General features: G+C 70.1%; 86 protein-coding genes and 4 tRNA genes. 48 read left to right on the forward strand and 42 right to left on the reverse strand.

Annotated features, from left to right (window positions below; all coding sequences use genetic code 11):
* Window positions 1-138: 138 nt before the first annotated feature.
* Together ACZ4WS_RS14220 and ACZ4WS_RS14225 are read right to left on the reverse strand one after the other, a co-directional pair.
* The gene (locus ACZ4WS_RS14220; protein WP_467980243.1) at window positions 139-591 is read right to left on the reverse strand and encodes a GNAT family N-acetyltransferase; all 453 of its coding nucleotides are present in this window, start codon (window positions 589-591) and stop codon (window positions 139-141) included.
* Between the two features lie 39 nt (window positions 592-630).
* Window positions 631-1,089 (reverse strand): MarR family winged helix-turn-helix transcriptional regulator, encoded by a 459-nt coding sequence (locus tag ACZ4WS_RS14225; RefSeq protein WP_467980245.1) that lies wholly within the window; start codon window positions 1,087-1,089, stop codon window positions 631-633.
* A 143-nt stretch (window positions 1,090-1,232) separates the two neighbouring features.
* Between ACZ4WS_RS14225 and ACZ4WS_RS14230 the strand changes: the two genes are divergently transcribed.
* A complete protein-coding gene (locus tag ACZ4WS_RS14230; protein ID WP_467980247.1) occupies window positions 1,233-2,441 on the forward strand; it encodes an MFS transporter in 1,209 nt (402 codons plus the stop codon).
* Window positions 2,442-2,520: 79 nt separating this feature from the next.
* Entirely contained in the window at window positions 2,521-2,943 is a 423-nt protein-coding gene (locus ACZ4WS_RS14235; RefSeq protein WP_467980249.1) for a GlcG/HbpS family heme-binding protein, read from the forward strand.
* A 109-nt stretch (window positions 2,944-3,052) separates the two neighbouring features.
* Here ACZ4WS_RS14235 and ACZ4WS_RS14240 read toward each other — a convergent pair whose 3' ends face one another.
* Window positions 3,053-3,919, reverse strand: coding sequence for a GNAT family N-acetyltransferase (locus ACZ4WS_RS14240; RefSeq protein WP_467980251.1), 867 nt, complete (start codon window positions 3,917-3,919; stop codon window positions 3,053-3,055).
* A gap of 179 nt (window positions 3,920-4,098) precedes the next feature.
* Between ACZ4WS_RS14240 and ACZ4WS_RS14245 the strand changes: the two genes are divergently transcribed.
* Both ACZ4WS_RS14245 and ACZ4WS_RS14250 read left to right on the forward strand, forming a co-directional pair.
* The gene (locus ACZ4WS_RS14245) at window positions 4,099-4,731 is read left to right on the forward strand and encodes an HAD family hydrolase (RefSeq protein WP_467980253.1); all 633 of its coding nucleotides are present in this window, start codon (window positions 4,099-4,101) and stop codon (window positions 4,729-4,731) included.
* Between the two features lie 397 nt (window positions 4,732-5,128).
* A complete protein-coding gene (locus tag ACZ4WS_RS14250) occupies window positions 5,129-6,745 on the forward strand; it encodes a globin domain-containing protein (protein WP_467980255.1) in 1,617 nt (538 codons plus the stop codon).
* Between the two features lie 51 nt (window positions 6,746-6,796).
* On the opposite strand, the gene ACZ4WS_RS14255 is transcribed toward ACZ4WS_RS14250, so the two are convergent.
* From ACZ4WS_RS14255 to ACZ4WS_RS14275, 5 genes are all read right to left on the reverse strand, one after another.
* Complete coding sequence (locus ACZ4WS_RS14255) at window positions 6,797-7,279, reverse strand: NUDIX domain-containing protein (RefSeq protein ID WP_467980257.1); 483 nt, start codon at window positions 7,277-7,279, stop codon at window positions 6,797-6,799.
* Window positions 7,280-7,346: 67 nt separating this feature from the next.
* The gene (locus tag ACZ4WS_RS14260; protein ID WP_467980259.1) at window positions 7,347-8,252 is read right to left on the reverse strand and encodes a LysR family transcriptional regulator; all 906 of its coding nucleotides are present in this window, start codon (window positions 8,250-8,252) and stop codon (window positions 7,347-7,349) included.
* Window positions 8,253-8,501: 249 nt separating this feature from the next.
* Window positions 8,502-9,647 (reverse strand): cystathionine gamma-lyase, encoded by a 1,146-nt coding sequence (locus ACZ4WS_RS14265; RefSeq protein WP_467980261.1) that lies wholly within the window; start codon window positions 9,645-9,647, stop codon window positions 8,502-8,504.
* Window positions 9,644-10,135 (reverse strand): low molecular weight protein-tyrosine-phosphatase, encoded by a 492-nt coding sequence (locus ACZ4WS_RS14270; RefSeq protein WP_467980262.1) that lies wholly within the window; start codon window positions 10,133-10,135, stop codon window positions 9,644-9,646. The genes ACZ4WS_RS14265 and ACZ4WS_RS14270 overlap by 4 nt, the downstream gene beginning before the upstream one ends.
* A gap of 8 nt (window positions 10,136-10,143) precedes the next feature.
* Entirely contained in the window at window positions 10,144-10,524 is a 381-nt protein-coding gene (locus tag ACZ4WS_RS14275; protein ID WP_467980264.1) for a phage holin family protein, read from the reverse strand.
* Window positions 10,525-10,605: 81 nt separating this feature from the next.
* On the opposite strand from ACZ4WS_RS14275, the gene ACZ4WS_RS14280 reads away from it, so the two are divergent.
* The 4 genes from ACZ4WS_RS14280 to ACZ4WS_RS14295 all read left to right on the forward strand — a co-directional run bounded on the left by ACZ4WS_RS14280 (window position 10,606) and on the right by ACZ4WS_RS14295 (window position 12,969).
* Complete coding sequence (locus ACZ4WS_RS14280) at window positions 10,606-10,923, forward strand: cupin domain-containing protein (RefSeq protein WP_327430046.1); 318 nt, start codon at window positions 10,606-10,608, stop codon at window positions 10,921-10,923.
* A 163-nt stretch (window positions 10,924-11,086) separates the two neighbouring features.
* Window positions 11,087-11,299, forward strand: a complete 213-nt coding sequence (locus tag ACZ4WS_RS14285; RefSeq protein ID WP_467980266.1) for a DUF5326 family protein — start codon at window positions 11,087-11,089, stop codon at window positions 11,297-11,299.
* A gap of 395 nt (window positions 11,300-11,694) precedes the next feature.
* The gene (locus tag ACZ4WS_RS14290) at window positions 11,695-12,432 is read left to right on the forward strand and encodes an IclR family transcriptional regulator (RefSeq protein ID WP_467980534.1); all 738 of its coding nucleotides are present in this window, start codon (window positions 11,695-11,697) and stop codon (window positions 12,430-12,432) included.
* A 99-nt stretch (window positions 12,433-12,531) separates the two neighbouring features.
* The gene (locus tag ACZ4WS_RS14295; RefSeq protein WP_467980268.1) at window positions 12,532-12,969 is read left to right on the forward strand and encodes an SsgA family sporulation/cell division regulator; all 438 of its coding nucleotides are present in this window, start codon (window positions 12,532-12,534) and stop codon (window positions 12,967-12,969) included.
* Window positions 12,970-13,030: 61 nt separating this feature from the next.
* On the opposite strand, the gene ACZ4WS_RS14300 is transcribed toward ACZ4WS_RS14295, so the two are convergent.
* Window positions 13,031-14,533 carry a YibE/F family protein gene (locus tag ACZ4WS_RS14300; RefSeq protein ID WP_467980270.1) on the reverse strand — a complete coding sequence of 501 codons (1,503 nt, stop codon included), beginning with the start codon at window positions 14,531-14,533 and terminating at the stop codon, window positions 13,031-13,033.
* A 220-nt stretch (window positions 14,534-14,753) separates the two neighbouring features.
* Here ACZ4WS_RS14300 and thiC point away from each other — a divergent pair, with 220 nt between their 5' ends.
* Entirely contained in the window at window positions 14,754-16,583 is a 1,830-nt protein-coding gene (thiC, locus tag ACZ4WS_RS14305; RefSeq protein WP_467980272.1) for a phosphomethylpyrimidine synthase ThiC, read from the forward strand.
* Between the two features lie 103 nt (window positions 16,584-16,686).
* Here thiC and ACZ4WS_RS14310 read toward each other — a convergent pair whose 3' ends face one another.
* Window positions 16,687-16,929 (reverse strand): hypothetical protein, encoded by a 243-nt coding sequence (locus tag ACZ4WS_RS14310; RefSeq protein WP_467980274.1) that lies wholly within the window; start codon window positions 16,927-16,929, stop codon window positions 16,687-16,689.
* A 702-nt stretch (window positions 16,930-17,631) separates the two neighbouring features.
* Here ACZ4WS_RS14310 and ACZ4WS_RS14315 point away from each other — a divergent pair.
* A complete protein-coding gene (locus ACZ4WS_RS14315) occupies window positions 17,632-17,865 on the forward strand; it encodes a hypothetical protein (RefSeq protein ID WP_467980276.1) in 234 nt (77 codons plus the stop codon).
* Window positions 17,866-17,983: 118 nt separating this feature from the next.
* On the forward strand, window positions 17,984-19,456 hold the full coding sequence (locus ACZ4WS_RS14320; protein WP_467980278.1) for a VWA domain-containing protein: 1,473 nt from the start codon (window positions 17,984-17,986) through the stop codon (window positions 19,454-19,456).
* A 161-nt stretch (window positions 19,457-19,617) separates the two neighbouring features.
* Here ACZ4WS_RS14320 and ACZ4WS_RS14325 read toward each other — a convergent pair whose 3' ends face one another.
* The 3 genes from ACZ4WS_RS14325 to ACZ4WS_RS14335 all read right to left on the reverse strand — a co-directional run bounded on the left by ACZ4WS_RS14325 (window position 19,618) and on the right by ACZ4WS_RS14335 (window position 23,074).
* Entirely contained in the window at window positions 19,618-20,481 is an 864-nt protein-coding gene (locus ACZ4WS_RS14325; protein ID WP_467980280.1) for a hypothetical protein, read from the reverse strand.
* 182 nt (window positions 20,482-20,663) lie between these two features.
* Window positions 20,664-21,749 (reverse strand): metallophosphoesterase, encoded by a 1,086-nt coding sequence (locus ACZ4WS_RS14330; RefSeq protein ID WP_467980536.1) that lies wholly within the window; start codon window positions 21,747-21,749, stop codon window positions 20,664-20,666.
* A 212-nt stretch (window positions 21,750-21,961) separates the two neighbouring features.
* Window positions 21,962-23,074 carry a LacI family DNA-binding transcriptional regulator gene (locus ACZ4WS_RS14335; protein ID WP_467980282.1) on the reverse strand — a complete coding sequence of 371 codons (1,113 nt, stop codon included), beginning with the start codon at window positions 23,072-23,074 and terminating at the stop codon, window positions 21,962-21,964.
* Between the two features lie 488 nt (window positions 23,075-23,562).
* Here ACZ4WS_RS14335 and hisC point away from each other — a divergent pair, with 488 nt between their 5' ends.
* Complete coding sequence (gene hisC, locus ACZ4WS_RS14340; protein ID WP_467980284.1) at window positions 23,563-24,642, forward strand: histidinol-phosphate transaminase; 1,080 nt, start codon at window positions 23,563-23,565, stop codon at window positions 24,640-24,642.
* Window positions 24,643-24,655: 13 nt separating this feature from the next.
* Here hisC and ACZ4WS_RS14345 read toward each other — a convergent pair whose 3' ends face one another.
* Window positions 24,656-25,033: a cyclophilin-like fold protein gene (locus ACZ4WS_RS14345; RefSeq protein WP_467980286.1), complete on the reverse strand. Its 378-nt coding sequence runs from the start codon at window positions 25,031-25,033 to the stop codon at window positions 24,656-24,658.
* 211 nt (window positions 25,034-25,244) lie between these two features.
* Between ACZ4WS_RS14345 and ACZ4WS_RS14350 the strand changes: the two genes are divergently transcribed.
* The 4 genes from ACZ4WS_RS14350 (at window position 25,245) to ACZ4WS_RS14365 (ending at window position 33,246) form a co-directional block, all read left to right on the forward strand.
* Window positions 25,245-26,753: a cytochrome ubiquinol oxidase subunit I gene (locus ACZ4WS_RS14350; RefSeq protein ID WP_467980288.1), complete on the forward strand. Its 1,509-nt coding sequence runs from the start codon at window positions 25,245-25,247 to the stop codon at window positions 26,751-26,753.
* Window positions 26,754-26,773: 20 nt separating this feature from the next.
* Complete coding sequence (gene cydB / locus ACZ4WS_RS14355) at window positions 26,774-27,781, forward strand: cytochrome d ubiquinol oxidase subunit II (protein ID WP_467980290.1); 1,008 nt, start codon at window positions 26,774-26,776, stop codon at window positions 27,779-27,781.
* 60 nt (window positions 27,782-27,841) lie between these two features.
* Entirely contained in the window at window positions 27,842-31,345 is a 3,504-nt protein-coding gene (gene cydD, locus ACZ4WS_RS14360; RefSeq protein WP_467980292.1) for a thiol reductant ABC exporter subunit CydD, read from the forward strand.
* Window positions 31,346-31,515: 170 nt separating this feature from the next.
* Window positions 31,516-33,246: a GAF domain-containing sensor histidine kinase gene (locus tag ACZ4WS_RS14365; protein WP_467980294.1), complete on the forward strand. Its 1,731-nt coding sequence runs from the start codon at window positions 31,516-31,518 to the stop codon at window positions 33,244-33,246.
* Between the two features lie 345 nt (window positions 33,247-33,591).
* On the opposite strand, the gene ACZ4WS_RS14370 is transcribed toward ACZ4WS_RS14365, so the two are convergent.
* The 8 genes from ACZ4WS_RS14370 to ACZ4WS_RS14405 all read right to left on the reverse strand — a co-directional run bounded on the left by ACZ4WS_RS14370 (window position 33,592) and on the right by ACZ4WS_RS14405 (window position 40,675).
* Window positions 33,592-34,479, reverse strand: a complete 888-nt coding sequence (locus tag ACZ4WS_RS14370; protein WP_467980296.1) for a Cof-type HAD-IIB family hydrolase — start codon at window positions 34,477-34,479, stop codon at window positions 33,592-33,594.
* 77 nt (window positions 34,480-34,556) lie between these two features.
* Window positions 34,557-35,459: an LLM class flavin-dependent oxidoreductase gene (locus tag ACZ4WS_RS14375; protein ID WP_467980298.1), complete on the reverse strand. Its 903-nt coding sequence runs from the start codon at window positions 35,457-35,459 to the stop codon at window positions 34,557-34,559.
* A gap of 46 nt (window positions 35,460-35,505) precedes the next feature.
* Complete coding sequence (locus ACZ4WS_RS14380) at window positions 35,506-36,054, reverse strand: RNA 2'-phosphotransferase (protein WP_467980300.1); 549 nt, start codon at window positions 36,052-36,054, stop codon at window positions 35,506-35,508.
* 122 nt (window positions 36,055-36,176) lie between these two features.
* Window positions 36,177-37,121, reverse strand: coding sequence for a MerR family transcriptional regulator (locus ACZ4WS_RS14385; RefSeq protein ID WP_467980302.1), 945 nt, complete (start codon window positions 37,119-37,121; stop codon window positions 36,177-36,179).
* Between the two features lie 64 nt (window positions 37,122-37,185).
* Window positions 37,186-37,470: a hypothetical protein gene (locus tag ACZ4WS_RS14390; RefSeq protein ID WP_467980304.1), complete on the reverse strand. Its 285-nt coding sequence runs from the start codon at window positions 37,468-37,470 to the stop codon at window positions 37,186-37,188.
* 330 nt (window positions 37,471-37,800) lie between these two features.
* Window positions 37,801-38,058 carry a metal-dependent hydrolase gene (locus tag ACZ4WS_RS14395; RefSeq protein ID WP_467980306.1) on the reverse strand — a complete coding sequence of 86 codons (258 nt, stop codon included), beginning with the start codon at window positions 38,056-38,058 and terminating at the stop codon, window positions 37,801-37,803.
* Window positions 38,055-39,815 carry an SDR family oxidoreductase gene (locus ACZ4WS_RS14400; protein WP_467980307.1) on the reverse strand — a complete coding sequence of 587 codons (1,761 nt, stop codon included), beginning with the start codon at window positions 39,813-39,815 and terminating at the stop codon, window positions 38,055-38,057. Before ACZ4WS_RS14400 ends, ACZ4WS_RS14395 begins: the two co-directional genes overlap by 4 nt.
* Window positions 39,812-40,675, reverse strand: coding sequence for a M24 family metallopeptidase (locus ACZ4WS_RS14405; protein WP_467980309.1), 864 nt, complete (start codon window positions 40,673-40,675; stop codon window positions 39,812-39,814). Before ACZ4WS_RS14405 ends, ACZ4WS_RS14400 begins: the two co-directional genes overlap by 4 nt.
* A 249-nt stretch (window positions 40,676-40,924) precedes the next feature.
* Here ACZ4WS_RS14405 and ACZ4WS_RS14410 point away from each other — a divergent pair, with 249 nt between their 5' ends.
* The 6 genes from ACZ4WS_RS14410 to ACZ4WS_RS14435 all read left to right on the forward strand — a co-directional run bounded on the left by ACZ4WS_RS14410 (window position 40,925) and on the right by ACZ4WS_RS14435 (window position 45,122).
* Entirely contained in the window at window positions 40,925-41,887 is a 963-nt protein-coding gene (locus tag ACZ4WS_RS14410; RefSeq protein WP_467980537.1) for an ABC transporter ATP-binding protein, read from the forward strand.
* The gene (locus tag ACZ4WS_RS14415; protein ID WP_467980311.1) at window positions 41,877-42,782 is read left to right on the forward strand and encodes an ABC transporter permease subunit; all 906 of its coding nucleotides are present in this window, start codon (window positions 41,877-41,879) and stop codon (window positions 42,780-42,782) included. Before ACZ4WS_RS14410 ends, ACZ4WS_RS14415 begins: the two co-directional genes overlap by 11 nt.
* Window positions 42,779-43,690: an ABC transporter ATP-binding protein gene (locus tag ACZ4WS_RS14420; protein WP_467980313.1), complete on the forward strand. Its 912-nt coding sequence runs from the start codon at window positions 42,779-42,781 to the stop codon at window positions 43,688-43,690. Before ACZ4WS_RS14415 ends, ACZ4WS_RS14420 begins: the two co-directional genes overlap by 4 nt.
* Window positions 43,691-43,701: 11 nt before the next feature.
* Window positions 43,702-44,421: an ABC transporter permease gene (locus ACZ4WS_RS14425; RefSeq protein ID WP_467980315.1), complete on the forward strand. Its 720-nt coding sequence runs from the start codon at window positions 43,702-43,704 to the stop codon at window positions 44,419-44,421.
* A gap of 102 nt (window positions 44,422-44,523) precedes the next feature.
* Window positions 44,524-44,757, forward strand: a complete 234-nt coding sequence (locus ACZ4WS_RS14430; RefSeq protein ID WP_467980317.1) for an SGM_3592 family protein — start codon at window positions 44,524-44,526, stop codon at window positions 44,755-44,757.
* A gap of 262 nt (window positions 44,758-45,019) precedes the next feature.
* Window positions 45,020-45,122, forward strand: a tRNA-OTHER gene (locus ACZ4WS_RS14435).
* A 53-nt stretch (window positions 45,123-45,175) separates the two neighbouring features.
* Here the strand turns inward: ACZ4WS_RS14435 and ACZ4WS_RS14440 are convergent.
* The 9 genes from ACZ4WS_RS14440 to ACZ4WS_RS14480 form a co-directional block, all read right to left on the reverse strand.
* Window positions 45,176-46,045, reverse strand: coding sequence for an HAD family hydrolase (locus ACZ4WS_RS14440; protein WP_467980319.1), 870 nt, complete (start codon window positions 46,043-46,045; stop codon window positions 45,176-45,178).
* Window positions 46,042-47,319 (reverse strand): serine--tRNA ligase, encoded by a 1,278-nt coding sequence (gene serS, locus ACZ4WS_RS14445; RefSeq protein WP_467980321.1) that lies wholly within the window; start codon window positions 47,317-47,319, stop codon window positions 46,042-46,044. The genes ACZ4WS_RS14440 and serS overlap by 4 nt, the downstream gene beginning before the upstream one ends.
* A gap of 616 nt (window positions 47,320-47,935) precedes the next feature.
* Window positions 47,936-48,868 carry a prephenate dehydratase gene (gene pheA, locus ACZ4WS_RS14450; protein WP_467980323.1) on the reverse strand — a complete coding sequence of 311 codons (933 nt, stop codon included), beginning with the start codon at window positions 48,866-48,868 and terminating at the stop codon, window positions 47,936-47,938.
* A 165-nt stretch (window positions 48,869-49,033) separates the two neighbouring features.
* Window positions 49,034-50,368 (reverse strand): iron uptake transporter deferrochelatase/peroxidase subunit, encoded by a 1,335-nt coding sequence (efeB, locus tag ACZ4WS_RS14455; protein WP_467980325.1) that lies wholly within the window; start codon window positions 50,366-50,368, stop codon window positions 49,034-49,036.
* 8 nt (window positions 50,369-50,376) lie between these two features.
* Complete coding sequence (locus ACZ4WS_RS14460; RefSeq protein WP_467980539.1) at window positions 50,377-52,254, reverse strand: copper resistance CopC/CopD family protein; 1,878 nt, start codon at window positions 52,252-52,254, stop codon at window positions 50,377-50,379.
* Window positions 52,255-52,385: 131 nt separating this feature from the next.
* Window positions 52,386-52,865 (reverse strand): copper chaperone PCu(A)C, encoded by a 480-nt coding sequence (locus tag ACZ4WS_RS14465; protein WP_467980327.1) that lies wholly within the window; start codon window positions 52,863-52,865, stop codon window positions 52,386-52,388.
* Entirely contained in the window at window positions 52,862-53,515 is a 654-nt protein-coding gene (locus ACZ4WS_RS14470; RefSeq protein WP_467980328.1) for an SCO family protein, read from the reverse strand. The genes ACZ4WS_RS14465 and ACZ4WS_RS14470 overlap by 4 nt, the downstream gene beginning before the upstream one ends.
* Before the next feature lie 105 nt (window positions 53,516-53,620).
* The gene (locus tag ACZ4WS_RS14475; protein WP_467980330.1) at window positions 53,621-54,358 is read right to left on the reverse strand and encodes a YcnI family copper-binding membrane protein; all 738 of its coding nucleotides are present in this window, start codon (window positions 54,356-54,358) and stop codon (window positions 53,621-53,623) included.
* 150 nt (window positions 54,359-54,508) lie between these two features.
* On the reverse strand, window positions 54,509-55,396 hold the full coding sequence (locus tag ACZ4WS_RS14480) for a hypothetical protein (protein ID WP_467980332.1): 888 nt from the start codon (window positions 55,394-55,396) through the stop codon (window positions 54,509-54,511).
* 234 nt (window positions 55,397-55,630) lie between these two features.
* Here ACZ4WS_RS14480 and ACZ4WS_RS14485 point away from each other — a divergent pair, with 234 nt between their 5' ends.
* The 5 genes from ACZ4WS_RS14485 to ACZ4WS_RS14505 all read left to right on the forward strand — a co-directional run bounded on the left by ACZ4WS_RS14485 (window position 55,631) and on the right by ACZ4WS_RS14505 (window position 60,385).
* Window positions 55,631-56,086 (forward strand): ATP-binding protein, encoded by a 456-nt coding sequence (locus tag ACZ4WS_RS14485; protein ID WP_467980333.1) that lies wholly within the window; start codon window positions 55,631-55,633, stop codon window positions 56,084-56,086.
* A gap of 124 nt (window positions 56,087-56,210) precedes the next feature.
* Window positions 56,211-57,758 (forward strand): MFS transporter, encoded by a 1,548-nt coding sequence (locus tag ACZ4WS_RS14490; RefSeq protein ID WP_467980335.1) that lies wholly within the window; start codon window positions 56,211-56,213, stop codon window positions 57,756-57,758.
* A 19-nt stretch (window positions 57,759-57,777) separates the two neighbouring features.
* The gene (locus ACZ4WS_RS14495) at window positions 57,778-58,386 is read left to right on the forward strand and encodes an acyl-CoA-like ligand-binding transcription factor (RefSeq protein ID WP_467980337.1); all 609 of its coding nucleotides are present in this window, start codon (window positions 57,778-57,780) and stop codon (window positions 58,384-58,386) included.
* A gap of 193 nt (window positions 58,387-58,579) precedes the next feature.
* Complete coding sequence (locus tag ACZ4WS_RS14500) at window positions 58,580-59,536, forward strand: intradiol ring-cleavage dioxygenase (protein WP_467980338.1); 957 nt, start codon at window positions 58,580-58,582, stop codon at window positions 59,534-59,536.
* A gap of 9 nt (window positions 59,537-59,545) precedes the next feature.
* On the forward strand, window positions 59,546-60,385 hold the full coding sequence (locus tag ACZ4WS_RS14505) for a triphosphoribosyl-dephospho-CoA synthase (RefSeq protein WP_467980340.1): 840 nt from the start codon (window positions 59,546-59,548) through the stop codon (window positions 60,383-60,385).
* On the opposite strand, the gene ACZ4WS_RS14510 is transcribed toward ACZ4WS_RS14505, so the two are convergent.
* The 4 genes from ACZ4WS_RS14510 to ACZ4WS_RS14525 form a co-directional block, all read right to left on the reverse strand.
* Window positions 60,360-61,628, reverse strand: coding sequence for an MFS transporter (locus ACZ4WS_RS14510; protein WP_467980342.1), 1,269 nt, complete (start codon window positions 61,626-61,628; stop codon window positions 60,360-60,362). The genes ACZ4WS_RS14505 and ACZ4WS_RS14510 overlap by 26 nt on opposite strands.
* A 68-nt stretch (window positions 61,629-61,696) precedes the next feature.
* On the reverse strand, window positions 61,697-63,082 hold the full coding sequence (gene pdxR, locus ACZ4WS_RS14515) for a MocR-like pyridoxine biosynthesis transcription factor PdxR (RefSeq protein ID WP_467980344.1): 1,386 nt from the start codon (window positions 63,080-63,082) through the stop codon (window positions 61,697-61,699).
* A gap of 88 nt (window positions 63,083-63,170) precedes the next feature.
* The gene (locus tag ACZ4WS_RS14520; RefSeq protein ID WP_467980345.1) at window positions 63,171-64,658 is read right to left on the reverse strand and encodes an aminopeptidase P family protein; all 1,488 of its coding nucleotides are present in this window, start codon (window positions 64,656-64,658) and stop codon (window positions 63,171-63,173) included.
* A 113-nt stretch (window positions 64,659-64,771) separates the two neighbouring features.
* The gene (locus tag ACZ4WS_RS14525) at window positions 64,772-66,283 is read right to left on the reverse strand and encodes a PP2C family protein-serine/threonine phosphatase (RefSeq protein ID WP_467980540.1); all 1,512 of its coding nucleotides are present in this window, start codon (window positions 66,281-66,283) and stop codon (window positions 64,772-64,774) included.
* 483 nt (window positions 66,284-66,766) lie between these two features.
* On the opposite strand from ACZ4WS_RS14525, the gene ACZ4WS_RS14530 reads away from it, so the two are divergent.
* Together ACZ4WS_RS14530 and ACZ4WS_RS14535 are read left to right on the forward strand one after the other, a co-directional pair.
* Window positions 66,767-67,432, forward strand: a complete 666-nt coding sequence (locus tag ACZ4WS_RS14530) for a bifunctional DNA primase/polymerase (protein ID WP_467980347.1) — start codon at window positions 66,767-66,769, stop codon at window positions 67,430-67,432.
* Window positions 67,433-67,488: 56 nt separating this feature from the next.
* Complete coding sequence (locus ACZ4WS_RS14535) at window positions 67,489-68,013, forward strand: hypothetical protein (protein ID WP_467980349.1); 525 nt, start codon at window positions 67,489-67,491, stop codon at window positions 68,011-68,013.
* 302 nt (window positions 68,014-68,315) lie between these two features.
* Here ACZ4WS_RS14535 and ACZ4WS_RS14540 read toward each other — a convergent pair whose 3' ends face one another.
* The 3 genes from ACZ4WS_RS14540 to ACZ4WS_RS14550 form a co-directional block, all read right to left on the reverse strand.
* Window positions 68,316-69,281, reverse strand: coding sequence for a DUF5926 family protein (locus ACZ4WS_RS14540; RefSeq protein ID WP_467980350.1), 966 nt, complete (start codon window positions 69,279-69,281; stop codon window positions 68,316-68,318).
* Window positions 69,282-69,408: 127 nt separating this feature from the next.
* Window positions 69,409-70,038, reverse strand: coding sequence for an ATP-binding protein (locus tag ACZ4WS_RS14545; RefSeq protein ID WP_467980352.1), 630 nt, complete (start codon window positions 70,036-70,038; stop codon window positions 69,409-69,411).
* 118 nt (window positions 70,039-70,156) lie between these two features.
* Entirely contained in the window at window positions 70,157-70,966 is an 810-nt protein-coding gene (locus tag ACZ4WS_RS14550; protein ID WP_467980354.1) for a glycerophosphodiester phosphodiesterase, read from the reverse strand.
* A 257-nt stretch (window positions 70,967-71,223) separates the two neighbouring features.
* Here ACZ4WS_RS14550 and ACZ4WS_RS14555 point away from each other — a divergent pair, with 257 nt between their 5' ends.
* Both ACZ4WS_RS14555 and ACZ4WS_RS14560 read left to right on the forward strand, forming a co-directional pair.
* Window positions 71,224-72,750, forward strand: coding sequence for a S1C family serine protease (locus ACZ4WS_RS14555; RefSeq protein ID WP_467980356.1), 1,527 nt, complete (start codon window positions 71,224-71,226; stop codon window positions 72,748-72,750).
* 45 nt (window positions 72,751-72,795) lie between these two features.
* Window positions 72,796-72,882 (forward strand) — tRNA-Ser (locus ACZ4WS_RS14560).
* A gap of 131 nt (window positions 72,883-73,013) precedes the next feature.
* Here the strand turns inward: ACZ4WS_RS14560 and ACZ4WS_RS14565 are convergent.
* Window positions 73,014-73,901: a bifunctional DNA primase/polymerase gene (locus ACZ4WS_RS14565; RefSeq protein ID WP_467980358.1), complete on the reverse strand. Its 888-nt coding sequence runs from the start codon at window positions 73,899-73,901 to the stop codon at window positions 73,014-73,016.
* A 368-nt stretch (window positions 73,902-74,269) separates the two neighbouring features.
* Between ACZ4WS_RS14565 and ACZ4WS_RS14570 the strand changes: the two genes are divergently transcribed.
* The 8 genes from ACZ4WS_RS14570 (at window position 74,270) to ACZ4WS_RS14605 (ending at window position 82,144) form a co-directional block, all read left to right on the forward strand.
* Window positions 74,270-74,575, forward strand: a complete 306-nt coding sequence (locus tag ACZ4WS_RS14570; protein ID WP_467980360.1) for a hypothetical protein — start codon at window positions 74,270-74,272, stop codon at window positions 74,573-74,575.
* Window positions 74,576-74,797: 222 nt separating this feature from the next.
* Window positions 74,798-75,961: an acyl-CoA dehydrogenase family protein gene (locus tag ACZ4WS_RS14575; protein ID WP_467980362.1), complete on the forward strand. Its 1,164-nt coding sequence runs from the start codon at window positions 74,798-74,800 to the stop codon at window positions 75,959-75,961.
* On the forward strand, window positions 75,958-76,863 hold the full coding sequence (locus ACZ4WS_RS14580) for a bifunctional MaoC family dehydratase N-terminal/OB-fold nucleic acid binding domain-containing protein (RefSeq protein WP_467980364.1): 906 nt from the start codon (window positions 75,958-75,960) through the stop codon (window positions 76,861-76,863). Before ACZ4WS_RS14575 ends, ACZ4WS_RS14580 begins: the two co-directional genes overlap by 4 nt.
* A 1-nt stretch (window position 76,864) precedes the next feature.
* Window positions 76,865-78,004 (forward strand): acyl-CoA dehydrogenase family protein, encoded by a 1,140-nt coding sequence (locus tag ACZ4WS_RS14585; protein ID WP_467980365.1) that lies wholly within the window; start codon window positions 76,865-76,867, stop codon window positions 78,002-78,004.
* A complete protein-coding gene (locus tag ACZ4WS_RS14590; protein WP_467980367.1) occupies window positions 78,001-78,402 on the forward strand; it encodes a MaoC family dehydratase in 402 nt (133 codons plus the stop codon). Before ACZ4WS_RS14585 ends, ACZ4WS_RS14590 begins: the two co-directional genes overlap by 4 nt.
* Window positions 78,399-79,571: a lipid-transfer protein gene (locus tag ACZ4WS_RS14595; protein ID WP_467980368.1), complete on the forward strand. Its 1,173-nt coding sequence runs from the start codon at window positions 78,399-78,401 to the stop codon at window positions 79,569-79,571. Before ACZ4WS_RS14590 ends, ACZ4WS_RS14595 begins: the two co-directional genes overlap by 4 nt.
* Window positions 79,572-79,776: 205 nt before the next feature.
* Entirely contained in the window at window positions 79,777-80,331 is a 555-nt protein-coding gene (locus ACZ4WS_RS14600; RefSeq protein WP_467980370.1) for a SigE family RNA polymerase sigma factor, read from the forward strand.
* 136 nt (window positions 80,332-80,467) lie between these two features.
* Window positions 80,468-82,144, forward strand: coding sequence for a long-chain fatty acid--CoA ligase (locus tag ACZ4WS_RS14605; protein ID WP_467980372.1), 1,677 nt, complete (start codon window positions 80,468-80,470; stop codon window positions 82,142-82,144).
* Window positions 82,145-82,245: 101 nt separating this feature from the next.
* Here the strand turns inward: ACZ4WS_RS14605 and ACZ4WS_RS14610 are convergent, their stop codons facing one another.
* Together ACZ4WS_RS14610 and ACZ4WS_RS14615 are read right to left on the reverse strand one after the other, a co-directional pair.
* Complete coding sequence (locus tag ACZ4WS_RS14610) at window positions 82,246-86,460, reverse strand: hybrid sensor histidine kinase/response regulator (protein ID WP_467980374.1); 4,215 nt, start codon at window positions 86,458-86,460, stop codon at window positions 82,246-82,248.
* 310 nt (window positions 86,461-86,770) lie between these two features.
* Complete coding sequence (locus tag ACZ4WS_RS14615; RefSeq protein WP_467980376.1) at window positions 86,771-87,250, reverse strand: SSI family serine proteinase inhibitor; 480 nt, start codon at window positions 87,248-87,250, stop codon at window positions 86,771-86,773.
* A 176-nt stretch (window positions 87,251-87,426) separates the two neighbouring features.
* Here ACZ4WS_RS14615 and ACZ4WS_RS14620 point away from each other — a divergent pair.
* Both ACZ4WS_RS14620 and ACZ4WS_RS14625 read left to right on the forward strand, forming a co-directional pair.
* Window positions 87,427-87,517, forward strand: a tRNA-Ser gene (locus ACZ4WS_RS14620).
* A 185-nt stretch (window positions 87,518-87,702) separates the two neighbouring features.
* Window positions 87,703-87,775: transfer RNA gene (locus ACZ4WS_RS14625), tRNA-Arg, on the forward strand.
* 126 nt (window positions 87,776-87,901) lie between these two features.
* Here ACZ4WS_RS14625 and ACZ4WS_RS14630 read toward each other — a convergent pair.
* A complete protein-coding gene (locus ACZ4WS_RS14630) occupies window positions 87,902-88,405 on the reverse strand; it encodes a MarR family winged helix-turn-helix transcriptional regulator (protein ID WP_467980378.1) in 504 nt (167 codons plus the stop codon).
* A gap of 419 nt (window positions 88,406-88,824) precedes the next feature.
* Here ACZ4WS_RS14630 and ACZ4WS_RS14635 point away from each other — a divergent pair, with 419 nt between their 5' ends.
* The 7 genes from ACZ4WS_RS14635 to ACZ4WS_RS14665 all read left to right on the forward strand — a co-directional run bounded on the left by ACZ4WS_RS14635 (window position 88,825) and on the right by ACZ4WS_RS14665 (window position 97,233).
* Complete coding sequence (locus ACZ4WS_RS14635) at window positions 88,825-89,694, forward strand: DUF2797 domain-containing protein (RefSeq protein ID WP_467980380.1); 870 nt, start codon at window positions 88,825-88,827, stop codon at window positions 89,692-89,694.
* 105 nt (window positions 89,695-89,799) lie between these two features.
* Window positions 89,800-90,150: an antibiotic biosynthesis monooxygenase family protein gene (locus tag ACZ4WS_RS14640; RefSeq protein ID WP_467980382.1), complete on the forward strand. Its 351-nt coding sequence runs from the start codon at window positions 89,800-89,802 to the stop codon at window positions 90,148-90,150.
* Window positions 90,137-91,030: an amidohydrolase family protein gene (locus tag ACZ4WS_RS14645; RefSeq protein WP_467980384.1), complete on the forward strand. Its 894-nt coding sequence runs from the start codon at window positions 90,137-90,139 to the stop codon at window positions 91,028-91,030. The genes ACZ4WS_RS14640 and ACZ4WS_RS14645 overlap by 14 nt, the downstream gene beginning before the upstream one ends.
* 122 nt (window positions 91,031-91,152) lie before the next feature.
* Window positions 91,153-91,893 carry a response regulator transcription factor gene (locus tag ACZ4WS_RS14650; protein WP_467980386.1) on the forward strand — a complete coding sequence of 247 codons (741 nt, stop codon included), beginning with the start codon at window positions 91,153-91,155 and terminating at the stop codon, window positions 91,891-91,893.
* The gene (locus ACZ4WS_RS14655; RefSeq protein ID WP_467980387.1) at window positions 91,890-93,512 is read left to right on the forward strand and encodes an ATP-binding protein; all 1,623 of its coding nucleotides are present in this window, start codon (window positions 91,890-91,892) and stop codon (window positions 93,510-93,512) included. Before ACZ4WS_RS14650 ends, ACZ4WS_RS14655 begins: the two co-directional genes overlap by 4 nt.
* A gap of 14 nt (window positions 93,513-93,526) precedes the next feature.
* Window positions 93,527-95,005, forward strand: coding sequence for a bifunctional glycosyltransferase family 2/GtrA family protein (locus ACZ4WS_RS14660; RefSeq protein ID WP_467980389.1), 1,479 nt, complete (start codon window positions 93,527-93,529; stop codon window positions 95,003-95,005).
* Window positions 95,002-97,233 carry an ArnT family glycosyltransferase gene (locus tag ACZ4WS_RS14665; RefSeq protein ID WP_467980390.1) on the forward strand — a complete coding sequence of 744 codons (2,232 nt, stop codon included), beginning with the start codon at window positions 95,002-95,004 and terminating at the stop codon, window positions 97,231-97,233. Before ACZ4WS_RS14660 ends, ACZ4WS_RS14665 begins: the two co-directional genes overlap by 4 nt.
* Window positions 97,234-97,389: the final 156 nt, after the last annotated feature.

The raw sequence follows: 97,389 nt of genomic DNA on the forward strand, positions 1-97,389 counted from the left end.
GGAGGATGGGGTTGTTTTGGTGTGGGGTGGGGTGGACCCGGGGGGGGGGCGGGGCATCGGGGAGGTGCGGGAAGGAAGAGAGGCGGGGGTGCCCCCCGCAAACCCCCCCCGCTTCTCGGCGTGTGCAGAGGCTTTTTATCAGAGCGGCAGCTTGAAGCCCACGTGTGAGGCCGTGAAGCCGAGCCGCTCGTAGAAGCGATGTGCGTCGGTGCGGGTGACGTCGGAAGTCAGCTGGACCAACTGGCAGTCCTGACGCCGGGATTCGTCGATTGCCCACTCGATGAGCTGTGTGCCGAGGCCGCTGCCGCGTTCGTCGGCGTGGATGCGTACGCCTTCGATGATCGAGCGGGTCGCTCCCTTGCGGGAGAGCCCGGGAATCACGGTGAGTTGAAGGGTGCCCACGACGCGGCCTTCGCGCACGGCGACGACCAGGTGTTGGTTCGGGTCGGCACTCAGGCGTTCCAGGGCCGCCAGATACGGGGTCAGGTCGTCCGGCGATTCCCGCTGGGCGCCCAGCGGGTCGTCCGCGAGCATCGCGACAATGGCGGGCACGTCGTCCGCGACAGCGGCTCGTATCTCAAGATCTGCCATGGCCGCACCCTATGAGGGTGCAGCCCCCGAGCGCGTGATCTACGCAGGCACGCTCGCCGACTCCACGACCCGGACCAGGGGGGCCAGCTCCGGGTTCTTGGCCGCTTCGTCGAGCGCCTCACGCAGGGCGGCGTCGTTGGTGGGCCGCGCCTCTTCGAGAAGCTTGAGGCCCGCCTCGCTGACGTCCGTGTAGATGCCGCGACGGTCGGTCGGGCACAGATAGCGGGAGAGCAGCCCGCGGTCCTCGAGCCGGGTGACGAGCCGGGTGGTGGCGCTCTGGCTGAGGACGACCGCGTCCGCCACCTGCTTCATCTGCAGATGACCGCCGACGCCGTCGTGCTGCCGACTTAGCACGTCGAGCAGGGAGTACTCGCGCACGCTCAGGTCGTGCTTGGCCTGCAGTGCGCGCTCGATGTGGGCCTCGATCCTCCCGTGCAGCAGGGAGAGAGCACACCAGCCCTGAGCGAGGGCGGTGAGCGCGGGGTCCGTGGCTGTCATGGCGTTTTCCTCCGTCCCGGAGCGGCTGAAACCCAGGATAGAGCACAAGCGCAATAGCCTGCTGTTGCGGATTGCCCGCGTGTGCAACTATTGTGGACGCACGCAAAGCGCTCCTGCAATCGTCTGGGAAGGTGTCCTCCACCATGCCTCTCGCGCTTCTGGCCCTCGCGATCGGGGCCTTCGGAATCGGAACCACCGAGTTCGTGATCATGGGTGTGCTGCCCGAGGTCGCCGGTGACTTCGGTGTCTCCATCCCCACCGCCGGACTACTGGTGACCGGCTATGCCCTCGGCGTCGTGATCGGTGCCCCGATCATGACCGCGCTCGGCACGAAGGTGTCCCGCAAGCGGATGCTGTTGCTGCTGATGGGGCTGTTCGTCCTCGGCAACCTGCTCTCCGCCATCGCCCCGACCTTCGGACTGATGCTGGCGGGCCGGGTGGTCGCCTCCCTCGCGCACGGAGCCTTCTTCGGCATTGGCTCGGTGGTTGCCGCCGAGCTGGTGGCGCCCGAGAAGAAGGCCGGCGCGATCGCCATGATGTTCAGCGGTCTGACGATCGCCAACGTCGTCGGTGTCCCCCTGGGCACACTGATCGGGCAGTCCGTGGGCTGGCGCGTCACCTTCGCGGGTGTCGCCGCGCTCGGTGTGATCGGGCTCCTGGGCATCGCCAAGCTGGTCCCCGAGATGCCGAAGCCCGAAGGCGTACACCTCCGTCACGAGCTGGCCGCCTTCAAGAACGTCCAGGTTCTGCTGGCCATGGCGATGACCGTGCTCGGCTTCGGCGGCGTCTTCGCGGCCATCACCTACATCGCACCGATGATGACGCACGTCGCGGGCTTCGCCGACGGCTCCGTCACCTGGCTGCTGGTCCTCTTCGGCCTCGGTATGGTCGGCGGGAACCTGATCGGCGGCAAGTTCGCGGACCGCGCTCTGATGCCGATGCTGTACGTCTCCCTGGGCGGCCTCGCCGTCGTGCTCGCCCTGTTCACCGTCACGGCGCACAACAAGTTCCTGGCGGCCGTCACGATCGCTCTGATCGGTGCCCTCGGCTTCGCGACCGTTCCGCCGCTGCAGAAGCGCGTCCTCGACCAGGCGCACGGCGCCCCCACGCTGGCCTCGGCCGTGAACATCGGCGCCTTCAACCTCGGCAACGCCCTCTCGGCCTGGCTCGGCGGCATCGTCATCGCGGCGGGCCTGGGCTACACCGCCCCCAACTGGGTCGGCGTCGTCCTCGCAGCGAGCGCGCTCGTCCTCGCCGTCCTCTCGGCCGCACTGGAACGCCGTGCGGGCGCCTCCAGCACTGTCGTTGCCGGGGGATCGCCCGCCGAACGGCGCGCCGCCGTTCACCACTGACCGGGCCGAGCCCGGTGCGGGACCACGGCCGTCCACGCACCCGCTCGACTCAGCACCACCCATAAGGAGAAACCCCCTCATGAGCACCACCACTGCTGTCGCCCCGCTGACCATCGAGGACGCCGAGGTTCTCGTCACCGCGGCCCGCCGCGCCGCCGAAGCCGCCGGGGTCAAGGCCAGCGTCACCGTCCTCGACGCGGGCGGGCATCTGCTCGCCTTCCGCCGCGACGACCAGGCCGTGCTGATCTCCGGAGAGACCAGCACCCGCAAGGCGTACACGGCACTCCAGCTGGACTCTGCCACCGCCGACCTCGTCGACGCGGTCCAGCCTGGCGGCCTCTTCCACACTCTGCCCACCGCGCTCGACCGGCCGCTGTTGTTCCTCGCGGGCGGTGTGCCGGTCCACCGCGACGGCCGCCTGATCGGTGCGATCGGGGTCGGCGGGGGCATGCCGGATCAGGACCACGGCTTCGCCGTCGCCGCCGTGGCGGCTCTCGCCTGACCGCGCCGCAGCACAGAAGCGTCGGTCCCCCGTCTCTCGCGGGGGACCGACGCTTCCTTGTACGTGTGAGCGTCGATGAGCTCTTCAGGGATGAACGTCTGCGGCTGTCTCAGCCCGCCGCCACCGTCAGCGGAGCGAAGCGTCGTGACCAGTCCCCGGGCAGCTCCGAAACTCCGTACGTCATCACCGCATTGAAGCTGGTGGAGGCCAGCCCGTGCTCCTTCACCCAGGACAGCAGCTCTTCGTGCCGTACGTCGATGTCGGTGCGCAGCGGGCGGTCCGTGTGGGCGGCCAGCGAGGCGATGAGTGACTTCGCGGTCTTCGTGTCACGGGCGATCAGCGGACCCACCACATGGTTGTCCATGTTGGGCCAGGCGGACGCGTAGCCGACGATCCGCCCGTTTTCCTCGGCCACGCGCAGCTGGTCGGAGAAGGCGGGCAGTCGCGTGATCACATGGGTGCGGTCGGAACCGAAGATCTCCTCGTCGAGCCGGAGGATCGCCGGGAGATCCTCGGCCGTGGCCGGGCGGGTGAAGACCTCGGGCCCTGGCCCGCCAGGGATGAAGCGTCCACGGACCATCTCGGCTCGGCCGGTGACTTTGAAGCCCAGCTCCTCGTAGAGCGGACGACCGTACGGAGTCGCGTGCAGGGTCAGTGGGGTGGTCCCCATCTCCGCCATGACATGCCGCATCAGCCTGCGGCCCACCCCCTGGCGGGTATGCCGCTCGGCCACCAGCACCATGCCGATCGCACCCAGATCAGGGCGCTCCCGCGGTCCGTACTCGGTCACGACGCAGGCGGTGATGAGGCCGCCTTCGGGGTCGTCGATGCCGTATCCGGTCCCCGCCGCGAGGAGCAGACCCCACTTGTGTTCTTCGCGGGGCCACCCCCGGTCCTCGGACAAGTCGGCGCAAGCGGTGAGATCGCGACGCGTCAGACGACGGATGGGCAGAGCGGAGAGGGAAGGTGTCGACACGCAGGTCAGGCTGTCTGACACGTACCCCTGACGTCCACCTCTTTGCGGGGAGACGTACGCGCTTTTGGCCATGTCGTGCACAACCGCACAGTGCGCGGACAGATGTTTCACGTGAAACGGCGTGGATCAACAGCTGGGATCGCCGAGGGGGACAGGCGCTGCCACTAGCCTCGGCGGACATGACACGACTTCACCTCTTCGACCTCGACGGGACACTGCTGCACGGAAGCACAGCACCGGTGGAGATCTCACGACAGCTCGGGCTCGAAGCCGAGACCGTGGCGCTCGATGAGGCGATCTCCGACGGACTCATAGGTCCTCCGGAGTACGCGACGCGGGTGCATGCCCTGTGGACGGAGCTCACGGAGGCACATGTGACAGCCGCCTTCGAGGGAGCGCCGTGGCTGTCTCGCATCGAGGACGTCTGGGCGGAGATCCGGGAGAACGGCGACTTCTGCGCCGTCGTCTCGTTGTCGCCCTCCTTCTTCGTGGAACGGCTGACGACTTGGGGAGCGCATGCGGCGTACGGCTCGCGTTTCCCCTCCGTGCCCTTCACCGAGCCGGTGGATCCGGAGGGGGTTCTCAGCGCTGCGGCCAAGGTGCAGATCGCGGACCGGCTGTGTGAAGTGTTCGGGGTGGAGCGAGCCGATTGCATCGCCTACGGCGACTCGCTGTCGGACAAGGACCTGTTCGGGGCGGTGCCTGTGTCCGTTGCGGTCAATGCGGACCGGCATCTGGCGGGCCTCGCCACCCACTCCTACGTGGGGCGCGATCTGTGGGATGCCTATGAATTGGTGCGGCGCGCCCGGTAATTGAGGCAATTGCTGGTTCGGCCCGCGAATTCGTGCTGAAGCAAGGGGGGACTTGTGTGTGGGGCGGCTGCCGGTATGGTCGAGTCCGGTTCGCGTCCGCCGTGATGTACGCACGTCTCGTGGGGGCACGAACGCAGGCCAATGCAGCCTAACGGGACGGAGAGATCGAAGACCCGCATTTTCCGTTATGCGGCCGGGCGCCGGCCCGAGGTGGGATGCTGCGGTGAGAGTAGTGCGGTCAATGTCACATTCTCGCCTTACTTGTCCGTAGCGAGCGGGAATCCGGGTTCAATGTGGCCGCATTGGCCGACGGGGACTGAACGAGTAAAGAAAGCAAGCCGTCTGCGGGGGAAAGCAGGCATCTTCCGACCGCGGAAGTGCGCAGACCGACCGAAAGATGTTCGAGGCGAGGCACACCATGGACGCTCCGACCACCATGTCGGCCGACAACGGCACTTCCGGGGGCAACGGCGGGGGCGGCTGGTTCACGCCTCGCAAGGATCCTGCGCCTTCCGGCGGGGAGCGGGAGGCAGCAGCCGACGGTCGTCGGCTGGCCGCGATGCGTCCAGTCGGCCGTCCTGCCCCGGGGCAGGGAACGTCGGAGCAGGAACGAATATCCCCACCCGTGGAAACGGCACCGACGCCCCACGAGGCAACACCGGCCCAGAGGCGGCCCGAACAGGCGACTCCGGCTGACGCACGGCCCTACGAAGCGGCACCAACTCAGGCACGGCCCTACGGGGCGCCACCGGCCGAGGCGCGGCACCCTGATCCGGAGCCCGCCCACGAAGCCGTACGGCCGCAGGCGGGGCCACAGCAGCCCGTACACGGCTCTGCGCAGGCTGATCCCGGGATGGAGCCGCGGGTGCCCGCCCAACGGCCCGCCCCCACTCCGGAGGCGTCCCCCGACGCCATACTGATCCGTCGGACCATGGCCGAGGCCGGCCCCGTCGCCGACAAGGTCACCTCCTACTTCTACGCACTGCTCTTCGTGCGCCACCCGGAACTGCGGTCGCTGTTCCCCGCCGCCATGGACACGCAGCGGGACCGGCTGCTCAAGGCCTTGCTGACGGCTGCCGAGCACATCGACAACACCGAGGTCCTCGTCGCGTATCTGCAGAACCTCGGCCGTGGACACCGCAAGTACGGCACCCGGCCCGAGCACTACCCGGCGGTCGGCGAGTGCCTCATCGGTTCACTCAGCCGGTATGCCTCGGCGATCTGGGACGCCGAGACCGAGGCAGCCTGGGTCCGCGCGTACACGACGATCTCCCAGGTCATGATCGACGCGGCGGCGGCGGACGAGTTGCGTGCCCCGGCCTGGTGGTACGCCGAGGTGGTCTCGCACGATCTCAGGACCCCGGACATCGCGGTGATCACCGTCCGCCCCGACCAGCCGTACCCCTTCCTCGCCGGGCAGTACACGAGCCTGGAGACGCCGTGGTGGCCGCGGATCTGGCGGCACTACTCGTTCGCGTCGGCGCCGCGCTCCGACGGGCTGTTGTCGTTCCACGTGAAGGCGGTACCGGCGGGCTGGGTGTCCAATGCGCTGGTGCACCGCGCCCGTCCCGGCGACATCATCCGGCTCGGCCCGCCCGCCGGTTCGATGACCGTCGACCACACCACCGACAGCGGACTGCTCTGTCTGGGCGGCGGCACCGGGATAGCGCCCATCAAGGCGCTCGTCGAGGATGTCGCCGAGCACGGGGAGCGCCGCCCGGTCGAGGTCTTCTACGGCGCCCGCACCGATCACGACCTGTACGACATCGACACGATGCTGCGGCTTCAGCAGAGCCACCCGTGGCTCGCGGTGCGCCCCGTCGTCGATCAGCAGGCTCATCTCCAGCTGCCCGACGTCGTACGCGAATACGGGCCGTGGAACGAGTACGACGCGTATCTCTCGGGTCCGCCCGGGATGATCCGCAGCGGTGTGGACGCCCTGAGGGACATCGGCATCCCGTCCGACCGCATACGCCACGACTCGGTGGAGGAACTCGTCGCCGCCGGGGACTGACCGGGGCCGCCCCTTGGGACAAGCCCCGCAACAGCCCGTAGGAGAGGTGCGTCAGCCAAGGTCAGGCGCGTGCATCGCCCTTACCCCTTCGATGTTCCCGTCGAGATAGTGCCGCAAAGACAGCGGTACGAGGTGGACGGAGGCGATCCCGACCCGGGTGAACGGCACCCGGACGATCTCGTACTCGCCGCATGGGTCGTCCACCTCGGGGCCGTGCCGTTGGGCCGGGTCCATGGACTCCAGACGGCAGACGAAGAAGTGCTGCACTTTCACGCCGGTCGCGCCGCCGTCGTCTCCGATGTGCTCCACGGTGTCGACGAAGCAGGGCACCACATCGGTGATCTTGGCGCCGAGTTCCTCGTGCACTTCACGGTGGAGCGCGTCGACGACAGTTGTGTCCTCCGGCTCGACCCCGCCACCCGGTGTGAGCCAGTAGGGATCGACGCCGGGCTTGGTGCGTTTGATCAGAATCAGGTCGGCGCCATCGAGCAGGATGGCGCGGGCGGTGCGCTTGACCACGGGTCGGACGGTCATGGGAGAAATGTGGCCCGGCTGGTTCCACGTGAAACATCGCGAAGCCCCGAGAGGCTCAGGAGGAGCCTCAGGACCAGTCGGTCGCGGCACGCAGCAGCCACTCATGCGCCCGCGCGATATGCGGCATGGCCAGCGTCCCGGTGCGGACCACCAGGAAGTAGGTACGCAGCGGGGGCACCGCCGGGTCGAGGAGCGCCACGACGGCGCCGCGTTCCAGGGCGGCGGCGCACAGATACCGCGGCAGCACGGCCAGGCCCGCGCCCGCGGCGGCGCAGGCGAGCACCGCGCGCAGGTCGGGGACGACGACGGTGCCCGAGGCGGCCGGGCGGGAGTCGAAGACGGAAGCCCAGTAGCGGGCGACGAGCGGCAGCGACTCGTGCACCTCGACGACGGGGAAGTTCTCCAGCGCGTGCGCGCCCTTGCGGCGCAGTTTGCCCGGGCCGATGCGGGCGGCCCAGCGCGGGGACGCGACCAGGACGTGCTCCTCGTCGCAGAGCGGAGTCGCGGTGAGCAGGGCACCACGCGGGCGGGCCGTGGTGATGGCCAGATCATGATGTCCGGCGGCGAGTCCCTCCAGCGTCTCCTCGGCATTCCCGAAGGAGGCGCGCAGCGCGAACCCCTGACCGTCGTCGCCCGTCAGCTCCGTCAGCGCGGGCAGGGCCCGTTCTGCGGTGAACTCCGGTGGCCCGGTGAGATGCAGGGTGCGTAAGGAGGAGTCCTCGTCGAGCCCGGCCTCGGCGATCTCCACCAGAGCGTCGAGATGCGGCGCAGCCTTGTGGGCGAGCTCGTCGCCGATGGTCGTGGGGGTCACCCCTCGGGCCTGGCGCAGGAACAGGGGCCGCCCCAACTGCCGCTCCAGCGTGCGGATCTGCGAAGTGACGGCCGGCTGCGAGAGTCCGAGCAGCGCGGCGGCTCGGGTGAAGGAACCGGCCCGGTGCACCGTCACAAAAGTGCGCAGCAAGGCCAAATCCATCGTGCCCCTCCCCTCCCAGCACCCCCGCGCGAGCCCCAACTATAAATAAGTCGATAGGTCTCTGTCGCTACTGTGATTGGACACTGACACAGAGTCAACTAGCCTTGTTCGCGCGGTTCTTCGCGCGCAGAACCGGGACGGTCCGAGCCACGAGGGGGGAGGCTCGGACCGTCCGTTGTACGTAGCGAGGTACTAATCCTGCGACCCGGACCCGCGCAGCCGCGTACTCACCGGTCACTCAGGAAGGGCTTACTCCGCGGACTCGTCGAGGGCCCGCAACACGTCCGCCACCAAGTCCTCGGGATCCTCGGCGCCGGCCGAGAAGCGGATGAAGCCTTCCGGCACCGCGTCCCCGCCCCACCGGCCGCGTCGTTCGGCCGTGGACCGCACCCCGCCGAAGCTCGTCGCGTCGTCCACCAGACGCAGCGCGTCGAGAAAACGGTCGGCCCGCGCGCGCGTGGGTAGCGTGAAGGACACCACACACCCGAAGCGCCGCATCTGCTGCGAAGCGATCTTGTACGAGGGATCGTCGGGCAGCCCCGGATAACGCAGCCCGGTCACCTCCGGCCGCTCCCGCAGCGCCTCGGCGATCGCCAGGGCGTTGGCGTTCTGCCGGTCGGCACGCAGTTGGAGCGTGGCGAGCGAACGGTGCGCCAGCCAGGCTTCCATCGGCCCGGGGATCGCTCCGACGATCTTCCGCCAGCGTCGTACGGGAGCCATCAGAGCGGCGTCGCGTGCGGTGACGTATCCCAGGAGGATGTCGCCGTGCCCGGTGAGCATCTTGGTGCCGCTGGCCACGGTGAAGTCGGCGCCCAGCTCCAGCGGGCGCTGCCCGAGCGGGGTCGCCAGGGTGTTGTCGACGGCGACGAGGGTGCCCTGGGCATGGGCCGCCGCGACGAGCCGCCGTACGTCGCACACGTCGAGGCCCGGGTTCGACGGCGTCTCGATCCACAGCAGCTTCGCGCCGTCGAGCACCTCGAGCTGGGCGTCGCCGCCGGTCGGGGCGGTGCGCACCTCGATGCCGTACGCGGTCAGCTGCTCGCGGACCAGCGGCAGCACCTGGTAGCCGTCGTCGGGCAGAACCACGACGTCCCCGGCGCGCAGCTGGGAGAAGAGCACGGCCGAGATGGCGGCCATGCCCGAGGGGAAGGCGAGCGTGACGACGCCGTCCTGTCCGGGGGCCTCCAGCTCGCCGATGGCGCGCTCCAGGAGCGTCCAGGTCGGGTTCTCGTCACGGCCGTACGTGTACGGGCCGGTCGGCTCGCCCGGCAGATGGAAGTGCGCGGCGAACACCGGGCCCGGAAGCGTCGGCTCGTACTTGACGGGTTCGGGCAGCCCGGCCCGCACCGCGCGTGTGCCGTCACCTGTCCCCGTGACGAAATCCCCTGACGTCATATCGCTCGTCCCTCCACTTGCTTCTGTACCGCGGCGAGCAGTCCGGGGCTCGCCGCCTCCACCATCTCAAGACACTCCTCGAAGCCGTCCATATGTCCGTAATACGGATCGGGGACGTCCAGATCGTCGCCCGCGGTGGGGTCGTACGACCGCAGCAACTGGACCTTGTCCGCGTCCTCGGGAGTGGGCGCGAGGCGGCGCAGGGCCTTCAGATGGCCGGAGTCGAGGGCGATGACGAGGTCGAGGCGGGCGAACCACGAGGCCTGGAACTGGCGGGCCGCGTGGCCGCTCTCGTAGCCGCCCGCCTCCAGTATGGCGACGGTGCGCGAGTCGGCTTCGTCGCCCTCGTGCCAGCCGCCCGTGCCCGCGCTGTCGACCTCGACCAGGCCGTCGAGCCCGGCCTCTTCCATGCGGGCGCGGAAGACGGATTCGGCCATCGGCGAGCGGCAGATGTTGCCGGTGCAGACGAAGCAGACGCGATAGGGCATGGGAGCACTCAGTCCTTGCCGTCGGGCAGGACGACGTTGAGCGCCCAGGACACGACGGAGATGATCAGGCCGCCCACGACGGCGGTCCAGAAGCCCTCCACGTGGAAACTCAGGTCGAGCTTGTCGGCCAGCCATGAGGTGAGCAGCAGCATCAGGGCGTTGACCACGAGGGTGATCAGGCCGAGCGTGAGGATGAAGAGCGGGAAGGTCAGCACCTTCACGATCGGCTTGACGAGGAAGTTGACCAGGCCGAAGACCAGCGCGACGAGCAGCAGCGTGCCGACCTTCTTGCCGGTGCTGCCACCCGTCAGGGTGATCTTGTCGAGCAGCCAGACCGCGACGGCCAGGGCCCCCGCGTTGGCGAGCGTCTTGACTACGAAATTCTTCATGTGTCTGATCGTGGCAGAAGAGATCGACTGGCGACCATGGCTGTGGAAACAGCCTGCGGCGTACGAGAGCGGACGAGGGCGATGAAGGCATTCCGGCTGGATGAACTTGAGGCGGAACGCGCCGCCAACGACGGTGCCTACCTGCAGTTTCTGCGCGAGCGCAACATGTCGGTCGGCCTGTATGCCCTCGACGCGGGCGAACTCGACTCACAGAAGCCGCACCAGCAGGACGAGGTGTACTTCGTGGTGAGCGGACGCGCCTCGATCACGGTCGGTCTCGAGACCACCCAGGTGGCGCGCGGCAGCGTCGTCTACGTACCCGCGGGGGTGGCCCACAAGTTCCACCACATCACCGAGGACCTGAGGGTTCTGGTGGTGTTCTCTCCGCCCGAGAGCTGACCCCCCTCTCAGGGTTCCCTAGGGGGACGGTCAGGGGAGGACAAGGGGTGCGAGGCCCCTGTTGGGCCCCCTCTGGGCTCTAGCATCGAACGCAGAACATTGGAGAACCCGGAATCAGTGTCCTGGACTTGGGGCGACGGGCGGAGAGGTAAGGACGAGGGCGATGCGAGAGATCTTCACGGGTATGCCGTGGTGGGTGAAGTGGGTCGCGGTGCCGGTCATCGCCCTGGTCGTGTTCGGCACGGTGATAGTCAGCGTGCTCAGTTTTGTGATCGGCCTGCTCTTCAAGGCGCTGGTCTTCGTCGCGCTGGTCGGCGGACTGATCTACATCGTGCGGAAGTTCATGTCGAGCTCGTCCTCGCGCAGTGACTGGTGAGGCGTGAGAGGGTGAGCGATCGGTAACGGGCAGGCCGGTAAAGGGAACCCGAGGTTCCCTCGGCCGAGGGAAGTTTTCCGGCGAGGCCGTCTGCGAGCGGTGGCGGGCGGTTAAGGTCCGGAATTCGACGCGGGGTCGACCCCCGCGGGCAGCGCACAGCCCCCTCCCGTGTCCCCGCACGGGCGGTCCCCCTCGCGCTCAGGGAGTGCCCCTTGGCCACGGTTGACACCGCACCCGCAAATTCCCACGTTCCACCGGTCCAGCGGTCCGGTGCGCCCGCGGGGCCATGTGTCCCGCCCGCCCAGCCGCGCACATCGCCGGCGGAGGCACACGGCACGCGCCCGGAACAGCGCACCCCTCCCACGGCGGCGGCCCTGGAGCCGCACCCCACGACCCTGATCGGCTCCGTGCAGCGGGCGATGCGCCTTCTGGAGGCCGTCGCTTCGCGTGAGCACGGGGCGCCCGCCAAGCAGCTCGCCCGGGAGGCCGGGCTCGCGCTGCCGACGGCGTACCACCTGCTGCGCACTCTGGCGCACGAGGGCTATCTGCGCCGTGAGAAGGGGCTGTTCTTCCTCGGTGAGGCCGCCGTGCGGCTGAGCAGCAGCGGAGCCCAGCAGAAACGTCGCGGCAAGGTGACCGAGGCGCTCGCCCACTGGCGCGATGCGATCGGTGTACCCGTGTACTACGCGGTCTACCGCGAGGGCGAGATCGAGGTCATGTGCGTCGCCGACACCCCGGGGAATCCCGCGGTCGAGGAGTGGGCCGACTTCCGGGAGACCGGGCACGCCCACGCGATCGGCCAGTGCCTGCTGTCCCAGCTGGATGACAAGGCCCGCCGGGACCACCTAGACCGCTATCCGGTGCAGTCGATCACTCCGTACACGGTGCGTGACAACGACGGTCTGTTGCGACGCCTGGAGCGGACGGGGCGGATGGAGCCCGTCGTCGAGCGGCAGGAGTACGCGCTGGGCACAGTCTGCGCGGCGATTCCCATCACCGTCGGCTCAACCGCCGCGACAATGGCCATTTCTGTGCCTTCTCACCAGGCCGACCGACTACTACCCGCCGCACAACGGCTGCAGAGTGAGATCGGCAGGCTGCTAGGGACGCTCGCCATCTCTATCAGTATCTGAAAACTCACTCCTTGTGATCTGGTGTGTACGTTGAGCAAGATTCCAGCAGTGTCAGGCGGACGATTCCTGGCCAGTCGACGGCAAACGACGGGGTAGGCGATGCGCGAGTCGGTACAGGCAGAGGTCATGATGAGCTTCCTCGTGTCGGAGGAGCTCTCCTTCCGCATTCCGGTGGAGCTGCGATACGAGACCTGTGATCCGTACGCCGTGCGGCTGACCTTCCATTTGCCCGGCGATGCGCCCGTGACCTGGGCGTTCGGCCGGGAGCTGCTGATCGACGGCGTGGGCAGGCCGTGCGGCGACGGCGATGTGCACATTGCGCCCGCCGACCCGGAGGCATTCGGCGAGGTGCTGATCCGGCTTCAGGTGGGCGGCGACCACGCGCTGTTCCGGTCCGGAGCGGCGCCACTCGTGGCGTTCCTCGATCGCACCGACAAGCTGGTGCCCCTGGGGCAGGAACGCTCCCTGGCTGACTTCGACAGTCACCTCGACGAGGCGCTGGACCGCATTCTGGCGGAGGAGCAGAGCGCGGGCTGAACGCAGCCACCCGCCCAAGTGGAGTAACGCTTCCTCTCAAGTCGCGTGGGCGCAGGGAGACTCAGCGCTTGCGGCGGCGGCCCTTCCCACCGCGTGCCGGCGTTCTGGTTCCCACAGGCTCGGCAGGACCGGCCGGAGCCCCCGGACGGTCCGCGGAGACCACCAGGGCGGCCAGCGCGGTGGTCACCGGCACCGAGGCGACCAGACCGATCGAGCCGACCAGGGTGCGCACGATCTCCTCGGCGACCAGCTCACTGTTGGCGACCGCGCCCACGCTGCTCTGCGCGATCGAGAAGAGCAGCAGCAGCGGCAGCGCGGCGCCCGCGTACGCCAGGACGAGTGTGTTGACGACCGACGCGATGTGGTCGCGGCCGATCCGGATGCCCGCGCGGTACAGCCCCCGCCAGCCCATCGTCGGATTCGCCTCGTGCAGCTCCCAGACCGCGGACGTCTGCGTCACCGTCACATCGTCGAGCACACCGAGCGAACCGATGATGACGCCCGCGAGCAGCAGACCGCTCATGTCGATGGACGGATACAAGCCGTGGATCAGGCCGGTGTTGTCGTCCGTGTTGCCGGTCAGCGCGGCCCAGTCGATGAACCCCGAGCCCAGCAGGCCGATCAGCACCAGCGAGAGAAGCGTGCCGAGTACCGCCACTGATGTACGGGCCGAGAGGCCGTGGCACATGTAGAGCGCGATCAGCATGATGGCGCTGGCCCCGACGACCGCCACGACCAGCGGGTTCGAGCCCTGCAGGATCGCGGGCAGGATGAAGAACGTCAGGATCAGGAAACTGACGGCCAGCGCGACGAGCGCCATGACGCCCCGCATCCTGCCCACCACCACCACGACCAGTGCGAAGATCCCGGCGAGCAGCGCCATGGGGAACTTCCGGTTCACGTCGGTGACCGAGTACTGCAAGTCCTTGGGAGCGGAAGGCTCGTACGCGACGACGACCTTCTCGCCCTGATGCAACTGCCGTGACTGGTCCGGCTGGACGATCTCGGTGAACGTACGGCCCTTGTCCTTGCCGGTGTCGACCCGGATCGTCGCCTTCTTGCAGTCGCCCGTCGCCTGTTGCTGCGCGGAGGAGCCCTCGGCGGTGGAGGTGTCGCCGGTCGGGGTCTCCCCCGAGGCGTTCACGGACTTGCAGTCCACCTTGTCGACCTTGGTGACCGTCGCCTGCTGGGTCTGCCGGTCGAAGCCGACGCCGGTGCGCTCGTGGGACGGGGCACCGCCGGGCCAGAGCACGGCCAGGCCCACGACGACCGCGGCCGCGAAGGGAATCAGCACGGCGGCGATGACCTTGCGCAGGTGCTTCGAGACGGGGGCGGCGGGGCCATGACTGTGACTGTGCGAGTGGCCGTGACCGTCAGCGGGCCCCTGCCCGTGCCCGTCCCCGGGCCCCTGGTCCTGCCCGTGCCCATCGCCGGGTCCCGGGCCGTGGCCGCTGCCCGGTCCGTGTCCACGGCCGTCGCCGGAGCCGTGTCCATGGCCGTCACCGGAGCCGGGTCGGCGCGGCGGCTCAGACGGCGGGAACGGGGGCTGCTGCATTGTGGTCACCGACCGATCATCGCAAGAACGGCGGGGGCCCTCTGTTCACCGCGCCAGATATGACGCTAGCGTGGAGGCACCTTTGCACACGCGGGAGCTCGGAGCACCGGGCTGAGAGGGCGCTGACCTTCGTCCCAGCGATGTTTCACATGAAACATCGGCGGACGGAAGCCGCTGCGTCGACCGCCGAACCTGTTACCGGGTAATGCCGGCGTAGGGAGTAGGTCTCATGACCAACAAGGACGTACGCACGCCTGCCTCCAGCCAGACGGACGGGGCGCCCGCTCCGACCGAGAACGGTGGGGCGGCTGCCCCGATCGAGAGTGGCGAGGCCGGGAAGTCCATCGGCTGGCACAAGGCGTATGTCGGGGGTTCACGCCCCGATCTGCGCGTGCCGGTCCGTCAGGTGCACCTCACCAACGGGCAGTCCGTCACGCTGTACGACACCTCCGGCCCGTACACCGATCCGACCGTCGACACCGACGTACGCAGGGGTCTCGCACCGCTGCGCGAGAACTGGATCATTGCCCGCGGCGACACCGAGGAGTACGCGGGCCGCCCCGTCCGCCCCGAGGACGACGGAATCAAGCACACCGCACCGCGCGGGGGCCTGCGCAACCTCGACGCGGTCTTCCCGGGGCGGCCGCGTCAGCCGCGCCGGGGCCGCCCCGGAGAGGCGGTCACCCAGCTCGCGTACGCCCGCCGTGGCGAGATCACGCCCGAGATGGAGTTCGTGGCGGTCCGCGAGAACGTCGACCCGGAGGTCGTACGCGAGGAGATCGCCGCGGGGCGCGCGGTACTGCCCGCGAACGTCAACCACCCGGAGATCGAGCCGATGATCATCGGCAAGCGATTCCTGGTGAAGGTCAACGCCAACATCGGCAACTCCGCGGTCACCTCCTCCATCGAGGAGGAGGTCGAGAAGATGACCTGGGCGACCCGATGGGGCGCCGACACGGTCATGGACCTGTCCACCGGCCGCAACATCCACACCACGCGGGAATGGGTCCTGCGCAACTCCCCCGTCCCCATCGGCACGGTGCCGCTGTACCAGGCACTGGAGAAGGTCGACGGCCGCGCCGAGGAGCTGACCTGGGAGATCTACAAGGACACGGTCATCGAGCAGGCCGAGCAGGGCGTGGATTACATGACGGTCCACGCGGGCGTGCGCCTGCCGTACGTGCCGCTCACCGCGAACCGCAAGACCGGCATCGTCTCGCGTGGCGGCTCGATCATGGCGGCCTGGTGCCTGGCACACCACAAGGAATCGTTCCTCTACGAGAACTTCGAGGAACTCTGCGAGATCCTCGCCGCGTACGACGTCACCTACTCGCTCGGCGACGGACTGCGTCCCGGGTCGATCGCGGACGCCAACGACGCAGCGCAGTTCGCGGAGTTGAGGACACTCGGGGAACTCAACACGATCGCGAAGCGTTTCAATGTACAGACCATGATCGAGGGCCCGGGACATGTCCCGATGCACAAGATCAAGGAGAACATCGACCTTCAGCAGGAGATCTGTGATGAAGCTCCGTTCTATACGCTCGGCCCGCTGACGACGGACGTCGCGCCGGCGTACGACCACATCACCTCCGGCATCGGTGCCGCGATGATCGCCTGGTGGGGCACGGCCATGCTCTGCTATGTCACGCCCAAGGAGCACTTGGGCCTGCCCAACCGTGACGACGTCAAGACCGGCGTCATCACCTACAAGATCGCCGCCCACGCAGCCGACCTCGCCAAGGGGCACCCAGGTGCGCAGGAATGGGATGACGCGCTGTCCGACGCCCGCTTCGAGTTCCGGTGGGAGGACCAGTTCAACCTGGCCCTCGACCCGGACACGGCACGGGAGTTCCATGACGAGACACTGCCGGCCGAGCCCGCCAAGACGGCCCACTTCTGCTCCATGTGCGGGCCGAAGTTCTGCTCGATGAAGATCTCCCAGGACATCCGTCGCGAGCACGGTGGTTCGCAGGTGGAGATTGAAGAGGGCATGGCCCAGAAGTCCAAGGAGTTCGCGGCGAGCGGGAACAGGGTGTATTTGCCGCTGGCCGACTGATCGCCCCCCATGTGAGGTGGGGAAGCGTCAGCCTCTGGGAAAGCCCGGGGGAGGCATCCGAATTCCGGATGCCTCCCCTCTGGGAAGATGCCGGCACAACAACTCACTCGCCGATGACTGACCCGTACTCGGATGGAGAAGTTCCCAGCAGAATCAGCGAGAGGGCGAGGCTGAATGCGCAGCAGATGACAACGATTCGCAGAATGGTGAGGTAGGTGCTGCGATTGGCCGGATCAACTCGCCATCCGATGAAAGCCATCATCGCGGTGGATGCGGCGGCAAGGGGAGTGGCACTGTTGGGTGCCGCCGGCATGAGCTGTGTGGCCAGATTCGCCGGCGTCGGCATGCAAAGGATCACGCTCGCGGTGGTGCGCCATGTGTAGGACGCGGCCCAGCCAGCCCGTGACATGAGTTCACCCGTTCTTGAAGGAGCCGTCCAGGTTCCGTCCCACGCCGCGGCCAGGCTCTGAATCTTGTCGATCCGCGCGGTGAGAGCGGAGTAGACGATCTTTCCCTGTCAGACGGTCTCAGCGTGGGCTCGGTTCCCGCTGACCCGCGGTCCAACTCGACTCGGCCACAGCCTTGTTGCCCTCACGCGTGACGGTGTTCTCGGTGACGAACTCCATGCCCTTGTTGTACTTCGTGACCTGCTTCTGGCTGGTCGCGCCCTCCGGTCCTGAGGACTCCGCCTCTCCCTGTCCGGAGGCCTCTTCAAGGAACGCCTTGAAGACCTCGGGGCCATTGAGGTATCCGACGAACTTCGTCTGCTCGGCGGGAGAAAGAGCCTTGAATTCCTAGCCAAGAAAAACGCTGGGCAGGCGTTTCCGGTCCCCCGTTGATCATGTGTCAACCTGTCGTCGCCGATGCGTAGAGGGCAAAGGTTCCTTGCAAATCTGAGCAACCTCCGAGCTTCGCGATCATGTTCGGAGCGGAGAATTCAATGGCGGGCCAGCCGTTGATGCACGGTGGAGGCTCGGTGCGGGCTGGCCGTTGCCAGAGGCACCGTAGCCTCTTGCGCCCCTCACGACAGACCGGAGGAGTTCAGCCGATGGCGCGCAAACCGGTACGAGCAGCACTCGGCGAGATATGGCTCACCTGCCACGTCTGCCGCAGTGACCTATTCCGCGATCGGACCGTGCTCCTCAACAGCACGGGGATGGAGTTCATGAACCTGGCGTGGGCCGACGAATCGGCCACCGGGCTGATCTGCTGGCAGTGCGGTTACGTGCACCTCTTTGTCAACGGGGAAATCAAGCTGTATCGCCCGGACAAGAAGTCCTAGCGCGCTCATGAGGGGGCTGGAGCGCCCGCACGCTCGGGGGTCCGCGGCTGCTCGATGTGAGGAAAGTGCGGGGGACGGCTCCGGGGCCGGGGACGGGTTCTGTCGGCAGACTGGGCGCATGACGTCGACATCCATGAGCAAGGGCGCCAACCTTCCCGTCGCTGCCGAGGCGGTGCAGGCCGTGCTCGGCTGGTCCGGGGGGTCCGCGGGGGCAGATGCGCCGGACGCCGATGCCTCGGCGCTGCTGCTCGGCGCGGATGGACGGGTGCGGGACGACGGGGACTTCGTCTTCTACAACCAGCCGCAGCATGCCTCCCGTGCCGTACGCCACCTCGGCAAGCAGCGGGATGCCGGTGCCACGACGGACACGGTCGAGGTGGACCTGCGCGCCCTGGAGCCGGACATCGAGCGGGTCGTCCTGTGTGCCTCCGCCGACGGCGGCACCTTCGGGGATCTCACCGGACTGACGCTGAGGCTGCTCGACGCCGGGACGCGCCAGGAACTCGCGCGTTTCGAGATGGAGGCCACGACGGAGACGGCGTTCATCGGTGGTGAGCTGTATCTGCGGGGCGGCCAGTGGAAGTTCCGCGCCGTCGGACAGGGCTACGCGTCCGGACTCGCGGGTCTGGCCACCGACTTCGGCATCAGCGTGGACGACGATCCTGGTGTCACGGCGTCTGCGCCGCCGCCCCCGCCTGTGGTCGCCCCTGTCGGTCCGCCCGCTGCCCCGCCTGTAGCCACCCCTCTGGTTCCGCCCGCTGCCCCGCCCGCGACCACCGCTGTCACTCCGCCCACGACTCCGCCCGCGGCTGCGTCCGCCCCACGCTTCACCAAAGGCGAGGAGCAGTTGCCCGTGGACATGCGCAAGCGGCTCTCGCTGCGCAAGGAGCAGGTGGCGGTCAGTCTGCGGAAGCACGGTGCGGAGGGGGTCACGGCGCGCGTCGTGCTGATCCTTGATGCCTCCGGGTCGATGTCCTTCCTGTACTCGAAGGGCGTGGTGGCCGACGTGGTGGAGCGGATGGCCGCGGTCGCCGCGCAGTTGGACGACGACGGGGTGATGCAGGCGTGGACGTTCGCCTCGCACGCGGCACGGCTGCCGGATCTGAGCCTCGGGGAACTACCCGAGTGGCTGGAGCTGCACGTCAGGGTCGGTGAGCTGAGCCTGTTCCGACGGAGCAAGAAGTCGCGGAAGGGACTGCTGCCGGGGCAGGTGGACATGCGGGCGGTCGGGATCCAGAACGAGGAGCAGAAGGCGATCGCAGAAGTTCGTACGTACGTACGACAGCACCCGGCGGCCGATCCAACACTGGTGCTGTTCTTCTCCGACGGCGGCGTCTACCGCAACAAGGAGATCGAGCAGCAGCTGCGGGAAGCGGTGGAGGAGCCGATCTTCTGGCAGTTCGTGGGTCTGGGGCGGTCCAACTACGGCGTGCTGGAACGGTTCGACACGCTGGCGGGCCGACGCGTCGACAACGTCGGGTTCTTCGCCGTCGACGACATCAGCAGCGTCCCGGACCCGGAGCTGTACGACCGGCTGCTGTCCCAGTTCCCGGCCTGGGCGAGCGCGGCACGGCAGCTGGGCATCATCTGACCGAGCCCCCGCCGGGGAGCGTACGAGCGTACGTGGCACAGCGGTTCGGGCCCGCGCTGTATCGGCGCGGGCCCCGGGTCCCTTGCCGAACACGGCCCCGCACACCGCTCGGCACACCGCCCGCACGCGGCCCCTGCCCCCGCACACGGCCGGCCCTGACGTCACTCCGGCTGGTGCTCCGGCCCTCCGAAGTCCGGGCTCGTGAAGTCCGGGCTGGAGAAGCTGGGCCGCGGCCCGGCGGCGGGTCCGCCGTCGGGGCTGCTGAACCCCGGCCGGTTGTAGCCGAGGTGCGGGATGCGGCTCGGCGCCGGCGTCGGACGGCCCAGTGCCGCGGAGCCCGGGTCGGCGAGTGCCTCGCGGAGGAACGGCAGGATGCCGCGCTCCAGCAAGGCCTCGCGCCAGACTTCTCCGGCCCGGGTCACCTGTTCGTTCAGCTCGCTGCGCGCCCCGGCCCGGAGCGAGGATGAGCCGTTGCGCAGTGCCGTCAGCAGCAATAGGACCGCGGCGACCAGAATCGCGGCCGCCGTGACCGCGCCGAAGACCCACCCGGTGGTCAGAAGGGTCTTGGCGATCGCCGGCTCGGGGTCGAGCATCTTCAGGATGTACCCGACGAGCAGGAAGATCACGGCTGCTGTTCCGGCGAGGACGGGGGCGAGCACCGAGACGACGGCGATGGCGCCCGCTCCGGCGGTCTCGGAGACCTCTCCCACGGTGGTGGCGAGCCCCAGCGCGGTCGCGCCCGGCTCCGCGGAGCCGGTTGCCTCGCTCACGGCTGGGGTGGACGGCGCCGGCTGGCGCAGTTCCTCGCGGACCTTCACATAGTGCGCGTACTCGGTCGCCGCGGCCGCCGTGATGAGTGCGGTGGCGTTGAGCGCCATGGTGCGCAGCTGTTCGGGGTTGAGCCGCTGGCCGACAGCGGCGAGTTCCGGGCGGTGTGGTGCGGAGCGCAGCGCCTCATCGAGGATCCGCTCGTACTCCTGGCGGTCCTCGTTCAGCAGGTGCTGCGGAACGCTGTTCATGTGCATCCCCCGATGCTCCGTAGGGCTGGTGGCTCGCACGCTGACGAGCCGTCGGGCAGAAACGGAGGGGAGCCTGCTACGGATAAGCCGATGGTAGAGCGGTGACGGCACGCCGTGACAGGGGGTTTCCAGAAATTGCCCCCTGGCCGGCGCAGTCCTCCTTGGGGGGACGCCTGCCCGGTGAACGCTCAGCTATCCAGAGGAAGTTGCTGGACCAGCAGCTTTCCGGCCATGGTCACTCCGCCGTCCATCGCGATGGCCAGCCCGGCGGCGTAAAGATGTGGTCCCTCGACCACGGGGCCCGCGCTGTCCTCGCCGTCCTCCGAGCCGACCTCGCCCAAGAGGTACGGAATGGGGCTGTGACCATGGACGATGCGGGTGCCGCCGTAGGTGTCCAGCAGGGACCGTACGGCCTCGGCGCCCCCGTCGTCGCGGAAGGCGAAGCGCTTGGTGAACTTGCGGAAGAGGTCCCAGCACTCGTCCGCGTCGTTGCGAGTGAGGGTTTCGCGGACGGTGTCGTTGACCGCTTCGATGGAGTCGCCGTAGTCGAGGTAGGCGGTGGTGTCGGAGTGCACCAGGAGGTGTCCGTCGACCTGCTCCATGGCGTCGAGGCGGGCCATCCACTGGAGGTGGTGGTCCTGGAGGCGGTCCATGTCGGTCTTCTGGCCGCCGTTGAGCAGCCAGGCCGCCTGGAAGGTGGCGGTGCCCGCGCCGGAGTTGACGGGGGTGTCGCCGAAGCGCTTGGCGCCGAGCAGCAGCAGCTCGTGGTTGCCCATGAGCGCCTTGCAGTAGCCGCCGGCCGCGGCCGCCTCGGCGGACAGCCGCATCACGAGGTCGATCACGCCGATGCCGTCCGGGCCGCGGTCGGTGAAGTCGCCGAGGAACCACAGGCGCGCGGTCCCGGCGGACCAGTTGCCCGCGGCGTCGATGAGGCCCTGCTCCTGGAGCGCGGCGACCAGCTGGTCGAGATACCCGTGCACGTCACCGACGACGTACAGCGGACCCGGCCCGTCGCCGGGCTGCGGTCCTGGCACGGACTCTGGGTCGATGACCACCTGAACCGTGTCACCCCGGTTGATGACGGGCAGATCGCGCCGCGTGGGCGTGTAGCCCTCGGGGCCCTCGGCAGGCCTGGCGTCCTCCCCCGGGGGCGTGCTCTGCGCGTACGGACCGGTCTCGTGGACGTACGCGGGCACCCGGAAGTCGCGCAACGTCGCCGTCCGCACCACCTCGGGTCCCTGACCGGCCCCCTGAGTCATCGACCCCTCCACCACCATCGCGCCGCATCTGCACCGGATCGGACTGCCTGGTCGCAGCGGCCCGCGGTGTCGTCCGCCCATCATAGGAATGCGGATCGCGCCATGTGATGACCCAGGGGTGGTGAATCGGAGTAGGAGCCCAGTTCACCGCGGTTTTCGCCCGAATTGGGCGGGGCTTTCCCCGCCCTTTCTTCACCGGGCGTCAACCTCGTCGCGCGAACCGGGCGTCACCCCTCCTCGGGTGATCGGGGCGGACTGACCGTCGTACGGGGTGGACGGCGTTCGGAGGAGGTCCGCACGATCAGCTCCGTCGGTATCACCTGTTCGACCGGCTGGTCCGATTCGACCCCCTCGATGGCGTCGATGAGGAGCTGGACCACGGCCGTACCGATCCGGCGCGGTTTGAGGGAGAGCGTCGTGATGGGCGGTTCGGTGTTGGCGTAGACGGTGGACTCACTGCAGCAGACGAGCAGCAGGTCGTCCGGTACGCGCAGGCCGTAGCGCCGGGCCGCGGCCAGCAGGTCGGTGCCGTTGGGGTCGAAGAGTCCGTAGACGGCGTCGGGGCGGTCGGGCCGGGCCAGCAGCCGGTCGGCGGCGACGGCTCCCGCGCACGGATCGTGCGCCGGGTAGGCCTCGTACACCGGATCCTGGCCGACCCGCTCGCACCAGCGCAGGTATGCGGTGGTGGAGAGGTGGGTGTACGTGTCCGTGGAGGTGCCGGTGAGGAGGCCGATCCGGCGGGCGCCGGCGTCGGCCAGGTGGTCGAGGATGCCCAGGACCGCGGCCTCGTGGTCGTTGTCCACCCAGGCGGTGACCGGGAGGGAGCCCGCCGGGCGGCCGTCGGAGACGACCGGTAAACCCTGGCGGACCAGCTCGCTGACGACCGGGTCCTGGTCGGACGGGTCGATGACCACGGTTCCGTCCAGGGCGACGTTCGACCACACGTCGTGGCGCGAGGTCGCGGGGAGGATGACCAGGGCGTAGCCCCGGGCGAGCGCGGCCGAGGTGGCGGCTCTCGCCATCTCCGCGAAGTACGCGAACTCGGTGAAGGTGAAGGGTTCATCCCCGTACGTCGTCACGGTCAGGCCGATGAGGCCCGACTTGCCGGTACGGAGGGTTCGGGCCGCGGCCGACGGGCGATAGCCCAGCCGGTCGGCGACCTCGCGGACGTGGCGTCGGGTGGCGTCCGGGAGCCGGCCCTTGCCGTTGAGGGCGTCGGAGACCGTCGTGATGGAGACTCCTGCGGCCGCGGCCACGTCTCTGATGCCTGCCCGGCCCGGTCGACCGCCGCGGCGGGAGGTCTCCGCCCGGCTCACCTGGTGCTTCCCTGCTGCTGTCATGGCGAGCCGATAGTAGGGCTCATGCGGTGGGGTAGTGCGGACGCATATGCACGCGTTGACAGGCACGTTTCTGCATGGTCGACATGGGTCAACTCCCTTGGAAACAAAGGATGTTGAACGATACAATGGCAGTACGTGACTTGTCGGCGCGCATGGGCCTGCCAAGTGGGCCATGTTTCGAAGAGGTCTCAACTCACCTTCACGGGTGATGCGCGCCACGGCGTGAGCCACCGGCGCGTGCGCGGCCGGGCGGCGCGCCCCCCTATTTCGTACGCCTTCGTATGAGGATGACCACTCAGCCGTACGAGGATGATCACGAGGGCGCCTTCGGGCCGTGCGAGGGTGAGCGCCGAGCCGCGTCCGGTTGCCGTCCGGTTGCTGTTCGGTTGTCCACAGCCCATTCGCAGCGGCGCCGAATCCTCATAAGGTAAGAAGCATTGGTAGCCGGTGGTGGTCCTGAGCCGCTGGTGGTCACGAGGAGGACTGCGGTGAGCGAGACGAGCCCCAAGCTGCGTGCCGAGCTGGAGGGTATCCCCACCTACAAGCCCGGCAAGCCTGCCGCGGCCGGCGGTCCGGTGGCCTACAAGCTGTCGTCCAACGAGAACCCGTATCCGCCGCTGCCCGGCGTGATCGAGAGCGTGACCGCCGCGACCGGGTCCTTCAACCGCTACCCGGACATGGCCTGCACCGGACTGATGAACGAGTTGTCGGACCGTTTCGGCGTCCCCCTCTCGCACCTGGCCACCGGCACCGGCTCGGTCGGGGTCGCGCAGCAGCTGCTGCAGGCCACGAGCGGTCCGGGCGACGAGGTCATCTACGCCTGGCGGTCCTTCGAGGCGTACCCGATCATCACGCAGATCAGCGGGGCGACCTCGGTGCGGGTGCCGCTGACGCCGGGTGAGGTGCACGACCTGGACGCGATGGCGGACGCGATCACCGACCGGACCCGGCTGATCTTCATCTGCAACCCGAACAACCCGACCGGCACGGTGGTGCGCCGGGCCGAGCTGGAGCGCTTCCTCGACCGGGTGCCCAGTGACGTGCTCGTCGTCCTGGACGAGGCGTACCGGGAGTTCATCCGCGACGTGGAGGTCCCCGACGGCGTCGCGATCTACCGCGACCGGCCCAACGTGTGTGTGCTGCGTACCTTCTCCAAGGCCTATGGGCTCGCCGGTCTCCGGGTCGGCTTCGCGATCGCCCATGAGCCGGTCGCCGCGGCGCTGCGCAAGACGGCGGTGCCCTTCGGCGTGAGCCAGCTGGCCCAGGACGCCGCCGTGGCGAGCCTGCGCGCCGAGGACGAACTGCTCGGCCGGGTCGGCTCGCTGGTGTGCGAGCGCGTCCGTGTGGTCGAGGCGCTGCGCGGGCAGGGCTGGACGGTGCCCGAGACGCAGGCCAACTTCGTCTGGCTGCGGCTGGGGGAGCGCACGCTCGACTTCGCCGCCACCTGCGAGCAGGCCGGAGTTGTCGTGCGGCCCTTCGCCGGGGAGGGAGTCCGCGTGACGATCGGCGAGTCGGAGGCGAACGACATCTTCCTGAAGGTGACGGAAGGGTTCCGCAAGGAGCTGTAGTGGCCCACAAGCACTAGACGTTCTCTACGAGTTCTACGCGGACGGGGTCGCCGTCGCGCACCGTGGCCAGGTGGCCCGGGTCGCCGTCGAGACGGCCGAGGACGTTGCACGGGCTCGCGAGGCGGCACTCGTCGCCTCGCGAGATCGGTGTGGGCCCGTAAGGGAGCGCGAGGGCGTCGCCGTCGGTCCAGAAGGCCACCGTGCCGGGTTCGACGACCTGTTGGGCGCCGTCCTCGAGGGCGACGGAGACGCCGGTGTCGAAGTAGACCTCCTCGCCCCAGGTGCGGGCGGTGGAGGCGAGCGGCAGCGCCTGGGCGAGGGCCAGGGCGGTCGGGGTGTCGCCGAGGGTCGCGGTGAGGTGTCCCGCGGGCCAGGAGATCCGTATCTGCATGCGGCGGATTCAACAATATGTTGAAGTTCCTGCCAAGGGGGCCCGGGGGGTGACGTAAGAGGGGACCCCCCTTCGAAGGTCGAAAGCCGGTGCGTCATAATTGCTTGTGAATGTGAACGCGTTCACAAACGTGTCCCGGTTGCTCCCGTTATGTGTGTGACAAAGGGGGCAAACTGCCGCTGTACCACGGCGACGTAAGGAGACTGACGACGTGGAATTGGCTTTGGCGCCGGAGACTCTGGCGCGATGGCAGTTCGGCATCACCACCGTCTACCACTTCCTCTTCGTCCCCCTGACGATCTCGCTCGCCGCGCTCACCGCCGGCCTGCAGACGGCCTGGGTGCGCACGGAGAAAGAGAAGTACCTCAGGGCCACCAAGTTCTGGGGCAAGCTCTTCCTGATCAACATCGCGATGGGCGTCGTCACTGGCATCGTGCAGGAGTTCCAGTTCGGCATGAACTGGTCCGACTACTCGCGCTTTGTCGGCGACATCTTCGGTGCCCCGCTCGCTTTCGAAGCCCTGATCGCCTTCTTCTTCGAGTCCACCTTCATCGGGCTGTGGATCTTCGGCTGGGACAAGCTGCCGAAGAAGCTCCACCTCGCCTGCATCTGGATGGTCTCGATCGGCACGATCCTGTCGGCGTACTTCATCCTCGCGGCCAACTCGTGGATGCAGCACCCCGTCGGCTACAAGATCAACAAGGTGAAGGGGCGTGCCGAACTCACCGACTTCTGGCACGTGCTGACCCAGAACACCGCGCTCGCCCAGTTCTTCCACACACTCTCGGCGTCCTTCCTGACTGGCGGCGCCTTCATCGTCGGCATCGCCGCCTTCCACCTGTTCCGCAAGAAGCACGTCTCCGTGATGAAGACCTCGCTGCGGCTGGGGCTGGTCACCGTGGTCATCGCCGGACTGCTCACCGCGATCAGCGGTGACACCCTCGGCAAGGTCATGTTCAAGCAGCAGCCGATGAAGATGGCCGCCGCCGAGGCGCTGTGGGACGGTCAGGACTCCGCGCCGTTCTCGATCTTCGCGTACGGGGACGTCAGCAAGGGGCACAACACCGTCGAGCTGTCCATCCCGGGGATACTGTCGTTCCTCGCCGACGACGACTTCAGCTCGTATGTCCCCGGCATCAACGACACCAACAAGGCCGAGCAGGCGAAGTACGGTCCCGGCGACTATCGCCCCATCATCCCCGTCACCTTCTGGGCGTTCCGCTGGATGATCGGCTTCGGCATGGCGTCCTTCGCGATCGGCCTGGTCGGACTCTGGCTGACCCGCAAGAAGTTCATGCTGCCGCAGCACTTGAGGGTCGGCGACGACGAGGTGCCGCAACTCGTCCTCTTCAAGAACAAGGCCCTCGGCCCGACGCTCACCAAGTGGTACTGGCGCATCGCGATCCTGACCCTGGGCTTCCCGCTGATCGCCAACTCCTGGGGCTGGATCTTCACCGAGATGGGCCGTCAGCCGTGGGTCGTCTACGGCGTCCTGCAGACCCGGCAAGCGGTCTCCCCCGGTGTCTCGCAGGGCGAGGTGCTCACCTCGATGATCGTCTTCACGACGCTCTACGCGATCCTCGCTGTCGTCGAGGTCAAGCTGCTCGTGAAGTACGTCAAGGCCGGACCCCCCGAGCTCACCGAGGCCGACCTCAACCCACCCACCAAGATCGGCGGCGACTCCCAAGACGCCGACAAGCCGATGGCCTTCTCCTACTAGGCCCAGGGAGCTGCTGAGTCATGGAACTTCACGACGTCTGGTTCGTACTCATCGCGGTCCTCTGGATCGGCTACTTCTTCCTGGAGGGCTTCGACTTCGGAGTCGGCATCCTCACCAAACTGCTGGCCCGCGACCGCATCGAGAAGCGGGTGCTGATCAACACGATCGGTCCCGTCTGGGACGGCAACGAGGTGTGGCTGCTCACGGCGGGCGGCGCGACCTTCGCCGCCTTCCCCGAGTGGTACGCCACGCTCTTCTCCGGCTTCTATCTGCCGCTGCTGATCATTCTGGTCTGCCTGATCGTGCGCGGTGTCGCCTTCGAGTACCGGGCGAAGCGGCCCGAGGAGAACTGGCAGCGCAACTGGGAGACCGCGATCTTCTGGACCTCGCTGATCCCGGCGTTCCTGTGGGGCGTGGCCTTCGGCAACATCGTGCGCGGAGTGAAGATCGACAAGAACTTCGAGTACGTGGGCAACCTCTGGGATCTGCTCAACCCGTACGCGATCCTCGGCGGACTGGTCACGCTGACGCTGTTCACTTTCCACGGAACGGTGTTCGTCGGGCTCAAGACCGTCGGGGACATCCGTGAGCGCGCGCGGAAGCTGGCACTGCAACTCGGTCTTGTGGCAGCCGTATTGGCGCTGATCTTCCTGCTCTGGACCCAGGCCGAGAACGGTGACGCCAAGTCGCTGGTCGCACTGGTGGTGGCCGTGGTCGCGCTCGTCGCGTCGCTGGTGGCGGTCAACGCTGGCCGTGAGGGCTGGGCGTTCATGCTGTCGGGGCTCACCGTCGTGGCGGCCGTCGCGATGCTGTTCCTGTCGCTCTTCCCGAACGTCATGCCGTCCTCGCTCAATGACGACTGGAGCCTGACGGTCACCAACGCGTCGTCGAGCCCGTACACCCTGAAGATCATGACCTGGTGCGCGGGCATCGCCACGCCGATCGTCCTGCTCTACCAGTCGTGGACGTACTGGGTGTTCCGCAAGCGGATCGGTACGCAGCACATCGCCGCGGATGCCGCGCACTGAATCCGACCTAAGGGCATGTTTCACGTGAAACATGCCCGATGAGCCAAGGGTGTGTTTCACGTGAAACCGATCGACCCGCGTCTGCTTCGGTACGCCCGCGCCACTCGCCACTTTCTCGCGGCGGTCGTCGGTCTGGGGGTCGCCGGGGCGGCGCTGGTCATTGCCCAGGCGATGCTCATCGCCGAGGTCGTGGTCGGCGCCTTCCAGCACGGACTCTCGGCCGGCGAGCTCCGGACACCGCTGGTGTTGCTGGCAGTGGTCGCGATCGGCCGGGCGGTCGTCTCCTGGCTCACCGAACTCGCCGCGCACCGAGCCAGCGCGGCGGTCAAGTCGGAGTTGCGGGGACGGCTGCTGGAGCGGGCCGCGCAGCTCGGCCCCGGGTGGCTGAGCGGGCAGCGGACGGGCTCGCTGGTCGCCCTGGCCACGCGGGGAGTCGACGCGCTCGACGACTACTTCTCGCGCTATCTGCCGCAGTTGGGGCTCGCGGTGGTGGTTCCGGTGGCCGTCCTCGCGCGGATCGTCACCGAGGACTGGGTGTCGGCGGCGATCATCATCGGCACGCTGCCGCTCATCCCCCTCTTCATGGTGCTGATCGGCTGGGCGACTCGGTCCCAGATGGACCGTCAGTGGCGGATGCTGTCACGGCTTTCGGGCCACTTCCTGGATGTGGTCGCGGGGCTGCCGACGCTCAAGGTGTTCGGCCGGGCCAAGGCGCAGGCCGAGTCGATCCGACGGATCACCGGCGAGTACCGGCTGGCGACCATGCGGACGCTGCGGATCGCCTTCCTGTCGTCCTTCGCGCTGGAGCTGCTCGCCACGATCTCGGTCGCGCTGGTCGCGGTGACCATCGGGATGCGGCTCGTCCACGGCGAGATGGACCTGTATGTGGGGCTCGTCATCCTCGTCCTCGCGCCCGAGGCGTATCTGCCACTGCGGCAGGTGGGGGCGCAGTACCACGCCGCCGCCGAGGGGCTCGCGGCGGCCGAGGAGATCTTCTCCGTGCTGGAGACGCCGGTGCGGGCCGGTGGCTCGCTTTCCTTGCCCGCGGGGGAGATCGGCTTCGAGGGTGTGACCGTGCGGTACCCGGGGCGCTCCGGGGACGCGGTCTCGGACGTCTCGTTCACGGTCGAGCCCGGTGAGACGGTCGCCCTCGTGGGGCCGAGCGGGGTGGGCAAGTCGACACTGTTGAACGTACTGCTGGGGTTCGTGGAGCCCGCCGAGGGCCGGGTGCGGGTCGGGGGAGTCGATCTTGCCGAGGCCGACCTGGCGGAGTGGCGCTCGCGGGTCGCCTGGGTGCCGCAGCGGCCCCATCTCTACGCCGGGTCCATCGCCGAGAACGTACGGCTGGCGCGTCCCGACGCGGACGACGCGGCGCTGCGGCGGGCGCTTGTCGACGCGGGCGCCGCGGGCTTCGTCGACGCGCTGCCCGACGGGGTCGACACGGTCCTCGGTGAGGACGGGGCCGGGCTGTCCGCCGGTCAGCGTCAACGCCTCGCCCTGGCACGGGCGTTCCTCGCGGACCGTCCGGTACTGCTCCTCGACGAGCCGACGGCTTCGCTGGACGGGGCGACCGAGGCGGAGGTCGTGGAGGCGGTGCGGCGGCTCGCCGTGGGGCGGACGGTGTTGCTGGTGGTGCATCGGCCCGCGTTGCTGGGGGTGGCGGACCGGGTGGTGCGGCTGGAGCCCGGGGCGCCCGTCGTGGTGTCCGGCTCCGTGGACGCCGCCGGAGCGCAGCCTCCCCGGCCGGTCGAACTCGAAGGCGTGGCCGCGGCCGACGGCGAAGGCCCCTACGTGGCCCCGCAGCGGAGTGGCGGCGTGCTCGCCCGTGTCCGTGCCATGGCCGTTCCCCGGCGTGGGCCGCTCGTGCTCGCTCTCCTCCTGGGCAGCCTCGCGCTCGGCAGTGCCGTCGGTCTGATGGCCACCTCCGGGTGGCTCATCTCGCGGGCGTCCCAGCAGCCGCCGGTGCTGTATCTGATGGTGGCCGTGACGGCTACGCGGGCGTTCGGGATCGGGCGGGCCGTGTTCCGGTACGCGGAGCGGCTCGTGTCACACGACGCGGTGCTGCGGATGCTGGCCGACACCAGGGTCGCCGTGTACCGGCGCCTTGAGCGGCTGGCGCCCGCGGGGCTGCGGACGACGCGGCGCGGTGATCTGCTGTCGCGGCTCGTCGCCGATGTCGACGCGTTGCAGGACTACTGGCTGCGGTGGCTGCTGCCCGCCGGGGCCGCGGTCGTCGTGTCCGCCGCCGCCGTGGGCTTCACCGCCTGGCTGCTGCCCGAGGCCGGTGCCGCGCTCGCCGTCGGGCTGCTGGCCGCCGGGGTGGGCGTCCCGCTCGTGACCGGCGCCGTGGCGCGCCGCGCCGAACGCCGGCTCGCTCCCGCTCGCGGCGTCCTGGCGACACGGGTGACCGATCTGCTCACGGGAACGGCCGAGTTGACGGTCGCGGGCGCGCTGCCCGCCCGTACCGCCGAGGCGCGGCGGGCCGACACCGTGCTCACCCGCATCGCCTCCCGGGCCGCCACCGCGACCGCGCTCGGCGACGGGCTCACGGCGCTCGCGTCCGGGCTGACCGTCACGGCCACCGCCCTCGTGGGGGCCCAGGCGGTCACCGCCGGGCGGCTGGGCGGCGTGGCGATGGCCGTCGTCGCCCTCATCCCGCTGGCCGCGTTCGAGGCCGTCCTGGGGCTGCCGCTCGCCGTCCAGTACCGCCAGCGGGTGCGCAAGAGCGCGGAGCGCGTGTACGAGGTGCTGGACGCCCCCGATCCCGTACGCGAACCGGAACACCCGGCGCAGCCGCCCGCGTCCGCATTCCCCCTGGTGATCAAGGAACTGGCCGCACGCCACACCGGACAGGACCGGGACGCGCTCGCCGGGCTCGACCTCACCCTCGAACAGGGCCGCAGGGTCGCTGTCGTCGGCCCCTCCGGGTCCGGCAAGACCACGCTCGCGCAGGTGCTGCTGCGGTTCCTGGACGCGGGCGCGGGGACGTACACCTTGGGCGGTGTGGACGCGTACGCGATGGACGGGGACGCGGTACGCCGCCTGGTCGGGCTCTGCGCCCAGGACGCGCACCTTTTCGACAGCACGGTGCGCGAGAACCTGCTGCTGGCGCGGAAGGACGCGACCGAGACCGCACTGCGCGACGCGCTCGCCCGGGCCCGGCTCCTGGACTGGGCGGACGGGCTGCCCGACGGGCTCGACACGCTGATCGGCGAACACGGGGCGCGGCTGTCCGGCGGCCAGCGTCAGCGGCTCGCGCTGGCGCGGGCGCTACTCGCCGACTTTCCCGTACTCGTCCTCGACGAGCCCGCGGAACATCTCGACCTGCCGACGGCCGACGCGCTCACCGCCGATCTGCTGGCCGCGACCGAGGGCCGTACGACGCTGTTGATCACGCACCGGCTGGCCGGCCTCGACGCCGTGGACGAGGTGATCGTGCTCGCGGAGGGAAGTGTGGTCCAGCGGGGTGTGTACGCGGAGCTGGCGGCTGTCGAGGGCCCGCTGCGGGAGATGGTGGAGCGGGAGGCGGCGGGGGATCTGCTGGTCGGGTCCGTGGGGCGCTAGGTGTGCTGTCCGGCGGATCACGCCGGAGACGCGGCGTTCGCCGTCGTCCTGCCGCCCCGTCGTCCTGCTGCCCCGCTTTCCTGCCGCCTCGCCGTCTCCCCGGCCGGGCTCGACTTTCCCTTGCACGGGCTCGACTTTCCCTTATAAATGGGACTAACTACCCTCAAGGCATGTCAGTAGCTCCTGCCTCGCCCGGCCCGGACGACGGCCCAGACGGTGGCCTGGACGCGGCGGCGCGGGCGGACCGGGGCCTGCAGGGGCTGTCCACCGAGCTGACCGCGCGGGTGCCGCAGCTGCTGGAGGCGATGCGGTCGGTCGGGTCGGGCCTGGAGCTGCACTCCACGCTGGACCGGATCTGCGAGACGGCGGCCGAGCTGGCGGACGCGCGGTACGCGGCCATCGGGGTCGTCGCCGAGGACGGAGAAGGGCTCGCGGACTTCGTCTACCACGGGGTCGACGAGGAGACCGCCGAGCGGATCGGGCGGCTGCCCGACGGACACAAGGGGCTGCTGGGCGCCCTCATCCACGACCCGGTGCCGGTGCTGCGCGCGAACGTGGCCGACGATCCGCGTTCGTGCGGGTTCCCGGAACACCATCCGCCGATGCGCAGCTTCCTCGGGGTCCCGATCCGGGTGCAGGGGGAGATCTTCGGGAATCTGTACCTCAGCGAGAAGCGCGGCGGCGGACCCTTCGACGACTACGACCTCAACATGGTCCGGGTGCTGGCGATGGAGGCGGGCATCGCCATCGGCAACGCCCGTCTGTACGAGGCCGCCAAGCAGCGCGAGCGCTGGATCGACGGCTCGGTGGCCGTCACCACCGCGCTGCTGTCGGCCGACGACGCCGAGGACGCCCTCCAGGTTGTCGCCGAACAGGCCCGACAGCTTTCCGGCTCGGCGGCCGGGATCGTGCTGCTGCCCGCCGAAGAGGGCGGTCTGGAGATCGTCGCCGTCGCCTCGGAACGCCCGTCGAAGGCGCTCGGCATGGTCATCCCCCCGGAGAGCGGGCTCGTGGCGGAACTCCTCGACGGGGAGCTCATGTTCGTCGAGGACGCGGCCACCGACCCGCGGATGGCCACGGATCTCGCGCGCGAGTACGGGCCGATCATGTTGCTGCCGTTGCAGAGCGACGGCCGTGTGCTCGGGGCCCTCGTCACACCGCGCGTCCGCGGCGGCCGTCCGTTCACGGAGACCGAGCGCACGCTGGCCGCGCAGTTCGCCTCGCAGGCCGCGCTCGCGCTGATGACGGCCGAGGCGCAGCGCGACCGGGAGCGGCTCGCGGTGTACGAGGACCGCGACCGGATCGCCCGTGACCTGCACGACCTCGTCATCCAGCGGCTGTTCGCCACAGGGATGATGCTGGAGAGCGCCCAGCGCCGGTCCGTCGTGCCCGAGGTGCAGGAGGGCGTCGGCAAGGCGGTCGACGCACTCGACGTCACCATCCAGGAGATCCGCACCGCCATCTTCGCCCTCCAACAGAGCCCCGCGGAGGTGCCGTCGGCGCTGCACACCCGCGTGCTGCGCGAGATCAACATGGCCGCCGTACCGCTCGGCTTCAAGCCCTCCCACCACTTCGTCGGCCCCGTCGACACGGTGGTCGGCGAACTCACCGGCAAGAACCTCATCGCGGCCCTGCGCGAGGCCCTCTCCAACGCCTTCCGGCACGCCGGGGCGTCCCGTATCGACGTCGTCGTCGACGCGACCGTGCTCCTGCCGGACGGTCGGCCGGCTGTCCGGCTGACCGTCGCGGACGACGGCGTCGGCATCCCCGACGGCGGCCGGCGCAGCGGCCTGAGGAACCTCAAGCGCCGTGCCGAGTCTCTGGGCGGCGACAGCTGGTACGGGCCCGGGATCGGCGAGGACGGGGGCGGTACGACGGTGGTGTGGCAGGCGCCGTACTGAGCACTCCGGGGCCGCGGGACCGGAGCGGCTCTCCAGGACCGAGGAGCAACGCCCCGAAGGCGGGCTCCAGGACCGAGGGGCAGCGCACCGAAGGCGGGCTCCAGGACCGAGGAGCAACGCACCGAAGGCGGCTCCAGGTTCACGGGAGTCAACACACCGAAGCCGAGCCCCTGTTCGGCCCAGTGGCGTCCGCCATCCGTGGCGTCCGGTCCCCCAGGTGCACGACCTGAACGTGACCATGCCCGATCCGGCGGGACACGATCGCTGTCATTGTCCGGGTCCGGTAGACAGCGGCTCCTGCTGAACTCGCTCGGTTCTACAACCGCTGCGACGATCCGCTCGGTTCTACAACCGCTCCGCGACCATCCGCTCGATCACGACCGCCACCCCGTCCTCGTTGTTGGCGACCGTGCGCCCGGATGCCGCGGCGATCACGTCGGGATGCGCGTTGCCCATCGCGTACGACTGGCCCGCCCAGGTGAGCATCTCGACGTCGTTCGGCATGTCGCCGAAGGCGACGACCTCCTCGGGAGAGATGCCGCGCTCGGCGCAGCACAGTGCGAGGGTGCTCGCCTTGGAGACGCCGGGGCCGCTGATCTCCAGCAGGGCACTGGGGCTGGAGCGCGTGACATTGGCGCGGTCGCCGATGGCATGGCGGGCGACGGTGAGGAAGTCGTCCGGATCCATCTCGTAGTGGTAGGCGAGCACCTTGAGCACCGGCTGATCGGCGTCGAGGGCGTCCTCGGCGAGGAGCTTCTCGGCGGGCGCGACGATCTCCGGGGGCTCCATGTGCAGCGAGGGGTATCCCGGTTCCAGGTGGAGTCCGTATGTGCGCTCTACGGCGCACACCGTGCCGGGTGCGGCGCCGCGCAGCCGCCGGATGACGTTGAGCGCGATGTCGGGCACCAACTCGCGGATCTTGACGAAGCGGTGGGCACCGGGGCCACCGTGCAGGTCGACCACGGCCGCGCCGTTGCCGCAGATCGCCAGGCCGTGCCCGTGGACGTGGTCGCTGACCACATCCATCCAGCGGGCCGGGCGGCCGGTGACGAAGAACACCTCGATACCGGCCTGCTCGGCGGCGGCGAGGGCGGCGATCGTGCGCTCGGACACCGACTTGTCGTCGCGCAACAGGGTGCCGTCGAGATCCGTGGCGATCAGCCGGGGCGGAACGGTGGAGGCCGGGGTCTCGGGCCGTCGAGTCGCTGAGGTCACCGGCCCATTCTCCCGCATATGCGCGCACGGGCGTGCGCCGGTCCGCACAAGTGAGTGGTTACCGTCCTCACCAGCGCCGTTACGCCCCGTCAAAGTCAGCGCAGCTGTGCCGGGGCCTCCATGGCGATCTGCTCGAAGACCTTCTCGTCGGCGGCGAAGCCCGAGTCGGGGATCGGCCAGTGGATCACGATGTCGGTGAAGCCCAGCTCGGCGTGCTTGCCCGCGAAGTCGACGAACGCGTCGAGGGACTCCAGCGGACGGCCGCGGTCCGGGGTGAAGCCGGTGAGCAGAACCTTGTCCATCGCGGCCACGTCACGGCCGACCGCGGCGCAGGCGGCGCCCAGCTTCTCGACCTGTCCGCGAATGGCTTGAATCGACTGTTCAGAGGTGCCCGTCTCGTACAGCTTCGGGTCGCCGGTCGTCACCCACGCCTGTCCGTGCTGTGCGGCGAGCTTCAGCCCGCGCGGCCCGGTGGCGGCCACGGCGAAGGGCAGCCGGGGGCGCTGGACGCAGCCGGGGATGTTGCGCGCCTCGTGCGCCGAGTAGAAGTCGCCGTTGTAGGAGACGGAGTCCTCGGTGAGGAGCCGGTCGAGCAGGGGGACGAACTCGGCGAGGCGGTCGGCGCGCTCGCGCGGGGTCCAGGGCTCCTGGCCGAGTGCCGTGGCGTCGAAGCCGGTGCCGCCCGCGCCGATGCCCAGGGTGACCCGGCCGTTCGAGATGTCGTCGAGGGAGATCAGTTCCTTGGCGAGGGTCACCGGGTGCCGGAAGTTCGGCGAGGTCACGAGCGTGCCGAGGCGGAGATGATCGGTGACGGCGGCCGCGGCGGTCAGCGTCGGGACGGCTCCGAACCACGGGCCGTCGCGGAAGGTCCGCCACGACAGATGGTCGTACGTGAACGCGGTGTGGAAGCCGAGCTGCTCCGCACGCTGCCAGGCGGAACGCCCGCCCTCGTGCCAGCGGACGTACGGCAGGATCACAGTGCTCAGACGCAGACTCATGCATCGAGCGTAAGCGGAGCCGCGGGGTGGTCGTGCCCGCGGCCGATCAGTGCGGTGCGGGAAACCGCAGGTACCGCGGCGGTACGGCCCGGGTGAGCCACACCCCGTTCGCACTGACGTGGAAGACATGGCCGTCGCGGTGCATGGCGGCGGCGTCGACGGAGAGGACGACGGGCCGTCCGCGGCGGGCGCCGACGCGGGTGGCGGTGTCCCGGTCCGGCGAGAGGTGTACGTCGTGCCGGTTCATGGGGCGCAGGCCTTCGGCGCGGATCGCGTCCAGGTTGCGGGCCACGGTCCCGTGGTAGAGGTACGCGGGCGGGGTCGCCGGGGACAGTCCGAGGTCGACCTCGACGGAGTGGCCCTGGCTGGCGCGGATCCGGGTGCCCTCGATCGCGAAGCGCCGCTTGTCGTTCGTGGCCACCACGTGGTCGAGCTCCTCGCGCGTGAACCGGAATCCGTGCGTGGCGGCCGCGGCGATCAGCGCCTCGATCTCGACCCAGCCGCCCTCGCCGAGCGTGAGCCCGATGCGTTCGGGTTGATGCCGCAGATGCTTCGAGAGGTACTTGGACACTTTCACGGTGCGTCTTTCATCCATCTCTCCAGGGTGCCGGGCGAGATGCTGATCACGCATTTGATTTTGGTTCGGAGGTTTGATCCACAGCCAAGTGCGGTTATCCACAGGGGAATTGGCGAATCTGTGGACAACTGCCCAGCGGTTTAGGGTATTTCGTCAATTTTGGTCTGGTTGCCATGGTTTGAGGTGAGGTGGTCCAAGGTCCGGGCCTGCACCTCCCGTTCGGCGGCCGCGGTGACGAAGGCGCCCACCTGTCCGGCGCCAACCAGCCGCTCCACAGCCCTCATTGTGGCCGCGGGGATCTCCACGGAAAGCGTCTCGTCCTTGCATTGCGGGGGTTGGCCCGAACCCAGGTGCCGGCGCAGCTGCCGGTTGGCGAACAGCCGCATGGCACGGGCCAGTTCCGCGTCCACCGTCTGCTGCGCGAGCGGCCGCAGTCGTCGTACGAGCGAGGCCGCCTCGGCCGCGTCCGCGTCGGTCGGCGGATGCTCCCCCAGATAGCGCGCGAAGACATGCTCGGTCGTGAACTCCAGGAAACGGGAGGCGATGTGCTCGACCTGCCCCCTCAACTCCCGCAAATGGCCGGAGATCGCGGACAGCGGCACACTCGCCGCGTACAACTCGACAGCCACAGCCAGCTCTTGGGGACTCGGCACCACGAAAGAGTCAGCGTCCCCGGGAACCGGCTCCAGCACGCCGAGCTCCACGGCGTCGGCCACCGCCGCGTCGTCCGGGCTGCCGCCGAACCGCTCGAACAGCTCGGCCCGCGAGATCCGTACGGCCTCCTCGTCGGTCCATGGCCCGTCGACCTCCGCGACCAGGCCCAGGATCCCGCCGAGGCCCCGGCCCGTGTCCCAGGCCTCCAGGAGTTCCTTGATGGAAGCCAGCGTGTAGCCGCGGTCGAGGAGGCCGGCGATCTGGCGCAGCCGGGCCAGATGCGCGTCCGCGTACACATTGGCGCGGCCGCGCCGCTCGGGGCGGGGGAGCAGCCCGCGGTCCTGATAGGCGCGGATCGTCCGGACGGTGGCGCCGCTGTGGTGCGCCAGGTCCTCGATCCGGTACGCGACACCGACCGACTCGTCGTTCACGCTCCCTGCCTTTCCGCGCCGCCCCGCGCCCCGGGAGACCCGTCCGCGTGAGGGCAGCCCGTCCCTATGCGATGGCCGCCCGCCCGATCACCCCGGCCGCCGTCCGGGCCGCCGGGGACTGTGCCAGATACTCGACGGCTCTGCGCAGTGAGCCCTCCTGCGACGGATGGTACGACCGCCGCAGATAGCGGGGTATGGCCGCGCCGAGTTCCTTCCAGGTGGGCAACAGCCCCTTGCGTACAGCCCTGTTGTGGGCGGCGAGCGAGTAGCGCAGGCGGCCGGCGAGCTGGGGGTCGTGGCGTGGGAGATAGGCGGCGCCCCCGAGCCCATGGGTGTGCGCATGGGACACGGGGGCCGCCGTGCTCGTGATCCGCCGGGCGTACGAGGGCAGTTCGCTGCCCGGCTGGGACCTCCTGGCCCATGAACCGTTCCTTAGCGTTGGACAGGCTGGGCCTGGCCAACGGCGCGCCCCGAACGGTCTTGGACGCACTGGTCGCCCACTTTCGCAGCCGGGCGGCGACACGGATCCTGTCCGTGGTCCAGTCCCGACCGGGCGGGGTCCCTCACGGCCTGACCGGATGAACGTGGCCAAAGGCGACGAGGAGGCCCTGAACCATCTCACTGGTGGAGCAGGGGCCTCGTACGCCGACGCCATGCTCGGCTTCCCAGGTCGCATGGGCTACGTCACCTGAGCAAGAGCCGGGCCCTGCAAGCCGCTAGTGGGATCATCGCTCCATCGAGTGACGGGGAGGGAGTCGTCGACCGGCGGCTGCGCCTCCTTGAAGACCTGCACGAACCACCGCTCCCCCGCCGGAAGCAGCAGATGCAGCACGGTGATGACGTGGGTGGCGGTGGGCTCGTCCGGTATCCAGTGGAGCGGGGTCTTCTCCCAGTCGAAGGACACCCGCCTCGGGGTGATCGCATGGTGTTCGCTCACAGCGGCGGCTCCATTCGTGCGATCGCCCGCAGCGCCCTCGGCGTGAAGCGGGACATGAGGTGGGCGCCGCGCGCCTCCGGGGTGACGGGGACGACCGCCTGGTTGCGCACGACCGCGCGCAGGATCGCGTCGGCGACCTTCTCCGGCGGGTAATTGCGCAGCCCGTACAACCGCGCCGACTTCTTCTGGCGCCGCTTCTCCTCAAGGGCGTCGACTCCTGCGAAATGCGCGGTCGAGGTGATGTTCGTGTTGACGAAGCCGGGGCAGATCGCCGAGACGCCGATGCCCTGCCCTGCCAGCTCCGCGCGCAGGCATTCGCTCAACATCAGCACGGCCGCCTTGGAGGTGCTGTAGGCGGGCAGCGCCTTCGAGGGCTGGTACGCCGCTGCCGACGCGGTGTTGACGATGTGGCCGCCCTGGCCGCGCTCGGCCATCTGCTTCCCGAAGAGCCGGCAACCGTGGATCACACCCCACAGGTTGACGTCGAGGACCTTCTTCCAGTCCTCCGGAGTCGTGTCGAAGAAGGACCCGGAGAGCCCGATCCCCGCGTTGTTCACCAGCACGTCCACCACGCCGTACTCGGTGGCGACCTTCTCGGCGAGCTTCTCCATGGCCTGCTCGTCGGACACGTCGACCGTCTCGGCCCAGGCCTCGGGGGAGCCGATCAGCCGGGACATCTCCGCCGTGCGGGCCGCGCCCTCCGCGTCCCGGTCGACGGCCACCACGCGCGCGCCGGCCTCGGCGAACGCGAACGCGGTGGCCCGCCCGATGCCGCTGCCCGCGCCGGTGACCAGCACGAGCTGCCCGCCGAATCGGTCCGCGTACTTGCTGGTGGGCAGGGTGTCCCGGACGGGCACACCGTCCTCGTTGGCGTGCACGAACTCCGTGATCCAGGCCGCCAGTTGATCGGGGCGCGTACGCGGAACCCAGTGCTTGGCCGGCAGCGTGCGGCGCACCAGCTGCGGCGCCCACGTCTCCAGCTCGTCGTAGAGCCGCTCGGAGAGAAACGCGTCCCCCAGGGGCGTGATGAGCTGCACGGGCGCGTGCGCGTAGGCGTCCGGGCGTGGCCTGCTGAGCCGGGCCCGTACGTTGTCGCGGTACAGCCAGGCGCCGTGCGCCGCGTCCGACGGCAGTGACGGGGTCGGGTAGTCGCCCGAGGGCACCTTCTCGAGCCGCTGGAGGATCTTCGGCCACTGCTTGCCGAGGGGGCCGCGCCAGGCCAGCTCGGGCAGCACGGGCGTGTGCAGCAGGTACACGTACCAGGACTTGGCGCCCTGGCCGAGGAGCTGGCCGACCTTGCGCGGGGTGGGCCGCTTCATGCGCTGCTTGATCCAGTGCCCGAAATGGTCGAGGGACGGGCCGGACATCGACGTGAAGGACGCGATCCGGCCCTCGGCGCGCTGGACCGTGACGAACTCCCACGACTGCACCGAACCCCAGTCGTGCCCCACCAGATGTACGGGTCTGTCAGGGCTGACCGCGTCCACGACCGCCAGGAAGTCGTCCGTCAGCTTCTCCAGCGTGAACCCGCCGCGCAGCGGCTGCGGCGCCGTGGACCTGCCGTGTCCCCGTACGTCGTACAGCACCACATGGAAGCGTTCGGCGAGGCGCGTCGCCACCTCGGACCACACCTCCTTGGAGTCCGGATATCCGTGCACGAGCACCACCGTGGGCTGTGTCTCGTCGCCCAGCTCGGCGACGCACAGCTCGACTCCGCCCGTCCGCACCCAGCGCTCGCGCGCGCCCTCGAGACTCACTTGTCCTCCGCCCAGCGCCGCACATGCGGCAGATCGTCGTCCAGCCAGAACGCGCTCGCTTGAGGGTCCTTGGAGTCGGTGACGACCAGGATCTCCTCGAACTTCGCGCCCGTACCCCGGAATCCGAGGTGTGGTTCGACCGCCCACAGCCCCGGCCGGGGCGGATGGTCGGAGAACTTGTACGGAGACCACAGCGGCGACCAGCCGTCGCGGTGCCCGTGCAGCGCGTCGCTCGCCAGGCCCTTGAGGGACTGCGTGCCGAACCCGAACAGATGCGGCGCCCAGGGACGCTCCTTCACCCGGTCCACCTTGTGCGCGATCACGCCGAACGGATACGCGCGATGCCGGTTCGCATAGCCCTGGCGGACCATGAGTCGGTCCACGTCCTCGTAGATCTCGCGCAGCGGGCGCCGCTCGCGCACCTCGCGCAGGATCAGCTCGCGGTGCGCCTCCAAGTCGGCGAGCAGCTTGTCCTGCACCGGGTTCAGCCCGAGGGAGCCCGAGTAGCCGATGTCCGCCGTATAGCCCTTGTACACAGGGGCCATGTCGAGGATGAACGGCATCCCCGGCTCCAGGCGGCGGTTGGTGGGGAAGAACTGGAGCGGGATCCGGAAGTTCACGAACGCCGTGCGGTCGCCGAACCAGGCGAAGGGCAGGTGGAACCAGTCGCGCACCCCGCGCTCGCGCAGCCACTCACGCTGCAGGCGCGCCGCTTCGCGTTCGGTCACGCCCGGTTTCAGCTGCGCCGCGACCGCCTCCGCGCACTCGTACGCGAGGCGCTGCACTTCCCGGAACCCCCGCAGGTCCGCGGAGAGTCCGGCCGCTGATGAAACCTCTGATGAGGCCACTGCTGAGCTCATGCCACCGTCCGTCCACGCCGATTGCCTTACGCGCTCGTAACTTGACACTGATGAATGTGACAATTGTTAGAGGCTGCGTCAATAGGCGTGCGCGACACCTGTGGACAACCAATCCGATGTGGATAACGGCCGCCGGCTGTTCGACCTCAGGGGGACCCCTACGGGCCCGTACGACTGGAGTCTGACGCGAATCCAGCTCCGTGGTCTGACGACTGCTGTGGCGTGCGCCACTACTTTCGAAGCGTGACTGTGATCGCGACCGAAAGCCTGAGCAAGCGGTTCCCCCGGGTGACCGCTCTTGACCGGCTCTCCGTGGACGTCGGGCCCGGTGTGACCGGGCTCGTCGGAGCCAACGGAGCCGGCAAGTCCACACTGATCAAGATCCTGCTGGGTCTGTCCCCCGCCACCGAGGGCCGCGCCCAGGTGCTCGGCCTCGACGTCGCCACCGACGGCGGCGCCATCCGCGAGCGGGTCGGGTACATGCCCGAGCACGACTGCCTGCCACCCGACGTCTCGGCCACCGAGTTCGTCGTCCACATGGCGCGCATGTCCGGGCTCCCGCCGGCCGCCGCCCGCGAGCGCACCGCGGACACCCTGCGCCACGTCGGCCTGTACGAGGAGCGCTACCGCCCCATCGGCGGCTACTCGACGGGCATGAAGCAGCGCGTGAAGCTCGCGCAGGCCCTCGTGCACGACCCCCAGCTGGTCTTCCTCGACGAGCCGACCAACGGCCTCGACCCGGTCGGCCGCGACGAGATGCTCGGCCTGATCCGTCGTATCCACACCGACTTCGGCATCTCGGTCCTGGTCACCTCGCACCTCCTGGGCGAGCTGGAGCGCACCTGCGACCACGTCGTCGTCATCGACGGCGGCAAGCTGCTGCGGTCCAGCTCCACCACGGACTTCACCCAGACCACCACGACCCTCGCCATCGAGGTCACCGACACCGACGAGCACCCGGACGGCACCGGCGCGGTGCGCGACGTGCTCCACGCGCGCGGGATCGAGACCCACGACGGCAGCGGCCTGCCGGGCGCCGGGCACATCCTGCTGCTCACCGCCGAGGGCGAGGAGACGTACGACCTCGTGCGCGACGTCGTCGCCGAGCTCGGCCTGGGCCTGGTCCGGATGGAACAGCGAAGGCACCACATCGCGGAGGTCTTCAAGGACAGCGACGAACAGCGGAAGGAGGCGGTCGGCCATGGCAGTTGAGCAGTCCCTCACCCGAGGCGGTGAGCAGACCCGTATCCACAACATCGGCTACCGCAACTACGACGGCCCGCGCCTGGGCCGCGCCTACGCCCGCCGCTCGCTGTACTCGCAGTCTCTGCGCGGCGCCTACGGACTCGGCCGCTCGGTCAAGTCCAAGGTGCTGCCGATGCTGCTCTTCGTGGTGATGTGCGTCCCGGCGCTGATCATGGTGGCGGTCGCGGTCGCCACCAAGGCGAAGGACCTGCCCGTCGACTACACGCGCTACGCGGTCATCATGCAGGCCGTCATCGGGCTGTACGTCGCCTCGCAGGGACCCCAGTCCGTCTCCCGCGACCTGCGCTTCAAGACCGTACCGCTGTACTTCTCGCGCCCCATCGAGACCGCCGACTACGTACGCGCCAAGTACGCGGCGCTGGCTTCGGCGCTGTTCGCCCTCACGGCCGCGCCGCTGATCGTGCTCTACGTAGGGGCGCTTTTGGCCAAGCTCGACTTCGCCGACCAGACGAAGGGATTCGGACAGGGGCTGGTCTCCGTGGCACTGCTGTCGCTGCTCTTCGCCGGGATCGGCCTGGTCATCTCGGCGGTCACCCCGCGCCGCGGCTTCGGTATCGCGGCCGTCATCGCCGCCCTGACCATCTCCTACGGAGCGGTCTCCACCGTCCAGGCCATCGCCTTCGATCAGTCCAGCACGGGAGCGGTCCCGTGGCTCGGCCTCTTCTCGCCCATCACGCTCATCGACGGAGTGCAGACGGCCTTCCTCGGCGCCACCTCCGCCTTCCCCGGAGGGGAAGGCCCCTCGTCCGGGCAGGGCGTCGTCTACCTCATCGTCCTCCTGGGTCTCATCGCGGGCTGCTACGGCCTCCTGATGCGCCGCTACCGAAAGGTCGGGCTGTGACCACGCTCAACATCGACCACGTCTCGCGCTGGTTCGGCAACGTGGTGGCGGTCAACGACATCACGATGACGATCGGCCCCGGCGTCACCGGCCTGCTCGGCCCGAACGGCGCGGGAAAGTCCACCCTCATCAACATGATGGGCGGCTTCCTCGCCCCCTCCACGGGCACCGTCACCCTCGACGGCCAGCAGGTCTGGCGCAACGAACAGATCTACCGGCACATCGGCATCGTCCCCGAGCGCGAGGCGATGTACGACTTCCTCACCGGCCAGGAATTCGTCGTCGCCAACGCCGAGTTGCACGGCCTCGGCGCGAAGGCCGCCCAGAAGGCGCTCGCCACGGTCGAGATGGAGTACGCGCAGGACCGCAAGATCTCGACGTACTCCAAGGGCATGCGGCAGCGCGTGAAGATGGCGTCCGCGCTCGTCCACGACCCGTCCCTGCTGCTGCTCGACGAGCCCTTCAACGGCATGGACCCGCGCCAGCGCATGCAGCTCATGGACCTGCTGCGGCGCATGGGCGACGAGGGCCGCACGGTGCTGTTCTCGTCCCACATCCTCGAAGAGGTCGAACAACTCGCCGCGCACATCGAGGTGATCGTCGCCGGACGGCACGCGGCGAGCGGTGACTTCCGGCGCATCCGCCGTCTGATGACCGACCGCCCGCACCGCTACCTCGTCCGCTCCAGCGACGACCGGGCGCTGGCCGCCGCGCTGATCGCCGACCCGTCGACGTCCGGCATCGAAGTGGACCTCGCCGAGGGCGCGTTGCGCATCCAGGCGGTCGACTTCGGCCGGTTCACCGCCCTGCTGCCGCGCGTCGCGCGCGACCACGGCATCCGGCTGCTCACGGTCTCGCCGTCCGACGAGTCCCTCGAGTCCGTCTTCTCGTATCTCGTCGCGGCGTAGGAGGCCAAGAGATGTACGACCCCACAGTCGCCCGGCTCACGTATCGGGGGCTGCTCGGCCGCCGCCGGGCCCTCATCCTCTGCGCGCTGCCCGTCCTGCTCATCGTGATCTCCGCGGCCGTACGCGGCTTTGCCGGAGCCGACGACCAGGTGGCGTCGGACGTGCTCGGCGGGTTCGCCCTCGCCACGATGGTCCCGATCATCGGCGTCATCGCCGGTACGGGCGCGATCGGGCCCGAGATCGACGACGGCTCGGTGGTGTATCTGCTGGCCAAGCCCCTGAAGCGGCCCACGATCATCTTCACCAAGCTGATCGTCGCCGTCGCCGTCACCATGGCGTTCTCGGCGGTACCGACCTTCATCGCGGGCATGATCCTCAACGGCAACGGGCAGCAGATCGCCGTCGCCTACACCGTCGCGGCGCTGGTCGCCTCCATCGCGTATGCCGCGCTGTTCCTGCTCCTGGGGACGGTGACCCGGCACGCGGTGGTCTTCGGGCTCGTCTACGCGCTCGTCTGGGAGGCCCTCTTCGGGTCGCTGGTGTCCGGCGCGCGCACGCTCAGCGTCCAGCAGTGGGCGCTCGCGGTGGGCCACAAGGTCACCGGCGGGGACCTCGTCACCTCGGACGTGGGCCTGCCGACCGCGACGGTGCTGCTGGTCGCGGTCACCGTACTCGCCACCTGGTACGCCGGTCAGAGGCTGCGGTCGCTGACGCTGGCCGGGGAGGAGTGAGCGAGGGGCTCCACGCGCGCGTGGAGCCCTTTTTCTTGACAGCGGCTTCACCTCTGTCTGGGCACACTGGGCCAAGGGGATGCGCGGCTAGGAGGAACGGGGATGGCAGAACCGAAGGGTGAGGAACAGCGGGAGTCCGGGGACGTCTGGGACGACGTCGTACTGGACGAGAACTTCATACGCTCCGCGGAGACGGCCGAGCCGTCCGCTCGCGCGCGTATGCTCGCCGCCCGCTGGCGCGAAGGGGGACCCGATCCGCAGCCCTGGCGCTCCGACGAGCCGCCCGCGGGGTGGTTCTTCAGCAAGGGGCGGCGGCGCAGGTGGCGCCGCCGGTGAACCCCTTCGCGGCCGCCTTTTAATCAGTGGCGCCCAAGTCGGCGTACGGGCACAGTAGTTATGTCCACGCCGCCGCATCGAGCCGGCGCCATGTTCTGGGAGAGGAGCGCGATGATGCCCATCAGGAGCAATACGTCGAGCTCCCGACAGGGCAGCCCGCGGCGGGTTCCGGAGTAGTTACTCCTCTGTCGAACCCGCTCCGCACGGGGGGCTGCCCGGGGCGGCCGCTTCGAGCGCGCATTCTCGCGCGGGCCGCCCACCCGGAGGATTGGCCGAGAGGTAAGGCACCGGCTTGCGCTGTGTTTGATGAAAAGCAAGTCGCGGTCGGGGGCACCCCCGCGCGCGTTCGATCCGCGCATCCTCCGCAAGACGTACGACAGGCTGCCGACCCTGGACGGACAGCACCGCAACGCAACGCCTAACCCAGCAAGCGCTCCAGCACCACCGCGATGCCGTCCTCCTCGTTGGAGAGCGTCACCTCGTCCGCGACCGCCTTGAGCTCCTCGTGGGCGTTGGACATGGCCACGCCGTGGGCGGCCCAGGCGAACATGGGGAGGTCGTTGGGCATGTCGCCGAAGGCGATCGTGTCCGCGGCCTTCGCGCCGAGGCGGCGGGCGGCGAGAGACAGCCCCGTGGCCTTGGACAGGCCGAGGGGGAGAAGTTCCACTATGCCCGCGCCCGCCATCGTCACGCCGACCAGGCCGCCCGCGACCTGCGTGGCCACGGCCGCGAGCTCGTCGTCGGAGAGCGTCGGGTGCTGCACGTACACCTTGTTCAGGGGAGCCGACCAGAGATCGGACGCGTCCCTGATCGATACGACCGGGAGCGGGCCGTCCTGCACCTGGTAGCCGGGGCCGACCAGTACCTCGCCGTCGAGGCCGTCACGGCTCGCGGCCAGCAGCAGCGGGCCGACCTCCGCCTCGATCTTGGCGAGCGCCAGACCGGCCAGCTGCCGGTCCAGCGTCACCGAGGTGAGCAGCCGGTGCTCCCCCGCGTCGTACACCTGCGCGCCCTGACCGCACACCGCGAGGCCCTCGTAGCCGAGGTCGTCGAGGATGTGGCGGGTCCAGGGCACCGCGCGCCCGGTGACGACGATGTGCGCGGCGCCCGCAGCGGTGACCGCTGCGAGAGCCTCACGCGTGCGCTGCGAGACCGTCTCGTCGGAACGCAACAGCGTCCCGTCGAGATCGGTCGCGACGAGCTTGTAGGGAAACGAGCCGGTCGACCCCCTCGATCCCGCGGATCCATTTGATCCAGTCGACCCGGGCGACCCAGTGGTGCCGGTCACTTGGAGATCGGCTCCAGGACCTCACGGCCGCCCAGGTACGGACGCAGGACCTCCGGCACGCGCACGGAGCCGTCGGCGAGCTGGTGGTTCTCCAGGATCGCGACGATCGTGCGCGGTACGGCGCACAGCGTGCCGTTCAGCGTCGCCAGCGGCTGGACCTTCTTGCCGTCGCGCATCCGCACGGACAGGCGGCGCGCCTGGAAGCCTTCGCAGTTCGAAGCCGAGGTCAGCTCGCGGTACTTGCCCTGGGTCGGGATCCACGCCTCGCAGTCGAACTTGCGGATCGCGGAGGCGCCGAGGTCGCCCGAGGCCACGTCGATGACCTGGAAGGGCAGCTCGAGGCCGGTCAGCCACTGCTTCTCCCACTCCAGGAGCCGCTTGTGCTCGTTCTCCGCGTCCTCGGGGGTGACGTACGAGAACATCTCGACCTTGTCGAACTGGTGCACGCGGAAGATGCCGCGGGTGTCCTTGCCGTACGTGCCGGCCTCGCGGCGGAAGCACGGCGAGAAGCCGGCGTAGCGCAGCGGCAGCTTGTCGGCGTCGATGATCTCGTCCATGTGGTACGCCGCGAGCGGCACCTCGGAGGTGCCGACCAGGTAGTAGTCGTCCTTCTCCAGGTGGTACACGTTCTCCGCGGCCTGGCCGAGGAAGCCGGTGCCCTCCATGGCGCGCGGGCGGACCAGCGCCGGGGTCAGCATCGGGATGAAGCCGGCCTCGGTGGCCTGTGCGATCGCGGCGTTGACGAGAGCGAGCTCCAGGAGCGCGCCGACACCCGTCAGGTAGTAGAAGCGGGAGCCGGACACCTTGGCGCCGCGCTCGACGTCGATGGCGCCGAGCGCCTCGCCGAGCTCCAGGTGGTCCTTGGGCTCGAAGCCCTCGGCACCGAAGTCGCGAATGGTGCCGTGCGTCTCCAGGACGACGAAGTCCTCCTCGCCGCCGACCGGGACGTCGGGGTGCACGAGGTTGCCGAGCTGGAGGAGGAGCCGCTTGGTCTCCTCGTCCGCCTCGTGCTGTTCGGCGTCGGCGGCCTTGACGTCGGCCTTGAGCTGCTCGGCCTTCTTCAGCAGCTCGGCGCGCTCGTCCGGGGAGGCCTTGGGGATCAGCTTGCCGAGCGCCTTCTGTTCGGAACGCAGCTCGTCGAAGCGGACGCCGGACGACCTGCGCCGCTCGTCGGCGGAGAGGAGGGAGTCGACGAGGGCGACGTCCTCTCCACGGGCGCGCTGGGAGGCGCGAACACGGTCGGGGTCCTCACGGAGCAGGCGAAGGTCAATCACCCCTCAAGGCTACCGGTGCGTGCTTCCGGCCAACGACTCGATATTCCAGTGCGTGAGGGCTGTCACGTTATGCGCGAAATGCCGTACTGAATCTCTTGATCACCAATGCGCGTCAATAAAAGGGGCCGTACTCCCCGAAACGGGGCAGATGGCGGTTCTCGCGTTGACTGGATTCCCTTGTGCGGAACGGGACTTGAGAAGGCGTTGTCCACAGGGGCCCACACCCCTGCAGAGTTATCCACAGGCTGTGCGGAAGATCTGTGGACTCCGGAAGTGATCGTTCCGAAAGCCGCATGCGGGACGAAGAATTCCCGGGTCAAACCATCTCTACACCCACGTTCGAGTGGAAATGGTTCGCTCCAAAGGATTGATCAAGGGAAAAGAGTGGACGAGGGGTGACGTGCGGGGCTGTGGACGAACTTGGGGCCTGTAGGCCGATTTGTCGACGATGTAGCGCTTCGTTGTCGACTTGTCCCCAGGTCGAGAAGCGCACCTGTGGATAACGCCTGTGGATGACGAAAATCTGCAGGTAGGACTGAGAACAGACAGGACTCAGAACAGGCAGGAGTGAGAACAGGTGCGCCTGAGAGACAGGTAGGACGGAGAAGAGGACGGGTTAGAAACGGCCGTCCTGGCAGCGCGCCAGCCAGTCCGACGCGGCGGAGAACTCGTTGTCCGACGTACCGGCCCGGGGCGCGCGTACGTCCTTGGGGTCGACTTCCGCACGGGGGTACGAGCCGAGGAAGCGCACTTGGGGGCAGACCCGCTTGAGCCCCATGAGCGCCTCGCCCACGCGGCGGTCCGAGATGTGGCCCTCGGCGTCGATGGCGAAGCAGTAGTTGCCGATGCCCTCGCCGGTCGGCCGGGACTGGAGCAGCATCAGGTTGACGCCGCGTACCGCGAACTCCTGGAGCAGCTCCAGCAGGGCGCCCGGGTGGTCGTCGCGCTGCCAGATGACCACGGACGTCTTGTCCGCGCCGGTCGGTGCCGCGGGTCGGGCGGGCCTGCCCACCAGCACGAAGCGCGTCTGCGCGTTCTCCGCGTCGTGGATCCCGGTCTCCAGCGGCTGCAGCCCGTACTTGGCCGCCGCGAACTCGCCCGCGAAGGCGGCGTCGTAACGGCCCTCCTGCACCAGCCGTGCGCCGTCCGCGTTCGACGCCGCGGACTCCCAGAGCGCGTCCGGCAGATTGTTCTTCAGCCAGTTGCGCACCTGCGGCTGCGCGGCGGGGTGCGCGGTCACCGTCTTGATCTCCGACAGCTTCGTGCCGGGCCTGACCAGCAGCGCGAAGGTGATCGACAGGAGCACCTCGCGGTAGATCATCAGCGGCTTGCCCGCGACCAGCTCGTCGAGAGTCGTGGTGATGCCGCCCTCCACCGAGTTCTCGATCGGCACGAACGCGGCCTCGGCCTCGCCGTTGCGGACAGCGTCCAGCGCTGCGGGAACCGACACCATCGGGACGAGCTGCCGGGTGGCAGCCTCCGGAAGCGTGCGCAGGGCGACTTCGGTGAAGGTGCCTTCGGGACCGAGATACGCATAGCTGGCTGGCATGACCTCACCCTAATGGGCCTTGCACAACCCGGCTCACCCCTGTGGAAACCGCCGCCCCACAGGACGGCCCGCCCTCGTGGATTCGGCAGCCCCTCAGCCGTCCGTCGGCGTTCGCTCTCAGCCGTCCGCCGGCGACCGCATTCAGCCGTCCGCCGGCGTTCGCCGTCAGCCCTCCAGCAGCCGCTGCCCCACGTACTCCCCCTCCGCCGCCCCGCCCGGCACCGCGAACAGCCCGCTCGACTCGTGGCGGATGAATGTGGACAGGGCGTCGCCGCGGTCGAGCTTGCGCTGCACGGGGACGAATCCGCGCAGCGGATCGGCCTGCCAGCAGATGAAGAGCAGGCCCGCGTCGGGCGCCCCGTCCGGGTCGAAGCCGTCGTGGAAGGAGAACGGGCGGCGCAGCATCGCGGCCCCGCCGTTCTGGTCGGGCCGGGTGATCCGGGCGTGCGCGTTGATGGGGACGACCAGGCTGCCGTCGGCGTCGGTCTTGTCGAGGTTCATCGCGGTGGTCTCGGTGCCGCCGGTCAGTGGCGCCCCGGTGGACTTCTTCCGCCCGATGACGTCCTCCTGGTCCTTGAGCGAGAGCTTCTCCCAGTCGTCGAGGAGCATCCGGATACGGCGTACGACGGCGTACGAGCCGTTCGCCATCCACGCCGGGTCGCCGGACGTGGGCACGAAGATGCGCTGGTCGAAGTCGGACTCGGACGGCTTCGGATTACGGGTGCCGTCGATCTGGCCCATCAGGTTGCGGGCCGTCATCGGCTGGGCGGTGGCGCCGGGCGAGCGGTTGAAGCCGTTCATCTGCCAGCGCACCCGGGCCGCGCTGCCCGCGTCCTTCTGGATCGCGCGCAGGGCGTGGAAGGCGACCAGGGCGTCGTTCGCGCCGATCTGCACCCACAGGTCGCCGTTGCTGCGCGCCTTGTCGAGGTGGTCGGAGGAGAAGTCGGGCAGCGGGTCCAGGGCGACCGGGCGCTGCTTCTCCAGGCCGGTACGGGCGAAGAAGCTGTGCCCGAAACCGAAGGTGACCGTCAGGGACGACGGACCGGCGTCGCGCGCCACGTCCGTGTCGTCCTGCGCCGCCGCCTCGCCCGCCATCAGTCGCTGGGCCGTCGTCGACCAGCGGCGCAGCAGTGCGGCCGCCTCCTTGCGGCCCGCGCCCGAGGTCAGGTCGAAGGCGACGAGGTGGCCGCGCGCGTGGAGGGCGGTGGTGATGCCGGGCTGATGTTTCCCGTGAAACGTCACCGCGTCCGCGCCGAGCGCGGTCAACGGCGTGGCCTTCTCGGCTGAGGGAGCCGCCGCGTATCCCGCGGCGCCTCCGGCCGCGCCCAGAGCGAGTCCGGTGGCACCTGCGGTGCCGAGCAGCCGACGCCGCGAAAAGACCCCTCTGGAAGAGGGCTCTTGGGAAACGGCCTCCCCAAGGGGGGCATTTTCCGAAGCGGCGCCCTCAGGATCCGAAGCGGCACTCTTAGGAGAGGCCTCCGGAGTGGACTGGTCAGCCATGGTCAGGTTCAGCCGATCTGCGCGTTCTTGTTCACGGTCGCTTGGTCGATGTCGGAGGTCCGCACGGTCACCGCGATCTTCCAGTCGCCCGCCATGGGGATCTGCACCCCGCTCGCCGACCAGTGTCCGGTGGCGATGCGGTCGGGGGTGACGGGCAGCGGACCGATGCTCTTCGCGTCGAGGGTGAAGGCGACCTTCACCTCGGGAACGTCGAAGGCCTTGCCGTTGGGGCGCTCCACGAAGACATGCATCTCGTTGCCGCCGACCCGGGCCGGGTCGAGGGTGACCTCCACCGTGCCCTTGCCGTCCTCGCCGCCCGTGTCGAACGGGATCTTCAGGGACAGCGGCCCGGACCGCTGCGAGGCGGACGCGGTGGCCTGTTGGGCCGCCTCCTCGGTGCGCCCCGGCTCGGTGGACGTCAGCACGGTCGTGACGGCCAGCAGGGCGACGGCGACGCCCGCCTCGGCCAGCACCGAGCGGCGCAGGCCCGAGCGGAGCGGGTCGGCGTCGCGGATGCGCTTCTCACGCGCGGTGGCCACGGCGGCCCGCTGCCGGGCGAGCTGGGCCGCGCGCCGGGAGCCCGCGGGAACCGTCGTCTTCTCGCGCTGGGCGACCACGGCCTCCGCGACGGCCTCCGCGGCCGGAACCTCCGACAGCTGCCCGGTCCAGCGCCGCGAGATCCCCGCGATGCCGACGAGGACCGCCACCAGGCCGATCTTGACGAGCAGCAGCTGCCCGTACGTCGTGTCGGTGAGCGCCGACCAGGAGCCGACCTGGCGCCACGACTGGTAGATCCCGGTCGCGACCAGCGTGAGGACGCTGCCGAACGCGACGCGCGAGAAACGGCGTACGGCCGTTGCCTCGATCTGCGCGTCCACCGGCGCCCGGAACAGGGCCACCAGCAGCGTCGACAGCCCGCCCAGCCAGGTGGCGACGGCCAGCAGGTGCAGCACGTCGAGGGGCATCGCGAGGCCCGGCTGGATGCCGGTCGAGGCGTGCTCGGCCATCGCCCAGGTAGCGGCCAGGCCGGCCGCGACGACGGCGCCGCCGATCGCGAGCCCGAAGGTGAGGTCCTTCTTCTCGGCGGCGGCCTCGGCGGCGGCCTCGGCGGAGCCGCCGGCCGCGTCTGCCTCGTCACGCTTCACGTACGCCCCGAAGAGCACCGCGATGAACAGCGCCCCCGCGGCGAGCAGCAGCAGCCGCGAGACCAGCGCCGCGCCCGCCTTGGTCTGGAGCACCTGCCCGAGCAGCGTCAGGTCGAAGATGTCGCCGACCTTGCCGGAGCCGACGTACGCACCGCGCAGGAGCAGCAGCGCGAGCGTGGCCCCGGTCAGCGCCAGCCATCCGGCGACCACGAGCCGCTGCACCGGACGGACCCCGGCGCCGCGCTGCCAGCAGGCCAGCACGAAGGCCGCGCCGCCGACGAGGAGGATGAATCCCGCGTACGAGACGTAGCGCGCGGTCCCGTAGAGCGCGCCGACGACTCCGCCGCCCGCCGCCTGGCCGGACAGCGCGACGGAGGTCTGCGAGGGCGCGCCGATGGAGAAGGTGAATGCGCCCGAGACGGGGTGGCTGTCCGCCGACACCACCTGGTAGGTGACGGTGAACGTACCGTCGGGCAGCCCCGAGTGCAGCTTCACGCCGTACGTGGTGCCGCTCAGGTTGGTCGCCTTGCCGGTGTCGACGCGCTTGCCCTTGGGATCGAGCACGCGCAGCGAGCCGTCGTTCATCGCGACCTTCTCGGAGAAGGTGAGCGAGACCTGGGCGGGTGCCTTGTCGACCACCGCTCCCTGCTTCGGGTCGCTCCCGGTCAGCGCGGCGTGCGCGGAGGCGGGCGCCGCGCCGGCCAGCAGCGTGCCGGCGACGGCGAGGAACAGCAACAGCAGCGTCCGTACCCGGAGGACGCCACGGGAAGCGCTGTTCTCGGCGGCACGGGAAGCATGACGGAAGGCACTACGGGAAGCGCCGTTCCCGGCAGCACCGGGAGCGATGGTCTGCGTCACAGGTGATCCCTCCCTCAGTGCCCGGTCTCGGGGTTGTACGTCGCGGACTTCACCGGCATCGAGATCTTCACCGTGCCGGACTTGGCGAAGCGCAGCTCCACGGACACCTTCTCGCCCTGCTTCGGCTTGTGGGTGAGCTTTTCGAACATGAGGTGGTTGCCGCCGCTCGCGAAGTCCAGCGTGCCGTCCGCGGGCACCGAGAAGGACTTCTCCTCCTCCATCGCGCCGCCCTTGGTGGAGTGCAGCGTGACGTCATCCGAGAGGTCGCTGGTGACCGAGGTCAGGGTGTCGGCGCCACCGGAGTTGGTGACGGTGAAGAAGCCGGCCGCCATGGTGCCCATGCTCGGGGCGGGCATATAGGCGCCGGTGACCTTCAGTTCGGGCTTGGCCGAAGTATCACCGTCGCCCGAGCCGCAGCCCGCCATCGTCACCGCCGCGGCAATGACCATCGCGGATCCGGCGAGCGGCCTCCAAGGACGGCCGGGACGCCTCACGGGTTCTCCCCCTTGATGAGCTTGGGGAGGTCCTTGGTGTAGTCGTCGACGGTGGCGTCCTCGCCGTACAGCACATAGCCCCCGTCGGTCTTCGGCGAGAACGCGATGACCTGGGTGCCGTGCACGGAGACGAGCTTGCCGTTCTTGTCCTTCGTCGTCGGCTCGATGGAGATGCCCATGGTGCGGGCGCCGGCCTGGATCGTGGCGAAGTCGCCGGTCAGGCCGACGAAGTCGGAGTCGATGCCCTTGAGCCACTTGCCGAGCGCGGAGGGGGTGTCCCGGGCCGGGTCGGTGGTCACGAACACGACGCGCAGTTTGTCCTGCTCGGCTTTGGACAGCTGCTTCTTGGCGACGGCGAGGTTGTTCATCGTCAGCGGGCAGACGTCGGGGCAGTGGGTGTAGCCGAAGTAGATCAGCGTCGGCCGGCCCTTGGTCTGCGCGCGCAGGTCGTACTTCTTGCCGTTCGTGTCGGTGAGCACGAGGTCCGGCTTCTCGAACGGCTGGTCGAGGACCGTCGCGGCCTTGCCCGAGCCGGTCTCGGCGGACACGTCGGCGACCGGCTTGTTGCTGTCGTCGCCACTGCCGCAGGCGGAGAGGGTCAGAGCGGCGGCGGCGAACAGGGCGGCCGCGGCATACGTCTTCTTGCGCATAGAAAAATGTCCCAGATGTGAGGGCTCCGGTGCGCACCGGGGTCGTACAACGCCCGAACGGCGAGGTCGTACGTGCTCCCGGTGCACACCGAAAGGGGGTGGACCTCAGGCGTTCGTACGCCGACGACCGGCCAGCACGCCGAACGCCACGCCCGCGACGCCGACGACGATGCCGACGATGCCGAGCACGCGCGCGGTGGTGTCACTGCTGTCGGAAGACGCGGCCTCGGTGGTGTCCTTGGCGGCCGCCTCGGAGGCGGAGGCATCCTCGGTGGTGCCGGCGGAGCCGTGGTGGCCCGCCTCCGTGGACGCGGCGGTGAGCGTGAGCACCGGAGCCGGGTTCTCGGGCTCCGCCTCGCCCTCCTTCTGAGGCTCGATCCAGCGCACGACCTCGTTGTCGGAGTACGTCTGGAGGGCCTTGAAGACCAGTTCGTCGGCGTCCTCGGGCAGTTGTCCGACGGCGACCGGGAACTTCTGGAAGAAGCCGGGCTCGACGCCCTTGCCGGTGGCGGTCCAGGTGACCTTGGAGACGGCCTCGTCGATCTTCTCGCCCTCCATCTCGACCGGCTTGGCGAGCTTGGTCTTGGTGACCTTGACGGTCCAGCCTTCGACGGGCTGCGGCATCACCGAGGCGAGTGGGTGGTCGGTCGGGAAGCTCACCTCGAGCTTGGTCGTCGAGGCCTTGTCACGCTCGTTGGGAACCTTGAAGTCGACGGTCGCCCAGCCGCCCTTGGTGGCCTCGCCCTCCGGCTGCACGCTGACGTGCGCGAAGGCGGGGGCGGACAGGGCGAGAACGGCCGAGGCGGCGACGGCACCGGCGGCGGCGATACGGGAAGCCTTCATGGCAGGAAACACTCCACTTTCAGTCCGTTGAAAGTCCGTTGAAGGAAGGGGTGCGCGTGCCGAAAAGTGCCCTCTAAGGAGAGGTGCCGAAAAAGGTGGGCACGCGCGTGTGCCGCACGACGGCATCCCCTTCGTGGAGTGCGCGTCGTGTCAGGCAGCGAGGACGAGTGCGGTGGAGGACGGTGGTCCGCGTCGGATCACCGTGTGCTGAAGTGTGGTGGTACGAGGCTTCGGCGGCGCGAGCAGTGCGGAGCGCGGAGTGCGCGGCGCCGCGCCCGGCGTACCGGGAAGTCCGGCGCGCAGGGCGCGCACGAGTGCGAGCGCGGCGCGCAGGGATCGTACGAGCGCCCCTTCCGCGACCCCGTGCGCGGACAGCCGCATGAGAAGCAGCAGTGCCATGTCCCCGCGGCGCAGCACCCATCCGGCGGCGACGGCCGCGAGGACGTGGCCGAGCAGCATCGGCAGGGAGGGCAGCACCGACATCGACATGGACATCGACATCGAGGAGCCCGTGGCGGCCGACAGGGCGTCCGCGGGGTGGTGCATCGACTGCGTCATGCCCATACCGAGTCCCGCCTCGGCGAGGATCTTCTGGGCCTGCGCGGGGCTGATCGCCGCCGCGGTCGTGCCGCACACGAGCCGTGCCGCCCGCTCGACGAGCGAGGCGTCGGACATCGACATGCCCGAAGAAATCGACGACATCGACGACATTGAAGAAATCGACGACATCGACCACGTGCCCGACCCGATGGCCGTACTGCCGTACTGGCCAAGGCCGAACAGTGTGTGCAACACGGTCTGGCCGACCGCGAGAACCGCCGCGATGCCCGGCAGCGAGCGTTCACGTCCCGCCAGGGCGGCGGTGACGGCGAAGACCGCGAGGAAGCCGGCGCCCAGCGTCCACAGGGGGACCGTGGCGCAGGAGGCGAGCCCATGACCGGTCGCGGCCAGCACGACACAGACCGCGGCGAACACCGCGGCCCGCAGAATCCGGAGGTCGATTCCGGAGCGCGCCCTGCGCTGGTGGGGGGCAGTCATGGCGGGCTCATCATCGCACTGGGCTTACCCGTTCCCTACGGCAGGTCCGCAAGGTGACGTTCGGCTGCTTACGTTCCGGAAGATCACCATCTGGGGGGCGCCACCCGCACATACACCGATCCCTGTCGCGTGCGCATCCACCGTATGGGCGGCATCACGTCAAGTGGGCGATTGCGCACGGGTGCTTGCGGCAATACGTAACGGTATGTCGAGCCGCGGCCAGGAGGCTGGAGCATGAGCATCTGGTGGTCACTCCATTTGCGGCGCGAGGCTGCGAGCGTTCCGCTCGCCAGACGCCTGCTGCTCGGCACGATGGAGACCGCGGGCGTCGACCCGGACATCTCCTACGACCTTTCCGTCGCCCTGAGCGAGGCCTGCGCCAACGCCGTCGAGCATGGCGGGGACACCGCGCACGGCGCCTCCTCCGAGGCCTACCGGGTGACCGCCTACCTCGACGGCGAGACGTGCCGCATCGAAGTCGCCGATTCCGGCCCCGGCTTTCCGTCGGGTCGCGCCCGCACGCCGCTCCGTCCGGCGCGTGCCGACGCCGAGCACGGCCGGGGCCTGTGTCTGATCCAGGAACTCGCCGACCACGTCCACTTCGACAACAAGCCGGGGCGGGGCGGCGCGGTGGTCAGCTTCGACAAGATCCTCAAGTGGAAGAAGGACCCTTCTTTGCTGACGGCCTAGCGCGCTGAGCGGCGGCGAAGCCCCCGGTCGCACCACCGCTCAATCTGGAAGCCAACTTTATATTGACAGTAGACTCCCATTTGGGAGTAGCCTTTCATTAGGTTGCTCCCTCTTGGAGGTCCACGTGTCCGTACCCCGCCTGTCTCCGTCGCCCCGCCGTTGGTGGGCACTGGCCGCCCTCACGTTCAGCGTGCTGATCGTCGGGCTCGACGGCACGATCATCAACGTCGCCCTGCCGACTCTCGCCGGCGATCTGCACGCCGACAGCGCGCAGTTGCAGTGGATCGGCGGCGGCTATCTGCTCGCCCTGTCCGTGGCCATGCTCCCGGTCGGCCTGCTGGGCGACCGGTACGGCCACAAACGGCTGCTGCTTTCCGGGATCGCGCTCTTCGGGCTCGCCTCGCTGGGCGGTGCGTTCGCCGGGTCGCCCGCCACGGTCATCGCGGCCCGGGCCGTCCTCGGCCTCGGCGCGGCCACGATCATGCCGCTCTCGATGGCGATCCTGCCGCGCGTCTTCGCCAAGGAGGAGCTGCCCAAGGCCATCGCCACCTGGACCGCGGCCACCGCCCTGGGCATGCCCGTCGGCCCGCTCGTCGGCGGCTGGCTGCTCGACCACTTCTGGTGGGGCTCGGTCTTCCTCTTCAACGTGCCCGTCACCGTCCTCGCCCTGGTCGCGGGCCTGTGGCTGCTGCCGAGCGACAAGAAGCGCGAGGCCGCCGTCCCCTTCGACGCCCTCGGCGCCGTACTGAGCGCCCTCGGCATCACGGCACTCGTCTACGGCACGATCCTGATCCCGCGCGACGGCTGGACCGACCCGACGGTCCTCGCCACCCTCGTCGCCGGAGCCGGCCTCCTCACCGGCTTCGTACGGCGCGAGCGCCGCCACCCGCACCCCCTGGTCGACCTGAAGCTGTTCGCCGACCGCCGCTTTTTGTGGGGCACGCTGATCGCGGTCTTCGTCAACTTCGCCGTGATGGGCATCCTGTTCGTCGTCCCGCAGTACCTGCAGGCCGTGCTCGGCCACGACTCCTTCGGCACCGGAATCCGCGTACTGCCCCTGATCGGCGGGCTGATGGCCGCCGCCACGGCGAGCGAGGCCGTCGTGCCCCGGCTCGGCGCCCGCACCGTCGTCCCGCTCGGCATGGCCATCCTCGCCGGAGGGGTCTTCCTCGGCGCGGCCTCGGACGTCTCGAACGGCTACGGCTTCACCGCGCTCTGGCTCTCCCTCACCGGCCTCGGCTTCGGCCTCGCCGTCGTGCCCGCGACCAGCCTCGTGATGGGCTCGCTGCCGGAGGGCAACACCGGTCAGGGCACGAGCCTCCTGGAGACCGTCCAGCAGCTCGGCGGCGTCCTCGGCGTGGCGGGCCTCGGCAGCCTCCTCGGCTACGGCTATCTGAACCGGCTCCGCACCGACGGCCTGTCCGGGCCGGCGGCCGACGCGGCCCGCGACTCGGTGTCCGGCGCGGACGAGGTCTCCCGGCAACTGCACGACACGGGCCTCGCGACCTCGGCGCACGAGGCCTTCGTCCACGGTATGAACCTGGTTCTTACGGCCTGCGGGATCATCTCCCTGCTGGCCGCCGTACTCGCCGCGATCTACTTGCCGAGCCGGTCCACGGAGTCCCGGAAGGTGGCCCAGGCCGCGCCCGAGCAAGCAGAATCGGTGGCATGACTACGCAGGAGACCGTCGTATGACCGCGCAGGAGACCTCGGCCGCTCCCCTCGGCCTGCGGGAGCGCAAGAAGCGACAGACCCGCGACCGCGTCCGCCGCGAGGCGTACCGCCTGTTCGCCGAGCACGGGTACGAGGCGACGACCGTCGACCAGATCGCGGAGGCGGCCGAGATCTCCCCGAGCACGTTCTTCCGGTACTTCCCCACCAAGGAGGACGTGGTCATCCAGGACGAGTACGACCCCGCGCTCGTCGAGGCACTGCGCGCCCGCCCGGCCGGCGAACCGATCGTCGACGCGATCCTGCACTCCCTGAGGGGCCCGCTGGGCCAGCTGCTGGAGCAGGACCGCGAGGAGCTGCTGCTGCGGACCCGGATCACCTTCACGGACCCCGCGATCCGGGCCCGCTCGGTGGGAGAGCAGGAGCGCAGCGAGGCGGAGCTCGCCGCGATCATCGCGGAGCGCAGCGGGCGGGATGCCTCGGACCTCGACGTGAAGTGCGCGGCCGCGGCCATCATCGCCGTCTTCACGACGCTGGTACGGCACTGGGTCGAGGGCGGCGGCACGGAGGACCTGGCTCAGCTGTACGAGCGTCATCTGCCGCTGCTGTCGCACGGCTTGGAGTTCTGAGCTCCGTCTGCCGCTGCTGTCACACTTGTTCGGGGTTCTAGAGGGGCACGTTTACGTTTCGGACCCCCTAGGAGGGCGTTTTCGGGCTCCCGAGGAGGGCGTGTTCGCGCCGACTTCAGCTTTCTCAGAATCCATATCCCGTTCACAGCCTCACCCCATGACCCTGACGGGTGCCGCTTCTAACTTCCCGACCATGACTGGGACCCACAAGGACACAACGATCACCCGGCGCCGCGCCCTCGCGGTGACCGGAGGCACGGTCGCGGCCGGCGGACTCGCGGTCGCCGGATACCAGGCGGCGTTCGCCGACGAGACCACGACCACCACCACCGACGCCGCGTCCGCCTCGGCGAGCTCCACCAGCAGCGGCACGTGCGTGCTGATGTCCAGCGTCACCGAGGGGCCGTACTACCTGGACGGCGCCCTGGTGCGGAAGGACATCACCGAGGGCAAGAGCGGCGTTCCACTGACGCTGCGCATCACCGTCCAGGACACCACCGACTCCTGCGCCCCGGTCTCCGGCGCCGCCGTGGAGATCTGGCACTGCGACGCCTGGGGCTACTACTCCGGCTACACCACCGCCAACCCCGGCGGCTCCGCGCCCGCCGAGAGCGAGGACGGCTCCACCGCCAACGATCAGACGTACCTGCGCGGCTACCAGGTCGCCAACGCCAACGGGGTCGTCAAGTTCGAGACGATCATCCCCGGCTGGTACACCCCGCGCACCTGCCACATCCACGTCAAGGTGCACACCGGCGGCGAGAAGGAGGACGGCACCTACGAGGGCGGCACGGTGAACTACACCGGGCAGCTGTTCTTCGACGACGACATCGCCGAGACGATCTTCGCCCTGGAGCCGTACTCCCAGCACACCGGCAGCTACACCACGCTCGACAACGACATGGTGTACGACGGCGGCGGTGCCTCCAGCGGCCTGCTGACGCTCGAGCCCGTCCACAAGAAGGACCCGTCCAAGGGCTACAAGGGCTACATCACCCTGGGTATCGACCCCGACGCCGAGAGCACCGGCGCGGGCAGCGGCGGCGGTGGTACGCCCCCGAGCGGCGCGCCGAGCGACGCCCCGACGGGTACGCCGCCGAGCGACGCCCCGAGCGACAGTGCCTCCCCGTCCGCGTCGGCGTCTTCGTAAGGAACGCCCATGAGCAGCCGTGAGGACGAGACGCTCGCGCAGGCCGCCGTGGCCGCGCTGACGTGCCAGCTGGAGCTGGCCCCCAAGCCCGGACTGCCCGACCCGCGCGATCTCGGCGCCCGGGCCACCCGCCAGGACCACTGCTCCCTGCGCTGGTCGGCCAAGGCGCTGGCGCCCGGCCTCGCGGCCATGGCGGCCGCCGCCCGCCGCACCGGTCACCCCACGCCCGAACTCCGTGCGGAGCTGGGCGCGATCGGCCGGTCCACCGAGCACTCGGTGGCCCTGGCGGGCGGCGGCCACCGCGGCGCCCTGTGGGCCCTCGGGCTCCTGGTGGCGGCCGCGGCCCTGGAACCCCGTGCGAGCGGGAACGACGTCGCCGCGACCGCCAAGCGGATCGCCGCGCACCCCGACCGGCGGGCGCCGCGGCGGCCCTCCCGCGGGTCGTCCGTCTCGGCGAAGTACGGCGCCGCCGGCGCGCGTGGTGAGGCGCGCGCCGGGTTCCCGCACGTACGCCGGGCGCTGGACGCGCTCGGCGCCGCGCGCACGGCCGGCGCGCCCGAGCCGTACGCCCGGCTCGACGCCCTCCTCACCGTCATGTCCACCCTCCAGGACACGGAGTTGCTGTACACCGCCGGTCCCCTCGGTCTCCGCCATGTCCAGGCGGGCGCCCGGGGCGTGCTGGAGGCGGGCGGTACGGTCACGGAGGCGGGGCGCGAGGCCCTCGCCGCCTTCGACGACGACCTCCACGCGCGCGCGTGGAGCCCCCGTGGCAGCGGGGCGCTGCTCGCGGGGGCGCTGTTCGTGGACGCGCTGCCGGTGGTGGTCAGGGCACCGGCACGGGCTGCCTGACCCCGTCCCGGCTCGGGGCTGTCACGCCGCGCGTGGCAGCCCACCGCGCCGCCGGACCCATCCCGAACGACGCCGCCGCCATCAGCCCGCCGAGCAGGAGCCACCCCGGCGTCCCCCAGCCCACCAGCAGGGCCGTCAGGACCAGCGGACCCATCGTGCGGGCCACCGTGACGCCGGTGCCGAAGAAGCCCTGGTACTCGCCCATGCGGTCGGCCGGCGCGAGGCCGAAGGCCAGCTGCCAGGAGCCGGCGGACTGCTCCATCTCGGCGACGACCTGGAGGACCGCGCCCGCCACCAGGACCCCGGCCGCGACCCACGGGGAGGCGCCGGACGACAGGGCGAAGACGGCGCAGGACGCCAGCATGACCAGCCCGGAGCGGCGTATCGCGCGCGTGGCGGACGCGCGCCCCGTGACCCCGCGCGCCATCCGCACCTGGAAGACCATCACCGCGCCGGTGTTGAGCACGAACAGCGCGGAGACCAGCCAGGCGGGCGCCTCGGTGCGCTCGGTGATCCACAGCGGGATGCCGAGGCTGAGCAGCGGCATCCGCAGCAGCAGCACGGTGTTGAGGAACGTGACCAGTACGTACGGGCGGTCGCGAAGGACACCGGCGCCGAGTCCATGACCCCGCTGTACGAGGGCGGTCGGCACGGTCGGCAAGCGCAGCAGCAGCGCCGCGCACAGCAGGAAGCTCACCGCGTCCAGCGCGAACACCCCGAGGTACGCGGCCCGCGTCCCGGCGTGCAGCGCGAGCCCGCCGAGCCCCGCGCCCACCGCGAGACCGGCGTTGAGCGTCGACTGGAGATGCGCGAGGAGCCCGGTCCGCTGCCCGGCGGGTACCAGCCCCGCGAGCAGCGCCTGCCGGGCCGCCGCGAGCCCCGACTGCGCGGACGCGTACGCGCACGCCGCGAGGACGAAGGGGAAGAAGCCACGGACGACCAGGAAGGACGCCATCGCCGCGGCGGTAGCCAGCGCGAGCAGCACCGCCGTGCCGCGCGGCCCGCGCCGGTCGGCGAGCCTCCCCAGCGGCACGCCCACCAGCGAGCCGATCGCCCACGCGACGGTCAGCCCGAGTCCCACGCGCGCGGGGGCGATCCCGACGACGTGGGTGAAGTACAGCGCCGAGGTCACGTAGTAGGCGCCGTCTCCGACGGAGTTGGTCAACTGGGCCAGGGCCAGGACGCGCTGTGGGCCGGCGGGCGGGACGAGACGGCTTGACTGCACGCGAGCTGCATTCGTCATGTCCTCGACGCTAGGGGCATATTGGCATGCTCAACAGCTCCAATTGCCACACCTGTTGATGGCCCAATTCAGCTGGGGCGGCGCGCTCCCTCAAGCACTCGCCCCAGGACCTCCAGCGCCTCGGGGTACACCCGCTCCCGAGGCGTCCCGTACCCCACGACCAGCCCCTGCGGCCGTTCCCCGCCGCGCGCGTGCCAGTGGTCCCCGAGACGCCCGACCGCGAGCCCCTCCTCCGCGGCCCGCGCCAGCACCTCGGTCTCGTCCGCCACCTCGACCAGCGCGTGCAGCCCGGCCGCGATGCCGCGCACCTTCGACCGCGCCCCCAGCCGGTCGAGGAGCTGGTCTCTGCGTCGCCGGTAGCGCAGCCGGCATGCGCGCACATGCCGGTCGTACGCGTGGCTGTTGATCATCTCGGTGAGCGCCAACTGGCCTATGGACTCGGTGTGATGGTCGCTGTGCAGCTTGACGTCGGCCACCGCGTCGACCAGGTGCGGCGGCAGCACCATCCAGCCGAGGCGCAGCGCGGGCCCGAGCGTCTTGGAGGCGGTGCCCAGGTACACGACCTGGCCCGGTGCCATCCCCTGGAGGGCGCCGACCGGCTGCCGGTCGTAGCGGAACTCCCCGTCGTAGTCGTCCTCGACGATCAGCCCGTCACGCGCGCGTGTCCAGTCGGTGAGCGCCCGCCGACGCTCGGGGTGCAGCGTGACACCGGTCGGGTACTGGTGCGCGGGCGTGACGACGACCGCGTGCGCCCTCAAGGCATCCAACGCGCCCGCGCAGGCGCCGCGTTCGTCGACCGGCAGCGGCACCACGGACCCGCCGCCCTTCCTCACCACATCCCGGTGGAACGGCAGCCCGGGGTCCTCCATGGCGACCGTCCCGCCGTCCAGCACGCGCGTGAGGAGCGCGAGCCCCTGCACGTACCCCGAAGTGATCACGATCCGCTCGGGGGGTGCGATCACTCCCCGAGCGCGCCCCAGGTAGCCCGAAAGCGCCGTCCGCAGTTCGATGCGCCCGCGCGGGTCCCCGTAGTCGTACGCCAGGGAGGGCGCCGTCGCGATCGCGCGCCGCAGCGCCCGCAGCCAGGCCGCCGCCGGGAACGTGCCGACGTCCGGGCTGCCGGGACGCAGATCGAAACGGGGCGCACGCGCGCGTGCCCCTCCGTTCGGCGCCGCCAAAGAAGAGGCCGGCAACAGCGCGACCTCGGTGCCCGACCCCTGGCGGGCCGTCAAATACCCCTCGGCGACCAGCTGGTCGTACGCCCCCTTCGCCGTCCCGCGCGAGACGCCCAGCTCGGCCGCCAGCCGCCGGGTCGCGGGCAGCCGCGTGCCCGGAGCGAGCCGCCCGTCGCGCACGGCGTCCCGCAGGGCGCGCTCGAGCCCGGCTCTGCGCCCCGCGGCCGCGTCGGGCTCCAGATGCAGGTCCACCCCGACGCCGGACCAGAAATCGTCCACGAAAAGCCGCCCCCAGACACACCAATGGCCGGGCACCTCTCCTCGGACCCGGCCACCAGTCTCGTATCAGGCGTTGAAAGCCGCTATGTCAGCCCTTCAGGGACGCCATCCACGCCTCGACCTCGTCGGAGCGGCGCGGCAGGCCCGCCGACAGGTTCCGGTTGCCGTTCTCGGTGACCAGGATGTCGTCCTCGATGCGGACGCCGATGCCGCGGTACTCCTCGGGCACCGTCAGGTCGTCCGCCTGGAAGTACAGGCCCGGCTCGACGGTCAGGCACATGCCCGGCTCCAGCGTGCCCTCCACGTACGTCTCGGTCCGCGCGGCGGCGCAGTCGTGGACGTCCATGCCGAGCATGTGACCGGTGCCGTGCAGGGTCCAGCGGCGCTGGAGGCCCAGCTCGAGGACGCGCTCGACCGGGCCCTCCACGAGGCCCCACTCGACGAGCTTCTCGGCCAGCACGCGCTGCGAGGCGTCGTGGAAGTCGCGGTACTTGGCGCCCGGCTGCACGGCCGCGATACCGGCCTCCTGGGCCTCGTACACGGCGTCGTAGATCTTCTTCTGGATCTCCGTGAACGTGCCGTTGATCGGCAGCGTGCGTGTGATGTCGGCGGTGTAGAGCGTGTGCGTCTCGACGCCCGCGTCCAGCAGAAGCAGGTCCCCGGAGCGCACGGGACCGTCATTCCGCACCCAGTGCAGCGTGCAGGCGTGCGGTCCGGCGGCGCAGATCGAGCCGTACCCGATGTCATTGCCCTCGACCCGCGCGCGCAGGAAGAAGGTGCCCTCGATGTAGCGCTCGCTGGTCGCCTCGGCCTTGTCGAGGACCCGTACGACGTCCTCGAAGCCGCGCGCGGTCGAGTCGACGGCCTTCTGGAGCTCGCCGGCCTCGAACTCGTCCTTGACGAGCCGCGCCTCGGAGAGGAAGACCCGCAGCTCCTCGTCGCGCTCGGCGGTGACCTTGTCGGTCAGGGCCGCCTCGATCCCGGCGTCGTAGCCGCGGACGACACGGACGGGGCCGGTGGCTTCCTTCAGTTTGCCGGCCAGCTCGCGCACGTCCGAGGCCGGGATGCCGTACAGCTGCTCGGCCTCGGCGAGGGAGTGGCGGCGGCCGACCCACAGCTCGCCCTGCCCGGACAGCCAGAACTCGCCGTTCTCGCGGTCGGAGCGCGGCAGCAGGTAGATGGTCGCCTTGTGGCCGCTGGTGGTGGGCTCCAGGACCAGGACGCCGTCCTCGGTCAGGTTGCCGGTGAGGTACGCGTACTCGACCGAGGCACGGAAGGGGTACTCCGTGTCGTTCGAGCGGGTCTTCAGGTTGCCCGCGGGGATCACCAGGCGCTCGCCCGGGAAGCGCGCGGAGAGCGCGGCACGGCGGGCGGCCGTGTACTCGGCCTGCGCGATCGGCTCCAGGCCGCGCAGCTCCGTGTCGGCCCAGCCGGACTTCATGTTCTCGGCCAGCTCGTCGGACACGCCCGGGTACAGGCCGTTCTTGCGCTGTTTGATCGGCTCTTCTTCGCCCGCTTCGTCAGCGGCTTCGTCGAGCACGGCTTCCGGGGTCTCCGGGTTGAGCGCCTCCGACACGGTCTGCCTCCTAGATACGACTCTGGACCCCCACCATCGTACGGTCGTACTGAAGGGGGCCCAGGGCCGGAAGACCTGTTACGTACGGCTCACTCAAAGCGGCCTCCAAACGCTCACTCGAAACGCGCCGCCAGGAGTACGACGTCCTCCACGCTGTCTGCCTCGTCCAGCCCGTCCGGCAGCACACTCCGCAGGACGTGATCGGCGATCGCGCCCGGATCGTCGCGCAGCGCCCTGGGGACGCCGGCGGCCGCCGCGTGCAACCGCGCGAAGGCGCGGTCCATGGGGTCGCCGGTGCGGTGCAGCAGGCCGTCCGTGTAGAGGAGCACGGTCTCGCCCGGTTGGGCGGTCAGTTCGACGCTCGGCGCCTCCCAGCAGGCGAGCATCCCCAGGGGCGCCGACAGGGAGGTCTCCACGAACTCCGTGCGCCGCGCGCCGATCACCAGGGGCGGGCTGTGTCCGGCGCCGGCCAGCGTGAGCTTGCGCAGCGCGGGCTCGCAGTACGCGAAGAGGGCGGTCGCGGAGCGGGCGGGCTCGGTGAGCCTGAGCAGCAGTTCGAGGTCGGACAGGACGGCGACGGGGTCCTCGCCCTCCATCACGGCGTACGCCCGCAGGGACGCCCGCAGACGGCCCATCGCGGCGACCGCGCTGGGCCCCGACCCGGTGACGGAGCCGACCGCGAGGCCGAGCGCGGCGTCGGGCAGCGGCAGCGCGTCGAACCAGTCGCCGCCGCCGCGCGGCCCGGTGCGGTGCCGGGCGGCGAGCTGGACGCCGGAGACCCGGGGCAGCCGTGGGGGGAGCAGCTCCTCGGACATCGTCGTCATGCACGCGCGCGTGCGCTCCAGTTCCAGCAGCCGTGCCAGGTGCTCGGTCGCGTACCGGGCATAGAGGCCGATGAGATGGCGCTGGCGCTCGACGGGTTCGGCGGGCTCGTCGTAGAGCCATACGGCGGCGCCCAGCCGGCCCGCGGCCTCGGTGGACAGGGGCAGCGCGTAGCTCGCGGCGTAGCCGAGCCGGGCGGCCACCTCGCGGTGGCGGGGGTCGAGCCCGTCCTCGGAGAACAGGTCGGGCTGCGTGATCTCGGCCTCGCCGCCCGGCAGCCCGTCCAGGATCCTGCCGTACGACATGGAGCTGCGCGGCACCGTCTCGATGTGGCCGAGATCCGCCCGCGCGAGGCCCAGGCCGATCGTGGTGTCCGGGCCGAGCCCGTCGCCCGGTTCCATGACGACGAGACCGCGCCGGGCGCCCACGAGGGCGGCTCCGGCGCGCAGCAGTTCCTGGAGTGCGTCGCTCAGCGTCGCGGTGCGTGCCAGGCGCTCGGTGAGTTCATGGAGGGTGGTGAGATCCGAGACCCAGCCCGCGAGACGATCTTGGAGAACGGCTCCGGGGCCGGTGGAAGAGGTGGCCGAAGAGACACCCGTGGCGGCAGTCGTTGGCGCGACAGTGTGTGCGGGCGACGGAACCGTTGAATCGATTCCGGCCACTTTCGGAAGGTGAGGGGCGTTCATGGCGTCCGGCTTTCCGACCGGTGCGTATTGCTCAATAGCATCGCAAACCCCCATGTCGTTCTGCGCCGCTAGCAGTGTCTCCACATGTACACGCACTCGTGAGGGGATGTCCAGCATTGTCCTGCTGGGATTCCTGGTGTCCATGGGACTCGTTGATGCTCTTGCGGGAAAGCAAAGTTGGCTTAAAACTGACTCGGGTAACGGCTTATTGGGGTCGACTGGCCCTGTTCGACGGAGCGTCACAGCGGTCGTGATGGGTACGTACTCGGTGAAGGCCAGGGGTGGTTGGGTTACGCCCGGAACCTGGCGACGGACCCGGGCGTCTTAACCACCGACGACCGTGCCCCATCCTCCCGTGGCGGAGGCGGCAAGAAATACGCGGGACGGCAAAACGCCAGGCGCCGCCACCCCACGCCATGCCCATGCTTTAGACAGACGCAGTATGGACGCGGACGCAGCCAAACGCTCGGCCCAGAGGGGTTCCCCTTGTCTCCAGCAGGGGTGTGATGCGCCAGCAGGTACGCACAGTGAAGTGATCGACACATGGTGTGATGTGGTCCACAGTGTTGCCAGGCGTGCAACGGAAAGGAACGAGCGCTCATGCGCGAGATCCTCGGAAGGCGACGCAGGCTCCTGTCCAGGCGAAACAGCGGGCGGCCTGAGATGCTCAAGCCGGCCCTGACCTTCGCGACCGAATGGCAGTGGCCCGTACTCCCGGGTGTGGCATCGGACCCGCAGGGGCGCGCCCGCTGCGGATGCCCCGACCCGGAGTGCACGGTGCCCGGCGCCCATCCCTTCGACCCCGGTCTTCTCGCGGCCACCACCGACGAGCGCATGGTGCGCTGGTGGTGGACCAACCGGCCGTCGGCACCCATCGTGCTGGCCACCGGAGGCAGGGCCCCCTGCGCGGTGAGCCTGCCCGCCCTCGCGGCGTCCCGCGCGCTCGTCGCGCTCGACCGCAAGAGCATGCGCCTCGGCCCGGTCGTCGCGTCCCCCACGCGCTGGTCGATCCTCGTCGCGCCGTACTCCATGGAGCAGCTCGGCGAGCTGCTGTATGCCAAGGACTACGTGCCCGGCTCCCTGCGCTTCCACGGCGAGGGCGGATACATCGCGCTGCCCCCGTCCGAGACCGGCCAGGGCGAGATCCGCTGGGAGCGCGCGCCGCTGCCCGGCTCGGCCGCCCCCTGGGTGCCCGATGTGGAGGCCGTCGTGGACGCGGTGGTGGAGGCCCTCACTCGTACGGGTGTGAGCGCGCCCGAGTTGTAGCGGTGCCCGGCGCGCGGTGAACCGCGCGCCCGCCCCCGGTCGATATCTTCGCCCTCATGAACGTTCGCCTGCTCGCACTCGCGGGCGTAGTGGCGGTCACGGTCGCCCTTCCGCTGGCCGTGGCATCCGCGGGACCCGTCGGTGACGAGGGTCCCGCGGTCGTACGCGCATCCGAACGCGATGACGCCAAGCGGCAGGAGGCCCCCGCACCCACGCGGTCGCCCCTGCTGCTCGGCCTCGGTCTCGCCACCGCCGCCCGGTGCGGACCCGAGCTCTCCTCGCCCGACGGCATCGAGGCGCAGACCTGTGTCCTGACACAGGGTGAGGACACCTGGGCGCGCACCTACTACCGCAACGCGACGGGCGACGAGCTGAGCTCCGTACTGAGCCTCATGGGGCCGGGTGGCCGCACGGTGCAGATGCGCTGCGCGATGGGCGCGGAGGACGACCCGGGGGCGTGCGAGACGCCCCGGGAGCGCACGACGGGGGATGTGGGGGCGTACACGGCGGTCGCGGAGTTCGCGAAGGGCACCGGGAGCGGACCGCTACTGCTGCGCTCCGGGAGCAACTCGGCCTCGTAGCACGCGAGTTGGTGCCGCCCGAGGTGCCGTACGGGGAGGGGGTCCGGTTCCGCGCCGAGCGCGCGGTCGGATCCGCAGCGAGAGCGCCGCTGGATCCGCACATGGAAAGACCCGGTTGCTGGCGACGGGGGATGCACCAGCAACCGGGCTACTCGAACGGTAACAAGAGATCGGCGGTTCGCAAATTCGATCTCGGCTATTCGGACACGGATTTACCTGTCACAACAGGGAGTTGTGACAGGAGTCACCCGCTCCGTGAGGCGCTGACCAGCTGAACGGTCGGTCAGTTCGCTCCCTGTGCGTCAGCTGAGCGTCACCTGTCGGTTGGTGAGGCCGCCGCGCGCCCGGCGCTCGTCCGCGCTGAGCGGCGCGTCGGTGGCCAGAGCGGTGGCGAGGCGCTCGGCGAACTCGGCCGCCGGCTTCTCGATGTCCTCCGCCGTGACACCCGTCGGCAGGTCCCAGACCGGCACCGTGAGCCCGTGCGCGCGGAAGGAACCGACGAGCCGGGTGCCCTCGCCGAGGCTCGACGAACCGGCCGCGTGCAGCCGCGCGAGGGCGTCCAGAAGCTGCTCCTCGGGGTGCGGCATGACCCAGCGCAGATGGTTCTTGTCGGGGGTCTCGCACCAGTACGCCGCGTCGACGCCGGCGAGCTTCACGGTCGGGATGGCGGCGGCGTTGGCCCGCTCCAGGGAGGCGGACACCTCGGGTGCCGTGTTCTCCGCGTCCGGGACCCAGAACTCGAAGCCCGCGTGCACAACTGGCTCGAACGTGCCTTCGGGGTCGAGCAGATCCTGTAGCCGCGGACCGTCGGCAGGGGCGCGCCGGCCCTCGACCGGAGTGCCGGGCTTCGCGGTGAGCGCGCGCTGGAGGGTGTCGGCGAGATCGCGGCTGATGTCGCCGGACGCCGTGTCGTTCTGCAGGCCCAGCAGGACCGAGCCGTCGTCGCGGCGCAGCGCGGGCCACGCCATCGGCAGGACCGTGGCGAGCGTGACCGACGGGACGCCCTCGGGGAGGGTCTCCTTGAGCTTCAGTTCGACGGTCGCGGCGGGCACCAGCTCGCGCAGCGCGACCCAGTCCCCCTCGCCCGGCAGGCCCTCGAAGGGGCGCTGCACCAGCTCGGTCACGGCGTGCGCGGCTGCCCGGCCGTGACAGGCCTTGTAGCGGCGGCCACTGCCGCAGGGGCAGGGTTCGCGAGCACCGACAACCGGGACCTCTCCGTCGCTGATCCGCGGCTGCTTGGCCTTCGTCTGGGGTCGCTTCTTGGCCATCGTGGGTGTCTCCCGATTACGGCTCGTCTCGTACGGGCGCGAGCCTAGCCGTTCGCGCGACGGCTGACGGGACCCTGTGGACAACGCACCGAGTCGTCCCGGAACAGATGCTTCGGTCCAGGTCGTCTCAGTCCAAGCCCTCGAAGGCGTCCGCGAAATCCAGGTCGGGTATCCCGGAGACGGACGGTGACGCGACGCGCGTAGCGAAATCGTCACGTCGGCGCGCCGTTTCCACGTTCTCCTGGACGACGACCCACACCGTGACCTCTCCGCGGGCGTCGTCCCGGACGCCCCAGTCCTTGGCCAGTGCCGTGATGATGTTCAGCCCGCGGCCGCCGTGCGCGGTGACCGAGGGCGTGGCCGGAACCGGGCGGGTCGGACCACCGCCGTCCGTCACCTCGACGGTGAGTCTTCCGGACGCGTCGACACGCCACGCGGCGCGGACGTCGCCGTCCCCCGCCAGGGCGTCGCCCAGTGGCCTGCCGTGCCGGCACGCATTGCTGAGCAGTTCGGAAAGGATCAGTACGGCATCGTCGATGACCGATTCCGCCACGCCACCGGAACGCAGCTGATCACGCATCCGGTGTCTTGCTTTCCCCACGCCCGCAGGGCCATGGGGTACGGCCATGCTCGACGACGTGGGCACCTCCTGTGCCACCACCAACGCCACCCCCGAGACCTCCTTTGCCCCACGCCACGGTGTGGATGCCCTTTTGGACTGGACCGGAAACCGGCCAATCCACGTCTCCTGACGCACTCGTAACGATCGAATACGGAACGAACGCGCCGGTGCACTCCCTGTAATTGCCCGGCCGGTTTTCGTCCGTGTTGGCGGGGTGGATTTCCGGTGCCTCCCGGGCGTGTCCGCCGGGAAGTCAGCGGCCCAGCTGGCGCAGCACCGCGCGCGGGCGGTTGGTGATGATGGCGTCAATGCCCAGCTCAACGCAGAGATCGACGTCCTCGGGCTCGTTCACGGTCCAGACGTGCACCTGGTGTCCGGCTCGTTTCAGTCGTTCGATGTACGCGGGGTGACTGCGTACGATCCGCATCGACGGGCCCGCGATCCGGACACCCGCGGGCAGCCGTCCGTCGCGCAGCCGGGGCGAGACGAACTGCAGCAAATAGACCGTGGGCAAGGCCGGGGACGCGGACCGGACGCGGTGCAGTGAGCGCGCCGAGAAGCTCATGACGCGTACGCGCGACTCGGCGGCGGACTCCGGGGCGTCCAGGCCGAAACGCTTCAGCAGGAGCAGCAGCCGCTCCTCCACCTGGCCCGCCCAGCGCGTCGGGTGCTTCGTCTCGATGGCCAGCTCGACGCGGCGGCCCGCGTCGGCGACGAGCTCGAGCAGCCGCTCCAGGGTGAGGACGGAGGTGTCCTCCGGGTCCCCGGGGCCGTACTCCCAGTCGGGCGACTCGTCGCGGTTCTTCCAGGCGCCGAAGTCCAGTGCGGCGAGCTCGGCGAGCTCCAGGGCCGAGACCGCTCCGCGGCCGTTGGACGTACGGTTGACGCGGCGGTCGTGGACACAGACGAGATGGCCGTCCGCGGTCAGCCGTACGTCACACTCGAGGGCGTCCGCACCGTCCTCGATCGCTTTCTTGTACGCGGCCAGGGTGTGCTCGGGGGCCTCTTCGGAGGCTCCGCGGTGGGCGACGACTTGAATCGGGTGCTGTCGTGCGAGGGTCACCGCGTCATGGTGCCACCGCCACGGGGCAGGCGTGCGGGCGGAGACATCACGAATCGGTCAGTTTCGCCGGACAGGTCCGTTATAAAGGATCGCCTCGGACCCACAGCCACCGCTTATGGTGCTCTGACGGCCGGTGGGAAAAGCTGACGGCAGACAAAGGCACATGCACAGCTGAATCGCGCCGGACCGCCGACAAGCGTGAATGAGCGTGACCGAGTGCGACCGAGAACAACAGCCGTGGATCGAGGAGAAGAGCTGTGAGCACCGAGAACGAGGGCACCGCAGTACCCCCGGCCCCGTCCGCACCTCCTGTGCCGGTGGACACTCCCGCTGCTTCCGCGCAGGCCGCTGCGCCCGAGGGGGGCGCACCGACCGCTCCGATCCCGGCGGTGCCTCCGAGCGCCCCAGGCGCGCAGGAGCAGACGTCGGCGCCCGCGGGGCAGCCGGACTACGCCTCCGCCGGGGCCGGACAGGGTTCCGAAGCGCAGAGATACGGCGCGGGGGTACCGGGTTCCGCGGAAGGCGCCTCCGCAGGACCGGGCTCCGCCGCCGAGGCGGGCTGGCCGCCTCCGCCGCCCGCCACTCCTTCGTACGCCGACGGCGGTGGTTCGGGATCCGACGGCTGGGGCTCCTCCTACCAGCAGCCCGCGCCGAAGCCGAAGAACGGGCGCGGCGGCCTGGTCGCAGCGATCCTGGTGGCCGCGCTGGTCGCGGGCGGCGTCGGCGGTGGCATCGGCTACTCGCTGGCCAAGAACAACGACAACTCCACCGACTCGACGACCGTTTCCGCCCCGAGCAGCAGCGGCGACGTGAAGCGCGCCTCGGGCACGGTCGCGAACGTGGCCGCCAGCGCGCTGCCGAGCACCGTCACCATCGAGGCCCAGAGCACCAGCGGCGAGGGCGGCACCGGCACCGGTTTCGTCTTCGACACCCAGGGCCACATCCTCACCAACAACCACGTCGTGGCGGACGCGGTCGACGGCGGCAAGCTCACCGCGACCTTCCCCAACGGCAAGAAGTACGACGCCGAAGTGGTCGGCCACGCCCAGGGCTACGACGTCGCGGTCATCAAGCTGAAGAACCCCCCGTCGGGCCTGAAGCCGCTCGCGCTCGGCGACTCCGACAAGGTGGCCGTCGGCGACTCGACGATCGCGATCGGCGCGCCCTTCGGTCTCTCCAACACGGTGACCACAGGCATCATCAGCGCCAAGAACCGCCCGGTGGCCTCCAGCGACGGCAGCTCCAGCAGCAAGGCCTCGTACATGAGCGCCCTGCAGACGGACGCCTCGATCAACCCCGGCAACTCCGGTGGCCCTCTTCTGGACGCGCAGGGCGCGGTCATCGGCATTAACTCGGCGATTCAGTCCTCGAGCAGCGGCGGCCTCGGCGGCACCAGCCAGTCCGGTTCCATCGGCCTGGGCTTCGCGATCCCGATCAACCAGGCGAAGAACGTCGCCCAGCAGCTGATCAAGACGGGCGAGCCGGTCTACCCGGTGATCGGCGCGTCGGTCTCCCTCGACGAGGGCACCGGCGGCGCGAAGATCACCGAGCAGGGCGCGAGCGGCTCCGCCGCGGTCACCTCCGGCGGCCCCGCCGACAAGGCCGGCCTCAAGCCCGGCGACGTCATCACCAAGCTCGACGACCAGGTGATCGACAGCGGCCCCACCCTCATCGGCGAGATCTGGACCCACCAGCCCGGCGACGTCGTCAAGCTCACCTACACGCGCGACGGCAAGACCCACACCGCCGAGGTCACCCTGGGACAGCGCGCGGGCGACAGCTGACCGGTTAGTCTTGTCCCCGCGCCGTCACCATGGTTGACGGCGCGGGGTGGGTTGCCCGAGCGGCCTAAGGGAACGGTCTTGAAAACCGTCGTGGCAGCGATGTCACCGTGGGTTCAAATCCCACACCCACCGCTTGCAGGTCAGAAGGGGTGTCTCTCAACGAGAGACACCCCTTCTGCGTGAAGCCGACGGGCCTGCATGAACTCGACGCCGTGCGTGACCCTGTTGAGCGAGCGCAGTGGAGCGTTGCCGTCCGCGGCGGCTCAGCTTCCCGCAGGCCTCGGCCGCTGGACCGTCATCCGTGCCGCCGAGGCGACCGTCGAGCGGGCCTCGCGTTCGGTGAGGCCGGTGCGGACGGCGGCTTCGACCAGGGGGGCGGTCAGTTGGGGGCCGATGCCGTTCTCATAGGCGCGGCAGGCGGCCCAGAAGAGGCGGGTGTTGCGCTGGCCCGCGTGGGCGGCGAGCACGAACTGGATCAGGCCCTGGCCGTGTTGGCCGGTCGAGAGGGGCGTGGGGTGGTGCGTACGGGGCGCGGGCGTGAGCAGGCGCAGGAGTTCGCGCGGGCAGGGCGCCGGGGCCAGCTGGGCGGTGCCCGGGGCCGTGCCGTACACGCCGTGTTCGGTGCGTGAGCCGGGGCCGACCAGGTAGCCGCCGGCGCCGCGGATGTCGATACCGGGGGCCAGGCGGCTCGCGGAGTTGGGGACGACGACGTCGGGCGGGCCGCTCAGCCAGAGGTGGCGGCCGCCGCTGGGGGTCAGGACGACGACCGTGTCCGGGATCGTGAAGAGGTGGCGCAGGGCCAGTTCGCGCAGGGCCGCCGAGGAGTCCGTACCGGATTTGGTGTCGAGGTCGATGCCGATGAGGTGGTGCGGGTCGAGGCCGCAGGCGATGCCGTAGCCGGTGGCCCAGGGGGCGGCGGCGAAGAGTTCGCGGATGCGCCGGGGGTCGGTCGAGGCGTCGTACACGCCATGCCCGAAGCGGCCGCATTCGCCGTGGCATGCGCGTGTCGTGGGGTCGGGGTCGTCGCGGTGGGGGGAGCGCAGGGCCGGGAGCTTCGTGCGGGACAGCGGGATCACCGCGAGGCCGCGCTCGGCGGCGGACAGGGCGTGGGCCAGGGCCAGGGTCGTGGCCTGCCGGTCGATGGTGGCCATGCCTCTATGTTCGTACGAGTGTTCGAAAAAGGGAAGGGCTCGATCAGGGGATGGGGGCGACGGAAGGCGCTGGGTGGGATTGGTCGAAATGTGCCGGAACGCTTCAGCCCTTGCGGCGCCTGGGATGAGGCTGCCTGCCGGGGCTGGCAGGGGGTTTATGGGCGTGAAGGGGGTTTATCGACATGTCATCACGCTTGAGGGCGAATCACGGCTTCCGGGGTGGTTCGCCGGGGATTCGGTGGGCAACTCTGGATTCGCGACGTCGTGCACAACACCGAGGTGGTCGGCCAACCGCCTTGGAGCAAGTCGTATTTCACGTACATCCCGGTTCACCACCGGTGCGTACAACCGGTTCTGGAGGAATTCACATGGCAAGCATCCGTACCGCCCGCGTCCTCGCCGCCGTCGCGGCCCTGCCCCTCGCGGCCGCCCTCTTCACCGGCGTCGCGGCGGCAGACAACGGCGCCTTCGCGGACGACGGATCGAACGCGGGCGTGGCGACCGTCAGCGGCAGCGGGGTCGGACACAACAACAACGGCAACTCCTCCACCACACAGCAGCAGGCGGTCGGCTCCGGTGCCTCGAACCAGAGCAACACGGCCCAGGTGAACCGTTCCGCGTTCACCGCCATCGACCAGTCGTACACCGTCGTCAACTTCACCGAACTCTGGTGAGCCGTGGGCCGATGCGCTCTCATCGGCCCTGAAATCCCGTGTGGGGTTGTGCTCTGTGGGGTGTGACGCGTCTGCGCGGCGGTGCTTCGGTGCCGTCGCGCAGACGCGTTTCCGGGCGGCCGGGCGGTCCCGGCGGCGCGGACTCCGTGACCTTGACAGTGCACGGCATCTGACGGACAGTCAGAAACCCTTGTTCGTACGAGGTCCGGGAGGGCCGCCGCCGTGCACCTCGCCCCCACCGAGCGCCAGCAACGGCTGCGCGCCGAGCTCCGTACGTACTTCCGGGACCTGATGCCCGACGGGCCGCCACCCGCGGACGACCTCGGGCGGCAGCGCGAGCTGCTGCGCCGCATCGGCGCGGACGGGCTGCTCGGACTCGGCTGGCCCGTCGCGTACGGGGGGCAAGGGCGCGGCGCGGACGAGCAGTTCGTGTTCTTCGACGAGGCCTACCGGGCCGGGGCGCCCGTGTCGATGGTCACGCTGAACACCGTCGGGCCGACGCTCATGAAGTACGGGAGCCAGGAACAGAAGGACTACTTCCTGCCGCGCATCCTGCGCGGGGACGTCGTCTTCGCGATCGGCTACTCGGAGCCCTCGGCGGGGACGGACCTCGCCTCCCTGCGGACGCGCGCCGTGCGCGACGGCGAGCACTGGCGGATCGACGGACAGAAGATCTTCACCTCCAACGCCCAGAACGCCGACTGGATCTGGCTCGCCTGCCGGACCGAGCCGGACGCGCCCAAGCACCAGGGCATCTCGATCCTCCTCGTGCCCACGGACGCGCCCGGCTTCTCATGGACGCCGATCGAGACGGTGGGCGGGCTGACGACCACGGTCACCTATTACGACGCCCTCCGCGTCCCGGCGACGAACCTCGTCGGCGAGGAGAACGGCGGCTGGGGGCTCATCACCAACCAGCTCAACCACGAGCGGGTCGCGCTCGCCGCGATCGGCATGCAGGCCGAGGACTTCTACGCGGCCGCGCTGGAGGCGGCGCGTACGCCCGATCCGGTGACGGGTCGGCGCCGGATTGACGAGCCGTGGGTGCGTTTCCGGCTGGCCGAGGTGCATGCCCGGCTGGCGGCATCACGCCTGCTCAACTGGCGTTTGGTGGGAGATGTCGGGGCCGGCCGACTGGCGCCGGGCGACGCCAGCGGCGTGAAAGTGGTGGGAACCGAATCGGCGGTCGCGGTGTACCGAATGTGTCAGGAAATTGTGGGAGCGGACGCGCTGGTGCGTTCCGGTTCGCCGGGGGTTTTCGGGGACGGCGAGCTGGAGCGGATGAACAGGGCGGCGCAGATCAACACGTTCGGGGGCGGGGTGAGCGAGGTGCAGCGGGAGATCGTGGCGACCATGCGGCTCGGGATGAGGAAGGGGCGGCGGTGAGCGAGGACTTCTACCACCGGGTGAAGGCGTACGAGGGGCGCGCGGCCGCCATCGAGGGCGTCGGCAAGGACCCGGTCAACGAGCCGATGATCCGGCACTGGTGCGAGGCGCTGGGCGACACCCATCCGGCGTACGGGGGGCCCGACGCCATGGCGCCGCCCACCATGCTCCAGGTGTGGACGATGGGCGGCCTCTCCGGGCACGCGGGCCGCTCGGAGGCGTACGACGAGCTGCTCGGGCTGCTCGACGGCGCCGGGTACACCTCGGTGGTCGCCACCGACTGCGAGCAGGAGTACGTGCGTCCGCTGCGCCCCGGGGACGAGATCACCTTCGACGCGGTGATCGAGTCGGTCTCCGAGCGCAAGACGACCAAGCTCGGCACCGGACACTTCGTCACGACCAGGATGGATGTACGGGCAGGCGGCGAACTGGCAGGTACGCACCGGTTCCGGATCCTCAAGTACACGCCCGCGCGGCGGAAGCCGAAGGCCAGACGGCCACGCCCGGTGGTCAACCGGGACAACGCGGGGTTCTGGGAGGGCGTCGGCCGCCATCAACTGCTGATCCAGCGGTGCGACGGCTGCGGGGCGCTGCGGTTTCCCTGGCTGCCGGGGTGCAGCGCGTGCGGCTGTCTGGAATGGGACACGGTCGAGGCGACCGGCGACGGGACCGTGTACTCGTACGTCGTCATGCATCACCCGCCTTTCCCCGCCTTCGACGCTCCGTACGCGGTGGGGCTGATCGAACTGGCCGAGGGCGTGCGGATCGTGAGCAATGTGGTGGGGGTGCCGTACGACAAGGTGCGGATCGGCATGCCCGTGCGGCTTGAATTCCAGTGGTACGACGAGGAGTTGGAGCTGCCGGTGTTCCGCGCCGGCGAGCGCGGGGAAGGCGGCGGCTGACATGGACTTCACGCCTACGGAGGAGCAGGCGGCCGCCCGTGATCTGGCCGCGCGGATCTTCGGCGACCTCTCCACGCACGAGCGTCTCGCCGCGGCGGGGACCGGCAGCGACACCGCGTTGTGGAAGGAGCTGTGCGCGGCCGGGCTTGTGGCGGCCGTGGAGGACATAGGGCTGCTCGGCCTGGTGCTCCTCCTGGAGGAGCAGGGGCGCACCACGGCCCAGGTGCCGTTCGCGGCGAGCTGTGTGTACGGGCTGCTGGCGGTGGCGGCTCACGGTTCACGGGAGCAGCGGGAGCGGCTGCTGCCGGGGATCGGGGACGGGACGGTGGTGGTGAGCGGGGCGCTCTCCGGGCCGGGGGCCCTGCGGGCCGGTGACTCGGGGAGGTTGAGCGGCGTCGTCCCCGTGGTGCCCTGGCTGCGGGACGCCACCCATGTGCTCGTCGCCGACGACCGGCGCCGGCTGTGGCTGGTGCGGACCGCCGAGGCGGCGTGCGAGCCGGTGGAGCTGACCGCGCCCTGGTCGGCGGGACGGCTGACGCTCGACGGGACTCCAGGTGAGCGGCTGGGCGGGACCCGGGATGAGCGGACAGGTAGGGCGCCGGCTGGGCGGACGGGTGGGGCGCCGGAGGAGCGGACCGGTGGGACGCCGGGTGGGTGGACGGGTGAGCGGCCGTGCGGGGACGGCGCCTACGACGACGTACTGGCCACCGCCCGGACCGCCTTCGCGGGGCTGCAGGCCGGTGTGTGCGCGGGGTCGCTGGCCAGAGCCGTGGAGCACACCAACACGCGCCAGCAGTTCGGGCGCCCGCTAGCCGCCAAGCAGGGGGTCCAACTCCGTGCCGCCGACGCGTACATGGACACCGAGGCGATACGGGTGACGGCGTACGAGGCGGCGTGGCGGCGCGACGAGGGGCTGCCGTATGCGACGCACGCGCTGACCGCGGCCTGGTGGGCGTCCGAGGCGGGACAGCGGGTGGTGCACACGGGTCAGCATCTGCACGGCGGGACGGGCGCGGACCTGGAGCACCCCGTGCACCGGCACTTTCTCTGGGGGCGGCAGCTGGACGCGTATCTGGGGTGCGGCAGTGAAGTGCTCCAGGAGTTGGGGGAGTTGATCGTGAGCGGGGAGGTGGAGGCATGAGGGTCGGCGAGGAACTGCCGCCATGGGAGATCGAGATCACGCGCACACTGATCGTCGCCGGCGCCATCGCGTCTCGCGACTACCAGGACGTGCACCACGACGCGGAGTTGGCGCGGGCGAAGGGCTCGCCCGACATCTTCATGAACATCCTGACGACCAACGGGCTGGTCGGGCGGTACATCACCGATCACTTCGGCCCGGCCGCCGTCCTCCGCAAGGTCGCCATACGGCTCGGAGCGCCCAACTACCCCGGAGACACCATGGTGTTCACCGGCACGGTCGAGGAGCTCGACGGGGACACGGCCACGGTGAAGGTCGTCGGCGCCAACGCCCTCGGCAAGCACGTCACCGGCACGGTGTCGGTCACCGTCCCGGCACCGGCGGGAGGCGCCTCGTGAGCGTACGGACGAGGGACACCCTCGGCGGAAGGGCGGCGATCGTCGGGATCGGGGCCACCGAGTTCTCCAAGGACTCGGGACGCAGTGAGCTGCGGCTGGCCGTGGAGGCGGTGCGGTCCGCGCTCGACGACGCCGGGCTGACGCCGGGGGACGTGGACGGGATGGTCACGTTCACGATGGACACCAGCCCGGAGATCACCGTGGCCCAGGCGGCCGGGATGGGGGAGCTGTCCTTCTTCTCGCGGATCCACTACGGGGGCGGGGCGGCCTGCGCGACGGTTCAGCAGGCGGCGCTCGCGGTGGCGACCGGAGTGGCCGAGGTCGTGGTCTGCTACCGGGCGTTCAACGAGCGGTCGGGACGGAGATTCGGCTCCGGGGTGCAGCAGCGGGAGCCGTCGGCGGAAGGCGCGGCGCTGGGCTGGTCCCTGCCGTTCGGGCTGCTCACACCCGCGTCCTGGGTGGCGATGGCGGCCCAGCGCTATCTGCACACGTACGGGCTGACGCCCGAGGCGTTCGGCCATGTCGCCGTGGTGGACCGGAAGTACGCGGCGACGAACCCGGCGGCGTACTTCCACGGCAGACCGATCACGCTCGCCGAGCACGCGGCCTCGCGGTGGATCGTCGAGCCGCTGCGGTTGCTGGACTGCTGCCAGGAGACCGACGGCGGCCAGGCCCTGGTGGTCACCTCCGTGGAGCGGGCCCGCGATCTGCCGCATCCCCCCGCGGTGATCACGGCCGCCGCCCAGGGCGCGGGCCGCGCGCAGGAGCAGATGACCAGCTTCTACCGCGACGATCTGTCGGGGCTGCCCGAGATGGGCGTGGTGGCGCGGCAGCTGTGGCGCACGGCGGGGCTGACCCCGGCCGACATCGACGTGGGGATTCTCTACGACCACTTCACGCCGTTCGTGCTGATGCAGCTGGAGGAGTTCGGGTTCTGCGAGCCCGGGGAGGCCGCGGACTTCGTCGCCCAGGAGCGGCTGCCGCTGAACACGCACGGCGGACAGCTCGGGGAGGCGTATCTGCACGGGATGAACGGGATCGCGGAGGCGGTACGACAGCTGCGGGGCACGTCCGTGAACCAGATAGCGGGGGCCCGCCGTGCCCTCGTCACCGCGGGGACGGGGGTGCCTACGTCGGGGTTGATCCTGGGGCGGGGTGAGCGTTCCTAGCCCGCCATGAGGGTTCCCTGCCCCGGGGAGCGACGCCCGTGTACTGCCGTAGTAGTCGTCTCTCAGGGATGAACCCTCAGGGTGCAGGCCCCTCTTGTCCACCCGTAGGAGGTGAGGGCAACCCCCCTCCTACAACCTGAGGCGGACTCGTCTTCGGGACCTGCGGCCGATCCGCCGGAGGAGGGGCCGCTCATAGCGTGGAGCCATGACCACACCCGTCTGCACCAGCGCTTCGAACGCCGCGACGCGGACCCTTCCGTACCCGTCGTACCCGTCGTTCGCGTCGTATGTGAAGGCCCGCCAGCCGGTGCTGCTGCGTACCGCCCGGTCGCTGACCGCGAACCCGAGCGACGCGGAGGACCTGCTGCAGACCGCGCTCACCAAGACGTATGTCGCGTGGGACCGGATCGAGGACCACCGGGCGCTCGACGGCTATGTGCGGCGGGCGTTGCTGAACACGCGGACGTCGCAGTGGCGCAAGCGCAGGGTCGACGAGTTCGCGTGCGACGAGCTGCCCGAGCCCGAGGGGCTGCCCGCCGGGGACCCCGCCGAGCAGCAGGCGCTGCACGACGCGATGTGGCGGGCGATCACGAAGTTGCCGGCGCGGCAGCGGGCGATGGTCGTCCTGCGGTACTACGAGGACCTGAGCGAGGCGCAGACGGCGGAGGTGCTCGGTGTGTCCATCGGGACGGTCAAGTCGGCGGTGTCGCGTGCGCTCGGCAAGCTGCGCGAGGATCCTGAGCTGGCCCCCGTCCGCTGAGCCGGGCGGGGGTTGCCGTTATGAGGCAGTCCGGAGTGGAAAGGGTGTTCTGACCTGATCGATTATCCCGGGTACTAGTGACATACCGCGCGGTATGTGCGCAGAATCAGCGCAGCCCATTACTACCGCGTAGGCAATGTCGCCCCGGGAGGACGCCGTGCTGAGCACGATGCAGGACGTACCGCTGACTGTGACCCGCATTCTCGTGCACGGGGCGCTCGTGCACGGTACGTCGCAGATCACCACCTGGACCGGGGAGGGCGAGCCGCAGCGTCGCAGCTTCCGCGAGGCCGGGGTGCGCGCGATCCAGCTCGCGGGCGCACTGCGCGACGACCTCGGCGTGACGGGCGACGAACGGGTCGCGACGCTGATGTGGAACAACGCCGAGCATGTGGAGGCGTACCTCGCGATTCCCTCCATGGGCGCGGTCCTGCACACGCTCAACCTCCGCCTCCCGGCGGAGCAGCTCGTCTTCATCGTCAACCACGCCGCCGACCGCGTGGTCATCGTCAACGGCTCGCTGCTTCCGCTGCTCGCGCCGCTCCTCCCCCATCTGCCGACCATCGAGCACATCGTCGTCTCGGGGCCCGGTGACCGTTCGCTGCTCGACGGAGCGGCCGTGCGGGTCCATGAGTACGAAGAGCTGATCGCCGGGAAGCCGGTGACGTTCGACTGGCCGGAGATCGACGAACGCCAGGCCGCGGCCATGTGTTACACCTCCGGCACCACGGGCGACCCCAAGGGCGTCATCTACTCGCACCGCTCGATCTACCTGCACTCCATGCAGGTCAACATGGCTCAGTCGATGGGCCTGACCGACCAGGACACGTCCCTCGTCGTGGTGCCGCAGTTCCACGTCAACGCCTGGGGCCTGCCGCACGCCACGTTCATGACGGGCGTGAACATGCTGATGCCGGACCGTTTCCTGCAGCCCGCGCCGCTCGCCGAGATGATCGAGAGCGAGAAGCCCACGCACGCCGCGGCCGTCCCCACCATCTGGCAGGGACTCCTCGCCGAGCTGCACGCCAAGCCCCGGGACGTCTCCTCCCTCACCCAGGTCACCATCGGCGGCTCGGCCTGTCCGCCCTCGCTCATGGAGGCCTTCGACAAGCTGGGCATGCGGGTCTGTCACGCCTGGGGCATGACCGAGACCTCCCCGCTCGGCACGATCGCCCGGCCACCGGCCCACGCGGTGGGCACGGACGAGGAGTTCGCGTACCGGCTGACGCAGGGCCGCTTCCCGGCCGGCGTCGAGGCCCGCCTCACCGGCCCCGGTGGCGAACGGCTCCCCTGGGACGGCGAGTCCGCGGGCGAGCTGGAGGTGCGCGGCCCGTGGATCGCGGGTGCGTACTACGGAGGCCAGGGCGCCGAACACCTGCGACCCGCCGACAAGTTCAGCGAGGACGGCTGGCTCAAGACCGGGGACGTCGGCACGATCAGCCCCGACGGATTCCTGACCCTCACCGACCGCGCCAAGGACGTCATCAAGTCGGGCGGCGAGTGGATCTCGTCGGTCGACCTGGAGAACGCGCTCATGTCCCACCCGGACGTCGCCGAGGCCGCCGTTGTCGCCGTCCCCGACGAGAAATGGGGCGAGCGCCCCCTCGCCACCGTCGTCCTGAAGGAGGGCGCCACCGCCGGCTTCGAGTCGCTGCGCGCCTTCCTCGCCGACGAGGGCCGTATCGCCAAGTGGCAGCTCCCCGAACGCTGGACGATCATCGAGGCGGTCCCGAAGACGAGCGTCGGCAAGTTCGACAAGAAGGTGCTGCGCCGGCAGTACGCGGCGGGCGAGCTGGACGTCACCCAGCTCTGACGACTGTTGGGCCGATACGACGGTTGGGGTGCTGTTTCACGTGAAACAGCACCCCAACCGTCGTGTGGGTGATGCCAGTTAGTAAGCCGGAGCCTGGTCGGTCAGTTCGTGCCGATGCGCGCCAACAGGTCGACGATCCGGTCCTGCACCTCGGCGCTGGTCGAGCGCTCGGCGAGGAACAGAACCGACTCGCCCGCGGCCAGGCGCGGGAGTTCGGCCCGGTCGACGGCGGCGGTGTAGACGACGAGCGGGGTGCGGTTCAACTGGCCGTTCGCGCGCAGCCAGTCGACGATTCCGGCCTGGCGCCGACGCACCTGCATCAGGTCCATCACCACCAGGTTCGGCCGCAGCTGCGCGGCCAGCGTCACCGCGTCCGTGTCCGTCGACGCCCGCGCGACCTGCATCCCGCGCCGCTCCAGCGTCGCGGTCAGCGCCAGCGCGATCTCCGCGTGCTCCTCGATGAGCAGGACGCGCGGCGGGTGCTGCTCGGAGTCCCGGGGCGCCAGGGCCTTCAGGAGTACGGCGGGATCGGCGCCGTACGCCGCCTCGCGTGTCGCCTGTCCGAGTCCCGCCGTCACAAGGACCGGCACCTCGGCGGCGACGGCGGCCTGGCGCAGCGACTGGAGCGCCGTGCGCGTGATCGGACCGGTCAGCGGGTCGACGAAGAGCGCGGCCGGGAAGGCGGCGATCTGCGCGTCGACCTCCTCGCGCGAGTGCACGATGACGGGCCGGTAGCCGCGGTCGCTGAGGGCCTGTTGGGTGGTGACGTCGGGTGCGGGCCAGACGAGCAGGCGCCGCGGGTTGTCCAGCGGCTCCGGGGGCAGCTCGTCGTCCAGGGGACGCGGCTGCGGCTGGTCGGCGACCTCGACGGCACCGCCGGGTCCGTCGAGCGGCTCGGGGCCTTCGTCGGCGTTCTCGTCCGGTGCTCCTATGGCGTACGACCGTCCGGCGCCCTCGGTGGCTCCGGAGGGCCGGGGTGCGGAGGCCTGCCCGGTCGACGGATGCGGACGGGCCGCCGACTCCAGGCGCTCGCCGGCGGGCTCGGGGGGTGTACCGAGCTTGCGACGGCGGCCGGAACCGTTCGTCTGGTGCGGCGGAGGCGTGGCGGACTGAGGCCCCGGTTGGGCCGGCGTCTGGGGCCCCGGCTGGCTCGGCGCGGGCTGGCGGGTGAACGGGACACCCTGGCCGAGCGTGCGCACGCTGATCGCGCGTCCCTGCGTCGAGTTGGGGTCGACCGGGGCCGCGGCCTCGGCGGGCAGCGGCTGCGCCACGCGGGGCTGGGCGGGGCGCTCGGGCGGGAGGGGAGTACCGGGGGCAGGGGTCGCCTGAGACGCGGCGGGGGCGTCCGTGGCGCGGGACGCGGCCTGCGCCGGAACTCCGGGCTGTACGGGGGCCGGAGACCCGGCACCCGAGGTGTCCTCGGCGTTCGCGTTCGGCCAGGGCTGGGGGGCGGGTACGCCACCGGCGGGCGTCTCGGCGTTGCCCGGCCACGGCTGCGGTGCCGCCGGAACGGGAGTTCCCGGTGCCGGGCTCGGAGCCGCGGTGGGCTGGGGCTGGGCCGGGGTGGCCCGGGCAACCGTCTGCCCGGGAACGCCCTGTGCCGGAACGCCCTGTGCCGGAATGCCCTGTGCGGGCGTTCCCGCCTCATCCGGCTGGACCGGAGTCCGGCTGGCGCGGCGCCGTCCCGGCGGGGTGGAAACGGGGTGCGGCTGGGGCGGGGTGTGATCGTCGGCAGGGTCGTGCAGCATCGCGTCGTGACGGCCGTCGTCGGCCTGGTCGTGAGCGGCGCGGACGGTGTCGGCCTGCTGCTGAAGCTGCTGCTGGGCCTGTGCTTGGAGCTGCGCTTGGGCCTGTGCTTGAGCCTCTACGTACTCGGGGGTGCGGTCCGCCTCCGCGGGCGGCAGCGCGAACACCGCGCGGGAGCCTGCCGCCTCCTCCGCGGCGGCACGCTCGGCCGCGGCGGCCAGCGCACGCCGACGCCGCCCCGTGGGCTGCGTGCCGTCCTCGGAGCCGGAGGCAACGGCGTCCGACGCACCCTGCCCGCTCGGCGCATTGGGCGCACTCGGAGCCGCGGGCAACGCGGGCGGCAGCGCATGCTGTTCGCCGTCCCGTCGCGCACGGCGCCCGGAGGGCACGGGCACGCCTTGCGGAGGCACCGTTCCGCCGAGCCCCGTACCCGCCGCCGCGGTCCCTGCCGCGTGCTCGGCCGCCGTGACGACCGCGCCCTCGGAGACACCCTCGGTCGCGCCGTCGCCCGAGCCCTCGGCCGTACTGGGCCGTCCACGCCGTCGCCCGGTACCACCGGAGCCATCGGCGGCCCCGCCGTCACCGGGGCCGCCCTCGACTCCCGAGCCCTGCGCGGGAACCGACACCTCGCCGGTCCCGGCGGTTCCGCCGGTCCCCTGCTCATCGGCCGTACGCCGCCGACGCCGTCCCGTGGGAGCAGTCGCACCGGCCTCAGCGCCGGACGTGCCGGACGCGACGGCCGTCGCGGACGTGGTGTCGGACTTCCCCGCCACCTCGCTCTCCAGGAAGGCGTCCACGGAGGAGCGCCGGGCCCGCCGCCTGCCACCCCCCTGATGGGAGGCCTGCTCGAGAAGGGCTACCTCGGATCCGGGCGTCTCGACGGCCTCGGTCTCGACCGGGACCGCCCCGGCCCCACCGCCGATCGGCACCTCGAGCACGAACGCGCTGCCGCTCATCCCCGGCACCTCGTGCGTCTGCAGCACGCCACCGTGCGCGCGCACGATCCCGCGCACGATCGGCTCGTGCACCGGGTCTCCCCCGGTGTACGGCCCGCGCACCTCGATGCGTACGACCTCACCGCGCTGTGCCGCCGCGACGACGACCGTGTTGTCCATGTAACCGCCCGCGGACACCGGAGCGTTGCCGGTCGCGTCGACTCCCGCGACGTCCGCGATGAGATGCGCGAGGGCGTTCGCGAGCCGCTTCGGGTCGACCTCGGCCTCGATCGGCGGCGCGTGCACGGCGAACTGCACCCGTCCGGGCCCGATCAGCTCCACGGCGCCGTCGACACCGGCCGCGACGACCGCGTCGAGCATGACCTTCGTACGGGAAATGTCCTCGGCACCGGAGTCGAGCCGCTGATAGCCGAGCACGTTGTCGACCAGCGTCGTGATCCGCGAATAGCCCGCAGCGAGGTGGTGGAGCACCTGGTTGGCCTCGGGCCACAGCTGCCCGGCGTCGTCGGCGGCGAGCTTCGACAGTTCGCCGCGCAGTTGGTCGAGGGGGCCGCGCAGGGACTGCCCGAGCACGGCGAGCAGCTGCTCGTGCCGGGCGGCGAGAGCCTCGTACCGGTCCTTCTCGCGCTCGCCGAGCGCCGCGTACCGCTCGTCGCCGGCGGCGAGTTCCTCCTCGTGCCGCTCGCTCACCTCGGCCAGTTCGGCCTCGTGCCGCTCGCGCAGTGTCTTGAGTTCCTCGGCGTGCTCGTCGGCGATCCGCTCGAGTTCATCCGCGTGCCGAGTCGCCTCGGCGTCCTTCTCCTCGGCGAGGGTGTCGTACGGCCGCCGGTCGGTGAACGTCATCACGGCGCCGACGAGCTGATCGCCGTCGCGCACCGGCGCGGTCGTGAGGTCGACCGGCACCTTGGCCCCGGTCTTCGACCACAGCACCTGCCCGCGCACCCGGTGCTTGCGCCCGGAGCGCAGGGTGTCGGCGAGCGGGGACTCCTCGTAGGAGAAGGACTCGCCGTCCGCGCGCGAGTGAAGGATGAGGGCGTGCAGATCCTGCCCGCCGAGGTCGCTGGCCCGATATCCCAGTATCTGAGCGGCGGCGGGATTGACGAGAACAACCCGCCCCTCGGTGTCCGTCCCCACGACACCTTCGGCCGCCGCGCGCAGGATCATCTCGGTCTGCCGTTGCGAACGCGCAAGTTCGGCCTCGGTGTCGACGGTGCCCGACAGATCGCGTACGACGAGCATGAGCAGCTCGTCCGCGGTGTAGCCGTAGCTGTCGTAGGCCTGCTGGCCGTTCTCGAGATTCGCACTGGTGACTTCGACGGGGAACTCGCTGCCGTCGGTCCGCCGCGCCACCATCCTGGTCGGCTTGGTCCGCCCGAGCTGGTCGATGGTGTCGGGCCGCCGCATGGATCCCGGGATGAGCCGGGAGTCGAACTCCGGCAGCAGATCGAGCAGGCCGCGCCCCACCAGAGCCGTGCCCGGGGCCTCGAAGGCCTCCAGGGCGATGGAGTTGGCGTTGACGACTGTCCCATTGGCGTTGACCAGCACCAACGCATCGGGCAGCGCGTCCAGTATGGCTGCGAGGCGAGCAGCGCCTCGGGATGGCCTGCTGCTCACGAGACGCTTCCTCCCTGTTACCGCACCTTGCCGACCGCGGATGCCATCTTGCCAACCGGCCCGCAGCGTGTCACGCGAGGGAGTCTACGGGCAGAGGTTGCGCTCGCGACGCCGGATGAGAGGGAGGTCGCACGCAGAAGAGACGTAGAACCTGTGACCGCGCATTTCGCCCCTCCCTTCGCCCTCGCGGAACCATGACGTCACCGTGATCCCGCCATGCCCTGACTGTGACCCCGACCGTGACCGGGCCACGACCCTGACCGTGGCCGACCCGTGAACCCGACCGTGAACCCGGCCCCCTACTCCCCGACTACGGATGGGCGTCGGGGAGTAGGGGCGCGAGAGCGTTCCATCGCGCGATCTGGCATCCGTCCGCGCGGTCGAACCGCGCGTCGACCGGTCGTCCCGCCCAGGTCCCCGTGACATGCGCGGTGGCCGGACCGCCGTACTCCATCGTGCACATGGTCCCCGGCGGCACCGGGGCGAAGGGGTCCTTGCCCCATCTGGTGCGCTGGTCCAGCGTGCCGCAGGCCCCCTTCACATCCGGGTGACTGCCGCTGCCGGGATGACACCGCAGCTCGTACGTTCCATCCGCACCGCTCCCCGCCTCGTGGACGGTCACGGTGAGCTGATCGCCGGAGTCCTCGCCGTGAGCCGGCGGGGGCAGCAGCGGCAGGTTCAGGGGGACCGGTTCGGCGTACGCGGTGGCGGGCACCGCCGCGGAAACGGCGGCGGACGCGGCGGTGATCGCGGCGGCGGAGGCGGCGGCGAGAGTGAGACGACGCAACATGACCTGACTAACGCCACGCGCCCCGCGCGGTTGCGCGGACGCTCCTGCCGCTCACGCCGTTTTGGGCTTTGCTCTGCGGGCCGAGTGCCTAGTACCGTGGGAGGCGATTGGTGACACCCCACCCGGCTGTGTCATCATCTGCACGCACCACTCGCGCTCGCGCGGGCGGCTGTGCGGGAGGCGTCGCCTAGTCCGGTCTATGGCGCCGCACTGCTAATGCGGTTTGGGCCTTAAAGCCCATCGAGGGTTCAAATCCCTCCGCCTCCGCGCCAAGATCCGAAGCCCCGGTCCACCTGGACCGGGGCTTCGGCGTTACCCCGTGCCGGAGGGTGTTTGCCCAGCTCACAATGGGTGCGGCAAACGGATTTCACATGGCGGCGGCAGTCATGTAATGTTCTTCCTGTCGCCGCGAGCGGGCCGAAAGCCCGGGAAGCGGCGCAAAAACAAAACAAGCACTCGTAGCTTAACGGATAGAGCATCTGACTACGGATCAGAAGGTTGCAGGTTCGAATCCTGCCGAGTGCACACCAGACCAGAGGCCCTGTGGAGGAATCCACAGGGCCTCTGGCTTTTGCCGTGACGGCAGTTGCAAGAAGCCTCAGACGACCAGGTCTTCGCCGTAGGTCAATGAAAATAGCGCACGATCGTTTGCTAAAGCGGGGCGATGGTGTCGGGTGTTCTGCCGCAGCTGCCCAGGTATTCGGTCATCAGGCTGTTCGTCCGGGTGAACCAATCGTGCAGGACGGCGATTTCGGCGGGCGTGTAGTCGGACAGGAGTCCGGCCAGGCGGGCACAGTACGGCTCGTAGAGGGCCCGGACTCGGGTGACCGCGGACAGCTCCGCGGCGATGCGGACGCGGCGGCGGTCCTTGGGATCGGGGCGGCGGGTGACGTAGCCCGCGCGTTCGAGGCGGTTGAGGATGCCCGTGACGGCGCCGGTCGTCACGTGGGCGCGTTCCGCGAGGTCGCCGGCCGTGAGCAGGGTGTCGCCGGCCTCCAGGACGAACCCGAAGCACGTGAGGTCGGTGACGTTCAGGTTGAGCTGCTGGGCCACCGCCTGCTGACCGAACATGCTCGTCGCGATGAGGTGGTCCATGGCGGACAGCGCCTGGGCCGGTGTCGCGTGCGGGCGGGGGCGCGGCTTGCCCTGCTGCATCCGGGATTTCCTTAGTGCGTGAGAGATTTCCGGTGTAAATTTCTTAGATGGTGAGGGATTCAGTCTATTCCGTCGGGGGTGGCGGGTGAGGGATCTCGGTGCGAGGGAGGGACATCCCGGTTGCGTCGGGTGCCGGCTCGCAGGGCGACGGCTGGTGGGCGTGATCGTGTCCTCGTCCTCGTCCTCTTCCTCGTCCTCTTCTTCGTCTTCGTCCGCCTCCGCGTCCGACGGGCCGGTGACCGAGCCCGTCGTCTGACTCGTCGAAGTAACCCACGCCCGCCAGTCCCACGCCCTCCAGTCCCGCCCCCTCCAGCCCACCCCCGACCCCGGCGCAGCCCCGCCCCCGTCGCCCGCCGCGATGTCAGTGCCAGCCCCGTCGCCCGCCGCGATGTCAGTGCCAGCCCCTACGCTCGACAGAGATGGCACAGGTGGCGTGGAGATGTTCGGGGCTGCGGTGGTCGGCGGACGGCCCCGTGTTGGTGTGGGGCGGTGGGCGGGGCAGCCCGTTGCCGTGGGGGAAGCGGGTGGCGTTCCGGGTCGTGGATGAGGGGGTGCGGACGTGCGTGGGGGCGCGGGGGCATGACTGTCCGGTGGGGGCCGTCGTCTCGGGGCGGAGTACGGGGGCGCGGTGCGAGGAGTGTGCGCGGCTGGACCGGGCGCACTCCGTGGCCGCCGACACGATCGCCGATGATCCGCGGCCGTACCACGTGTATCTCGCGTGGTTCGGGCCCGGCATGGTGAAGGTGGGGATCACCGCGGTCGAGCGGGGGTCCGCGCGGCTCCTGGAGCAGGGCGCCGTCACCTTCAGCTGGCTGGGGCAGGGGCCCTTGATGGCCGCGCGGCGGTCCGAGGAGTTGCTGCGGGCCGCGCTCAAGGTGCCCGACCGGATTCCGTACGCCGACAAGCGTGCGGTGCGGGCGGCGCTGCCGGGCCCCGACGAGCGGGTGGCCGAGATCCGGGATCTGCACGCGAGCGTCGCGCTGCTCGATGCGTGGCCCGAGTCGCTCCAGCGCGCGCCGTTCCAGCCCGTCGACCACACCGACGTGTTCGGGCTCGCGGGACTCCCGCCCGCGGAGGGCGTGGTGAGCGAGCTGGTCGCGGGCGGGGTCGTGAGCGGTGAGCTGGTCGCGGCCGCCGGGCCCGATCTGCATCTGGCGACCGAGCGGGGGGTTGTGGTTCTGGATACGCGGTTGATGACCGGGTGGGAGCTGACCGCTGTCGAGAGCGGGCAACTGACCGTGCCGGTAAAGGAGTTGGGGGACAGAAACGTGCAGGACGGGCTGTTCTGAGGGGTGCGAAAGCTCCACTCCCCGATGGTCAAGACTTCGATCCCTTTTGGATCCCGTTCGGAAAGGCGCTGGACGGCGGGGGCGCACGGCCCGAGAGTGGCGGACATGAGCGATCACTCCATTGCACCTGTCGCCGCCCACGAACCCCCCTACTACGCCGCCGTGTTCACCTCCGTGCGGACGGAGGGCGACGGAGGCTACGGCGAGACCGCCGAGCGGATGGAAGAGCTGGTGAAGGACATCCCGGGCTTCCTCGGGATGGATCACGCGCGCACGCCGGGAGGGCTGTCCATCACCGTCGGGTACTTCCGGGACGAGGACGCGATCAGGGAGTGGAGCGGCAATGTCGAGCACCGAGCGGCGCAGAAGCGCGGCCGCGCCGAGTGGTACGAGCGCTACACGCTGCACGTCGCCAAGGTCGAGCGGAGCCACGGGTTCGAGCGTGAACGTGGCTGACGGGCAGGACGTCCGCCGGTTCTGGGAGCGGCTGGGGCTGCCGGGGCTCGTCGATGTCCACACGCACTTCATGCCCGAGCGCGTCCTGCGCAAGGTGTGGGACTACTTCGACGGGCTCGGGGCGGTGACCGGCGGCGCCGTCGAGTGGCCCATCACCTATCGCACGGACGAGGCCGAACGGCTCGCGCGGATCAGGGAGTTCGGAGTACGGGCCTTCACCGCCATGCTCTATCCGCACAAGCCCGGCATGGCCCAGTGGCTCAACTCGTGGGCCGTCGACTTCGCCCGGCGCACACCCGACTGCCTGCACACCGCGACCCTCTTTCCCGAGCCGGGCGTCGAGACGTACGTGGGCGAGGCCGTGGACGCCGGGGCCCGCGTCTTCAAGGCGCATGTGCAGGTGGGGGCGTACGACCCGGGGGACCGACTTCTCGACCCCGTCTGGGGGCTGCTCGCCGAGGCGGGCGTCCCGGTCGTGATCCACTGCGGGTCCGGGCCCAGCCCCGGCAAGCACACCGGGCCCGAGCCCATCGCCCGCGTCCTCGCCCGGCATCCCCGGCTGCGGCTGATCGTCGCCCATCTGGGCATGCCCGAGTACGAGGACTTCCTCGGGCTCGCGGAGCGGTACGGGGAGGTGCGGGTCGACACGACCATGGCATTCACCGACTTCAGCGAGCGCCTCGCGCCGTTTCCACCCGAGTCGCTGCCCCGGCTCGCCGATCTCGGCGACCGGGTGCTGCTCGGCACCGACTTCCCGAACATTCCGTACCCGTACGTCCATCAGCTGCATGCCCTGGAGCGACTCGGGCTGGGCGACGACTGGCTCCGGGCCGTCTGCTACGAAAACGGGGCACGCCTCTTCGGGCTCGCCGCGGCCTGACCCCGGCCCCCACCCGGCCGATGATCTTCCCAGGAGTTACCTGAGAGACACCTGTGAGTTTCTCAGGGAAATCACAGGTTCCCGAAAGGATGCTCTCAGCGGCGCCCAGCAAGGTGTCCGCTATGACCACGACCTCGCCCCAGGGGCGCACCGAACTGCTGAGGCCGGACGGGAGCCCCGTCCGAGTGCTTGTGGTGGACGACGAACTGTCGATCACCGAGCTGCTCTCCATGGCCCTTCGTTATGAAGGCTGGCAGATCCGCAGCGCGGGTGACGGGACCGGTGCGGTGCAGACCGCGCGCGAGTTCCGGCCCGACGCCGTCGTCCTCGACATGATGCTGCCCGACATGGACGGGCTGACCGTCCTGGGACGGCTGCGCCGCGAGCTGCCCGACGTGCCCGTCCTCTTCCTTACCGCGAAGGACGCCGTCGAGGACCGCATCGCCGGGCTCACCGCCGGCGGCGACGACTACGTCACCAAGCCCTTCAGCCTCGAAGAGGTCGTGGCCCGGCTGCGCGGGCTGATCCGCCGTTCCGGTGCCGCCGACCGGCGCTCCGACTCCGTGCTGGTGGTCGGCGACCTCACCCTCGACGAGGACAGCCACGAGGTGTCGCGGGGCGGCGAGAACATCCACCTCACCGCGACCGAGTTCGAGCTGCTGCGCTTCCTGATGCGCAACCCGCGTCGGGTGCTCAGCAAGGCGCAGATCCTCGACCGCGTCTGGTCCTACGACTTCGGCGGCCAGGCCAATGTCGTCGAGCTCTACATCTCGTACCTGCGCCGCAAGATCGACGCGGGCCGCGAGCCGATGATCCACACCCGGCGTGGGGCCGGTTACCTGATCAAGCCCGCCGCGTCATGAGCCGGCGACGACAGCCGCGTACGCAGAAAAGGCGAGGACGACAGCCGCGCACCCTGCGGACGCGGCTCGTCGTCTCCGCGGTCACGCTGATCGCCGTGGTCTGCGCGGTGATCGGGACGGTGACGACCTTCGCGCTGCAGGAGCATCTGAACCAGCAGCTGAACGGCCAGCTGAACGAGGCCGCCATGCGCGCGACCGGAGGCCCGGTGAAGCCGGGGGGCGCGAACGCGCAGGACGGCACCACCCCGGTTGGCGGGGCAATAGACGACTCCTCGACGAACAGCCCCTTCGACTTCCTCACCCGCGGCCCCAACCCGGAGAAGACCATCGCCGCCCTCGTGGAGAACGGCGGGATCACCCAGGCGGTCTACTCCAAGGAGAAGAAGGACGACGACGGCGGCTTCGGGGGCATGACCCCCCGGACGCTCAGCGCGGCACAGCAGGCCGTGCTCGGCTCCGTGTCCAAGACCGGCGTGCACACGGTGGAGATTCCCGGCCTCGGGGAGTACCGCGTCAAGTACCAAGAGGGCGCCAAGGGCAACTTCTACGTAGCCCTCCCCACCAAGTCCGTCACCAACACCATCAACACCCTCATCCTCGTAGAGGTGAGCGTCACCGCCGCCGGTCTCATCGCCGCCGGCATCGCGGGCAGCGTCCTCGTCGGCGTGGCCCTGCGCCCCCTGCGCAAGGTCGCCTCCACCGCCACCCGCGTCTCCGAACTCCCCCTGCACACCGGCGAGGTCACCCTCTACGAACGGGTCCCCGAGTCGGAGGCCGACCCGCACACCGAGGTCGGCCAGGTCGGCGCCGCCCTCAACCGCATGCTCGACCACATTCACGGCGCCCTGCACGCGCGGCAGCAGAGCGAGATGCGCGTACGGCAGTTCGTCGCGGACGCGAGTCATGAGCTGCGTACGCCCCTGGCATCGATCCGCGGATACGCCGAGCTGACCAGACGCGGACGCGAAGAGACCGGGCCCGACACCCGGCACGCCCTGGGCCGGATCGAATCCGAAGCCGGGCGTATGACGGGGCTCGTCGAGGACCTCCTGCTGCTCGCACGCCTGGATGCCGGGCGGCCGCTCCAGTACGACAACACCGACCTCGTACCGCTGGTCATCGATGCCGTGAGCGACGCGCGGGCGGCCGGGCGCGACCACAACTGGCGGCTCGAGCTGCCGGACGAGCCCGCGCTGGTGCTCGCGGACGCGGCGCGGCTGCAACAGGTCATGGTCAATCTGTTCGCAAACGCACGCACGCACACACCACCGGGTACGACCGTCACCGCGCGCGTGCACCGGCACGGGCCGTGGCTGTGCGTGGACGTCCAGGACGACGGTCCCGGCATTCCGGGTGACCTGCTCCCGCGCGTCTTCGAACGCTTCGCGCGCGGCGACTCGTCGCGCTCCCGCGCCTCCGGCTCGACCGGTCTCGGGCTCGCCATCGTGCAGGCAGTCGCGTCCGCGCACAGGGGTGCCGTGACCGTCGACAGCGTGCCCGGCAGGACCGTGTTCACCCTGCATCTGCCCGCGCTGCCCGTCGAAACAGCTGTAACAAATTCGCAAACGTACTCACAGGCACAGCACAGTGCCGCCACATGGGTGCAACAGGGGGCTTGAGGAGAGTCGTTGGCATGCGAACCGACTCTTCTCCCGGCAACCTGCCGGCGCGGGAGCACCTCCCGGCCGGAAATGCCGGTACGCCTGTCCTGGACGTAGTGATCCCCGTCTACAACGAGGAGAAGGACCTCCAGCCGTGTGTGATGAGACTGCACGAGCACCTCAAGCGCACCTTTCCGTACGCGTTCCGGATCACGATCGCCGACAACGCGTCGACGGACACCACGCCGCAGGTGGCGGCATGGCTGGAGTCGGAGATCCTGGAGGTCAGGTCCTTCCGGCTGGAGCAGAAGGGCCGCGGCCGGGCGCTGCGCACCGTCTGGTCGGCCTCGGACGCTCCGGTCCTGGCGTACATGGACGTCGACCTGTCCACCGACCTCAACGCGCTGCTGCCGCTGGTGGCCCCGCTGATCTCGGGCCACTCGGACCTGGCGATCGGATCCCGGCTGTCGAGGAGCTCGCGTGTGGTGCGCGGCGCCAAGCGGGAGTTCATCAGCCGCACGTACAACCTGATCCTGCGCGGTTCGCTGCAGGCCCGCTTCTCGGACGCGCAGTGCGGCTTCAAGGCGATCCGTCGTGACGTGGCTCAAGTGCTGCTGCCCCTTGTCGAGGACACCGGCTGGTTCTTCGACACCGAGATGCTGGTGCTCGCCGAGCGGGCCGGGCTGCGTATCCACGAGGTGCCGGTCGACTGGGTCGACGACCCGAACTCGACGGTGCACATCGTGAAGACGGCGACGGACGACCTGAAGGGCGTGTGGCGCGTCGGCCGTGCCCTCGCCACCGGTTCGCTGGCGCTCGACCGGCTCGCGCGCCCCTTCGGGGACGATCCGCGCGACCGCGAGCTGACCGACGTACCCAAGGGCCTGGCCCGCCAGCTCGTCGGCTTCTGTGTGGTGGGCGGTCTGTCCACCCTGTTCTACCTGCTCCTCTACAGCGGCTTCCGTTCCTTCTCCGGCTCGCAGGTCGCCAACGCGCTCGCCCTGCTGGTCTCGGCGGTCGCCAACACGGCGGCCAACCGGCGGCTCACCTTCGGGGTACGCGGCCGGGGCGGCGCCATGCGGCACCAGGCGCAGGGCCTGGTCGTCTTCGGTATCGGTCTCGCCCTCACCAGCGGCTCGCTCGCCGCCCTGAGCGCGGCGACGAGCAGCCCCGCGCACTCCACGGAGCTGGCGGTTCTCATCGCCGCCAACCTCGCGGCGACGGTGCTGCGGTTCCTGCTCTTCCGGGCCTGGGTCTTCCCGGACCGGCGCGAGGGGGCGCCCTCCACGGTGGTGGCGTCGCACAACCCGGCCTCGCCCACCTACTTGACGGCCCAGCCCACCTCGGTGGCCCATCCGCCGCTGCCCCAGCGCCCGACGGTGCCCCAGTCCTCGTACGACACGACCGAGTTCCGCGCCGGTGAAGCCGCGGACGACCGCCCCTGGGGGGACGCGACCATGCAGTTGCAGGCGGTGCACCCGCACGATCACGATCCGAGGAACGCACGATGACGACTCAGCCCGACACGAGTACGAGCCATCAGGAGGGCGCGAGTCCCTCCTGGGGGCCGCCGACATCGACGGCTCCGTCGGCATCGACGGTTCTGCCGGCATCGACGGCTCTGCAGGAGCCGGTCGTCCCCGCCCCCGACCCCGAGTCCGGTGAGCCCAAGCAGCCCTTCGCGCGCCGTGTCTGGCGCGGCCGGCCCGAGGACCCGCGCTGGGTGCGCCCCGCCTTCCTCGGCCTGCTGCTCGCCACCGCGGTCCTGTACCTGTACAACCTGAGCGCCTCCGGGTACGCCAACTCCTTCTACTCCGCGGCCGTGCAGGCCGGCAGCGAGAGCTGGAAGGCGTTCTTCTTCGGCTCGCTCGACTCGGCCAACGCCATCACCGTCGACAAGCCCCCGGCCTCGCTGTGGCCGATGGCCCTGTCGGTGCGGATCTTCGGGCTCAGCTCGTGGGCGATCCTGGTGCCCGAGGTGCTCATGGGCGTCGCCACGGTCGGCGTCCTGTACGCGGCCCTGCGCCGTCGCTTCAGCCCGGCAGCAGGTCTGATCGCGGGCGCGGTGCTCGCGCTCACTCCCGTCGCCGCGCTGATGTTCCGGTTCAACAACCCGGACGCGATGCTCGCGCTCCTTATGACCGTCACGGTCTACTGCGTGATCCGCGGCCTGGAGGACGGCCGGACGAAGTGGCTGGTCTGGGCGGGCGTCGCGGTCGGCTTCGCCTTCCTGGCGAAGACCCTGCAGGCCTTCCTGATCCTGCCGCCGCTCGCCGTGCTGTACGCGGTCTGCGCGCCGGTGAAGCTGAAGAAGCGGTTCGCGCAGCTGGGCCTGTCGGCCGTCGCGATGGTCGTCTCCGGCGGCTGGTGGGTCGCGATCGTGGAGCTGTGGCCCGCGTCCTCCCGCCCGTACATCGGCGGCTCGCAGAACAACTCCTTCCTTGAGCTGACCTTCGGCTACAACGGGCTCGGCCGTATCAACGGCGACGAGACCGGCAGCGTCGGCGGCGGTGGCGGCGCCGGTGGCACCGGCCAGTGGGGCGAGACCGGCTGGAACCGGATGTTCAACTCCGAGATCGGCAGCCAGATCTCGTGGCTGCTGCCGGCCGCGCTGATCCTGCTCGTCGCGGGCATCGTGCTCACGTGGAAGGCCAAGCGGACCGACCTGACCCGCGGCTCGTTCCTCGCCTGGGGCGGTTCGCTGCTGATGACCCTGGTCGTCTTCAGCTACATGGCGGGCATCTTCCACCAGTACTACACGGTGGCCCTGGCCCCCTACATCGCGGCCGTGGTCGGCATGGGCGCGACGGTCCTGTGGGAGGAGCGCTCCAAGACCTGGGCCTCGCTGACCCTCGCCGCCTCGGTCACCGCGAGCGCGGCCTGGGGGTACGTCCTCCTCAACCGCACCTCCGACTACCTGCCCTGGCTGAAGTGGCTGGTTCTCATCGGCGGTCTGGTCGGCGCGCTCGGCCTGATCTTCGCGGCCAAGCTGGGCCGGCAGCTGGCCCTCGCGGCCGTCGGACTGAGCTTCGTGGCCTCGGTCGCGGGTCCGACCGCGTACACGCTGACCACGGTCAACACCGGGCACACCGGTTCCATCGTGACGGCCGGTCCGGCCGGCGCCAGCTCGATGGGCGGGGGCGGCGGTCCGGGTGGCGGTGGCGGTATGCGCGGCGGGTTCGGCGGCGGCCAGAACCAGCAGGGCAACGGCACCACCCAGCAGGGCGGCGGCATGGGCCAGCCCCCGACCGGCGGCACCGGCGGCTTCCCGGGCGGCGGCCAGACCCAGCAGAACGGCAACGGCCAGACCCAGCAGGGCGGCCCCGGCGGTCAGATGGGCGAGGGCGGCATGGGCGGCGGCGGCATGGGCGGTCTGCTCAACGGCGCGACCGTCACCTCCGAGGCCAAGAAGCTGCTGGAGGCGAACGCCGGTGACTACACCTGGGCGGCCGCGGCCATCGGTTCCCAGAACTCCGCGAGCTACCAGCTCGCCACCGGCAAGCCGGTGATGGCGATCGGCGGCTTCAACGGCACCGACCCGTCCCCGACGCTGGCGCAGTTCAAGAAGTACGTGACGGACGGCAAGATCCACTACTTCATCTCGGGCGGCAGCATGGGCGGCGGCAGCAGCTCCGGCACCTCCTCCCAGATCACCTCGTGGGTCGAGGCCAACTACAAGAAGGTGACGGTCGGTTCGGCCACCTTCTACGACCTGACGCAGCCGACGAGCAGCAGCTGACGGTTTCTTTCCCAAGGGCGGTGGGGGGGGGGGGGGGGGGGGGGGGGGGGGGGGGGAGGGGTGGGGGGGTGGGGGGGGGGGGGGGGGGGGGGGGCCCGAGCGGGCGCACGCGCACATGGTGGTGGCGTACGTCTCCGTGGGGAGCGAGCCCGGCAC

The sequence above is a fragment of the Streptomyces sp. NPDC029292 genome (assembly GCF_055569295.1).

Coding starts and splice junctions, on each gene's coding strand:
- ACZ4WS_RS14220 (WP_467980243.1), bottom strand. CDS start 591: ATGGCAGATCTTGAGATACGAGCCGCTGTCGCGGACGACGTGCCCGCC.
- ACZ4WS_RS14225 (WP_467980245.1), bottom strand. CDS start 1,089: ATGACAGCCACGGACCCCGCGCTCACCGCCCTCGCTCAGGGCTGGTGT.
- ACZ4WS_RS14230 (WP_467980247.1), top strand. CDS start 1,233: ATGCCTCTCGCGCTTCTGGCCCTCGCGATCGGGGCCTTCGGAATCGGA.
- ACZ4WS_RS14235 (WP_467980249.1), top strand. CDS start 2,521: ATGAGCACCACCACTGCTGTCGCCCCGCTGACCATCGAGGACGCCGAG.
- ACZ4WS_RS14245 (WP_467980253.1), top strand. CDS start 4,099: ATGACACGACTTCACCTCTTCGACCTCGACGGGACACTGCTGCACGGA.
- ACZ4WS_RS14250 (WP_467980255.1), top strand. CDS start 5,129: ATGTTCGAGGCGAGGCACACCATGGACGCTCCGACCACCATGTCGGCC.
- ACZ4WS_RS14255 (WP_467980257.1), bottom strand. CDS start 7,279: ATGACCGTCCGACCCGTGGTCAAGCGCACCGCCCGCGCCATCCTGCTC.
- ACZ4WS_RS14260 (WP_467980259.1), bottom strand. CDS start 8,252: ATGGATTTGGCCTTGCTGCGCACTTTTGTGACGGTGCACCGGGCCGGT.
- ACZ4WS_RS14265 (WP_467980261.1), bottom strand. CDS start 9,647: ATGACGTCAGGGGATTTCGTCACGGGGACAGGTGACGGCACACGCGCG.
- ACZ4WS_RS14270 (WP_467980262.1), bottom strand. CDS start 10,135: ATGCCCTATCGCGTCTGCTTCGTCTGCACCGGCAACATCTGCCGCTCG.
- ACZ4WS_RS14275 (WP_467980264.1), bottom strand. CDS start 10,524: ATGAAGAATTTCGTAGTCAAGACGCTCGCCAACGCGGGGGCCCTGGCC.
- ACZ4WS_RS14280 (WP_327430046.1), top strand. CDS start 10,606: ATGAAGGCATTCCGGCTGGATGAACTTGAGGCGGAACGCGCCGCCAAC.
- ACZ4WS_RS14285 (WP_467980266.1), top strand. CDS start 11,087: ATGCGAGAGATCTTCACGGGTATGCCGTGGTGGGTGAAGTGGGTCGCG.
- ACZ4WS_RS14295 (WP_467980268.1), top strand. CDS start 12,532: ATGCGCGAGTCGGTACAGGCAGAGGTCATGATGAGCTTCCTCGTGTCG.
- thiC (WP_467980272.1), top strand. CDS start 14,754: ATGACCAACAAGGACGTACGCACGCCTGCCTCCAGCCAGACGGACGGG.
- ACZ4WS_RS14310 (WP_467980274.1), bottom strand. CDS start 16,929: ATGCCGACGCCGGCGAATCTGGCCACACAGCTCATGCCGGCGGCACCC.
- ACZ4WS_RS14315 (WP_467980276.1), top strand. CDS start 17,632: ATGGCGCGCAAACCGGTACGAGCAGCACTCGGCGAGATATGGCTCACC.
- ACZ4WS_RS14320 (WP_467980278.1), top strand. CDS start 17,984: ATGACGTCGACATCCATGAGCAAGGGCGCCAACCTTCCCGTCGCTGCC.
- ACZ4WS_RS14325 (WP_467980280.1), bottom strand. CDS start 20,481: ATGCACATGAACAGCGTTCCGCAGCACCTGCTGAACGAGGACCGCCAG.
- ACZ4WS_RS14335 (WP_467980282.1), bottom strand. CDS start 23,074: ATGACAGCAGCAGGGAAGCACCAGGTGAGCCGGGCGGAGACCTCCCGC.
- ACZ4WS_RS14345 (WP_467980286.1), bottom strand. CDS start 25,033: ATGCAGATACGGATCTCCTGGCCCGCGGGACACCTCACCGCGACCCTC.
- cydB (WP_467980290.1), top strand. CDS start 26,774: ATGGAACTTCACGACGTCTGGTTCGTACTCATCGCGGTCCTCTGGATC.
- ACZ4WS_RS14365 (WP_467980294.1), top strand. CDS start 31,516: ATGTCAGTAGCTCCTGCCTCGCCCGGCCCGGACGACGGCCCAGACGGT.
- ACZ4WS_RS14370 (WP_467980296.1), bottom strand. CDS start 34,479: ATGCGGGAGAATGGGCCGGTGACCTCAGCGACTCGACGGCCCGAGACC.
- ACZ4WS_RS14375 (WP_467980298.1), bottom strand. CDS start 35,459: ATGAGTCTGCGTCTGAGCACTGTGATCCTGCCGTACGTCCGCTGGCAC.
- ACZ4WS_RS14380 (WP_467980300.1), bottom strand. CDS start 36,054: ATGGATGAAAGACGCACCGTGAAAGTGTCCAAGTACCTCTCGAAGCAT.
- ACZ4WS_RS14405 (WP_467980309.1), bottom strand. CDS start 40,675: ATGAGCTCAGCAGTGGCCTCATCAGAGGTTTCATCAGCGGCCGGACTC.
- ACZ4WS_RS14415 (WP_467980311.1), top strand. CDS start 41,877: ATGGCAGTTGAGCAGTCCCTCACCCGAGGCGGTGAGCAGACCCGTATC.
- ACZ4WS_RS14425 (WP_467980315.1), top strand. CDS start 43,702: ATGTACGACCCCACAGTCGCCCGGCTCACGTATCGGGGGCTGCTCGGC.
- ACZ4WS_RS14430 (WP_467980317.1), top strand. CDS start 44,524: ATGGCAGAACCGAAGGGTGAGGAACAGCGGGAGTCCGGGGACGTCTGG.
- pheA (WP_467980323.1), bottom strand. CDS start 48,868: ATGCCAGCCAGCTATGCGTATCTCGGTCCCGAAGGCACCTTCACCGAA.
- efeB (WP_467980325.1), bottom strand. CDS start 50,368: ATGGCTGACCAGTCCACTCCGGAGGCCTCTCCTAAGAGTGCCGCTTCG.
- ACZ4WS_RS14470 (WP_467980328.1), bottom strand. CDS start 53,515: ATGCGCAAGAAGACGTATGCCGCGGCCGCCCTGTTCGCCGCCGCCGCT.
- ACZ4WS_RS14475 (WP_467980330.1), bottom strand. CDS start 54,358: ATGAAGGCTTCCCGTATCGCCGCCGCCGGTGCCGTCGCCGCCTCGGCC.
- ACZ4WS_RS14480 (WP_467980332.1), bottom strand. CDS start 55,396: ATGACTGCCCCCCACCAGCGCAGGGCGCGCTCCGGAATCGACCTCCGG.
- ACZ4WS_RS14485 (WP_467980333.1), top strand. CDS start 55,631: ATGAGCATCTGGTGGTCACTCCATTTGCGGCGCGAGGCTGCGAGCGTT.
- ACZ4WS_RS14495 (WP_467980337.1), top strand. CDS start 57,778: ATGACCGCGCAGGAGACCTCGGCCGCTCCCCTCGGCCTGCGGGAGCGC.
- ACZ4WS_RS14500 (WP_467980338.1), top strand. CDS start 58,580: ATGACTGGGACCCACAAGGACACAACGATCACCCGGCGCCGCGCCCTC.
- ACZ4WS_RS14505 (WP_467980340.1), top strand. CDS start 59,546: ATGAGCAGCCGTGAGGACGAGACGCTCGCGCAGGCCGCCGTGGCCGCG.
- ACZ4WS_RS14510 (WP_467980342.1), bottom strand. CDS start 61,628: ATGACGAATGCAGCTCGCGTGCAGTCAAGCCGTCTCGTCCCGCCCGCC.
- ACZ4WS_RS14525 (WP_467980540.1), bottom strand. CDS start 66,283: ATGCTGGACATCCCCTCACGAGTGCGTGTACATGTGGAGACACTGCTA.
- ACZ4WS_RS14530 (WP_467980347.1), top strand. CDS start 66,767: ATGCGCGAGATCCTCGGAAGGCGACGCAGGCTCCTGTCCAGGCGAAAC.
- ACZ4WS_RS14535 (WP_467980349.1), top strand. CDS start 67,489: ATGAACGTTCGCCTGCTCGCACTCGCGGGCGTAGTGGCGGTCACGGTC.
- ACZ4WS_RS14540 (WP_467980350.1), bottom strand. CDS start 69,281: ATGGCCAAGAAGCGACCCCAGACGAAGGCCAAGCAGCCGCGGATCAGC.
- ACZ4WS_RS14565 (WP_467980358.1), bottom strand. CDS start 73,901: ATGGCCACCATCGACCGGCAGGCCACGACCCTGGCCCTGGCCCACGCC.
- ACZ4WS_RS14570 (WP_467980360.1), top strand. CDS start 74,270: ATGGCAAGCATCCGTACCGCCCGCGTCCTCGCCGCCGTCGCGGCCCTG.
- ACZ4WS_RS14585 (WP_467980365.1), top strand. CDS start 76,865: ATGGACTTCACGCCTACGGAGGAGCAGGCGGCCGCCCGTGATCTGGCC.
- ACZ4WS_RS14590 (WP_467980367.1), top strand. CDS start 78,001: ATGAGGGTCGGCGAGGAACTGCCGCCATGGGAGATCGAGATCACGCGC.
- ACZ4WS_RS14600 (WP_467980370.1), top strand. CDS start 79,777: ATGACCACACCCGTCTGCACCAGCGCTTCGAACGCCGCGACGCGGACC.
- ACZ4WS_RS14605 (WP_467980372.1), top strand. CDS start 80,468: ATGTCGCCCCGGGAGGACGCCGTGCTGAGCACGATGCAGGACGTACCG.
- ACZ4WS_RS14615 (WP_467980376.1), bottom strand. CDS start 87,250: ATGTTGCGTCGTCTCACTCTCGCCGCCGCCTCCGCCGCCGCGATCACC.
- ACZ4WS_RS14630 (WP_467980378.1), bottom strand. CDS start 88,405: ATGCAGCAGGGCAAGCCGCGCCCCCGCCCGCACGCGACACCGGCCCAG.
- ACZ4WS_RS14635 (WP_467980380.1), top strand. CDS start 88,825: ATGGCACAGGTGGCGTGGAGATGTTCGGGGCTGCGGTGGTCGGCGGAC.
- ACZ4WS_RS14640 (WP_467980382.1), top strand. CDS start 89,800: ATGAGCGATCACTCCATTGCACCTGTCGCCGCCCACGAACCCCCCTAC.
- ACZ4WS_RS14650 (WP_467980386.1), top strand. CDS start 91,153: ATGACCACGACCTCGCCCCAGGGGCGCACCGAACTGCTGAGGCCGGAC.
- ACZ4WS_RS14655 (WP_467980387.1), top strand. CDS start 91,890: ATGAGCCGGCGACGACAGCCGCGTACGCAGAAAAGGCGAGGACGACAG.
- ACZ4WS_RS14660 (WP_467980389.1), top strand. CDS start 93,527: ATGCGAACCGACTCTTCTCCCGGCAACCTGCCGGCGCGGGAGCACCTC.
- ACZ4WS_RS14665 (WP_467980390.1), top strand. CDS start 95,002: ATGACGACTCAGCCCGACACGAGTACGAGCCATCAGGAGGGCGCGAGT.